The organism is Corynebacterium evansiae (assembly GCF_027570065.1).
GTDB lineage: Bacteria > Actinomycetota > Actinomycetes > Mycobacteriales > Mycobacteriaceae > Corynebacterium > Corynebacterium evansiae.
Map to the genome: position 1 here is coordinate 1 of NZ_JAKMUT010000008.1, position 82,711 is coordinate 82,711.

The 82,711-nt window shown below is 61.5% G+C and carries 67 protein-coding genes, 3 tRNA genes, 1 other RNA gene and 1 pseudogene; 45 read left to right on the plus strand and 27 right to left on the minus strand.

Annotation, left to right across the window (positions count from 1 at the left end; all coding sequences use genetic code 11):
• Positions 1-232 precede the first annotated feature (232 nt).
• From L8V00_RS08745 to L8V00_RS08755, 3 genes are all read left to right on the plus strand, one after another.
• Positions 233-1,612, plus strand: coding sequence for a glycine--tRNA ligase (locus tag L8V00_RS08745; RefSeq protein WP_034985313.1), 1,380 nt, complete (start codon positions 233-235; stop codon positions 1,610-1,612).
• A gap of 2 nt (positions 1,613-1,614) precedes the next feature.
• The gene (locus L8V00_RS08750) at positions 1,615-2,166 is read left to right on the plus strand and encodes a hypothetical protein (protein ID WP_034985311.1); all 552 of its coding nucleotides are present in this window, start codon (positions 1,615-1,617) and stop codon (positions 2,164-2,166) included.
• 189 nt (positions 2,167-2,355) lie between these two features.
• Positions 2,356-3,981, plus strand: coding sequence for an inorganic phosphate transporter (locus tag L8V00_RS08755; protein WP_034985309.1), 1,626 nt, complete (start codon positions 2,356-2,358; stop codon positions 3,979-3,981).
• Between the two features lie 546 nt (positions 3,982-4,527).
• Here the strand turns inward: L8V00_RS08755 and L8V00_RS08760 are convergent.
• Entirely contained in the window at positions 4,528-6,516 is a 1,989-nt protein-coding gene (locus L8V00_RS08760) for a TPM domain-containing protein (RefSeq protein ID WP_269944778.1), read from the minus strand.
• Positions 6,517-6,554: 38 nt separating this feature from the next.
• On the opposite strand from L8V00_RS08760, the gene L8V00_RS08765 reads away from it, so the two are divergent.
• Together L8V00_RS08765 and L8V00_RS08770 are read left to right on the plus strand one after the other, a co-directional pair.
• Positions 6,555-7,199 (plus strand): YdcF family protein, encoded by a 645-nt coding sequence (locus L8V00_RS08765; protein WP_035005267.1) that lies wholly within the window; start codon positions 6,555-6,557, stop codon positions 7,197-7,199.
• Between the two features lie 26 nt (positions 7,200-7,225).
• Complete coding sequence (locus L8V00_RS08770; RefSeq protein WP_269944779.1) at positions 7,226-8,566, plus strand: deoxyguanosinetriphosphate triphosphohydrolase; 1,341 nt, start codon at positions 7,226-7,228, stop codon at positions 8,564-8,566.
• Between the two features lie 36 nt (positions 8,567-8,602).
• Here L8V00_RS08770 and L8V00_RS08775 read toward each other — a convergent pair whose 3' ends face one another.
• Positions 8,603-9,091: a guanyl-specific ribonuclease gene (locus L8V00_RS08775; RefSeq protein WP_269944780.1), complete on the minus strand. Its 489-nt coding sequence runs from the start codon at positions 9,089-9,091 to the stop codon at positions 8,603-8,605.
• Between the two features lie 10 nt (positions 9,092-9,101).
• Complete coding sequence (locus tag L8V00_RS08780; RefSeq protein ID WP_269944781.1) at positions 9,102-10,871, minus strand: GMC oxidoreductase; 1,770 nt, start codon at positions 10,869-10,871, stop codon at positions 9,102-9,104.
• Between the two features lie 169 nt (positions 10,872-11,040).
• Between L8V00_RS08780 and dnaG the strand changes: the two genes are divergently transcribed.
• From dnaG to L8V00_RS08790, 3 genes are all read left to right on the plus strand, one after another.
• Positions 11,041-13,026, plus strand: a complete 1,986-nt coding sequence (gene dnaG / locus L8V00_RS08785) for a DNA primase (RefSeq protein ID WP_269944782.1) — start codon at positions 11,041-11,043, stop codon at positions 13,024-13,026.
• A gap of 9 nt (positions 13,027-13,035) precedes the next feature.
• Entirely contained in the window at positions 13,036-13,251 is a 216-nt protein-coding gene (locus L8V00_RS10075; protein WP_338027550.1) for a type IIL restriction-modification enzyme MmeI, read from the plus strand.
• A 437-nt stretch (positions 13,252-13,688) separates the two neighbouring features.
• Positions 13,689-14,216, plus strand: a complete 528-nt coding sequence (locus L8V00_RS08790) for a hypothetical protein (protein WP_269944783.1) — start codon at positions 13,689-13,691, stop codon at positions 14,214-14,216.
• 50 nt (positions 14,217-14,266) lie between these two features.
• On the opposite strand, the gene L8V00_RS08795 is transcribed toward L8V00_RS08790, so the two are convergent.
• Positions 14,267-14,581: a hypothetical protein gene (locus tag L8V00_RS08795; protein ID WP_034973228.1), complete on the minus strand. Its 315-nt coding sequence runs from the start codon at positions 14,579-14,581 to the stop codon at positions 14,267-14,269.
• A gap of 94 nt (positions 14,582-14,675) precedes the next feature.
• Here L8V00_RS08795 and L8V00_RS08800 point away from each other — a divergent pair, with 94 nt between their 5' ends.
• From L8V00_RS08800 to L8V00_RS08815, 4 genes are all read left to right on the plus strand, one after another.
• Positions 14,676-15,776: an S-(hydroxymethyl)mycothiol dehydrogenase gene (locus L8V00_RS08800; protein WP_269944784.1), complete on the plus strand. Its 1,101-nt coding sequence runs from the start codon at positions 14,676-14,678 to the stop codon at positions 15,774-15,776.
• An 86-nt stretch (positions 15,777-15,862) separates the two neighbouring features.
• Positions 15,863-16,504 (plus strand): MBL fold metallo-hydrolase, encoded by a 642-nt coding sequence (locus L8V00_RS08805; protein WP_269944785.1) that lies wholly within the window; start codon positions 15,863-15,865, stop codon positions 16,502-16,504.
• Between the two features lie 25 nt (positions 16,505-16,529).
• Entirely contained in the window at positions 16,530-18,650 is a 2,121-nt protein-coding gene (locus L8V00_RS08810; protein WP_269944786.1) for a heavy metal translocating P-type ATPase, read from the plus strand.
• The gene (locus tag L8V00_RS08815; protein WP_269944787.1) at positions 18,650-18,928 is read left to right on the plus strand and encodes a metal-sensitive transcriptional regulator; all 279 of its coding nucleotides are present in this window, start codon (positions 18,650-18,652) and stop codon (positions 18,926-18,928) included. Before L8V00_RS08810 ends, L8V00_RS08815 begins: the two co-directional genes overlap by 1 nt.
• A 25-nt stretch (positions 18,929-18,953) precedes the next feature.
• Here L8V00_RS08815 and L8V00_RS08820 read toward each other — a convergent pair whose 3' ends face one another.
• Positions 18,954-19,628, minus strand: a complete 675-nt coding sequence (locus L8V00_RS08820) for an Ltp family lipoprotein (protein WP_269944788.1) — start codon at positions 19,626-19,628, stop codon at positions 18,954-18,956.
• A gap of 695 nt (positions 19,629-20,323) precedes the next feature.
• Positions 20,324-20,396: transfer RNA gene (locus L8V00_RS08825), tRNA-Asn, on the minus strand.
• Between the two features lie 234 nt (positions 20,397-20,630).
• Between L8V00_RS08825 and L8V00_RS08830 the strand changes: the two genes are divergently transcribed.
• Both L8V00_RS08830 and L8V00_RS08835 read left to right on the plus strand, forming a co-directional pair.
• Positions 20,631-20,707: transfer RNA gene (locus L8V00_RS08830), tRNA-Ile, on the plus strand.
• A gap of 426 nt (positions 20,708-21,133) precedes the next feature.
• Entirely contained in the window at positions 21,134-23,131 is a 1,998-nt protein-coding gene (locus L8V00_RS08835; protein WP_269944789.1) for an HsdM family class I SAM-dependent methyltransferase, read from the plus strand.
• Positions 23,132-23,134: 3 nt separating this feature from the next.
• On the opposite strand, the gene L8V00_RS08840 is transcribed toward L8V00_RS08835, so the two are convergent.
• Positions 23,135-24,061, minus strand: a complete 927-nt coding sequence (locus tag L8V00_RS08840) for a MamI family restriction endonuclease (RefSeq protein ID WP_269944790.1) — start codon at positions 24,059-24,061, stop codon at positions 23,135-23,137.
• A gap of 77 nt (positions 24,062-24,138) precedes the next feature.
• Between L8V00_RS08840 and L8V00_RS08845 the strand changes: the two genes are divergently transcribed.
• From L8V00_RS08845 to L8V00_RS08865, 5 genes are all read left to right on the plus strand, one after another.
• Positions 24,139-25,367, plus strand: a protein-coding gene (locus L8V00_RS08845) for an IS3 family transposase (RefSeq protein WP_269944791.1) whose coding sequence is annotated in 2 segments (ribosomal slippage) — positions 24,139-24,412 and positions 24,412-25,367 — 1,230 coding nt in all. Because the reading frame shifts where the segments join, the coding sequence is not laid out codon by codon here.
• Positions 25,368-25,581: 214 nt separating this feature from the next.
• A complete protein-coding gene (locus tag L8V00_RS08850) occupies positions 25,582-26,310 on the plus strand; it encodes an amino acid ABC transporter ATP-binding protein (protein WP_269944826.1) in 729 nt (242 codons plus the stop codon).
• Between the two features lie 19 nt (positions 26,311-26,329).
• Entirely contained in the window at positions 26,330-27,226 is an 897-nt protein-coding gene (locus L8V00_RS08855; protein WP_269944792.1) for a glutamate ABC transporter substrate-binding protein, read from the plus strand.
• A 16-nt stretch (positions 27,227-27,242) separates the two neighbouring features.
• Positions 27,243-27,929 (plus strand): amino acid ABC transporter permease, encoded by a 687-nt coding sequence (locus L8V00_RS08860; protein WP_034986781.1) that lies wholly within the window; start codon positions 27,243-27,245, stop codon positions 27,927-27,929.
• Positions 27,929-28,867: an amino acid ABC transporter permease gene (locus L8V00_RS08865; protein ID WP_269944793.1), complete on the plus strand. Its 939-nt coding sequence runs from the start codon at positions 27,929-27,931 to the stop codon at positions 28,865-28,867. Before L8V00_RS08860 ends, L8V00_RS08865 begins: the two co-directional genes overlap by 1 nt.
• A 52-nt stretch (positions 28,868-28,919) precedes the next feature.
• Here the strand turns inward: L8V00_RS08865 and L8V00_RS08870 are convergent, their stop codons facing one another.
• Positions 28,920-29,789 (minus strand): serine hydrolase domain-containing protein, encoded by an 870-nt coding sequence (locus L8V00_RS08870; RefSeq protein ID WP_269944794.1) that lies wholly within the window; start codon positions 29,787-29,789, stop codon positions 28,920-28,922.
• Positions 29,786-30,148 (minus strand): acyl carrier protein, encoded by a 363-nt coding sequence (locus tag L8V00_RS08875; RefSeq protein ID WP_269944795.1) that lies wholly within the window; start codon positions 30,146-30,148, stop codon positions 29,786-29,788. Before L8V00_RS08875 ends, L8V00_RS08870 begins: the two co-directional genes overlap by 4 nt.
• 141 nt (positions 30,149-30,289) lie before the next feature.
• Here L8V00_RS08875 and L8V00_RS08880 point away from each other — a divergent pair, with 141 nt between their 5' ends.
• Positions 30,290-31,276: an alpha/beta fold hydrolase gene (locus tag L8V00_RS08880; RefSeq protein WP_269944796.1), complete on the plus strand. Its 987-nt coding sequence runs from the start codon at positions 30,290-30,292 to the stop codon at positions 31,274-31,276.
• A gap of 40 nt (positions 31,277-31,316) precedes the next feature.
• On the opposite strand, the gene aceE is transcribed toward L8V00_RS08880, so the two are convergent.
• A complete protein-coding gene (gene aceE, locus L8V00_RS08885) occupies positions 31,317-34,073 on the minus strand; it encodes a pyruvate dehydrogenase (acetyl-transferring), homodimeric type (protein WP_269944797.1) in 2,757 nt (918 codons plus the stop codon).
• Between the two features lie 247 nt (positions 34,074-34,320).
• On the opposite strand from aceE, the gene L8V00_RS08890 reads away from it, so the two are divergent.
• From L8V00_RS08890 to L8V00_RS08900, 3 genes are all read left to right on the plus strand, one after another.
• On the plus strand, positions 34,321-34,815 hold the full coding sequence (locus L8V00_RS08890; RefSeq protein ID WP_239316897.1) for a DUF3052 domain-containing protein: 495 nt from the start codon (positions 34,321-34,323) through the stop codon (positions 34,813-34,815).
• 161 nt (positions 34,816-34,976) lie between these two features.
• Positions 34,977-35,052 (plus strand) — tRNA-Val (locus L8V00_RS08895).
• A gap of 116 nt (positions 35,053-35,168) precedes the next feature.
• The gene (locus L8V00_RS08900; protein ID WP_269944798.1) at positions 35,169-36,296 is read left to right on the plus strand and encodes an SURF1 family cytochrome oxidase biogenesis protein; all 1,128 of its coding nucleotides are present in this window, start codon (positions 35,169-35,171) and stop codon (positions 36,294-36,296) included.
• 687 nt (positions 36,297-36,983) lie between these two features.
• Here the strand turns inward: L8V00_RS08900 and L8V00_RS08905 are convergent.
• Positions 36,984-37,502, minus strand: a complete 519-nt coding sequence (locus tag L8V00_RS08905) for a low molecular weight protein-tyrosine-phosphatase (RefSeq protein WP_269944799.1) — start codon at positions 37,500-37,502, stop codon at positions 36,984-36,986.
• Positions 37,503-37,579: 77 nt separating this feature from the next.
• Positions 37,580-38,296 (minus strand): HAD hydrolase-like protein, encoded by a 717-nt coding sequence (locus L8V00_RS08910; RefSeq protein ID WP_269944800.1) that lies wholly within the window; start codon positions 38,294-38,296, stop codon positions 37,580-37,582.
• Positions 38,297-38,415: 119 nt separating this feature from the next.
• Here L8V00_RS08910 and L8V00_RS08915 point away from each other — a divergent pair, with 119 nt between their 5' ends.
• The 9 genes from L8V00_RS08915 to L8V00_RS08955 all read left to right on the plus strand — a co-directional run bounded on the left by L8V00_RS08915 (position 38,416) and on the right by L8V00_RS08955 (position 45,651).
• Positions 38,416-39,558, plus strand: a complete 1,143-nt coding sequence (locus L8V00_RS08915) for a Nif3-like dinuclear metal center hexameric protein (RefSeq protein ID WP_269944801.1) — start codon at positions 38,416-38,418, stop codon at positions 39,556-39,558.
• A gap of 13 nt (positions 39,559-39,571) precedes the next feature.
• The gene (locus L8V00_RS08920) at positions 39,572-40,318 is read left to right on the plus strand and encodes a CT398-like coiled coil hairpin domain-containing protein (protein ID WP_269944802.1); all 747 of its coding nucleotides are present in this window, start codon (positions 39,572-39,574) and stop codon (positions 40,316-40,318) included.
• A gap of 36 nt (positions 40,319-40,354) precedes the next feature.
• Positions 40,355-41,725 carry a bifunctional RNase H/acid phosphatase gene (locus L8V00_RS08925; RefSeq protein ID WP_269944803.1) on the plus strand — a complete coding sequence of 457 codons (1,371 nt, stop codon included), beginning with the start codon at positions 40,355-40,357 and terminating at the stop codon, positions 41,723-41,725.
• 13 nt (positions 41,726-41,738) lie between these two features.
• Positions 41,739-42,203, plus strand: an RNA gene (rnpB, locus tag L8V00_RS08930) — RNase P RNA component class A.
• A gap of 75 nt (positions 42,204-42,278) precedes the next feature.
• Positions 42,279-43,817, plus strand: a complete 1,539-nt coding sequence (locus tag L8V00_RS08935) for an RNB domain-containing ribonuclease (RefSeq protein WP_269944804.1) — start codon at positions 42,279-42,281, stop codon at positions 43,815-43,817.
• 38 nt (positions 43,818-43,855) lie between these two features.
• Positions 43,856-44,044 (plus strand): SPOR domain-containing protein, encoded by a 189-nt coding sequence (locus L8V00_RS08940; RefSeq protein WP_035006188.1) that lies wholly within the window; start codon positions 43,856-43,858, stop codon positions 44,042-44,044.
• Positions 44,034-44,468, plus strand: a complete 435-nt coding sequence (locus L8V00_RS08945) for a YidH family protein (protein WP_269944805.1) — start codon at positions 44,034-44,036, stop codon at positions 44,466-44,468. Before L8V00_RS08940 ends, L8V00_RS08945 begins: the two co-directional genes overlap by 11 nt.
• 36 nt (positions 44,469-44,504) lie before the next feature.
• Positions 44,505-44,858 (plus strand): DUF202 domain-containing protein, encoded by a 354-nt coding sequence (locus L8V00_RS08950; RefSeq protein ID WP_239316887.1) that lies wholly within the window; start codon positions 44,505-44,507, stop codon positions 44,856-44,858.
• A 100-nt stretch (positions 44,859-44,958) separates the two neighbouring features.
• The gene (locus L8V00_RS08955; protein WP_269944806.1) at positions 44,959-45,651 is read left to right on the plus strand and encodes a hypothetical protein; all 693 of its coding nucleotides are present in this window, start codon (positions 44,959-44,961) and stop codon (positions 45,649-45,651) included.
• A 364-nt stretch (positions 45,652-46,015) separates the two neighbouring features.
• Here L8V00_RS08955 and panB read toward each other — a convergent pair whose 3' ends face one another.
• Complete coding sequence (panB, locus tag L8V00_RS08960; RefSeq protein ID WP_269944807.1) at positions 46,016-46,876, minus strand: 3-methyl-2-oxobutanoate hydroxymethyltransferase; 861 nt, start codon at positions 46,874-46,876, stop codon at positions 46,016-46,018.
• A 134-nt stretch (positions 46,877-47,010) separates the two neighbouring features.
• Here panB and L8V00_RS08965 point away from each other — a divergent pair, with 134 nt between their 5' ends.
• Positions 47,011-48,348 (plus strand): glutamine synthetase family protein, encoded by a 1,338-nt coding sequence (locus L8V00_RS08965; RefSeq protein ID WP_035010607.1) that lies wholly within the window; start codon positions 47,011-47,013, stop codon positions 48,346-48,348.
• Positions 48,349-48,432: 84 nt separating this feature from the next.
• A complete protein-coding gene (locus L8V00_RS08970) occupies positions 48,433-51,501 on the plus strand; it encodes a bifunctional [glutamine synthetase] adenylyltransferase/[glutamine synthetase]-adenylyl-L-tyrosine phosphorylase (protein ID WP_269944808.1) in 3,069 nt (1,022 codons plus the stop codon).
• A gap of 81 nt (positions 51,502-51,582) precedes the next feature.
• Here L8V00_RS08970 and L8V00_RS08975 read toward each other — a convergent pair whose 3' ends face one another.
• Complete coding sequence (locus L8V00_RS08975; protein ID WP_269944809.1) at positions 51,583-52,371, minus strand: sortase family protein; 789 nt, start codon at positions 52,369-52,371, stop codon at positions 51,583-51,585.
• Positions 52,372-52,414: 43 nt separating this feature from the next.
• On the opposite strand from L8V00_RS08975, the gene L8V00_RS08980 reads away from it, so the two are divergent.
• Positions 52,415-53,719, plus strand: a complete 1,305-nt coding sequence (locus tag L8V00_RS08980; protein ID WP_269944810.1) for an MFS transporter — start codon at positions 52,415-52,417, stop codon at positions 53,717-53,719.
• On the opposite strand, the gene L8V00_RS08985 is transcribed toward L8V00_RS08980, so the two are convergent.
• From L8V00_RS08985 to L8V00_RS09005, 5 genes are all read right to left on the minus strand, one after another.
• Positions 53,716-55,029 carry a hypothetical protein gene (locus tag L8V00_RS08985; RefSeq protein ID WP_269944811.1) on the minus strand — a complete coding sequence of 438 codons (1,314 nt, stop codon included), beginning with the start codon at positions 55,027-55,029 and terminating at the stop codon, positions 53,716-53,718. The two genes, L8V00_RS08980 and L8V00_RS08985, sit on opposite strands and share 4 nt — an antisense overlap.
• 15 nt (positions 55,030-55,044) lie before the next feature.
• Positions 55,045-55,614, minus strand: coding sequence for an SRPBCC family protein (locus L8V00_RS08990; protein WP_269944812.1), 570 nt, complete (start codon positions 55,612-55,614; stop codon positions 55,045-55,047).
• An 88-nt stretch (positions 55,615-55,702) separates the two neighbouring features.
• Positions 55,703-55,978, minus strand: coding sequence for a biotin synthase auxiliary protein BsaP (gene bsaP, locus L8V00_RS08995; RefSeq protein ID WP_269944813.1), 276 nt, complete (start codon positions 55,976-55,978; stop codon positions 55,703-55,705).
• 19 nt (positions 55,979-55,997) lie between these two features.
• Positions 55,998-57,098, minus strand: a complete 1,101-nt coding sequence (bioB, locus tag L8V00_RS09000) for a biotin synthase BioB (RefSeq protein WP_083293859.1) — start codon at positions 57,096-57,098, stop codon at positions 55,998-56,000.
• A 611-nt stretch (positions 57,099-57,709) separates the two neighbouring features.
• Positions 57,710-58,186 (minus strand): cupin domain-containing protein, encoded by a 477-nt coding sequence (locus L8V00_RS09005; RefSeq protein WP_049050394.1) that lies wholly within the window; start codon positions 58,184-58,186, stop codon positions 57,710-57,712.
• Positions 58,187-58,316: 130 nt separating this feature from the next.
• On the opposite strand from L8V00_RS09005, the gene L8V00_RS09010 reads away from it, so the two are divergent.
• The 3 genes from L8V00_RS09010 (at position 58,317) to L8V00_RS09020 (ending at position 61,214) form a co-directional block, all read left to right on the plus strand.
• Positions 58,317-59,174: a fructosamine kinase family protein gene (locus L8V00_RS09010; RefSeq protein WP_269944814.1), complete on the plus strand. Its 858-nt coding sequence runs from the start codon at positions 58,317-58,319 to the stop codon at positions 59,172-59,174.
• 150 nt (positions 59,175-59,324) lie between these two features.
• Positions 59,325-60,569: a YkvI family membrane protein gene (locus L8V00_RS09015; RefSeq protein ID WP_269944815.1), complete on the plus strand. Its 1,245-nt coding sequence runs from the start codon at positions 59,325-59,327 to the stop codon at positions 60,567-60,569.
• A 33-nt stretch (positions 60,570-60,602) separates the two neighbouring features.
• Positions 60,603-61,214, plus strand: coding sequence for a DUF421 domain-containing protein (locus L8V00_RS09020; RefSeq protein WP_049050391.1), 612 nt, complete (start codon positions 60,603-60,605; stop codon positions 61,212-61,214).
• Positions 61,215-61,236: 22 nt separating this feature from the next.
• On the opposite strand, the gene L8V00_RS09025 is transcribed toward L8V00_RS09020, so the two are convergent.
• The 7 genes from L8V00_RS09025 to L8V00_RS09055 form a co-directional block, all read right to left on the minus strand.
• The gene (locus tag L8V00_RS09025; RefSeq protein ID WP_269944816.1) at positions 61,237-63,369 is read right to left on the minus strand and encodes a YhgE/Pip domain-containing protein; all 2,133 of its coding nucleotides are present in this window, start codon (positions 63,367-63,369) and stop codon (positions 61,237-61,239) included.
• On the minus strand, positions 63,369-64,193 hold the full coding sequence (locus L8V00_RS09030; protein WP_269944817.1) for an ATP-binding cassette domain-containing protein: 825 nt from the start codon (positions 64,191-64,193) through the stop codon (positions 63,369-63,371). Before L8V00_RS09030 ends, L8V00_RS09025 begins: the two co-directional genes overlap by 1 nt.
• 194 nt (positions 64,194-64,387) lie before the next feature.
• Positions 64,388-65,035, minus strand: a complete 648-nt coding sequence (locus tag L8V00_RS09035) for a VIT1/CCC1 transporter family protein (RefSeq protein WP_269944827.1) — start codon at positions 65,033-65,035, stop codon at positions 64,388-64,390.
• Positions 65,036-65,191: 156 nt separating this feature from the next.
• Positions 65,192-65,779, minus strand: a complete 588-nt coding sequence (locus L8V00_RS09040; RefSeq protein WP_269944818.1) for a PIN domain-containing protein — start codon at positions 65,777-65,779, stop codon at positions 65,192-65,194.
• Positions 65,779-66,597 (minus strand): ImmA/IrrE family metallo-endopeptidase, encoded by an 819-nt coding sequence (locus L8V00_RS09045; RefSeq protein WP_269944819.1) that lies wholly within the window; start codon positions 66,595-66,597, stop codon positions 65,779-65,781. The genes L8V00_RS09040 and L8V00_RS09045 overlap by 1 nt, the downstream gene beginning before the upstream one ends.
• A complete protein-coding gene (locus tag L8V00_RS09050; RefSeq protein ID WP_269944828.1) occupies positions 66,590-66,925 on the minus strand; it encodes a helix-turn-helix domain-containing protein in 336 nt (111 codons plus the stop codon). The genes L8V00_RS09045 and L8V00_RS09050 overlap by 8 nt, the downstream gene beginning before the upstream one ends.
• An 81-nt stretch (positions 66,926-67,006) precedes the next feature.
• The gene (locus L8V00_RS09055) at positions 67,007-68,596 is read right to left on the minus strand and encodes an MFS transporter (protein ID WP_269944820.1); all 1,590 of its coding nucleotides are present in this window, start codon (positions 68,594-68,596) and stop codon (positions 67,007-67,009) included.
• A gap of 213 nt (positions 68,597-68,809) precedes the next feature.
• Here L8V00_RS09055 and L8V00_RS09060 point away from each other — a divergent pair, with 213 nt between their 5' ends.
• Complete coding sequence (locus L8V00_RS09060) at positions 68,810-70,723, plus strand: hypothetical protein (RefSeq protein WP_269944821.1); 1,914 nt, start codon at positions 68,810-68,812, stop codon at positions 70,721-70,723.
• A 47-nt stretch (positions 70,724-70,770) separates the two neighbouring features.
• Here the strand turns inward: L8V00_RS09060 and L8V00_RS09065 are convergent, their stop codons facing one another.
• The gene (locus L8V00_RS09065; protein WP_269944822.1) at positions 70,771-71,142 is read right to left on the minus strand and encodes a carboxymuconolactone decarboxylase family protein; all 372 of its coding nucleotides are present in this window, start codon (positions 71,140-71,142) and stop codon (positions 70,771-70,773) included.
• Between the two features lie 279 nt (positions 71,143-71,421).
• On the opposite strand from L8V00_RS09065, the gene L8V00_RS09070 reads away from it, so the two are divergent.
• The 6 genes and pseudogenes from L8V00_RS09070 to L8V00_RS09095 form a co-directional block, all read left to right on the plus strand.
• On the plus strand, positions 71,422-72,894 hold the full coding sequence (locus L8V00_RS09070) for a DUF3375 domain-containing protein (RefSeq protein WP_269944823.1): 1,473 nt from the start codon (positions 71,422-71,424) through the stop codon (positions 72,892-72,894).
• Positions 72,895-73,482, plus strand: a complete 588-nt coding sequence (locus tag L8V00_RS09075; protein WP_034986850.1) for a DUF4194 domain-containing protein — start codon at positions 72,895-72,897, stop codon at positions 73,480-73,482.
• Positions 73,479-76,829 carry an ATP-binding protein gene (locus tag L8V00_RS09080; protein WP_269944824.1) on the plus strand — a complete coding sequence of 1,117 codons (3,351 nt, stop codon included), beginning with the start codon at positions 73,479-73,481 and terminating at the stop codon, positions 76,827-76,829. The genes L8V00_RS09075 and L8V00_RS09080 overlap by 4 nt, the downstream gene beginning before the upstream one ends.
• Complete coding sequence (locus L8V00_RS09085; RefSeq protein WP_034986854.1) at positions 76,816-77,931, plus strand: DUF3322 domain-containing protein; 1,116 nt, start codon at positions 76,816-76,818, stop codon at positions 77,929-77,931. Before L8V00_RS09080 ends, L8V00_RS09085 begins: the two co-directional genes overlap by 14 nt.
• Before the next feature lie 123 nt (positions 77,932-78,054).
• Positions 78,055-78,711, plus strand: a pseudogene (locus L8V00_RS09090) (VIT1/CCC1 transporter family protein).
• A gap of 84 nt (positions 78,712-78,795) precedes the next feature.
• On the plus strand, positions 78,796-82,711 hold a 3,916-nt coding region (locus L8V00_RS09095; RefSeq protein WP_269944825.1), incomplete at its 3' end, for a restriction endonuclease.

Here is an 82,711-nt window from a genome sequence, read left to right on the forward strand (position 1 = left end):
GATTTGTGGTGTGTGGTCTGGGGTTATGGTGGCATGCGGACACACTTTTCTTTACTTAACCCCCCCTCGGCCGGCTGCAGCGGTGGTTGCGCCGAAATGCAGCGACACATTCGGCGCTCCCACCCCGACCGTTGGCTTTCGCCTTGAACGGGTTAGAATGTTGGGCACAATAGCTGGAAAGCGAAACCTGCATTTCTTGCACGAACACCTCGACCAAGGAGACACGCCAACCATGGCAAGCACCATTGATTCCGTCGTCAACCTAGCCAAGCGCAGGGGGCTGGTGTATCCCTGCGGCGAGATCTACGGTGGCACCCGCTCTGCCTGGGATTACGGTCCGCTGGGCGTCGAGCTGAAGGAGAACATCAAGCGCCAGTGGTGGCGCCACATGGTTACTTCCCGCCGCGACGTCGTCGGCCTGGATTCCTCCGTGATCCTGCCGAAGCGCGTCTGGGAGGTCTCCGGCCACGTCGAGGTATTCACCGACCCGCTGGTTGAGTCCCTGCACACCCACAAGCGCTACCGCGCGGACCACCTGCTGGAGGCTTACGAGGAGAAGCACGGCCACCCGCCGGCAAACGGCCTGGCCGACATCAACGATCCGGAGACCGGCCAGCCGGGCGCCTGGACCGAGCCGAAGGCCTTCTCTGGTCTGCTGAAGACCTTCCTGGGCCCGGTGGATGACAAGGAGGGCCTGCACTACCTACGCCCGGAGACCGCGCAGGGTATCTTCACGAACTTCAAGAACGTGATGACCACCTCCCGCCAGAAGCCGCCGTTCGGCATCGCGCAGGTCGGTAAGTCCTTCCGCAACGAGATCACCCCGGGTAACTTCATCTTCCGCACCCGCGAGTTCGAGCAGATGGAGATGGAGTTCTTCGTCAAGCCGGGCGAGGACGAAGAGTGGCACCAGTACTGGATCGATGACCGCCACCAGTGGTACATCGACCTGGGTATCAACCCCGATAACCTGCGCCTTTACGAGCACCCGCAGGAGAAGCTGTCCCACTACTCCAAGCGCACCGTGGACGTGGAGTACGCCTTCCACTTCAACGGTTCCAAGTGGGGCGAGCTCGAGGGCGTGGCCAACCGCACCGACTACGACCTGCGCGTTCACTCCGAGGGCTCGGGCGAGGATCTCAGCTACTACGACCAGGCTGCGGACGAGCGTTGGATCCCGTACACCATCGAGCCCGCCGCCGGTCTTGGCCGTGCGATGATGGCCTTCCTTGTTGACGCCTACACGGAAGAAGAAGTACCGAATGCGAAGGGTGGCACGGACACCCGCACGGTGCTGAAGCTGGACCGTCGTCTGTCTCCGGTCAAGATCGCAGTTCTGCCTCTGTCCAAGAAGGAGACGCTGACGCCGACCGCGGAGAAGATCGCCGACCAGCTGCGCGGCTTCTGGAACGTGGACTACGACACCTCCGGTGCTATCGGCCGCCGCTACCGTCGCCAGGACGAGATCGGTACGCCATTCTGCGTGACTGTTGACTTCGACACCCTCGAGGACAATGCCGTGACCGTCCGCGAGCGCGACACCATGGAGCAGGAGCGCATCAAGATCGAGGATCTGCAGAGCTACTTCGCTGAACGACTGGCGGGCTGCTAAGCATGTCGAGTGACATTCGCTGGGGCCTGCCGAGTGACGGACACACGTTCCCCATTTACGAAGGTCCCAGCAATGACCTCGTAAAGGTGGCGGAATTCGCCGACGAGCGCGGCGTCACCAACATCCGCTTCGGTGGCGACACGTGGCAGCTGCACGGCCCCGACAGTAGCGATGGCTGCACCGCATCGGCGACGACCCAGACGGGCACCTGGACAGTGACCGGCAACGGCAAGAGCTTCGGCAAGTCGGACCGTTACGAGGTGCAGGCCGACCGGCACCACGTGACGATCATTGCGGAGACGAAGAAGAACTTCGTGCTGGACATCGATGGCGAGAAGGTGGGGCAGTTCACCAGCGAGAACCGTGGCCTGCGGAACCTGCACGTGGAGTTCGAGGGTGCGGGGGAGAAGCTGCCGATCGACGTGCGCGTGTTCATTTCCTGGGCGGCGCGGCTGTGCATGGAGACGCGGATGATCAGCTCTTCGTGGGCGATCACCATCGCGCTGCTGCTGTGCATCCCGGTCGTGGTGCTCTACTGGATTGGGTTCATCTAAAACGCCGGATTGGGGTTGGCGGGGAGCTGGGTTTGGTTTGACTAAAACCGCATGTCGAGGGTTTGCCCAAACTAAATAGGTAGCAAGATTTCAACCCCCATTAACCTTCTGTTCACCATTAAATCCCGTGTTTTTTACCTCCATCGGAGAAGGTGTTTCTGTCTGACATCTTGACGTTTTGGAGGAATCTTGTCGACGACAACCGAAACGGCCGCGCCATCGTCGGCCACGGGCATCACCCCTGTGCCCGAAAACGAGAATAATACCTGGTGGCACCTATTCTTCGGTGGCCTCATGGCCATCACCCTGGTGACCTTCAGCCTGTGGGCGCACGACTACGTCGGTGACAACGCCAATGTGATCGTGCTGCTGACCACCATCATCTTCGCCGTGTTCATGGCGTTCAATATCGGTGGTAATGACGTCGCGAACTCCTTTGGTACCTCCGTGGGTGCGGGCACGCTGAGCATGAAGCAAGCCCTGGTTGTGGCCGCCATCTTCGAAGTTTCCGGAGCTGTACTGGCTGGTGGCGAGGTTACGGATACGGTCCGTTCCGGCATTGTTGACCTGGGTGCTATCGACAACCTCGAGCCGATGAACTTCGCCTACATCATGATGGCCTCGCTGCTGGGTGCGGCTGTGTGGCTGCTGGTGGCGACTCGCATGGGTTGGCCAGTGTCTACCACACACTCCATCGTGGGCGGTATCGTGGGTGCGGCTCTGACCGTCGGTTTCGTCACCGGCACTGGTGGCTGGTCCATGGTCCAGTGGGGTGCCGTTGGCAAGATTGCTATCTCTTGGGTTCTGTCTCCTGCCTTGGGCGGAATAGTTGCCTACCTTCTGTATGGCGCGATTAAGCGTGGCATCTTGGTCTACAACGAGCTGGCAGATCAGCGCCTCGAAGAGATCAAGAAGGAAAAGAAGGAGCTGAACATTCAGCACAAGATCGCCTTCGGTCAGCTCAGCGAGGAAGAGCAGCTGGCGCTGACCGATGCGATGATCCGCGACTCGACCACGATGCGCGAGCACGGCTATACCGAGGAGGACCTGGAGTCCGACTACTACAAGAAGCTGCACCGCATCAACAAGTCTGTCGACGAGGTTGAGGCGCACCACGCCCTGGATACCTGGGTGCCGCTGCTGGCCGCAGGTGGTTCCATCATCATTTCCGCGATGCTGCTGTTCAAGGGCCTGAAGAACATGAACCTGGAGCTGTCCAGCCTGGGCAACTTCCTGATCATGGGCATGGTGGCAGCTGTTGTCTGGATGGCTGTGTACATCTTCTCCCGTACCTTGAAGAAGCAGGCTCTGAACCGTTCGACCTTCCTGCTGTTCAGCTGGATGCAGGTGTTCACCGCGTCTGCTTTCGCATTCAGCCACGGCTCCAACGACATCGCTAACGCGCTTGGACCGTTCGTTGCAGTGCTGGACGTTCTGAAGACCAACACCATCTCTGAGGAATCTGGCGTGGCACTGCCCGTGATGGTTGCGATGGGTGTTGCTCTGATTGCTGGCCTGTGGTTTATTGGCCGCTTCGTTATCCGCACCGTTGGCTCCGGTCTGACCAAGATGCACCCGGCTTCTGGCTTCGCTGCAGAGCTGTCCGCAGCTGCCGTGGTTATGGGCGCATCCGTGCTGGGTCTGCCGGTTTCCTCCACTCACATTCTGATCGGTGCAGTTCTGGGCGTTGGCCTGGTTAACAAGGACGCCAACTGGGGCCTGATGAAGCCCATCGCCCTGGCTTGGGTTATCACCCTCCCGGCTGCCGCCATCATCGCAGGCGGTACGGTCTCCGTGCTGCGCGTGATCTTCTAAAGCAAACTGCTTGCCGCTGGCTTAGCCCGGCTGGCTGGCCCGGCTGAAGTTGCTGGCCCGGCTGGGTCCGGCTGGCTGGCCCGGCCCGACTGGCTGGCGCGTTACTGCAGGCCCGGATGGCTGACCCGGCATTGCTGATTCAAGGCGCTCGCCCTTCGGGGCGGGCGCTTTTTGCTGCCCGGAGAACGTGGGGCCAGAATTTTGGGGGCGCCAGAATGTGGAACGCCTAAACGTGGGGGCGCCTGCTCGAGTCGACCCGAGGTTTAGGTCTTCTGTCCTGGTGGATCTGAAGGGCCTCGCTAGGCGTAAATGTCGTTAAAGTGGGAATCTGTAAAATTGAATCCCGCTTATGATTTTTCAGCAACTCGCTGACCTGCGGTTTTACACATTTGGAAATGGGTGCCGGTAACGAATTCCCACTTTAACGACATTTAACGCAATCCGAGGGCACAAAAGCCCTGGCTGGAAGCTGGAGGAGCCCCAGCCAGCCGACCGGCCCGGCCCTGGCAGGAAGCTGGGGCTAACTAGAAGCTAGAGGAGACTCAGCTAGAAGCTGGAGGAGCCGCTGCCGCCGAAGCCCCCGCCTCCGCCGCCGAAGCCGCCACCACCGAAGCCGCCTCCAAAGCCTCCGCCGAAGCCACCGTTGCCGCTCAGCAGCGAGCCCAGCACCATGCCTGTCACAAAGTTGCCGCCGCCACTTCCGCCGAACCCGCCGTAGCCGCTGTTGCGACGGTTGAAGTCGTCGATATCCTTACGCGCCTGCGCGCTGGCCTGCTGCGCCAGCTGGCTAGCCCGCTGGGCCGCCCGCAGCGCCCGCTTCGGATCCTCCGTCCGCAGCTGCGCTGCCTCATCCAAAGCAGCCCGCGCCGCCTGCGCCGCCGTGCGCGTATCCACGCCGATGATCCGCCGGCGGTTCCTGATCAGGTCCTCCACGGCCTCCAACCGCTGGGCGGCATCCATGGCCGTCCGGTCCACCATGTCCACGGTGCGGGCAAAGTCGCTGGCCTTGCCACGGGCCTCGTCCAGCTGAATGTCCAGCACACCGTCGGCTTCTAGTAGCTGGGAGTAGCTCCCCAACGGATCCGCAGAGCCTTCTTCCCGCGCCTTCTCCAGTGCCTCGCGAGCCTGCTCCACGGCCTTGTGCAAAGCCGCACGGTCCAGGTCTGCACCGGACTTATCCAGCTCCCCGGCCTCCGCAATCTCCTCTTCCACCTCGGTGATCAGCGCGGGCAGGTTGGACTGTGCCGACCGCAGGTGCTCCTCCGCACGCTCCACGGCCAGCAGCTGCGAATCCGCCTGTTGCAGTGCCATGCGCGCGGCACCCAGCGCGTCGATCAGCCCGCCTTGCTGCCCGGCCGGCTTGTCCAGCAGTCCGCGTGCGGAGTCCAGCGCCTTCTCGGCCTCCGCCAGTTCGTCCTCGGCAACGTCCGGGTTATCGCGCACGGATTCCAGCAGCGCCGGGTCCACGCGCGTGATGGCATCGCTGAGGATCTCCCGCGCATTCGGAATGCGGTTGTGCAGGCTGATGCTGGTCTGGCGGAGCTTTTCCACCAGCTGGGGTGCGTCCATCAGCTTCTGCCGCAGCTCGGCAAAGCGCGCGGCCTGCCCGTCCAGGTTGTCGTCTGCCTGCCCACAGGTAGACACAATCTCGATCAGCAGGTCGCGCTGCTCCGGCTCGGTTGTCACCAGCCCAGAGCGCAGCCGCTCGTTCATGCTGTATGCCTTGTTCAGCGTCGAGCGGCTGTGCTGCAGCGCCTTAGCCAAGTCGCGTGTGCGCTCTTCGCCGAACTCTCCGCGCGCGACGGCCAGCTCTTCGTCGCCCTTACGGATGGATTCGTCGGTACTGTGCAGCTCCTCATCCGCCAGCTCGCGCAGCACCTCGGTGGGCTGCTTGTACAGGTCGTCGATGTTGCCCGGGTCGATCTCGCGGGCTGTCTCCAGCTGCTGCGCGTGCGTCTTCTTCCTATTGCGGCGGGACCACGCAAAGGCACCGGCACCCGCGCCGACCACTCCGACGGCTCCGGCGCCCATCCACACCTTCGACGCCGTGGAGGTCTTGCCCGCCAGCTTGTCCGCCGCGGCCTGTGCGCCCCCGGCCCAGTCGTCGTCGGCGAAGTGGTCCCGCGCCGCGTCCTGCAGTTTTTCTGCCTCGCTCGTCTTTACCTTGTCCCCGGCGGCGTAGCCAATCTGCTGCGTTTCGGTGGCCACTGCCAGCACGATCACGTTGTCGGTGCCGTCCTGTTCCCGCAGCTGCTCGGCCATTGCTTTAATGTCGCCTGGTGCGGTCGGGACGAAGACGACGTAGAGCTTCTTGCCGGATTCTTTGGTTGCTTCTTTTAATGACGCCGTAATGTCCGCTTTTTCCTGTTCAGACAACACCCCGGACTCGTCAACGAGCTGGGATGTCAGCTGCACCTCGCTGGTGGCGGTAGCGGCTGGGGCCGAGGGGGCGTCAATAAGAAAAGAGCCAAATCCGAGTACGGCGCCGGCGGCTAGGATTGCCAGGAAGCGAGTGGTGGAAAAAGTCGGTTTCATACAGCCCACCTTAACGAAAAATACAGGGGAAACCGCGTATGGTTTTGCGCATGGCTAATGCACGGCATCCGGTGAAGCGCGCGGTGAAGTATGTCTTCATCACGCTGTTAACCATCTTCTTGGTGGCGGCGGGTGTGTTCGGAGTGACGGCTTTCCAGGTGTGGCACTTCGCGCGGTCGGACGACAGGCGACCGGCGGACACGATTTTTGTGCTGGGGGCGGCGCAGTATGCGGGCAACCCGACGAACTGGTTCGCCTCACGGCTGAATCACGCCGCAGAGCTGTACAAGCAGGGCGTGGCGCCGACGATCGTCACCGTGGGTGGCAAGGCGGAGGGCGACCTGTACACCGAGGCAGCTGCAGGCAAGAACTACCTGGTGGAGAACTTCGACATTCCGGAGTCGGCGGTTGTGCCGGTGGAGGAAGGTGCGGATACGCTGAAGTCAGCCGAGGCGTTCGCGCAGGTGGCGAGCGAAAATGGTTGGCGGACTTCCGTGGTGGTGACGGATCCTGCGCACTCGCTGCGTGCTACCCGGATGGTGCGCGACCAGGGCCTTGATGCATGGGCGAGCCCCACGCGCCAGGGGCCGTCGGTGTTCACCCGAAAGTCGCAGGCCAACTCGATCCTGCACGAGACGTTGGGCATGCTGTACTACGAGGTAGTAGAGAAACGCCGGAAGTAGAGTGCCGGTAGAAGTGGAAAGAGGACATGCGTTACCCCTATAGCGATCACGACCAGCAGCGGCGGCTGCCGGATCGGCCGAAGACCCTGGGGCTGCCCGGGGCGGTGGTGGACGGGCGCGATAGTTTCGACCGCGACCGGGCGCGCGTGCTGCACTCCGCGGCGCTGCGCCGGCTGGCGGATAAGACGCAGGTCGTGGGGCCGGGGTCGGGGGATACACCGCGTACCCGCCTGACGCACTCGCTGGAGGTCGCGCAGATTGCCCGCGGGATCGGCAAGACTCTAGGCGCGGATCCGGATCTGACGGAGCTGGCGGGGCTGAGCCACGACATCGGCCACCCGCCGTATGGCCACAACGGCGAGCGGGCGTTGGATGAGGCCGCCGCCGACTGTGGGGGATTCGAGGGCAACGCGCAGACGCTGCGCATTCTCGCCCGGCTGGAGCCGAAGGTGCTGGGGGACGGCAGTGAAGGCGCATCTGGCGCTGGCGCTGGGGCTGCTAGCGCGGCAGGCATAGCAGGCGCCGCGCCCGTCTCCTACGGCCTGAACCTCACCCGCGCCAGCCTGGACGCCGCCTGCAAGTACCCGTGGGGGCCGGTCGACGAGCACGGCAACAAGCGCGCCAAGTACTCCGCCTACGCCGAGGACGTGGAGACCCTCGAGTGGATCCGCGAGGGCGCGCCGGAAGGGCGCAAGTGCCTGGAGGCGCAGATCATGGACTGGTCCGACGACGTCGCGTACTCGGTGCACGACGTGGAGGACGGCATCCTTTCCGGGCGCATCGACTTCGGCGTGCTGTGGGATCTGGTCGAGCTAGCCGCGCTGGCGGAGAAGGGCGCCCGCGTGTTCGGCGGCACCCCGGAGGAGCTGCTGGAGGCTGCCGACCGCCTGCGTGCCATGACCTTGATCTCCCGGGCGGCGGATTTCCGCGGATCGATGCAGGACCTCGCCGCGCTAAAGGCCATGACCTCGGAGCTGGTTTCCCGCTTCGTCACCGCCGCCGTCACGGGCACTCGCCAGCGGTTCGGCGAGGGGGCGCTCGGCCGCTACGCCGCCGACCTGGTGATCCCCGAGCCCGTGCAGGCGGAGGTCACCCTGCTGAAGTCCGTTGCGGTCCTGTACGTCATGGACGAGGCCCAGCATCTGGCCAACCAGCAGCGCCAGCGCGAGCGCATCTTTCGCGTCACGGACTACCTGTGGCGCGGTGGCTCGGGTGCGCTGGACCCAATGTTTTCTTCGTGGTTTGACGCCGCCGCCTCCGACCGCGAGGCACGCCGCGTAGTCATCGACCAGGTGGCTTCGCTGACGGAATCCCGGTTGGAGCGGCTGGACAAGCGCGCCAGCGGAATCAGCGCCGCCTGGGCCTAGGCGCCAGCGGGCCGGCGCGAGCTAGCGCGAGCGCCGCTAGTCCTCCGCGTCCGGGATGGAACAGAAGCTCTCGAAGTGGTCGGACGTGTAGTACCACACATCCGGGTCGGTCTCAGTGCCGCCGCCGACGACGATGCGGCGCTCACCCCGGTGGTTAAGCCCCGGGGTCTTCACGGTGTACTCGCGGTAGTAGTCGCCCTTTTCCTTCGGCAGCAGACCTTCGTAGTTGTCGAAATGCTTGCCGTCGGCCTCCCCGTCGTCCGGCGGGGCATCCTGCAAAATGTCGTCGATCTGCTTTTTGGCCTCCGGTGGGAGGGTGTCAACGGCGCAGGTGTCGGCGTCATTGCTAGAAACACCAGAAGCCGCACCGCCGTTTCCGTCGGCTCCATCGCCGCCTTGTAGCCCGAACCAACCGGCTGCGACGACTGCCGCGCCGACGATCGGCGTGGCGTATTTGGCCCACTTCTTCGGCACTAGGCCCTGCGAGGGGCTCTGCGAGCGGCCCTGTGAACTTCCCTGAGACATAGGGAAGAGTTTAGAGCACGCGCAGTGGCAGGCGGAGGGCGGCCGGGGCGTCGTCCGGCACGATCGGGTTGTTCGGCTGCACTGGGTTAATGCGGCGGTAGCCCTCGGACTGCGGCGGGCGCGGGTCGGCCTCACCCTTGTTCGGCCACATGGCGGCGGCACGCTCGGCATTCGCGGTGATGGATAGGGAGGGGTTCACACCCGGGTTCGCGGTGATGGCGGAACCGTCGGTGATGAACAAGCTCGGGTAGCCCCATGCGCGGTGGTAGGGGTCCACCACGCCGTGCTCGGGCGAGGAGCCGATCACGCAGCCGCCCAGGAAGTGCGCGGTCAGCGGGATGTTGAACACCTCCGACCACACGCCACCTGCGATGCCCTTCGGCAGAAACTTCGCCAGGATCCGGGTGGCCGTGTTGCCTTCGGGAATCCAGGACGGATTTGGCTCGCCGGTACCCTGCTCGGAGCTCAGCATGTTGAACGGGCCGATCTTGCGCAGGAAGGTGCGCAACGAGTTATCGCGGGTCTGCATCACCAGGTTGATGACGGTGCGCTGCGACCACTTGCTCAGGTTCACCAGGCGCGGGATGGCCTTGTACTGCAGGAAGACCTGCTTGATGAACTCGAGGAAGCGAGGCTGCAGCTTATCGCCGTCTGTCATGAGGGTCTGCAGCAGGCCCATCGCGTTGGAGCCCTTGCCGTAGCGCACCGGCTCGATGTGAGTATCCGGGGCGGGGAAGTAGGAGGAGGTGATGGCCACGCCCTCGGAGAAATCCATGTCGGGGGAGTAGTCCGAACGGTTCGCGCCCAGCAGTGCCTCGGAATTCGTGCGGGTGAGGTGCCCCAGCTTGTCCGACAGCTTCGGCAGGTTGCCGTTGGCCTTCTGGCGGTGCAGCAGGTTCTGGGTGCCCCAAGTGCCCGCGGCGACGACGAGGTTATCGGCGGTGAAGCTGCTGGTCTGCGGGTTGCGCTTGGTGATCGGCCCGGTCTGCTTGGCCTGCACTGTCCAGGTGGTGCCGTCGAAAGTGATGTCGGTGACGGTGGTGCGGTCGTGGACCTTCGCCCCGCCCTTTTCAGCCAGGTACAGGTAGTTCTTCAGCAGGGTGTTCTTCGCGCCGTGGCGGCAGCCAGTCATGCACTCGCCGCACTCGTGGCAGGCGGTGCGGTCGGGGCCAACACCACCGAAGTATGGATCCTTCACAGTCTCACACGGTTTACCTTCGAGCCCGACCTTTTCTCCGAAGAAGACTCCGACGGGTGCCATGCGGAACGTGTCGCCCACGCCCATCTCCTCGGCAACCTTCTTGGAGTACACGTCGGCGGGAGTCATCGTGGGGTTTTCCACCACGCCGAGCATCTTTTGGGCTTGCTGGTAGTAGGGGGTGAGCTCGTCCTCCCAGTCGGTGATGGTGTTCCACTGCTTGTCGTTGAAGTATGCCTCGCCCGGCTGGTAGAGCGTGTTCGCGTAGTTCAGCGAGCCGCCGCCCACGCCTGCGCCGGCGAGGATCATCACGTCCTTGAGCAGGTGGATGCGCTGGATGCCGTACAGGCCGATCTGCGGCATCCATAGGAAGTCCTTGAGGTGCCAGGAGTTCTTGGCGAACTCTTCGTCCTTGAAACGGCGGCCGGCTTCGAGGATGCCGACCTTGTAACCCTTCTCCACCAGGCGCAGGGCGGTGGTGGAGCCGCCGAAGCCGGAGCCGATGATCAGCACGTCGTAGTGGGTGGAGGAGTTACCGGTGGCCTGCGGGGCGGCTTGCGAGTTAGCCTGCGAGTCAGTCATGGGAGCGGTCCTTCGTGTTATTGCAGTGTGACGTAGATCCTATTTTGAACACGTTAGCGCCCGGTTCTGGCCAGATGTGTTGTTTGTAGAAAATAGGTTGTATAGGTTGTGACGGTCGGCCGATCTGGGACTAAGAAGGGGCCGTCCGGGGTTGTACTAGCATGTGGCTATGGCTAAGGGCAGGATTCCGGAGCGGGACATCGAAGCAATTCGAGAGCAGACCCCCATCGAAGAAGTAGTGGGGGAGTATGTGCAGCTCAAACCGGGTGGCGTCGATTCCATGAAGGGCCTTAGCCCCTTCAAGGACGAAAAGACTCCCTCGTTTCACGTTCGCCCGAATCACGGCTACTTCCACTGCTTTTCCACGGACCAGGGCGGTGACGTTTTCAAGTTCCTCATGCTGATGGAACACATGTCCTTCCCCGAGGCCGTGGAGGCCTGCGCCGAGCGCATCGGCTACCGCATCAACTACGAGGGCGGCCGGCCTGGCAACCGGGAGGAGCCCGGCACACGGCGCAGATTGGTCGCCGCGAATAAGGCGGCCTTTGAGTTCTACCGCAAGGAATTTCTTGGTGACGCCGAAGGCGCGGACGTTGCCCGCAACTTCCTGATCGAGCGTGGTTTCACCATGGAACACGCCGAACAATTCGGCTGCGGGTATGCACCAGCCGGATGGGATCGGCTGACTAAGCACCTGCAGCAGAAGGGCTTTACGTTCAAGGAAATCGAGGCGGCGGGTCTGGGCCGCATGGGTAAGCGCGGTCCGATCGACCGGTTCCACCGCCGCCTTTTGTGGCCGATCCGTTCCGTCAGTGGGGACGTGATCGGCTTCGGTGCCCGCAAGCTCTTCGACGACGACAAGCTGGGCAAGTATCTGAATACGCCGGAGACGATGCTGTACAAGAAGTCGAAGGTGCTGTTCGGCATTGACCAGGCGAAGCGGAACATCGTGGCCAAGCACCAGGCTGTGGTGGTGGAGGGCTACACGGACGTGATGGCCATGCACGCCGCCGGGGTGGATACCGCGGTGGCCGCGTGTGGCACGGCCTTCGGTGCGGAGCACCTGTCGGCTCTGCGCCGGTTCATGCTGGACGACCAGTTTTTCCGAGGTGAGATCATCTACACCTTCGATGGCGACGAAGCTGGGCAGAAGGCCGCGATGCGTGCCTTCGAGGGTGACCAGCAGTTCTCGGGGCGTAGTTATGTGACGGTCGCGCCGGGCGGGCAGGATCCGTGCGACGTGCGCATCAAGCGCGGCGACGCGGCCGTGCGCGAGCTGGTGGCCTCCCGCATTCCGATGTTTGAGTTCGTGATCCGCACCCTCATCGCGGACTACGACACGGCCAGCATCGACGGGCGCGTGCACGCCCTGCGGCGCATCGTGCCGGTGCTGGCGGGAATTAAGGACGACGCGTTGCGGGACGAATACGCCCGCCAGGCCGCGGGCTGGGTCGGTTGGGATAACCCGAACGACGTGTTGGATCAGGTGCGCAAGGAGGCGCGGAAGTCCGGCGGGCAGCGGCCGAAGTTGGAGTTGAAGACCGGTGCCGGCGCCGGCACGGCTGGTGGCGCAGGTGCCGCTGGTGCTGGAACGGCAGGCGCGGCTGGCGCGGGCAGCGCAGGCGGCCCGAACCTGCACGTGGTCAAGGGCATGGAGCGCCCGAACCCGAACGACGACTACTTGGAAGGCCCCCGCGAGGTCATGAAGCTGGCTTTGCAGGAACCGCAGCTGGCCTCCACCATCTTTGACCTCATGCCCCCGGAGAGCTTCGTGCATCCGACATACGTGGCGATGGCGGAGGCTGTGGCGTCACTAGGTGGGGCGGCGAACAGCGACGGCGGGGCCGGATGGATCGAGAAGATCGCGGCGCAGATGAAGGACCCGATGGGGGCGGCGGTGGTCTCCGAGCTGGCGGTGGAGGATCTGCATTGCCTGCCGGAGAGGCTGCCGTACTACGCGGATGCGATCATGGCGCGGATGCAGGAGCGTTGGGTGGGCAGCGAGATTGCGGACATGAAATCCCGGATGCAGCGCATGCGCCCCGACCTGCAGAAAGAGGAATATAACGCGCTGTTTGCGGATGTGATTGCGCTGGAGAAGTACCGCCGCTCGCTACACGAGCGAGCCTCGGACTTTGGCGACTTTACGCGCTAGGAAAACCGTTTGGAGAACTACGCGCTAACGTTTCTTCTTAATTCAAACCCTGTAGCGCCACTCGATCGCGGTTCCATCGGTCAGCATAAGTGGCCGAAGTTCGTCATCGTCCCCGACTTCGAATACCTCCGACTAACCAAGTTGGGCGAGGGCTCCTGGACACAAACGTTCACCGTTGACGAGCTACCCGACCGTATTGATCAACTGATCTTCCTCGCCGGATAAGAAACCATCACCACAGACGAAGAGTAAACCTCCCCTCCACACATCCAGGATGATTTCATCCCCCAGTCACCAATTTTCGCTTCAAAGGAAAACCTCTGGTGTTACTGTCGGATTTAACCACTCACCGCAGCGAAAGATGACTACCATGGCTCGACCATCGCGCATCATCTCAGCTCTCCTTTTTTCCGCCATCCTCAGCATCGGCTTCGCCCCGGTTGCGCAGACCCAACCTGCTCAGGCGCCAACAGTCACTAATGCTCCTAGCGATAACAACGCCGATCAAGTTGCACCCGGACACAGGCTCTCCAATGAATAAACATGGCATCGAGGCAACTATCTCACTAGCTCAGAAAATGGCCGCTACTAGGGGGTGGGATGAAAATAGTGAATACCTCCAGCCACGGGCCGTTCCAATCGCGGACGTAGTTGGAGACTTCATGAAGCCCTCAGAGGATTTCAGCGTGGAACTTAAAGGAACCATCTGGCTCGACACATACTCTGATTCGAAAGCATTTACATTACTAGCTTCGCCCTTAACCAGCCTGTTTGAATACACCATTGAGGGGCGCGATCCCCGTTCAAACCTTGATCTACTCCCGACGCCTTGGTCAAACCCTCACCACGGTTCTACGCAGGGTAACCGCACCTACGTTCCAAGAGGCGATATGCACACTCCGCCCTCGTTGGTGTTCTTCCAAAGGCTTCCAATATGGGGGCAGATCAACAACTCTTCACCAGAACGCCTAGTTCCCACCGAGGCGTGGTATCTACCAATTGGATTTACCATTGTTCGATGCACATCTCTCGATGGTTTCAGTTCAACGGACATGATTATTGACCACTGGGGCCGCTACCTCGTCTTTTATAGGCAAGTCGTCAACGAAGAAAAGGTAGTGGAAATGCGTGTCACCCAAGCGCAGCGTAAACAAGACCCGCGAAACAGTCCTTTAGTTCGCAACTATTAGTTGCTTTAAATTCTTTCACCCGCGTCGCGAGCGCGAGTGTTCCGCCATGTTCACTTAAAGGGGTTCTTTGGCGCCCTCTTGGGCGATTCAATGCGGTCATTTGGGTGCACATCATCCGCCTCGACGATGGTGTGCCCCTCGCCCAGGGAATCGCGGGTAGAGCGGTTCAGATCGCGCACCTCGTGCATGCGCGGTTCCGGATCCAGCCGGTTGGCCAGTGCCTTACGGCCGGAACGCACAACTGCCTTGGTGATATCCGAGTTCACAGCGGTCTGATAGCCACGGCGGATCTGTTCGTAGCGACGGCGACCGGCCTTCGTGCCCATCAAGTAACCCGCGGCGGCGCCGACGACGAGCTGGATCATGTTGGCTCCTTGGAGGTTTGCGTTGGTTGCGTTAGCTAATAGCTCAAGCTTACGCGAACCCACCAAAGGTACAGAAGCTCGTACAGTGGGTGGCATGACTACTACTGTGAAGGCCGTAATTTCCCGTGCAAAGAACGAGCCAGTTGAACTGACCGACATTGTGATCCCCGATCCGGGCGAAAACGATGTGATCGTCCGCATCCAAGCTTGCGGCGTATGCCACACCGACCTGGCCTACCGCGATGGCGGCATTACGGACGACTACCCGTTCCTGCTGGGCCACGAGGCCGCTGGTGTGGTCGAGCAGGTAGGCGACCGCGTGACGCACGTGGAGGTCGGCGACTATGTGGTGCTGAACTGGCGCGCCGTGTGTGGCCAGTGCCGCGCCTGCAAGAAGGGCGAGCCGAAGTACTGTTTCGATACTCACAATGCGTCGAAGAAGATGACCCTCGCCGACGGCACTGAGCTGGAGGCTGCTCTGGGCATCGGCGCCTTCGCTGAAAAGACGCTGGTCCACGAAGGACAGTGCACCAAGGTGAACTCCGAGGCCGACCCTGCGGTCGCGGGTCTGCTGGGATGTGGCGTCATGGCCGGTCTCGGCGCCGCAGTGAACACCGGTGAGGTTAAGCGCGGCGAGTCCATCGCCGTCATCGGCGTAGGCGGCGTGGGCATGGCCGCGATCGCGGGTGCGGCCGTTGCGGGTGCGACGAAGATCATTGCTATCGATATTTCTGACGCCAAGCTTGCCCGCGCAAAGGAAGAATTCGGCGCTACCCACACGATCAATAGCTCGGGGCTTTCGGATGATGAGCTGGTGGAGAAGGTCCAGGAGATCAACGGCGGATTCGGCGTGGACGTGGCGGTGGACGCCGTGGGGCTGCCGCAGACGTACAAGCAGGCCTTCTACGTGCGCGACCTGGCCGGCCGTGTGGTGCTGGTGGGCGTGCCGACCCCAGATATGACTCTGGAGCTGCCATTCCTGGATGTGTTTAGCCACGGTGGTGCGCTGAAGTCCTCTTGGTATGGCGACTGCCTGCCGGAGCGCGACTTCCCGATGTACGTGGACCTGTACCAGGAGGGCCGCTTCCCGCTGGATCGCTTCGTGGACGAGCGCATCGGAATCGATGGCGTGGAAGATGCCTTCGGGAAGATGAAGCAGGGCGAGGTTCTGCGCTCCGTGGTGGAGTTTAAGTAGGCAGGCTGGGGTGTAGGTCGAAGACATTCAGGCCCCAGAAGTATCAGGCCCGACAGTTATCAGGCCCAAGAGTTAGAAGAGGAAGCATGAGCGAGCACAAGTTGGAAAACCCGCAGATCGAGCAGTTCGAAACCTCCGGCAAGTTCCGCCTGGACGGCGGCGAGTGGGACGTGGATAACAACGTCTACCTGCTGGTCAACGATGACAAGTGCATCGTGGTGGATCCGGCGCACGACGCGCAGGCGGTAATCGACCACGTGGGGGATCGCACCGTGGAGGCGATCCTGCTGACCCACGCGCACAACGACCACTGCGAGCTGGCCCCGGAACTGGCAGAGAAGTGGGGAGTGAAGGTCTACCTGAACGAGGACGACCGGATGCTGTGGGAGGAATCCAACGGCGACGCGCCGTTTACCCCGATCGACGTGGAGGATCCGCGCTGGGCGGACTGGGGTGTGCGCCTGTACCACACGCCGGGTCACTCGCCGGGCTGCATCGTGGTGGAGGTTCCAGGGCAGCATGCGCTGCTGTCCGGCGACACGCTGTTCAACGGTGGCCCGGGTGCGACGGGGCGGAAGTATTCCAGCTTCCCGACGATTATCGAGTCCCTGCAGTCCACGGTGTTCATCCTGCCGCACGACTTGAAGGTCTACCCCGGCCACGGTGACACCACCACGGTGGGTGCCGAGGCGGCGCGTATCGAGGAGTACATCGAACGTGGATACTGATACCCCCTAAGGGTATACTGGGGGCATGGCTGTAATAGATCTTGATATCACGGGCATGACCTGCGCCTCCTGCGCTAACCGCATCGAAAAGAAGCTGAACAAGCAGGAGGGCGTGACCGCCACCGTTAACTACGCCACCGAGAAGGCACACATCGAAACGGGGGAGGGGGCGGCCGCCGACGCGGATTCTTATATCGCCATCGTGGAGAAGCTCGGCTACGGCGGTAGCGTGCCTAAGCCGGAGAGGCCCGCCGGCGACGACCCAGCCGCCAAGGAGCTGCGCGGCCTGAAGCGCCGCCTGGTGGTCGCCGTCGTGCTGGCCACTCCGGTGATCCTGCTGGCGATGATCCCGCCGCTGCAGTTCGACTATTGGCAGTGGATTAGCTTCGCACTGGCCACCCCGGTGATCCTGTGGGCGGGCTGGCCTTTCCACAAGGCCACGTGGGTGAACCTGAAGCACGGTGCGGCGACGATGGATACCCTCATCACCGTCGGCACCTCGGCGGCCTATCTGTGGTCGCTGTATGCGCTGTTCTTCGGCCACGCGGGCGATCCCGGTATGCGCCACGGCTGGTCCATCCTGAACCACGCGGGCGACCCGATGGGGGATATCTACTTTGAGGTCGCCGCGGGCGTGGTGACGTTCGTACTGGCGGGACGGTACTTTGAGAAGCGCTCCAAGCAGCGCGCCGGGGATGCCATCCGCGCGCTCACGGACATGGGCGCCAAGCAGGTCACCGTGCTGCGGGATGGCGGGGAAACGTTGCTCCCCATTGAGCAGCTGCAGATCGGCGACCGCTTCCTGGCCCGCCCTGGCGAGAAGATCGCTACGGATGGCCGCATCCTGGACGGCACGTCCGCCATTGATCAGTCCATGCTCACCGGCGAGTCCGTCCCTGTCGACGTTGGCCCCGGCGATGAGGTCACGGGTGCCACCATCAACACCTCCGGTCGCCTAGTGGTGGAGGCCACCCACGTGGGCTCGCAGACGAAACTCGCGCAGATGGCCAAGCTGATCGACGAGGCCCAGTCCGGCAAGGCCGACGTACAGCGCCTGGCCGATAAGGTCTCCGGCATTTTCGTTCCGGTCGTCATCGCGATTGCGCTGCTTACGCTGCTGTTCGCGGGCTTTAGCAATGCGGTCGCGGTGCTGATTATCGCGTGCCCCTGCGCCCTTGGTTTAGCGACGCCCACAGCCTTGCTGGTTGGCACGGGTCGCGGGGCCGAACAGGGCATTCTGATTCGTGGACCCGAGGTTTTGGAGGGCGCGCACGCCATCACCACCGTTGTGATGGATAAGACCGGCACGGTGACGACGGGCACAATGCGGGTAGTCGATGTGGAGCCGGCAGGCGGCAATCGCGAGGAGGTTCTGCGCGCCGCTGCGGCGGTGGAGGCGTACTCGGAGCACCCCATTGGCCGGGCCATTGCAGAGGCCGGCCGGGAGGAGTTCGGCGGCCTGCCGGAGGTCACCGGCTTTAAGAATCTGCCTGGACACGGCGTGGAGGGAACCGTCGAGGGCCAGATGATACGGGTTGGCCGTGGGGACGAGGGGGCGTCCACAAATAAGGCAACCACAGTCAACGTGAGCGCGGATGGGCGGGCGATCGGCACCATCAGCGTGGCCGATACGGTGCGCCCCACCAGTGCCGAAGCGGTGCGGAAGATGCATGAGATGGGCCTGAAGACCGTGCTGCTGACCGGCGATAATCAGCAGGTGGCGGACGCCGTGGCGCGTGAGGTTGGCATCGACGAGGTGATCGCCGGGGTGATGCCGGAAGACAAGGTGGCGCACATCCGCTCGTTGGAGAACGTGGCGATGGTCGGCGACGGCGTGAACGACGCGGCGGCGCTGGCGAGCGCGGATCTGGGCATCGCGATGGGTTCCGGCACGGACGCGGCGATCGAGGCGGCGGACATTACCGTGATGCGCGATGACCTGCTGGCGGTGGCGGATGCGCTGCGGCTGGCGCGCAAGACGCTGCGGACGATCAAGGTGAACCTGTTCTGGGCGTTTGCTTACAACGTGGCGGCGATCCCGCTGGCCGCATTCGGGCTGCTGAACCCGATGTTGGCCGGGGCGGCGATGGCGCTGTCCAGCGTGTTTGTGGTGAGCAACAGCCTGCGGTTGAAAGGATTCAAGTAATGCACGGGTACTTGAGTGATAAGGATCGCTACCTGGCGCGGCTGAAGCGGATCGAGGGGCAGGTGCGCGGGCTGCAGCGGATGGTGGATGAGGAGCAGTATTGCATCGACATCCTCACGCAGGTCAGCGCGCTGCAGTCTGCGCTGAAGGGCGTGGCGCTGGGGCTGTTGGAAGACCACATGAACCACTGCGTGCGGCACGCCGCGGAGGCCGGGGGAGAGGAAGCCGAAGAAAAGTTGGCGGAGGTATCCCAGGCCGTGAAGCGGTTGGTTCGTTAAGGGGTAGGGGAGGCGCAGGGCTGCGTTACAGGTGGTCGATGGCGTACTGCGCCTGCTCCTCGGTGAAGCCGGAGTTAGTCTTTAGCATCTCGAGCAGCTCTTCCTCGGGCAAGGGGGAGCCGGTTTCGTTGAGCTTGCGCGCGCAGTTGAGGGCCTGCTGGTTCCAGTCGGGAGCGAGCTTTTCGATGGCCGTGGTGATTTGATCGTCGGAGTACCCCTGGAGCTGTAGGTTCTCGCGCAGACCCTTCTCGGAGAGATTGAATTTGAGGGCGGTCATGGCGGCATCGTTGGCTTGCCGCTGGGTTTTGGGAGCGTCGGTTGGCTGCGCGATGGCCGTGTTCTCAGTGGATTCCATGGCGGTGCTGCCGGTGGCCTCGCTTTCGGACGTGGAGTATTGGTTGAGCTCGCTTTGTGGGGCGTTGGATGCCTTCGCGGGTGCGTTGGCTGGCTCCGTGGCCGGCGGCGTAGTCGAAGTGCTGGCTGGGTGCTGGTGCGCGGAGGCTGCAGCGGGCTGTGGGTTGATTCCGCGACCGTAGTCCTTGTTGTTGGCAACGTACCAAATCGCTGCGACGAGGATGCCGACCAGGACGATCGCGCCGATGAAGATCAGCGCGAGGCGGCCGTTGATGGGGTCTTGGAGGGCGTCTTTCTGAGAATCTGCGTGGGAGTCTCTCTGAGGCGTGCTGTCGGGGGAGGGCATCTAACTAAAGTCCTGGTACTCGTTGCTGGGTGCGTGTTGGGTACTTGCGGGTGACGTGCACGGCGCCTGTGTGGGAGGCGAAAGCACAAAGCCCGGTCGTAGTAGTAGATGCGGCGGGGAGGCATTTTGTTTCCGTGGGCGGGGTAGTTGAGGTTAGGAGTCTTCTATTCGACGCCCGTTGGCAAAAACGCTCGCCAATGCGACCAAATCAAATCCAGCAATAATGCTTGCGCTGATTACGTATCCCAAAAAGGCTAAGTAGCCACAAAGGACTAGGACTGCGATTACTGCGGTGAGGAGAACGGGGTCGTTTCGGAGCTGCTCAGAGCTGATGCCCGTACCAATACTGCGTTGAGGGAAGTCCTCGGCGCTGGAGGTGGCATCAGGCTTTGCATGCGGCGGTACGTCGCGGCGCCCTGTAGATCGAGGATGCTGCCCACTCCCGTCAGGAACGCCCGGCGTTTGCTGGGGTTCGTGGTCGTCATGGTTCATTACCTTACCCTTCTGAGCTCGCTTGGTGAATACTTGTGGTGGTTGAGAACAGGTGTGAGTGTAAGGAAATGACAAGACAAGTCAGCACATAATCGAGTATTAGTTCGATTATGTGGCGAAGTTTTGAAGGTTATAGCGTTTCCGCTCCAACGCGACAAACCCCGACCGTCTGCGTAGTGCAGCTGATCGGGGCTTGTAAGTTGCTCCCCCAACTGGGCTCGAACCAGTGACCTTTCGATTAACAGTCGAATGCTCTGCCAACTGAGCTATAGGGGATTAAGTTGTGTGAGCTCGGGGTTGATTCCCTTGCTCTGTGCAACGAGATCATACTCTATATGGCAATGGTGTAAACAGACAAATCGGCTGTTCAGGGGCGTATTTCTGAGGGGTGGATAGGGGTGCGGTAAGGATTCGATGCATCGAAAGCGGGGTATATGAGTGCCCGCGCCGGGCGGTGTGGTTGAATCTTCTGTGAGCAAGCTACTCAGTTGGGGTGGTTTGGCTTTGTTAGGGGCTATAGCTCAGTCGGTTAGAGCCGCGGACTCATAATCCGCTGGTCGCGGGTTCGAGCCCCGCTGGCCCCACCACTAGGACGCTCATTTTGATACAAAATGAGCGTCCTCTTGTTTCGCCCCGGATGGGTGGCGTTTTTGCTTGTCAGGGCCGGTTTTCTGGGAAGCAGCCGCCTGCTGGGTGGGCGTAGGGGACGGCAGCTCCGGGTGCTCCCGGTCGCGAATCCGGAGTGAGGAGGCGGATCGAGGTACCTCGACCCCGAGGGCGTCTAAATGTATTGGGGCTCCGTCAAAAAGTATCGGGTGTCGTCAAAAGGTTAGGCATTAGGCGTCCAAAAGTGTCAGTGCTGGGCAATGACTTGCAGAGCTAGGTTCCGCTTGACTTGCACGAGGATCTACGGGTTCATGAAGTAGTCGCATTGATATCTGCTGCAGGCAATGAGCGCAGCCGGGGCGAGTGCATCACGCCGACGTGTGATCGAGAAGGGTAAGATGAACGCGATGACTACACGACTCAAGAGCATTGATTTGACACCGCCGTTGCTTGGTGTCGGTAAAAAAGCATCGATGGACGAACTGCAGCTTGCGTCAGAAATTGATGCACTGCACCAGCTCATATATATGCGGGGCGGACTCAATTCCACGAACGCGGCAATCGAGGAAGTCGCCAAGCTGATATATATCAGATATTCGTCACTTACCGAACCCCAAATCTATATGGAGAACGGAATTGATGCCGATGCTGTCTTCACCACTCCTGCTTCGAGACAGGATCTTATCGCTGACTTGAAGAAGATGTTTGCGGTTGCGCAGTCGGGATCAGAGCTTCGCATTTATCGGCCTGACGGAACTACACAGAGCTTGTGGCCGGGCGACGAGCCGTTCCGTCTAACGAGTAGCGATGTGGCTGGCGAAGCTCTGCAACTGGTTGAGGACATCATCTCGAGCAAGTCGAGCCTGGTAGATCCCCTAGGTACCGCGTTCGATGCATTTCTGAGTGGCCGGTACGATCACTCGGGGGGATTGGGTACTTACCTGACTCCAAGCTCCGTCGCGCGCTTCATGGCTGAGACGGCCTTGGCGTTCTTGTCACCCGATGTCCTGCACGATAGCGATGAGATATTGGTAGATCCTTTCTGCGGTACCGGACGATTTTTGGTTGCTGGTTATCATGCGATTCTTGAATCCGCCGGTCTAGAATTGGATGAGAGCCGGAATTTAGTCACTCGCATCGTGGGCGCCGATCAGTCAAGTTCGGCTGTTGCTAAAAGCGCTTTGAATATGATTCTGTACGGAGCGAAGAATCCACGCGCTTTCGTCGTCTCTGACTCGATTGGTGGGGATGAACTACAGGTACTCTCTGGGAAGTTCCCTCTAGTTCTGACCAACCCTCCCTTTGGCGGCGGCAAATACGACTCTAAGGACGGTATCGCTGTCGCTCGAAAATATTTCAAGTCGCTGACATCCTCAAAAATTGACCCGGCTTTAGGCGGTGTAGCTCGGGGGCTCGAGCTGCTATCTGATGAAGGAATCATGGGGATAGTCCTGCCGGATGGAATCATCAATGGGAGGCACTTCACTGAGGCAATGAGGGGTGGAGCGTTTGAAGTGGTTGCCTCCGTGTCTTTACCGACCGCCACCTTTGCCCTTTCAGGGACAGTGGCGAAGACGAGCGCCATTTTTATGCGGAAGAAGACTGGTAGCTCATCTGCTCTACTTGCGAGAGCGGAACACGTTGGATTTATGCGCAAGGCCGGAAAAGCTGTGGTAGATCCTGACGGAAACGACCTAGAAAAGATTCTTCCTGAAGTTTTGGAGCTCGCCAGTGCTTCTTATGATGGGCTCGCAATTGAGGTTCGTTGCGCAGAGCCACTTGTCGCAGTTGTGCCACGCGATGGCCTCACCACTATTGATCCGAGCCGATTCGATGCCGCAGCAATGGATGCGAGACATGTGATTAGTTCTTCGGGCGGCGTAACTCTTGGGAATTACTGCAAAGCTGTGAAGAAGCGTTCGGCTGCCAGGAGCACTGGTGAAAATCCATTTATATCGATCCTACATGTCGATGCTTACGGTTCGATCGATTGGGTTGAAGTTAAGGAATACCGTCCCGTTACCCCGGGCCAATTGGCTCAATCTAACGATCTGCTCGTGTCGCTGCTTAATCCATCGAAACTTCGTGCGGCGGTGGTTCCGGAAAAGGTGCCTATCGTAGAGTGCTCCTCAGAATTCGGTGTGTTCCGTGGCATGGAATTTCCCTACGCGATTCTCGCTTTGCTTCATGACCAGAATGTTGCCGTACAGTTACGGCCACTCGGAAGTGGTACGTCAAGTTCTCGACGCCGGATTTCTGCGCAGGACGTGCTTGATCTGGTTGTTCCGAAGCTCTCTGATGACATCCTTGAAGAACTAAATGAAAGGGTTAAGGCGCATGTTAGCCAGCTGGAGGAGGCCCGGGTAGAGCTTGCGAGGAGTTTTGCGGTCATGTCGACTGAATGAGTTTTACTCAATTCCGAGCTGTACGCCTTCTTTCTCAGAAACCTCATCTAGCTTATCCTCAACTTCAGCGTCGAGAATGACTGGGAAATGATCCGGAAGTACTGCGATGTCTGCCACTAGATCCTCTGGGGCTGTGTGAGTTTTCTTTTGCTTCGCTCTGTTGACTGTTTCGACAATCTTGGTTCTACCTGATATTGGTATTAGCTTCTGTGGAAGTTCAACGTTCCAATAGTGATCGTCGGTACCGTCTGTCTTGAGAGCGATGCGATAGTCAAAAACAAGGACGTCGGAAAAATCCAGGTTGAATGTTGTGTTGGTCACTAAGTTGTCGTTGTAGCCCACAGGAGGGTGGAGCTGGAGATTATAAGTGCCACCGCTTTTCTCGTAATTGTAGCGTTCGACTAGGGACCGCCAGGCAATATCGGCCTGTACATCTACGCACCAGGCCCGGATGCGCGTTTCAGGTGGCGCGTCGTCTTCTGTGGAGGTAATCCTGTCTGCAAGAAGGTAAAAGAGAAGCGGAGCTTCTAAGTACTTTTCGGAGTTTGTCTTTTTGCCTTGCTGTCGGTTCTTCTCGTCTGCAGCGGCTGTACCCATGTTGTGGTTCCAGCGTGGTGTATCAACACCGGAAATATTTGCAGCAGATTTGACTTCACTCCCATCTACTAGATCATCTCCTTTGCCGCGGAAACCCTGCCCTGGGATACCAGTGATGATTGAGGCAACGAACTGTGCGATGTAACCAGTGTCAATTTGAGCAGTTTGGCCCGTCAAGGATGCCCACTTCTGTAGTAACCGGTGTTGGTCTACGAAAAAGTCTTGGAAAAGGAGCTCCAAGAGCTGTACTCGCTGATACCTAGTGAGGCCTGAGAGTACTTCGCTCCGCAGTTCTATACCTGCGTCGATTGCTTCCTTGACTTCCTTCTGCATAGATCCATGCTATCAATTTCGAGAGTCTGAAGTGTCCTGGGTTTAGTTCCGATCATTTCTAGAGAAGGATTGGAATCATGCCAAGGAAGTACAGTGACGAGTTCAAGGCCAAGGCAGTGCGTTTGCCTGAGGACCTCGTTGAGCTCGAAGGGTGCTCGAAATGGGGTGCAGCCGTTGAGATTGGTGAAAAGCTCGGCATTCCAGCGCACACGCTCAACGACTGGTTGAAGCCGAATATGGCCCCGTCCGATGTTGAGATTGACACCGGCGAGTCAACGGCTGACGAATTGAAGAGGCTCCGGAAAGAGGTTATGGAGCTACGCAGGGCTAATGAGATCTTGAAAACCGCGTTAGCTTTTTCCGCGGCGGAACTCGACCGTCCCACCAGAAGATGATCGAATACATCGATGCGTATCGCGATCGCTTCGGGGTCGAGGCTATCTGTCGCACATTGAAAGAGACAGAATGTGGGTTCATCACCTCTGGTGGCTACCGAGCGGCGAAAACACGAACGCCGTCGGCGAGGAGTCTGCTGGATGCGCTGCTCATTCCTGAATTGGTGAGGGTCTACGAGGACAACTTCAGCGTCTACGGGGTCCGCAAGATGTGGAAGGCTATGCAGCGCGCCGGCTGGAACATCAGTCGTGATCAGACCGCGCGTTTGATGAAGCACGCTGGCATTCAAGGCCGCAGGCGTGGCCACACACCGATGACAACGCTTCGGGCCAACGTGCCGGATGGCCGCCCTGACCTGGTCAACCGTGACTTCACTGCCCCCGCACCGCACCGGTTGTGGGTCGCTGACATCACCTATGTGCGCACCTTATCTGGTTTTGTCTACACCGCGTTTATCACCGATGTGTACTCCAGGAAGATCGTCGGTGTGGCGATTCGGGCGAGCATGCGTACCGATGAACTTCCGCTGGAGGCCTTTGAGCACGCCCTGTATCACGCTGGTGATCTTCGCTCAGAAGGGCTTGTCCACCACAGTGACCGCGGCTCGCAGTATGTGTCGATCCGTTACGGTGAAGCGCTCGCCTTGGCGGGTGTTGATCCATCTGTCGGCACCGTTGGCGACTCCTATGACAACGCGTTGGATGAAACGGTCAACGGGCTCTACAAAACAGAGCTGAGTTATCCCGATCGGCCGTGGACATCGGTCGGTGAAGTCGAGATCGCCACCCTTCGCTGGGTGCACTGGTGGAACAACCAGCGACTTCATCAATCCCTGGGATATTTTACTCCACAGGAGATGGAGGACGCCTACTATCAACGATCAGGTGCTCAAACGTTAGGCGTTAAGTAAGCGGAACGAAAACCAGGACGCTTCAATTCTCCGTAAACACTCAGCGCTAGCCACCGAGCCGTAGGTCTGTTGGGCCCTTCTCGAATTCGTTGTGAGTGCGTCAGGAATGGGGAGCGAAGAGTACGTAGCAGTGAGGTACTTGGCCTTGATTACTTAAAAGTGATCCCCATTACTTAAAATAAGGAACATGTCTGAACCCACTGTTTCCAAACCAATGATTGAACTCAAGGGAGTGAACAAGCACTTCGGCGAGTACCACGCTCTTCGGGACATCAACCTCGAAGTACCGGCGGGCCAAGTTGTCGTGGTCCTCGGCCCCTCCGGATCCGGCAAGTCCACACTGTGCCGCACCATCAACCGCCTCGAGACCATCGACGATGGCGAAATCCGCATCGACGGGGAACTGCTGCCGGAAGAAGGCAAAGACCTCGCCAAGCTCCGCGCAGAGGTGGGCATGGTGTTCCAGCAGTTCAACCTGTTCAGCCACATGACCATCCGCGATAACGTCACGCTGGCCCCCACCAAGGTCCGCAAGGTCAGCAAGGAAGAGGCACGCAAGACCGCCGAGAAGCTGCTGGACCGCGTAGGCATCGCCGCCCAAGCCGACAAGTACCCGGCTCAGCTATCCGGCGGCCAGCAGCAGCGCGTAGCCATCGCCCGCGCACTGGCCATGGATCCAAAGGTGATGCTCTTCGACGAGCCGACCTCCGCCCTCGACCCGGAGATGATCAACGAGGTCCTAGACGTCATGACCGACCTCGCCAAGGGCGGCATGACCATGGTGGTTGTCACCCACGAGATGAGCTTTGCTCGCCGCGTCGCGGATCGAATCCTGTTCATGGCCGATGGCGCCATTGTTGAGGACGCCGACCCGGAGACCTTCTTCACGAACCCGCAATCCGATCGCGCCAAGGACTTCCTGGCGAAGATCGTGAACCACTAGTTCGGGAAGCGAGTTACACATGTCTACTTTCAAAAGCGCACTCAAGCGCCTCACCGCTGCAGTGGTCGCCACCGCAAGCGTGGTGGCGCTGACCGCGTGCGGCTCTGGCGGTGCCCGCGACCTGCTGGCGGATATCGAATCCGGCCACGTCGTAATGGGCACCAAGTACGACCAGCCGAACCTGGGGGAGCGCACCCCAGACAAGCAGTTCGCCGGCCTGGATACCGACGTATCCCGCTACGTGGTGGAATACATCGCAAAGAAGCACGGCTGGGCCACGCCAGAAATCGAATGGCGTGAAACCCCCTCCGCGCAGCGCGAGACCCTCATCAATAACGGTGAGGTCAACATGATCACCGCCACGTACTCCATCAACAAAGGCCGCCTGAAGGCCGTGGACTTCGCAGGCCCGTACCTGGTCACCCACCAGGCACTGCTCGTCCGAGAAGATTCCGGCATCAAGGGCCTGAACGACATCGCGCCGGGCACCCGCCTGTGCTCCGTATCCGGCTCCACCCCGGCACAGAAGGTGAAGGACGCGCTGCCAGAAGTGCAGCTGCAGGAGTTCGACACCTACGCCGCGTGCGCGGAAGGCCTGAAGCAGGGCGTGGTGGACGCAACCACCACGGACGCGACGATTCTGGCTGGCTTCGCGCAGCGCTACAAGGAGCGATTCGGCGAAGAGTACAGCGTCATCCAGCTAAAGAACGATGACGGCAGCTTCTGGACTAACGAAAACTACGGCATCGGCCTGCCCAAGGGCGACGACAAAGCCAAAGCCGAGGTCAACGAAGCACTGAACGAAATGCACGATTCCGGCGAGTTCCAGAAGATTGTCGCCAAGAACCTAGGCGACAATGTGGATATCGGCGAAAAGCCAAAGATCGGCGACCTGTCGTTCGTCGACGAGAAGTAGGAAGGAGGAACGCATTATGAACCCCGAACTATGGTCCGAGATGAAGCCCGAACTGCTGCCCGCATTTTGGGTGACCATCAAGTTGACGTTCTTCTCCGCGGTCGGGTCGCTGATCTTCGGCATTATCCTGACCGCCATGCGCGTGAGCCCTGTGGGCATCCTGCGTAACCTGTCCGCGTGGTACATCAACATTGTTCGTAACACCCCGCTGACGTTGATCATTTTGCTGGCCTCCATGGGCCTGTACTACAACCTGGGCCTGCTGCTGGCGGTGGAGAACGATTCCTTCATCGAAAAGCAGAACTTCCGCCTGGCAGTCCTAGCCTTCGTGGCCTATACCTCCTGCTTCGTGGCGGAATCCCTGCGTTCAGGCATCAACACGGTGCCCTTCGGCCAGGCCGAGGCCGCCCGCTCCTTGGGGCTTAGCTTCGGCCAGAACTTCCGGCACGTGATCTTCCCGCAGGCCCTGCGCGGCGCGATCGTGCCACTGGGCAACACCCTGATCGCGCTGACCAAGAACACCACCATCGCCTCGGTGATTGGTGTCGCTGAGGCTTCCTTGCTGATGAAGACCCTGACGGAGGACTACGCCAGCGACATTCTGGTGATCTTCGGAGTTATCGCAATCGGATTTATCATTTTGACGCTGCCTACCGGATTGTTCTTCGGCTGGGCAGGTAAGCGATGGGCGGTGAAGCGCTAATGACTACACGTGCAACGGTTCTTTATGACGCCCCAGGCCCGAAGGGGCGCAGGCTCAACTCGATCCTCACGGCGATTACCGTCGTAGTGGTCGCTGTGATCCTGGTCCTGGTGGCAATGAAGCTCAACGACAAGGGGCAGTTTGAGTCCGAGAAGTGGTCCTTCTTCCTGGAGGGCACCACGTGGACGACCTACATCATCCCAGGCCTGATCTCCACGATCGGCGCGGCTGTGGTCTCCATCGTCTTGGCGATGGCCATCGGTGCGCTGCTGGGCGTGGGCCGACTGTCCACCTCCGCACCCGTGCGCTGGATCTGCGGCATCATCGTGGAGTTCTTCCGTTCCATCCCAGTGCTGGTACTGATGCTCTTCGCCTACGCGGTGTTCTCCCTGCTGCAGCTGGTGCCCTCCAGCTGGCTGGGCTTTTCCGCAGTGGTCTTCGGCCTGACGATGTACAACGGCTCCGTGATCGCAGAAACCCTGCGCTCCGGCATTCAGTCGCTGCCGCGCGGCCAGCGTGAGGCAGCGATTGCGCTGGGTCTGAGCCACCGCCAGTCCATCAACCTAATCCTGCTGCCGCAGGCAGTGGCCGCCATGCTGCCGGCGATCATCTCCCAGATGATCATTGCCCTGAAGGATTCCGCGCTGGGTTACATGATCGGCTTCGTGGAAGTCGTCCGCTCCGGCCGCCAGTTGGGCGAGTACTACGGCGCGATGATCCCGGCCCTGCTGTTGATCGCAGTGATCATGATCGTGATCAACATGATCCTGGCGAAGCTGGCCGAGCGTATCGAGGTCCAGCTGCGTTCCGGCCGTGCGCGCCGCAACATCGTGGCCAAGGTTCCGCACCAGAAGGAACAGGGTATCGAAACCAAGGACAACGCCTACGTTGACTGGCGCGCAGAGGGCCACGAGGACCTGCGCACCACCTTCGAGTAGCCGCGCCGCGCCAGGCTAGCTCAACGCTGCCAGGGCGGGGCAGGGGGGGGAGCTAGCCCAGCGCCTCCCATAGGCGCTGGTTGAAGCCATCCCAGCGCTGCTTGGCCCAGTCGCCGAAGTTCTCATCCGTAAGGACGACGGCGGCTTTTTTCTTGCTCCCACTTCGGTCGATCCACAGGAACGTCCCCGACTGGCCGAAGTGCCCCGCCACCGTGCCAGGCATGCTCTCACCCAACCAGTGCGGCGACTTCTCACCGTGCAGCTCAAAGCCCAAGCCCCACGGGCAGGGCTTCTGCATTCCATAGCCCGGTACCACCCCGGACAGCTCCGGCCACTGGGGCTCCAGCGCCTCGTTCAAGGTAGAGGGAGCCAGGAGTGAGGGCGTCAAGAATTCAGAACACAACACCGCAAGAGTATCGACCGAGGCAGAGAAACCATGCCCCGCGCTGCCCTCGACCTTCACCTCGATGCCCAGCGGCGCGCATACGCCCTCGGCGACGTAGTCCGCGAAGGGCATGTCGGCCTCCGCGGCGATGAAATCCGCCAGCACCTCGTAGCCCGCGGAGGAATAGATCCGCCGGGTGCCGCGCGGCTTCTCCGGAGTGCGGTCGCGGAAACCAATGCCACTGGTGTGGGCCAGCAGCTCGCGGACGGTCGGCAGGTCGTCGAACTCGGGCAGCAACTCGGCGGGGATCTGCTGGTCGAGCTCGAAGGCGCCCTCCTCGACGGCCAGCAGCGTGGCGTAGGCGGTGATCAGCTTGCTCACGCTGGCCAGGGGGAACTGCGCGGACGTATCGCCGTAAGTGGCGGTGCGGGCGTCCGCGCCGTCGGCGGTTTCGCCCTCCCACAGCGCCGCTGCGGCCACGTTATCGACGGGCCAGTCCTGCAGCTCGGCGAGTACGTCCTCTACAGCGCTGCTCACTTGTCCACCAGGCCAACCAGCTCGTCGATGGTCTTCACCCGGTTGATGTCCTCGTCCGGCACCTCCACGCCGAACTCTTCCTCCAGGCGCACGGCAATGTCCATTAGGGACAGTGAGTCGATGTTCAGGTCGTCGCCCAGGCGCTTGGAGCCCTCCAGCTCCTCGCGTTCGATGCCCGTCGCGTCTTCCACGACGTCCAGTACGATGCTGCGCTTGTCCTTCTCGCCGGAGCCAGCCGAGCTAGCGCCGTTCTTGTCCGCGCCCGCCGTGCCCTCGGCGCCAGCGCTGGCACCTTCCGCGCCGTCCTTCTTCAGCTTCTTCGACAGCGCCGCAGCCAGCTGGTTGTTTTGTTCAGCCATGATCGTTCCTTCTCCTGCCACTCCATATTCGCCCACGCGCCGGGCGCTAAGCTAAAAGCCTTGTGGCTAAAGCTCCAGCGCAATCCCGCATCGCGCGGCCGTTTGTACACTCATCCTAACAATCTTGCGAAGGTCATTCCTATGCGTCCCGTCACCGCCGTCCGCAACCTCGCCAGCATCGTGTTGCGCGACCCTCCCGCCGTACCGGGCTTGCCGCGCGCACGCTGGATCCATCGCTTGACCATGGACGACGGCACTAAGGTCGCGGTCCACGAGGTGCGTTCTTACTCTTTTTCTTTTGAGGACGCCCCCTCGTCCGCCCCTACAACCCTCATTCTCGTGCACGGCTTCAACCTGACGGCGGCTTCCTGGTTCTTCCAATTGGCCGCACTGCGCGAGCAGCCGAACTTACGCATCCTGCTGCCGGATCTGCGCGGTCACGGAGCCAGCGAGGATGCCCCAGGGCTGGACATTGAACGCACCGCCATCGACCTGGCCGCGACCATCCGCGAGCTCGCGCCGACGGGCAGGCTGATCCTGGCGGGTCATTCGATGGGCGCTATGACCGTACTTGGCGGCCTGCGCCACCTGGACAAGGCCGACCTGCAGCGGGTGGGTGGCATCGCGCTGATCAACGGCGCGATCGATACCTTCGCCTCTGCGGGTGTGTCCCAGATTCTGCATTCCCGTCTGGTGCGGGCGACCCGCTGGCTGGGCGCCAAGAGCCCGAGCCGCCTGGAATGGGCAAAGTCGCTGGTGGAATGGGCTATCAAGCCCGTCATCGCCGCATTCATCTACCACGGCTCGCTGGACGAAGGGGAATCCGATAACTTCGACGTCCTGACCTTCCACGCCAACGAGATCGCCGGGACGTCCATGCGCACGCTACTGGGCTACCTGGACGACCTGACCGAGCACGACGAGCTTGCCGCCGCCGAGCTACTGGCTGACATTCCCGGCGAGATCCTGGTCGGCGCTATGGATGACGTCACCCCGCCCAGCCAGAGCGAACGCATCCATGACCTTTGGCCGCGTGCCGATTTCCACGAGTACCCGGAATCCGGGCACATGCTGCCCGTCGAGCGCCCGGAGGACGTCACCCGGGCGCTGCTGAACCTGCTGAGCTAGTTCGCGGCTAGTTAGCCGCTAGTCAGCTGCTAGCTTGCCGCTAGTTCGTCGCCGTCGGGTCGTCGATCTGGAAACGCTTGGCCGCCTCCGCCGCCACGGAACGCTCGATCTTGCCCTCGCGCGCCAGTCCCAGCAGCACGCCCACCACGATGGACTCCGCATCCACGTTGAAGTACCGGCGCGCTGCCTGGCGAGTATCCGCAAAGCCGAAGCCATCGGCACCCAGCACCACGTACTCGCCCGGCACCCACTTGCGCACCTGCTCGGCCACGGTGGTGGCGTAGTCGCTCACCGCCACGAACGGGCCCTCCGCTGCCTCCAGCTGCTGAGTGATAAACGCCGTGCGGGGCTCCGCCGCTGGGTCGCGCAGCTGCTCCAGCTCCACGGCCTGACCATCGCGGGCCAGCTCGTTCCAGCTGGTCACAGAGAACACGTTCGCGTCTACGTCGAACTCCTTCAGCAGCTCCTTCGCCTTCAACGCTGCCGTCATGGCCACGCCAGAGGCCAGAATATTGGCCTGCAACTCCGCTGAGTCCGAGGCGGCGTCATAAAGGTAAATACCCTTGTGCAGCCCCTCCACATCGAGGTTCTTCGGCTCCGCCGGCTGGTGGATCGGCTCGTTGTATGCGGTGAGGTAGTAGATCACGTCCTCGCCGCGACCATCGTTGCTGTTCTCGCCGTACATGCGCTCGATGCCACGGTGCACGATGTGGGCGATCTCGTAGGCAAACGCCGGGTCGTACGTCACCACGGCAGGGTTTGTGGACGCCAACACGGGGGAGTTGCCGTCCATGTGCTGCAAGCCCTCGCCTGTCAGCGTGGTACGGCCCGCGGTGGCTCCGATCAGGAATCCGCGAGACATCTGGTCTGCGGCTGCCCAGATCTCGTCGCCCACGCGCTGGAAGCCGAACATCGAGTAGAAGATGTACAGCGGGATCATGACCTCGCCGTGGGTGGCGTAGCTGGTGCCAGCGGCGATGAAGGAAGCCATAGAGCCGGCCTCCGAGATGCCCTCGTGCAGAATGTGGCCGTCGGTGGCCTCCCGGTAGGAGAGCATCAGGTCGTGGTCTACCGGCGTGTAGTTCTGGCCGTGCGGGTTGTAGATCTTCAGCGTCGGGAACCAGGAATCCATGCCGAAAGTACGCGCCTCATCCGGGACGATCGGCACGATGCGCTTCTTCAGCTCGTCGTCGCGCATGAGGTCCTTGAAGACGCGGACCAGCGCCATCGTGGTGGCGACCTCCTGCTTGCCGGAGCCCTTGCGGGCCAGCTTCGCGATGGAAAGATCGGGCATCTTCAGCGGCGTGAACTTCTCGCGGCGCTCCGGCAGGAAGCCGCCGAGCTCCTTGCGGCGGTTCAGCATGTACTGGATTTCTTCCGCATCCTCGCCGGGGTGGAAGTATGGCGGCAGGTACGGGTCCTTCTCCAGCTCCTCGTCGGAGAATGGGATGTCCTGCTTATCGCGCAGGATCTTCAGATCCTCTAGGGCGAGCTTCTTCATCTGGTGGGTCGCGTTGCGGCCCTCGAAGTTGTGGCCCAAGCCGTAGCCCTTAATAGTGTGGGCCAGGATGACAGTCGGCTGATCCTTGGTCTCCAGGGCACGCTTGTAGGCGGCGTAGATCTTGCGGTAGTCGTGGCCGCCGCGGCGCAGGTGCCAGATCTCCTCATCCGTCATGTCTTCCACCAGCTTGGCGGTGCGCGGATCCTTGTTGAAGAAGTACTCGCGGACGTAAGCACCGTCGTTGGCCTTGAACGTCTGGAAGTCGCCGTCCGGGGTGGTGTTCATCGCGTGGACCAGGGCGCCTTCTTCGTCGCGGGCGAACAGCTCGTCCCACTCGCGACCCCAGACGACCTTGATGACGTTCCAGCCGGCGCCGCGGAAGAAGCTCTCCAGCTCCTGGATGATCTTCGTGTTACCACGCACCGGGCCGTCCAGGCGCTGCAGGTTGCAGTTGATAACGAAGGTCAGGTTATCCAGGTTGTTCAGCGCGGCGGTTTGGATCAGGCCACGAGATTCCGGCTCGTCCATCTCGCCATCGCCGAGGAACGCCCAGACGTGCTGCTGGGAAGTGTCCTTGATGCCACGGTCGTGCAGGTAGCGGTTGAAGCGCGCCTGGTAGATGGCATCCATGGGGCCCAAGCCCATGGAAACAGTCGGGAACTCCCAGAACTCCGGCATGCCGTGCGGGTGCGGGTAAGAAGGCAGACCGTGGTCCGGCTTGGAGGCCTCCTGGCGGAAGGCATCCAGGTCTTCTTCGGAAAGGCGGCCTTCCAGGAAAGCGCGGGCGTACATGCCGGGGGAGGCGTGGCCCTGGAAGAAGATCTGGTCGCCGCCGCCTGGGTGATCCTTGCCGCGGAAGAAGTGGTTCAGGCCGACCTCGTAGAGCGGGGCCGCGGAGGCGTAGGTGGAGATGTGGCCGCCCACCCCGATACCTGGGCGCTGGGCGCGGTGGACCATGATGGCCGCGTTCCAGCGGATCCAGCGGCGGTAGCGCTTCTCGATCTCCTCGTCGCCCGGGAAGTCGGGCTCCTGGGTGGTGGGGATGGTGTTGACGTAGTCGGTGGACAGCAGGGGCGGAAGGGGGACGCGCTTGGCGGTGGCGCGTTCCAGCAGGCGCAGCATCAGGTAGCGGCCGCGGTCCGGGCCGGCGGATTCCAGCAGCCCGTCGAGGGAATCCATCCACTCCTGGGTTTCCTCCGGGTCGGAATCGGCCAGGTAGGAGGCCACTCCGTCTCGGATCAAAGCAAAGTTGCTGGCATCGTATGCGCTGTTGTTCTCTTCTGCCGAAGTGGACATTGGTTCGTCCTCCTAAGATCCGCGGGTTGTGGGGCGCCTGTGGTCTAGGCCCCTTGTGGTTTCCACAGTACGTCAAAGTCGCGTTATAAAACCTCCGTTGGAAGCCTGACTATGTTAGGTTCAAAAATGAAGATTTTTAACCACACCAGCTGCGATAACCGCAGGGGCGTGTAGCGGTTGTGATACGGCCACTACGTGCTGGCGGTTAGGCGACGGGCTGGTTTTCTTAGAAAGGTACGAAATAACAGTGGCAATGGCCCCCGGTACGGCTTCGGGCTCTGCAGGCTCCGCTGGCGGTGCACAAGGCAATGGCGCGAAGGGCGCACAGCGTGCGCAGTCTCAGAATGGACACGATTGGGCGGACCTGCTCAATGTCGAATCCGACAGCCTGATCCAGGAGATCGGTTGGGACGAAGACTGCGACGACAGCATCAGCGAAGCCCTGGAAGACGCTATCGGCGATGCCCTGTTGGATATCGACACTGACGAAGTGGTTGACGTCGTACTCCTGTGGTGGCGAGACGAGGACGGCGACTTGGTCGACGGCCTCGTCGATGCGACCCGCAGCCTGGGGGAGGACGGCCGCATCTGGCTGCTGACCCCCGCGAAGCTGGACGCCGGCCGCGTGGAGCCGGGCGTGATCGCCGAGTCCGCCCAGCTGGCGGGCCTGGTGCAGACCAAGTCGGAGCGCCTGGGCGACTGGCAGGGCGCCTGCCTGGTTTCCTCCGGCACCAAGCGCTAGCGGCGCTCGCGCGGCCGGCGCGGCGCTGCTGGCGCCGCGTTGCCGCTTGCCGCACTCCTAGCACTGCTCGCGCCTGGCTGCTTGCCGCGCGCCCCGCGCCACCTGCGGTTTCGTTGTTTTGCGGGTGGGCGTGCTAGAGTCATTAACGCTTCAAACAGCACGCGCCTTTAGCTCAGCTGGAAGAGCAGCTGGTTTACACCCAGCAGGTCGGCGGTTCGAACCCGTCAGGGCGCACCAAAATTTTTCTCAGCCTCGTGGCCACTTCGGCCGCGGGGCTGATTTCGTTTCCCGCTCCGCCCGCTCCTGCTCCGCCTATTTGGCCGCCCCCGCTGGTCGTGGCAATAATGGAGCACATGGCATCCTCGAAGCGCAGCGGCTGGCGAAACTTCCTCACACCCGGATGGGTCATCACCGCCATCCTGGTCCTCGCCTTCACCTACGCCGCATTCAGCTTCCTAGCCCCCTGGCAGCTGGGGAAGAACAAGGACAAAAACGCCTTCAACCAGCGCCTCGAACAATCCCTGCAAACCGACCCCGCCCCGATCACCGATGTGATCCCAGGCGACGGGGAATCAGTGGGCGTCGAAAAAGAATGGACCAGAGTCGCACTACAGGGCCAATTCCTGCCGGACAAAGAGGTGCTGCTGCGCAACCGCCCGGTGGAATCGGCCCACTCTTATCAATCGTTGACGCCCTTTCGGCTCGACGGTGGGCAGACCGTGTTGGTGCATCGCGGGTGGGTCGCCGTGGAGGGGGACGGGGCTGCGCCTCGGCTGAAATCTGCGCCGAATGGTGAGGTGAAGGTGACCGGGTTCATCCGCATGAGCGAGGGTGTGCCGGATGCGGAGCCGACGGAATCTCAGGGATTTACGCAGGTCACGGGCATGTCGACGAAGCAGATTTCCGAGGCGACGGACGAGGATCTGGCGGCGGATTATGTGCAGCTAGATTCGGAGAGCGTCGACCGCCTGAACGGCATGGCCGGCGGCGGTGCTGGCGGTGATGCCGGCAGTGGTGAGAATGGCGATGCGCCGGACCTGCAGGCGCTGCCTTTGCCGCACTTGGATGGCGGCACGAACTTGTCCTATGGAATTCAGTGGATTGCGTTCGGCATTCTGGCGCCGGTGGGCTTGGGTTGGTTTGTGTATGCGGAGATGCGCGAGCGCCGGCGTGAGCGCGAGGAAAGCGCCGAGGTCGCTCGCCTAAACGCCCAGATCACCGACGGTGCCGGTGATGGTGCTGGCGGTGTTGGTGCTGGTGATGGTGGTGACGGTTCAGCTGCTGGCGCGCGTTCCGGTGTCGCTGAAGCTGCAGGCGACGTTGCTGCTAAACCCAAGCCGGCCGACTCCAAAAAGTCAGAGCCCAGTGGCGCCGAGAAGCCGAAGTCTCGGAAGCGTTCCGACCTCACCGACCGCTATGGAGGCACCCGCTCCCGCTTCGAGGAACGCCGCGCGGAAAAGCGCGGCAGGGAGCGCTTCTAGTCCCCTCAAACTGCCGCCCCGGCCGGAGGGATGTTGGGCCGGCTCGCGGAATGTTTGTCTCCCGGACTGAGGAATGTCGTTAGATCGGGAATGCGAGAGGGCTGCCGTCCGCGAATGTCGTTAGATCGGGAATACGTCAACGCCGACGGAGAACCAAGATTTTTCAAAACTCTCTGACCTGCGGGTTTGTGTTGATGAAAATAGTTGGCATCAACGTTTTCTCGTTCTAGCGACATTTGCCCATCTAACGTGGCTGAATATGCCCGCCCCGGCGACATTTGGCTGTTTGAAGCAGCTCTGAGGGGTCGGTCCGTTGGCATTTGACTATGTGGAGCGGTTGAGAATGCCCGACCCCGGCGGCAATCGGTGGGGCGGGAAGGGCTAAATGTCGGAAAAGTCGCAAAACGGAAAATCAGCAATCGGTCGGCGCGCAAACAAAATGCTCTGACCTGCAGGTATGCGTTAGTGAAAATTGCCTGCAATAACGTTTTGCAACTTTTCCGACATTTAGGTGCCAGCGGTGGCGTCTGGAGGCCTTGCGGGCCCGATGTTGTGCAACTTTTCCGACATTTAGGTGCCAGCGGTGGCGTTTTGAGGTCTGCGCAGACGCTGTTCTGCAACTCTGCCGAGCAGTAAGCGGCGGAAAGGCCTCCGGCCCCAGCTATCCCGGCGCCCGCGTCCGCGGGACTAACGCCCCAGCTGCTCCCGCACGTACTCCACAATGCCCGGTACGGCGGCCTCAATCTGCTGCCCGACCTCGGTAAAGTCCGAGCGGTGGCCATAGTATGGGTCGGCGACTTCGGCACCGGCGGGGGAATTGGCGTCAAAGCTACGGAACAACCGAATGCGCTCCGGGGCAACACCCGTGCTGCGCAACCCGCGCACATGCCCGTCGTCCATGGCCAGGAAGAGGTCGGCGCCCAAATGCGCAGGTCCAAGCTGTGCCGCGCGGTGCGCCGTGCCGTCGTAGCCCAATGACGCCAACTCATCCACCGCCCGACCATCAGCGCCGTCGCCGATGTGCCAGCCGCCGAGTCCGCAGGAGTTCAGGGTCACGGGTGCGTCGGCGGAAGCGGGCGCGTCGGCAGCATCGGTGGCGGGCGAGTGGCTGGTGGCGATGCCGGCTTCCTCGAGGCCGGCGCGCAGAATCACCTCGCCCATCGGGGAGCGGCAGATGTTGCCCGTGCATACGACAGTGATGTGCATTGAGTTCCTTTCAGTTATTCAAGGACTTGCGGTTCGGGACTGCATTGCGCTGGTGCAGCGCTGGCAGCGCAGCCCGGCTAGCCCTCGTTTGCCCAGCGCTGCACCAGTGCGTCCAGCTCCTCGAGCGTGTCCACGCTGTAGGCGGCCTTGGCGTGCTCTTCCTCGGAACCGTAGCCCCAGCCAACCAGCACCGTGGGGATGCCGGACTGTGCGGCGCCCTCCACGTCGTGGATGCGGTCGCCGATCAGCAACATCTTCGTCGGGTCGAGGGCCTGCAGGCCTTCCTCGGCGCTCATGTGAGCCAGGTATTCCCGCACCTCGGGAGCCTCTTTCAGCTGCTCCAGTGCATACTCAATCACGGCGGCCTTGGATCGGCGGGTGCCATCCTCCTGGGCCGCGCCGAGTACCGTGAAGTACTTCAGCATGTCGTGTTCGCGCAGGATCCGCTCCGCCGACACCTCGGACTTCGACGTCGCCGTGGAAAGAATAATGCCCTCGCTCGACCACTTCTCCAGCAGGTCGCGCATGCCAGGGAACGGGGTGGCTTCCCTCCATCGGCCGTTTTCCTGGTCCGAAAGGTACGTGTCGAAGACCTTCTGCAGCAGCTCGCCTTCCAGGCCAATGTCCCGCAGGGTCTCCACCATCGGCGGGCCGGGGATCTCGCGCACGCGCTCCTCGGGAGGCACCGGCACCCCGTGTGCCTCCAGGGCGTTTACAAAGCTGGCGCGGATGCCGGGGTAGCTATCCATCAGCGTTCCGTCTACGTCTACAAGCAGAATTGGTAAATCTCGCACTCCTCCAGTGTGTCAGATCTGGCTAGGCTGGGTGGAGCATGCAGCCAGCCGAGCGAGCAGCTGGGCTGGCAGCCGAGCCAGCCGCAAAGCAAGCAGCAAGCAGTACCCCAGGAGAATCCGTGCCCGAGCCATCTAAGAACCAAACCACCGTCGCCGACGTCGTCGCCGCCCTGGAGGCCGCCTACCCGCCCCACCTCGCGGAATCCTGGGACGCGGTCGGCCTGATCTGTGGCGACCCCGCCGAGCCCGCGGACAAGGTCGCCTTCGCCCTGGACTGCACCGACACCGTCGTGGATGCCGCCATCGCCCAGGGTGCGCAGATGCTCGTGGTCCACCACCCGCTGCTGCTCCGCGGCGTCACCGGCGTGCCCGCCAACTCCCCGAAGGGCCGCATCGTCCACAAGCTGATCCGCAATGGCATCGCCCTATTCGCCGCGCACACGAACGCGGATTCCGCCCGCCCCGGCGTGAACGATCGCCTAGCTGAACTCCTCGGCGTCACCCCGGGTGCACCTCTGCGTCCGATTCCTTCCGGCACCGACAAGTGGGGCTTCACCGTTCCTCTTAATGACGCCCCCACGGTGAAATCCGCCATCTTCTCCGCTGGCGGTGGCGCACAGGGCGACTATGAGCAGGCCTGCTTCGAGTTCTCCGTCACCGGCCAGTTCCTGCCCACGGAGGGTGCGAATCCGCACCTCGGCGCGGTCGGGGAGGTCGAGACGGTCGAGGAAGTCCGTATCGAGTTCGTAGCCCCCGCCGCGAAGCGGGAAGCCATCCGTTCAGCCCTCATCAAGGCCCATCCTTATGAGGAGCCGGCCTACGACTGCGTGGAAACCTCCCTGCCCACGCCCGCCGACCAGCAGCTGGGCATCGGGCGCGTCGGCGAGCTGGATACCCCGATGACTCTGCGGGAGTTCACCGCCCGTGTGGCCGAGCGCCTGCCCGCCACCGAATGGGGCGTGCGCGCAGCCGGGGACCCGGATGCCATGATCCGCACCGTCGCCGTCGCCAGCGGCGCCGGCGATAGCTTCCTCGGCCAGGTCGCAAAAATGGACGTGGACTGCTTCGTTACCTCAGATCTGCGCCATCACCCGGTGGATGAGCACCTGCGCATGGGCGGGTGCCCGGTGATCGATACCGCCCACTGGGCCAGTGAGTTTCCGTGGTGTTTCCAGGCGGAAGGCGTCATTAAGAAGGCAACGAAGGCACAGACCACAGTGATCGACGTGCGCACCGATCCGTGGACCGTGCACGAAAAGTAGGAGGACAACTGCGATGCGCTGGACGACCGACGACCGAAAGAACCTGGCAGACCTAGCGCGCGACCAGGAGGAGCTGGGCATCGTGCAGGCGCGGCTGGACTCGCTGCCGGAGCAGGCGAAGCTGGAGGAGCTGCAGGCTCAGAAGCGCGAGGAACGCCGCCAGCAAGTGCTGAACAACGCGCAGGTCAGAAGCGACCAGGCGACCCTGATGCGCCTGCGCCAGGACGTGGCGAAGCTCAAGGAGCGCGAGCGGGCGAACGTGGCGGGGCTGAACTCGCAGACCGACCCGGAGCGTCGGCGCGACCTGAAGCACGACCTGCGCAGCACCCGCGACCGGCTGAAGGACCTGGAGGGGCGGCTGGAACGCTCCGTGAAGGTGCAGTCGATGTTCAGCGGGGCCAACTCCGCCGCCGACGAAGCCGACGACCAGACGCATGCGCAGATCGACGAGGACATCGCCGCAGCACAGACCAACCTGGACCGCGCGACCAACGCCCTGGAGGCCGACATTTCCGCCATCAAGGCCCGGCTGACCCAGCGCCGGACGGCACTGGAAGACACGAACGCGGAGCTGCTGAACGCCTACGACCAGCAGCTCGCCGAGCACGGGGTGGGTGCCGCGCCGTTGAAGGGGCGGACGTGCCAGGCGTGCTTCATGGAGCTGGATCCACTGTCCTTGAGGGAGATCGACGAGCTGGCCGCAGACGGCAGCGGGGAAGTGCCGCGATGCCCTGAATGTAATGTCCTGCTGCTGCGATAGAGTGGCCTGAAGACGACAAGACGAGGGTGATGAGTGATGCGCTTAGACGTGGAATGCGACGGAGGATCCCGCGGTAACCCGGGCATCGCCGGCTGCGGCAGTTCGGTCCTGGAGGGTGACCAGGAAGTAGCCGCACGCTGGGAGTTCATCGCCAAGGCCACGAATAATGTGGCGGAGTACCAGGGGCTCATCAATGCTCTGGAACTGGCCATTGAGGTGGCGAAAATCCGCGGGGTTGCCGCCGCGGACCTGGAGATCCAGGTACGCATGGATTCCAAACTCGTCGTCGAGCAGATGAGCGGCCGCTGGAAGATCAAGCACCCTGACATGAAGCCCCTGGCCGCGCGGGTCAAGGAGCTCGAGGCGACCCTCGCCGCCGTCACCTACAACTGGGTGCCGCGCGCGCAGAATAAGCGCGCCGACGAGCTGGCCAATCGCGCTATGGATGATGGGATTGGGGGTCGCTGGTTTGATGACGCCCTCTCGTTCCAACCCGCCGCCAGTTCAGCCGAGGCCGGCGGGGATGCCGCGCCGGCGCCTGCAGGGGCTTCGGGTGCTGCGGGCAATGAGAGCACGGGGGCGGAGGCTGTGACCGATGCCGCGAGCGCGCCGGAATGGCACCCCGGCGGGAAGCCGACCCGACTGTGGGTGCTGCGGCACGGGCAGACGGAGATGAGCGTGCAGAAGCAGTTCTCTGGGCTCTCCGACCCGGAGCTGACCTCCCACGGGCGTGAGCAGGCTCGCCGGGCCGCCGCCTACGTGGCCGGTCAGTTGTCTGGCGGTGCTGGTGGCAACGCTAGTGCGGGAAGCAGCGCTGGCCCGGTGGCGATCTACAGCTCCCCACTGAAGCGCACCCGCCAGACCGCGGAGGCCGTGGCCGAGGCACTCGCGGAGGCCGCAGCGGTCGGCGGTTCCAGCAGCGCCGGTGGCCCTGGCGCCGCCAAGCCGCGCGTTCACGTGACCGAAGCTCTGATCGAGATGAACTTCGGAGACTGGGAAGGCCGCACCTTCGCCGAGGTCATGGACGAATTCCCCCTCGAGCATGACGCCTGCTTCTGGGACAGCGCCGCCGCCCCCAGCGGAGGCGAAAGCCCCGATGACGTGCTCGCGCGCGTGCGCCCCTTCCTCCGCGACGTGGCTCGCAACCACCCAGGCGAGGACGTCGTGCTGGTCAGCCACGTCACGCCCATCAAATCCATCCTGCGCCACGCCTTCTGCGCAAGCGGTGCACTGTACCGCACGCTGCACCTGGACCTGGCAGGCTTGAGCGTCATCGAAATCTTCCCGGATGGCTCGAATGGTTCCGGGGGAGAAGTGGGCGTCAATAATAAGGGCAGCAACAAGGACAGCGCCGTGGTGCGAAGGGTCAACGATACGCACTTCCTCGATGGAGAAACCGTGCGCTAGAGTTAAACCTTGTCGAGACGGCCGGGCGATCGCGGCGCGCGGAACCACCCTGCACACGGGGCAGGCCGGGCGCGGAGGAAAGTCCGGACTCCACAGGGCAACGGTGGTTGCTAACAGCAACCCGGGGCGACCCGCGGGAACAGTGCCACAGAAAACAAACCGCCCGCCACGCGCGGGTAAGGGTGAAAAGGTGCGGTAAGAGCGCACCAGCACCCCAGGCGACTGGGGTGGCTAGGTAAACCCCACCGGGAGCAAGGTCAAGGTGCCCGCACGCGCGCCATCCCAGATGGTGCACAAGCGTGCGGCGTAGCTCTAGGGCTGCCCGCCCAACGATGAGCAGGTAGGCCGCTTGAAGCCACCAGCAATGGTGGGCTCAGATGGATGATCGCCTCGTCCCACGCCTTCTTCGCGTGCCTTCGCGGTGCTGCGGAGTGGGCGAGGGATAGGACAGAATCCGGCTCATAGGTCGTCTCGGCGCAAAAATTTTTTCTGGGGGTTTCCGGCGTGGCTAGATACGTGGCCGGGGCGGGGCGGTTGTGCCACTCTTGAAGGCATGAAACTTTTCGCCGCCGAGCTGAACTTCCGCGCCATCGCCGAGGAGTTCCAACTGCCGGAACGCTTCCCGGAGGACGTCCACGCCGACGCTTTGCAATCCAGCGACCGACATGCCGACGAGCGCCGCGACCTGCGGGATATTCCGTTCGTGACGATCGACCCGGCGGGTTCGATGGACCTGGATCAGGCGGTGAACATCCAGGACGCGCCGGGCGGTGGTGCTGGCGCAGGTGCGGACGATGCTGGCGATGCGACTGACGGAGCTGGCGAAGGCGCCGCCCGGTGGCGCGTGCTGTACGCCATCGCGGACGTTGGCGCTTTCGTGGATCCGGCCGGGCCGCTGATGGCGGAATCCCTGCAACGCGGCCAGACGATGTACCTGCCGGACGAGCCGACCCGCCTGCACCCGGCGGAGCTCTCGGAGGGCAGTGCCTCGCTGCTGCCCGACCAGACCCGCCCCGCCGTGGTGTGGGATATTCTGCTGCGCGCCGACGGTGAGGTCGCGGATTTCACCGTGTACCGCGCGCTGATCCGCTCCGTGAAGCGCTTCGACTACACCGAGGTGGAGGCGGACATGCACGGCGGAACCCTGCACCCTGCCATCGCCCAGCTGCCGGAGGTTGGCAGGGCGCGCCAGCGCTCTGACCTGCGGCGTAAGGCTATCAACCTGCGTTTGCCTTCGATCTCTGTGGAGCGCACCCAGTCCGAGGATGGCACCGAGCGCTACCTGCTGGGCATCGACGAGCGCCAGGAGATGAACGACTTCAACTCCGAGCTGTCCCTACTGGCGGGCATGTGCGCCGGCGAGATGATGGTGCGCGCGGGCGTGGGCATCCTGCGCACCCTGCCACCCGCCGGGGACAAGGAGATCGCCGCCTTCGACCACTCCGCGCACGCCTTGGGGTTCGATCGCTCCGGCCGCCCGATCGGGGAATTGCTCGCTGATATTGACGCCTCCACGCCGCGTGGCATGGCACTCATGCGCGACGCGCAGAGTCTTCTGCGCGGGGCGGGGTATCAGCAGTTCGGCCTGGCTGGCGGGGGTGCCGAGGCTGCCGAGCCTGAACCCGCTGGCGCAGGCGGCGCGGGCGAGGTTGCTGCCGTAGAGCCCAGCATCCACGCCGGCATCGGCGGCCACTACGCGCACGTCACCGCGCCCCTGCGCCGACTGGTGGACCGCTTCGCCACGGAAATCTGCCTGGCAATCGCCAGCGCGCAACCCATACCGGAGTGGGTGACCGCCAACGTCGACCAGGTTCTCGGCACCATGAAATCCAGTAGCCAGACGGCCAGCGCCGTCGACCGCGCCTGCATGAAACTCACCGAGGCGGTCGTCCTGCAACCGTGGGTGGGCCAGAATTTCAATGCGACGGTGCTCAACAGCGACGGCGGAGACAAGGCGAAGATCCTAGTCGAGGAGCCGCCCATCTTGACGACTTGTGTGGGCGGCCCAGACGAGGCGTCAACAATTAAAGTAACCCTGATTGAAGCCGAACCCGCAGCGCGAGAGGTACGTTTCGCCTGGCCGGCCGATTAGGCAGGGGGCTGTCCGGTGCGTGTGGTACACATGAGCCTATGAGCGAAAATGATGCGCAGAAGTGGTACTACGACACGAAGACCGGCCAGGTGAGCCAGGGCAAGGACAGCGCGTGGGATAGCCGCATGGGGCCATACGACTCGCGCGAGGAGGCCGAGGCTGCCATCGAGACCGCGCAGCGTCGGGCCAAGGAGGCCGAGGAGTACGACGCGGAAGATGACGACTAAGGACTCCGCGGACGGTCGCGCGGGCAGCGCGGGCAGCGCGGCCGAGCGCTCGTGGCTGGCGCGCACCCTGCTGCCGGAGGGGAAAGAGCCGGACCCGCGCTTCACCCTTGCGAACGAGCGTACTTTCCTGGCGTGGATCCGCACTAGCCTGGCGTTTCTGGCTGGCGGGGTGGCGCTGGAGGCGTTCCGCTCGCCGAACGTGCCCGAGCATCTGTGGAGTGCCGCGGCCGTGCTGGTGCTGATCGTCGGCATGCTGATCGGCCTGGGGGCGGCGGTGCGGTGGCTGCGCGTGGAGCGTGCCATGCGGACCGGGAAGGCTCTGCCCGTGCCCGCGATCGTGCCCTTTCTGGCGGGCGTGGCCGTGGTGGCTTGCGCGGTGGTGCTGGGGTTTGTGGTCTTCGGCGACTTTGGGATGGAGCTGTAAGTGACGCGCCGGGAGGTGCGTGGGGCTGCGCGGGAGGTGCCACGCCAGAGTGCGCGTGGGGTGCCCGAGCGCCCGCACTCTGACCTGGGACTTCAACCGGAGCGCACCAGCCTGTCGTGGCAACGCACCTTGCTGGCGTTGTTGGTCGTCAGCGCGATGCTGTTCCGGTGGATCGGCCGCTACGGCGTGATCGTCCTGCCCGCCGCGGGAGTTTTAGTGCTGCTCGCGGCGCTCATTCTGCTGACCCAAAGGCGCCGCTACCTGCGCTTTAGCGCCGGTCTGCGCGCCGAACGCCTCACCGCGAACGTCGGCTCGGTCGTCGCGGTGACTGCGGCAGTCTTGATCTGCGGATTGGTCGCCGCCATCTTCGTTATTCTGGACGCCATCTAACCCCAACCGCCCAGCACTGTTGTACTGTCCTAAGTGTTGATCAAATGCGCAGTTCAAGGCAGGTCACCATGTGCAGGCGTAACAAAGGGGCAAAAAGCGTGTGGACGTAGATGTTTTCTATCGGACTTTTGACGTCTCTGATGTTGCCCCAGGGGCTAATGTTTTAGATCTCATCTTTCACGGGTTGATCCTCTTTACAGTTCTGTCCGGCATTATGGCCTGGGTGGCAATCATCATTTTGATTTCCAGATCGATTTGGAGAAAAAAGAATCCCGGCAGAAAATCCCGTATGTGGGCAGTTTTCTTTGCTCTGTCCTTTTCGATATACCTGATTTCTGTTCCGTTGTCCTTCAAATTAGTGCTGTTCCCGGGTGAAATATCCTCCAGGATCTACACCCTGGATAAATACGGTAACGGGAGGGCAGTTCCAATGGTGACGGAAGATTCCCCAATAAACACCGTGAGAGTGGATCACACCAAAAAGACTTTTTTGGAGAAGTACCATCGAGAGGTTCTGGACGCTTTGTCTAGTGACCCAGAGTTAATGCAGTATGACCTTGTGGGATGTAGGGATCAGGGGGATGACGAGTATGAGAAGTCAATCTTCTGCGGCGGCTATGTGGATTCCGGTGTTCATGCTGTCAAGGGAGGAAAAGAGTTTAGTTTAAATCCCCATTTTCATTTTGGGGAGAGGCCAGAATCTATTCGAGAAAGGAAGGGGATGGACTTGGAAAACTCGCCTGGCGGTGGCATGGCGGTTCGGCTTTCGGTCTACATTTCTGAGCAAAGCTAGTGGTGGCTGACGGTGGCTCGTGATAATTGGCGGTGGCTGACGTGGGCGTGGTGGCTGACGGTGACTGACGGTGGGCGTGGTGATTGGCGGTGGCTGGCGCGCTAAATGTCGTTAAAGTGGTAAAACGTTATTGGCAGTGATTGTATTTACTGTAAAGCCGCAGGTCACGGCAGTTTTAGTTTCTGGAAAAATTTTTTCGGGAAGACGAATTCCCACTTTAACGACATTTAGCGTTTTGGGAAGGGGTGCCAGCCCGCCCGGAAGGGGTCAGAGTGAACCGTGGGGCTAGTGTGGCGCGGTGGAAGGAGGGGCGGGCAGCAGGGAGCCAGGGCGAGCAGCAGGGAGCCAGCCCAATCCAGCAGGGCTAGAAGCAGTGCTCCTCAGCCGGGAACTCGCCCTCAGCAACCTCCCGCTTGTAGGCAGCCGCGGCGGTGGTCAGATCCGAACCCACCGAAGCCCACTGCTTCGCGAAGCGCGGACGGTGCCCACCGGCCGGGAACGCAGCCATGTCGTGCCACACCAGAACCTGCCCATCGCAGTCCGGACCTGCGCCAATGCCAATCGTCGGGATGTCCAGCTCCTTAGTCACGGAAGCAGCCACGTCCGCGGGCACCATCTCCAGAACAACCATGTCGGCACCGGCTTCTTGCACGGCGCGGGCGTCGGCCAGCAGCTGCTCTGCGCCAGCCCCGCGGCCCTGCACCTTGAAACCGCCCAGCTGGTTGACGGACTGCGGAGTAAAGCCGATGTGCGCGCACACGGAGATACCGGCGTCAGTAATAGCGCGAATGCGATCCGCAATCCGCACCCCGCCTTCGATCTTCACCGCGTGCGCGCCCGTGCGATGCAGCATCTCGGTGGCGGCCTTCACGGCCTGCTCATCCGAAGCCTCATAGGTGCCGAAGGGCAGGTCAGCGACCACGGCGGCATTACCGGCGCCGCGGACGACGGCGGCTGTCAGGTAGACCATCTCGTCCATGCTGATGCGCTGGGTGGCGTCGTAACCAAACACCACATTCGCGGCAGAATCGCCGACCAGCATGATCTCCACGCCCGCCTCGGCGAACGCGACGGCGGTGGAGTAGTCGTAGGCGGTCAGCATCGCGAACGGCTCGCCCGTGCCCTTGCGCGCCTTCAGGTCGGCGATGCGCACCTTCTTGGTGGGGACCAGGTAGCCGTTGGGGGTGGAGCCGGATGTTCCAGATGTTGCAGTCATGCTGTTCATTCTAGGTGACGCCCATAGCTCCAACCGCTCAACCTTCGACTAGTGCAAACGGGGGCGCGGGCGGGCGCGAGCGGGGGGCGCGGCCTAACGCAAACGGGGGCGCAGCCGGGCTGGGAACTTCTACAATGGGGGATATGAATCGCCAACAGGAATATGTTCTGCGCACGCTGGAAGAACGCGACATCCGCTTCGTTCGCCTTTGGTTTACGGATATCCAGGGGTACCTCAAGTCCGTGGCGGTGGTGCCAGCGGAGTTAGAGGGGGCTTTCCAGGAGGGCATCGGCTTCGACGGCTCGGCGATTGAGGGGTTTTCCCGCATCGCGGAGTCGGACACGATCGCGCAGCCGGACCCATCGACGTTCCAGATCTTCCCGTTTAAGTCAGATGATGGAGCTTTGTCGGCGCGCATGTTCTGCGACATTGCGATGCCGGATGGAACCCCTTCGTGGGCGGACCCGCGGCAGGTGCTGCGCCGCCAGATGAAGGCCGCAGCGGACCAGGGGTTCAGCTGCTATGTCCACCCGGAGATCGAGTTCTTCCTGGTCAAGGAGCTAGAGACCGAGGGGTATCCGCCGGTGCCGACGGATAACGGCGGCTACTTCGACCAGGCGGTCACCGACGACGCGCCGGCTTTCCGCGCCCACGCGATCAGCGCGCTGGAGCACATGGGCATCTCCGTGGAGTTCTCGCACCACGAGAACGCTCCGGGGCAGCAGGAGATCGACCTGCGCTACGCCGACGCCCTGACGATGGCGGATAACGTGATGACCTTCCGCTACCTGATTAAGCAGGTCGCCCGCCGCAACGGGGTGGCCGCGACGTTTATGCCTAAGCCTTTCCATGAGCACGCGGGTTCGGCGATGCACACGCACATGTCCCTGTTCGAGGGGGAGAATAACGCTTTCCACGACCCGGATGATGAGCTGCGCCTGTCGGGCACCGCGAAGTCCTTCATCGCGGGCATTCTGGAGCATGCCCCGGAGATCACGGCGGTGACGAACCAGTGGGTGAACTCCTATAAGCGCATTACCTCCGGCGATGAGGCTCCGCGTGCGGCGGCGTGGGGTGCGTCGAACCGCTCGGCGATGGTGCGTCTGCCGATGTACACGCAGAACAAGGCGGCCTCCCGCCGCGTGGAGGTCCGCTCCCCGGATAGCGCCTGCAACCCCTACCTGGCTTATTCGGTGCTACTGGCCGCAGGTTTGAAGGGCATTGAGGAGGGCTACGAGCTGCCTAATCCGGCGGAGGAGGATGTCTCCCGCATGACCCGCCGCGAGCGCATTGCCGCAGGTTACAAGGATCTGCCCTCGGACCTGAACAGCGCCCTGCGGGAGATGGAGCGTTCCGAGCTGGTTGCCGATGCCCTCGGCGAGCACGTGTTTGAGTTCTTCCTACGAAACAAGTGGCGCGAGTGGTACGAGTACCAGTCGCAGATCACGCCGTGGGAGCTGCGGAACAACCTGTCCTTCTAGTCGCCTTGTCAGCGGCTTCCCCCACATTTCCACCCCTCCCACTACTTCCAGTACTTCCTTAAGTTCCAGGAGCACCTTCACCCTATGACCCGCCCTCGCAGTTCGCGTTCCTCCGTGCCAACCGCCCGCACCCTGGGCCTGACTCACCCCAAGGCGCAGGAGGACCTTGAGCAGCTCGGCTGGGTGGATGCCGAGCACGCGGAGCAGATGTGGATACTTGCCTCGACGGGCGACCCGGACCTGGCGCTGAACAACCTCATTCGCCTGGTGGAGGCGCTCGACCGTGCGGATGCTGCGGACGCTGCAGGCACCAGCGCCGAGCTGCTGACGCGCGTCAACGAATCCCGCCAGTTCGCCGTCCGGCTGCTCAGCCTGTTCGGCGCGTCGTCCATGCTGGGCGACCACATCGTCGCCAACCCGGCGGAGTGGAAGCAGCTCGAAAACGGCATGCCCTCGGCCGAGGAAATGATGGAGCTCATGCTCGGCAGCGTCTCGGCAACCCCCGTTGAAGGCTCGGGGGAGCGGGTGTTTCGGGCGGGCGTCACAGGGCCAGAGGCCGACGACGCAATGCGCCGAACCTACCGCACCATCCTCGCGCGCATCGCCGCCGTCGACGTCGCGGGCACGTTCGTGCAGCGCGGCGAGGAATCGGCCGAGCCCGTCGAGTTCGAGCTGGTCTCCCGCCGACTCTCCGACGCGGCGGACGCCGCGCTGACCGCCGCCCTGGCCGTCGCGTGCGCGCAGGTGTACGACCCCGAAGATCAGCCCGCCCGCCTCGCAGTGCTGGCCATGGGCAAGTGCGGCGCGCAGGAGCTGAACTACATCTCCGACGTGGACGTCATCTTCGTCGCCGAACCCGCCGACCCGAAGGCTACCCGCTGGGCGGGCGAGTTCATCAACATCGGCAGCCGCGTGTTCTTCGAGGTAGACGCCGCCCTGCGCCCCGAAGGCAAAAGCGGTGCCCTGGTGCGCACCCTGGAATCGCACGTGAAGTACTACAACCGCTGGGCCGAAACGTGGGAGTTCCAAGCACAGCTGAAGGCACGCCCCATGACCGGCGACCTGGAGCTAGGCCAGGAGTACGTCGACGCGCTGGCATCGAAGGTATGGTCGGCCGCCGAACGCGAGGACTTCGTGCACGACGTGCAGGCCATGCGCCGCCGGGTGATCGAGAACATCCCGGATGACATCCGCGCCCGCGAGCTGAAACTGGGCCCTGGCGGACTGCGCGACATCGAGTTCGCCGTCCAGCTGCTGCAGATGGTGCATGGGCGCACGGACGAATCGCTGCGCACTCGCTCCACCGTCGCCTCGCTGCGCGCCCTGGCCAAGGGCGGCTACATCGGCCGCGCGGACTGCCAGAACCTGCAGGAAAACTATGCCTTCATGCGCCTTTTGGAGCACCGCCTGCAGCTGCAGCGCCTGAAGCGCACGCACACGCTGCCGCCGAAGGAAGACAAGGCCGCCCGCGTGTGGCTGGGCCGCACCTCCGGCTGCCGCCCAGAGGGCACCAAGACCATGGACGAGCAGCTGGCGGCAGACGTCAAGCGCGTGAGCCTGGAGATCAGCCAGCTGCATTCGAAGCTGTTCTACCGCCCGCTGCTGTCCTCCGTGGCAGCGATGCAAGCCGACACGATCCGCCTGTCGCCGGAGGCCGCGAAGCGCCAGCTGGCCGCCCTGGGCTACGCCTACCCGGACCGTGCCTTCGAGCACCTAAGCGCCCTGGCCGCGGGCAGCAGCCGCAAGGCCAAGCTGCAGGCCATCATCCTGCCCACGCTGCTGGAATGGCTGGGGGAGACGGTCGACCCGGACGCTGGCCTGCTGAACTACCGCAAGCTCTCGGAGGCCGCGCACGACTACAGCTGGTTCCTGCGCCTGCTGCGCGATGAGAACATTGTGGGCAAGCGCCTCATGCACATCCTGGGCACCTCGCCTTATGTCGCGGAGCTGTTCCTCAATTCCGTGGACTCGGTGAAGATCCTGTCCGACGGCGCCACCGGCCCGAAGTTCCTGGAACGCGAGCCGCAGGTTGTCACCCACTCCCTGGTCGCCGCTGCCGGCCGCCACCGCCACCCGGACAAGGCCATCGCTGTCGCCCGTTCGCTGCGCCGCGCGGAGCTGGCCCGCATCGCCGCAGCCGACCTGCTGGGCTTCATGGACGTGGAGCAGGTCTGCGTTTCCCTGTCCTGGGTGTGGGACGCGGTGCTCGAGGCCGCCCTGCGCGCCGAGATTCGTTTCTGGGAGGACGAGAATGTGGCCAACGCGCCGGCGCGCATCACCGTTATCGGCATGGGACGGTTGGGCGGTGCGGAGCTCGGGTATGGTTCTGACGCCGACGTGATGTTCGTCGCCCAGCCTGTCGAAGGTGCGGACGAATCAGAAGCGCTGAAGTGGGCCACCAGCATTTGCGACACGGTGCGAACGCGCCTGGGAAGGCCCAGCCAGGATCCGCCCCTGGACGTGGACATTGACCTGCGCCCGGAGGGGCGCAACGGCCCGGTCGTGCGCACGCTGGATTCCTACCGCCGCTACTACAAGGAATGGGGCGAGACGTGGGAGATGCAGGCGTTGCTGCGCGCCACGTGGATTGCGGGCGACAAGGACCTGGGCATCGAGTTCCTACGCATGATCGACGACTTCCGCTACCCGCCGGGAGGGGTGGATGACAAGGTCGTCCAGGAAGTTCGCCGAATGAAAGCGCGCGTGGATTCCGAGCGCCTGCCGCGCGGCGCGGACCGCAAGACCCACACCAAGCTGGGGCGTGGCGCCCTGACGGACGTGGAGTGGACCGTGCAGCTGCTCACGATGCAGCACGGGGACGATGCGGATAACCTGCGCAACACCTCCACCCTGGAAACCCTGCGCGAGCTCGCCAGCGGCGAGTACATCGCCGAATCCGATGCGGAGATTCTGCGCGATGCCTGGATCACCGCCACCATCGCCCGCAACGCGATTGTGCTGGTCAAGGGCAAGCGGAAGGATCAGCTGCCCAGCCACGGCGACCAGCTGCGCCACGTTGCGGCTGCCGCCCACTGGCCGCCGGAGCAGGCCCAGGAGTTCCTGGACGACTACCTGAAGAAGACCCGCAAGGCCCACCGAGTGGTGGACCGGGTGTTCTGGGGCGAGGACGTCGGTATCGACTACGGCGGCTAGGCCCCGCGGCCGGAGCTGCCAGCGGGCGAAGCGTCCGGAGCTGCGTGCCGCCAGCGGCCGGAGCCGCTCGCCGCTAGCGGGCTAAACCAGCTCGCCTTCGACGATGACGTTGTAGCCGAGGTCGTTGCTGCCGGAGACCGAGCAGGCGATCAGCACGATCCGCCCCGGACGCTTGTCGTCCATAATGTCCGGGTCCACGATGGCCTCGTTCTTATCCACTAGCCAGCTGCGGGTGACCTTCCAGGTCTTCTGGTGGTTCGCGCCGTCGCGCATCTTGATTCGCGCGCCGTTCAAGACGTCGGAGGTGTAGCGCTTCACCGGCTTGCCATCCGTGCCGTTTACGTTCTTTGGCGGAGCGTTCAGGTCCACATCTGCTGTCACCGCCTCGCTCAAAGGGTTAAACACCAGCGGGGCCGCACCCCACGCATGCCCCAGGACGTACATCGTGCCCTTCTCCGCATCCTTCGGCGATACACCCCAGCCATTGACCCAGCGCACCATGGTGTTCTGCGGACCCGCCGGGTTCAGCGGCAGTGCGTAGGGCATAGAGTCGAACGTTGCACCCTGCACCGGGGCGGGGCCGTCCATGTTGAAAGACCCGGTTCCCTCGACCGGCCCCGGAACCACCGAGGGATCATCCTCGTCCTCCCGCTTGCCGTCCTTCTTCGGCTTCTTCTCGCTGGGCTTCGCCGAATCCGAGGTATCGGAGCTGGACGAGCCCTCGCTGGAGTTGGTGGCGTTGGAGGCCGAGGGGGCGTCCCCACCCGAAGAGCCCACGACGACCCAAATAACCGAAGCGATTATGAGCAGCAGGACCACGACGAAGACCAAAACGCGGCGGCGATTAGAGAAGGGGCGGCGAGAGCTCATGGTGAATAAGTTTATCCATAACCCACGGAGTAGCGTGAGATGAGTGACAGCTACGGATAAAGACAAACTCAGCGCACGGGCGCTCATCGTGTGGGGAGCCGGGGTGCTGTGCTACACCCTGGCGGTAACGGGGCGCACGTCCTTTGGTGTGGCCAGCGTGGATGCGATCGACCGCTTCCACATCAACGCCGCCCAGCTGGCGGTCTTCACTGCACTCCAGCTGGCGGTGTACGCCTTCGCGCAGATCCCGGTGGGCTTGCTGGTGGACCGCTTCGGCCCGCGCAAGCTGATGGTGGCCGGCGCCTTCGTCATGGCGGTGGGGCAGGTCACGCTGGCCTTCACCACGAGCTACCCGGTGGCGATTTTCGCCCGCATGCTGATCGGTGCGGGTGATGCGACGGCCTTCCTGTCCGTGATGCGCCTGATCCCCGCGTGGATTCCGCTGCGCCACGCACCGCTGCTCGGCCAGCTGACGGGCGCGGTGGGGCAGTTTGGCCAGTTCCTTTCCGCCGTGCCTTTCTTGAGCCTGCTGCACGCGACCAGCTGGCAGACCGGCTTCGTGAGCCTCGGCGCGGTTGGCGCGCTGCTGGCGCTGGCGGCGGGTGTGCTGGTGAAGGACTCGCCGGAGCCGGAGGCAGAGGCAGAGGCGGCGCGTGGCAATGCCACCGAGTCTGAGAAGACCACCACCGCCGCCAAGCCCGCCGAGCGCCTGGGTGTCAAGAAGGTCCTGGCCAACGTGCTGACCAACCGTGTCTGCTGGCACGGCTTCTTCATCCACTGGACGGGCCTCGGTGCGCTGGTAGTGTTCACCCTGCTGTGGGGCCTGCCGATCATGACCCTTGGCCTGGGCCTGCCCGCCGACCAGGCCGGCCTGGCGCTCTCGTTGGGCACGCTGGCCTCCGTGGCGGTCGGCCCGATCGTCGGCCTGCTATCCGCCCGCTTCTACAACCGCCGCATGCAGATCGTGATGATCTTCTCCATCACCGGTTGGCTGGGCTGGCTGTGGTTCTTCACCTCCGCGCCGACGGGCGTGCTGTGGGCGGCGTGCCTGATGAACATCATCATGGGCTTCACCGGCCCGGTTGCGAACTTGGGCTTCGACTCCGTGCGCGAGAAGGTGGACCGCCGCTTCGTCGCCACCGGCACCGGCTTGGCGAACATGGGCGGCTGGGTTGCGGGCATGATCGGCGCCCAGGCCGTCGGCGTGCTGCTGAACCTGCGCGCCCCGGACGGTAACTACGGCTGGTCGGACTTCGGCGTGGCCTGGATCGCGGTGGCCACCGTGTGGGCCTGCGGTTTCTGCGGAATGTGGCTCACGCGCGATCGCAACGTGCGCCGTTACGCTTAGGCTTTTTCCTTTAAAGGTTCTTTCTTTATGACGCCCCCAGCCTCCCGCTTCTTCGCGGCCTGCGACTTTAACCCGGCGTGGATGGTGGCCTTTAGCGCCAGGTAGGTGATGTACACCATCAGGATGTTCCGGGCGGTGAGTACGAGGGCTGCGAACCAGTGGGGGCCTTCAAACAGCAGGTTGTAGGTGAAGGGGAACACTGCCGTGGTCAGGGCTGCGACAAGCACGCTGAGCCACGAGAGTTTGCGCAGCGCGTCGGCCTCGCTACTCGTTCCAGCTTGCGCGGAGGCGCCGGGGTTGTCCGGCTGCTTTGCCAACAGGACTGCCAACACCGGGCCGAACCACACGACGTACTGCGGGGAGAACACCTTGTTGGAGACGATCAGCAGCAGCACCATAGTCAGGAAGAACAGGGCGGTACTGCGGGGAGACCAGGCGTCACCAAGAAAGTGCCACAAGGCCCAGCCCAGGCCGAACAACATTGTGCACGCCATCAACACGCTGCTGGCCGTGACCAGTTGATCCACGCCCGGGCCGAAGATCTCGAAACTCTTCGACGGGGCCTTATCGATGTGCCAATGGCCGGGGAAGAACGCAGCCGCGACGATCAGGGGAGTGGCGAGGATCGACTCGATCTGCAGGCCACGGACGTCCTGGTAAGTCAGCGGGGAGACCAGGCGATCCCAGCCGGAGGTCAGCGCCGTAATCGCGCCGACGACCACGAGGGTGCCGCCGAATGTGGCCAGGCGAACCCAGGTGGCGGAGCGATTCCACTTATCCACCAGCCCGGCGGCCAGCGCGGCGGGCCACAGCTTCGACATGGCCGCGAACCCCAGCAGTGCGGAGGCGAGCTTGGGGTGGGTGAACAATGCAGCCGCGGTGGCGGCGACCAGCAGGCCGGGGATGAGATCCAGGCGAGAGTAGGCGATAGGCCCCGCGGCGGCGGTGAAGGCAGTCCAGAACAGTGCGGCGCGGTGGCTGCGGTTCAGTAGGTAGAAGAAGAATGCCGTGCTGAGGGCAATGAGGAACCCAGAGAACAGGGTGAGGAAAACATAGGCGTGGTCTCCGCTCAGCTGGATGATCGCGCGGACGGGCCACAGGCCGGCATCCGGATACTCGGATAGCGGCAGCGCGCCATGGCTGGGATGCGTGGGCTTGCCCAAGGAATTACGGAAGTAATACATCGGGTCGCCCTTGGCGAAGGGCCAGAAGATCAGGATTCCAACGATAACCGCATTCGCCGCTACCCAGGCTGCGATGATTCTAGAACGGGGCCAAGTGGCGGTAGTTACGTTGGTCTGATCACTCACGAGAGTGAACTGTACCTAAAAATTTTCAGCTTCCCTAGCAAGCGCACGGATGGTCTGCTGGATTCCTTCCTGCAGGCTAGCCTCGAACTTTTCCTCCCCGCCGAGGACGACCGCGACCAGCACACGGGAGATCAGGGAGGTCTTGCCACCGGGAGCCAGGCGCTTCTCCGTGAGGACAGTCTGGGAGCCGTCGGGGGTGGGGGTGAGCTCGAAGCGCCAGCGCGTGCCGTTCAGGGGGATCTTGAACTCGAAGACCTTCTCCGGTTCGACTTCGGTGACGACCGCCCAGGTGGGCCACCAGAGGATCCCCTGGCGGTTGAAGTTGATCGTGACGGTGCCCGGAGCCGGGGCTGCGCCCGCGGAACCGCTCGCGCCCGCGCCGGCGCTGTTGCCAGCGTTGCCTGCGCTGGCGCTGGCGCCAACGTTGCCCGTGCCAGCTGCGCTGCTCTTGCGACGTGGCAGCAGGATCATCTTCTTACACTGCGGGCTGCGCTGACCCATCGCTGAGAGGTCGGTAACCCGCTGCCAGACCTTGCTGGCGGGTGCGTTGACGGTGGTGCTGGCGGAAATCTCCGGAGCTGCCATGGTTGTGGGGCCTTTCGTCAGTGGTTCGTCTCGGTGGTGGAAGTTTTGTCGCTGCAACTAGCGGTGGTTCCACACTACGTGCTGGAAGCTACATATCCACCACAATCGAAGAATCCACATCGCCATGCCGGGAGCACTCCGCCGTCCAACCCATCGGATTCACCTGCACCTTCATGCGGCGCCCGCACAGCGGGCAGAAACGCGGCGGCTCCAAACCCGCCAGCGCCCCGCGGCTCGCCTTCGCAAGAGCCCCACGGCCGACGCGCAAGGCTTCGTCTGAGGTATCGAGTGGTTGGCCCGTATGGGCGTCATATAAAGGGGTACCGCCCAAGACAAACAGGGCGGTGAGTTCGCTTAGAGGCATCGAGGACGTCACGGTGTGCCTACAGGGTCGCGTTCAGAGCCTTGATCGGCAGCTGCAGCTTGCCGAGCATATCCACGTCGCGCTCGGCGGGGCGGCCCAGCGTGGTCAGGTAGTTGCCCACAATGACGGCATTGATGCCGCCCAACAGGCCCTTCTCCGCGCCCAGGTCGCCCAAAGTCAGCTCGCGGCCGCCTGCGAAACGCAGCAGCTGGCGGGGGAGAGCCAGGCGGAACGCGCCGATGGTGCGCAGAGCATCGTTGACCGGCATGGGCTCGAGGTCCGCGAACGGAGTGCCTGGGCGGGGGTCGAAGAAGTTCAGCGGAACCTCCGTGGGGTCGAGGTTCTGCAGGTCGATGGCGAACTCCGCGCGCTGCTCGACAGTCTCGCCCATGCCGACGATGCCGCCGCAGCAGACCTCCATGCCCGCGTCGCGGACCATCTCCAGGGTGGACGTGCGCTCCTCCCAGGTGTGGGTGGTGACGACCTCCGGGAAATAGCTCTTGCAGGTCTCCAGGTTGTGGTTGTAGCGGTGAACGCCGAGCTCCTTTAGGCGATCGACCTGCTCCTGGGTGAGGATGCCGATGGACGCGGCGATGTTGATGTCGACCTCCGCCTGGATGGCGGCGATGGCCTTGGCCATCTGGTTCATCAGGTCCTCGTCCGGGCCCTTCACGGCGGCGACGATGCAGAACTCCGTGGCGCCGGTCTTGGCGGTTTGCTTCGCGGCCTCGATCAGCTGGGCGATGTCCAGCTGGATGGAGCGGACCGGGGACTCGAAAAGGCCCGACTGGGCGCAGAAGTGGCAGTCCTCGGGGCAGCCGCCGGTCTGCAGGGAGATAATGCCCTCCATCTCCACGGCATCGCCGCACCACTTCAGGCGGACCTGGTGGGCCAGGTCCAGTAGCTCGTCCAGGTGCTCGTCGCCGAGCTGCAGGACCTGGAGGGTTTCCTCGTAGTTCAGGGGCTCGCCGTTTTCTAGGACCTTCGTGCGGGCGAGGTTTAGGATTTCTGGGGTTTCGGTGGTTCCTGGGGTGCCTGCGGTTGCTGGGGTGCTTGCGGTGTCTGCGGTGCCTGCGTTTTCGCCGGTTTCGGTGGCTGGCTTCGTTTCAGCGGTAGTCATCGTCGGTCTCCTCAAAGCTGTCGTGAAACTTCTCGTGCGAGTTCTTGTGCGAGTTCTAGGGTGATTATGTGGGCGTACCACCCTTGAACGCTGTTTAGTTTCACATGCTAACGTACCGCGATCGCGAGGTATGGCATACCGGGGGTTGGGCGTGTAGTCCGGGGGTATGGGCGCGTGGTGTCAGGGGGTGATGTCCCAAATCTTCCACTCTGTTTTTATAACTAATGTATTTGCGCAGGTCAAACGATTTTGGGAACTGGGCTGCAAATGTGCTTTTCGCCGAAAGTGGAAGATTTGGGACATTGGCGTTGTAGTCCGCTCGCAACTGTGGAGTCTGTGGGGCATAAGGGGCGCATGTAGCGTGAGTGGCGTGGGCGGTTCCGGCGCTGTGGAGGTTATGCGGTGGATGTCGCGCGGTGAATGCCGCCAATTGCAGTTCGCACGGTGCATGCCGCCAGGTGCAGGGCGCACGGCGGAAGCTACGCGGTACATGGGGCACGGTAGGCACAGGCAAAAGAAAAGTGGCACCTCATAAAGAGGTGCCACTGTCGCCAGCTAACCCAGCCGCTGTGCCAGCCAGCTCAGGCCAGCTCAAGCCAGCCAACCCAGCTCTAGGCGTGCTCGTCGGCCTGCTGCTTCGGAGGCTGAACGGTCCACTCCGGCGGAACGTCCTTGCCGGACTCCTCGTCCTGCTCCGCCTGCTCGGCGGTCTCCTGCACGATGCCCTTAGCGTGGTGGCTCGGCGCGTAGATCGCGTAAACCTGCATCGGCTCGTCACCAGTGTTGATGATGTCGTGCCACACACCAGCCGGAACCTGCACAGCCCAGCCGTCGGAAACTTCCTGCTGGATGGTCATGTTGTCCTTGTCCGGCCCCATGATGCACTTGCCAACACCCGCGTCCAGGCGCAGGAACTGGTCGGTATCGTGGTGCACCTCCAGGCCGATGGAATCGCCGGGGGCGATGGACATGAGGGTCACCTGCAGGTACTTGCCCGTCCAAGCGGTGGTGCGGTAGTTGGTGTTCTCTCGGGTGGCAGTTTCAATGTCAAAGACATTGGCCTCTGGTCCGTTGTCTACGATCTTCATGATGCTCCTTCCGGTTCGACATCCTTCACTTCCCAGTGTAGGCCGATTGTCCTGGGCTTTCAGGCGCTCGTCAGCCTGCCGCCACAGCAACCTGCCGCGCCGAAGCCGTAACGCTGTAACACTGGGAGGCATGGCTATTTCTGACATTTATTGGAAGAACAACCCTGGTCGCCCCGGCGCTTGGGAGGTCGCGGGCCTGCGCTGGCTCGCCGAGGCTCCGGGCGGCGCCCCGGTTGTTTCTGTTCACGAGCACGATGCTCGTGGGTTGGGGATCGATCGGGTAGAGCCTATGACGCCCACACGCGCCATGGCCGAGGATTTCGGCCGAAAGCTGGCGGCCACGCATGCCGCGGGGGCGCCCCACTTCGGGTTCTCGCCGACGGGAGAGTCTGGATTCCAAGGCCCCAACGACAACCTCTTGGAGCTGCCCCTGAAACCCTCCGAAAGCTGGGGAGAGTTCTACGCGGACGTATGCTTGTCTCCGCTGGTTGCGGGGGTATTCGGTGGAGCCTCGTTAGCTGGCACTTCGCAGTCTGCTCCGGGGACTGGTGCCGGGAGCGCCACCGCGGACGTTCCCGCCGAGGTTACCCGGCTGCTGGAGGCCTTGCGCGCCGGGCAGCTGGACGATGGCACACCTCCGGCTCGCATCCACGGTGATCTGTGGGCGGGGAATGTGTTGTGGGGGAAGGTGGCGTCAAGAAATAGAGCGTCAAGAAATAAAGAAGGAGGAATCCTCATCGACCCGAGCGCGCATGGCGGCCATCCGCGCGCGGACCTGGCGGCGCTGTGGCTCTTCGGCGCGCCGCACCTGAGCAGCATCGAGGGAGCGTATTTCGAGGCCAGCCCGCACGTGGATGGCTGGGGGACGGGTGCGCAGAGCGTGGATCTGCACCAGCAGCACCTGCTGTGGCTGCATGCGGCGGTGTTCGGCGGCGGTTATGTCGGGGAGGCTGTCGCGGGCGCGGGGCGTGTGGTGCGCGAGTTGTGAGGCGTTGCTAGCTGAAGTGCTGTAGGGGATCCGACGGAGTACAGTCATAGTTCGGACAAAATCGCATAATTTGCTTTTCTAATTTCTGTTTCTGCTTCCTAAGCAGATTCCGAGTTTTTAGTGACGTTTTAGTGAAGGAGTTTCTTCAGCGTGAAGAGAACATTCTCTATCGCCATGGCCTTCGTCGGGCTGACCGTCGGCGCGGGCTTTGCAACTGGCCAAGAAGTCATCCAATACTTCATTTCCTTCGGTCTCAACGGCATCTGGGGTGCGGTGCTGGCGGGTATCGTCATGACCCTCGCCGGTAGCGTGATCCTGCAGGTCGGCAGCTACTTCCTAGCCGATGAGCACCGCATGGTGTTCCGCAACGTTGCGCACCCAATCGTCTCGCGCTTCTTGGATGTCTCCGTGACGATCACCCTGTTCGCCGTCGGTTTCGTGATGCTCGCCGGCGCGGGCTCCAACCTGGAACAACAGTTCGGCCTGCCCGCCTGGGCGGGCGCGCTGCTAATGACGGGCGTGGTGCTGGCCGCCGGAATGCTGGACGTGGAGAAGGTCAGCCAGGTCATCGGCGCGCTGACCCCGCTGATCATCATCGCGGTGATTTTCGCCTTCGTGTACACGATGATCAACATGCCCTCCGACACGTCGCACCTGAACGAGATCGCGATGGCGGAGGAGTCGCCGGTTTCTCCGTGGTTCGTCTCTGCCCTGAACTACAACGGCCTGGCGCTGCTGCTGGGTGTGTCCATGTCCCTGGTGATCGGCGGTAACTACGCCTCCCCGAAGGAGGCCGGCATGGGTGGCCTGATGGGTGGCGTTCTGTACACCATCATGCTGATCATTGCCGCTATCACCCTGTACCTGAACATCGAGACCGTCCAGGGCAGCGACGTGCCGATGCTGGCGATGATGGACGACATCAGCCCGGTGCTGGGCGTGATCATGGCGATCATCATCTTCTTCATGATCTTCAACACCGCGATCGGCATGTTCTACGCGCTGGGTAAGCGCCTGACCGCCAGCACCGACAAGTCCTTCCGCCCGGTGTTTGTCGTGGTGACGCTCATTGGCTACGGCATCAGCTTCGTGGGCTTCGATACCCTCATGACCTACGTCTACCCGGTCATTGGCTACATCGGCCTGGTGATGATCGTCGTGATGATCGTCTGGTGGCTTCGCTCCCGCGCCCGCATCTTCGCGGAGTCCAAACGCCGCGACCGCATCCACGAGCTCGCCCACGCCCGCGAGCACGACGATGAGGAGTACACCGACGAGGATCGCCAGGAGCTGCGCAAGCTGGTCGGCGAGTCCAACATCGAGGACAAGGAGCTGCACGAGACCATCACCGACGAGGTGAAGAGCGAGATCCCAGACGAGGAACTCGAAAAGTAGCGTGCCCTCTACCTGGGCGTACAATGAGTATCCATGTTTGGCGGGATGCATGAATCACTCACGACGGTTGCGATAAGCGCGGCGGATTTCACCCCGCCGCAGGGGTGGGGGCCGGTGCTGAAGGAACAGCTCGGCATTGATCTGTGGCGCATCCCGGTGGTCATGGTCGCCGCCGTCGGTATCTACTTGACGTTCCTGGTGGCGGTGCGGCTGTTCGGGCAGCGCATCCTCAGCCCGCTGGGCGGCTTCGATGCCGTCGTTATTTTCATGTTCGGTGCTGTCGCGGGCCGTACTGTTCTGGGCCACCCGCCGTCATTGGCCGCGGGCGTGATCGGCCTGCTCACCCTCATGGGCATGGAGGCTCTCTTCGGCGCCGTGCAGGACGTCGTGGCCTTGCGCCGCACTATCAACCCGCCCCCGACGGTGCTGATCGCCCACGGCGAGGTGCTGGAGGAGACTCTGCAGCGCAACCACATCACCGAGACCGCTATCGCCACGGCCGCGCGCAAGGCGGGTGTGCGCGACTTTAGCGAGGTCGCGTGCATGATTCTGGAATCCAACGGGTCGATCTCTACCCTGCGCGCGGGGCAGAAGATCGACCCGGATTTGTTGCTGGGTGTCGAGGGCGCCGACAAGGTTTTGTGACGCCCCCTCGTCCCACCGAACCTTAAGCGTTCAGCACCGGGTGCAGTCGCTTCATGGTCCACGTTTGCTGGCTGCGAGCCGATAGCGTGGTGACCAGGAAGCAGCCGAGGCCGACGAGGAACAGCACTCCCACTGCGATCGGCAGGCGTTCGTCGTAGAAGCCGTAGATCAGCTGCCTGAAGCCGTTGACTGTGTACGTCATTGGGTCGAACGGATGCAGGAATTGGAAGAATTTGTTTTGTGTCTCGACGGGATAGAGGCCTCCCGAGGCGACGATCATCAACATGAGCACCGCTAGGGCTGCCACGCGGCCTGGTCCAGGCCCCATGAACGCGATGAACATTTGGTTCATCAGCATCCATACCAGTGCCACGAGGGCAGCGAAGAGGAACAGTCCCGGCAGGTTATCGACTTCCATGCCCACGCCCCAGACGGTCACGCCGACCACGACAGCTGCCTGGCCAATGGCGAGTAGGCCGGTCGGCAGGAAGCCGGAGAGCGCCGCACGCCAGGAGTGCACACCAGAGTTGACGGTTCGAGCCTGCAGCGGCTTGATCATCACGTAGACCATGATGCCGCCGATGAACAGCGCCATGCTGAAGAAGAACGGTGCCATGCCGGCGCCGAAGGTGTGGTTGCCGGAATCGTTATCGCTCTTCAGATCCACCGGTCCACCGATGGTGGAGGCGGTGGCCAGGCGCTGGCCCTCGTTCCAATTCGGAACCTGCTTGGAGCCATCGGAGAGCTTGGTGTGCAGCTCGGAGGCGCCGTCGTCCAGCTTGGCGGTGCCGTCCTTGGCCTTGCCGGTGCCTTCGACGAGCTTATCCGCACCGTCCTTGAGCTTGGTGTTGCCGTCGTCCAGCTTGATCACGCCGTCCTTCAGCTTGCCCGCGCCGTCGGAGGCTTCGCCCATCTTTTCGTTGAGCGTTTGCGCACCGTCGTTGAGCTCGTTTACGCCGTCCTGCAGTTGCTTGAACTGTCCGGGCAGGCCCTTCAGCTCGGTCACGCCGTTGCGCAGTGGCGCGTTCGGGTCGTTGAGCTGGTAGGACAGCTGTGCGCTGCCGTCGGCCAGGCGCTTCAAGTCCGATGCGTTCTGCGACTTCGGGCCGAGGCCCTGCGTTTCCAGGGCGAAGGCGACCTTGTCCAGCTCGTCGGCTGCGGTGATGGCGGCGGGCACGCCGGTGCCGCGCAGGTCGCGGGAGAGTCCACGCAGGTTAGCCGCGTGGTCGCCCTGGGCCTTGGTCACGCCACCGAGTTGGGTGTTGAGCTTCTGCACTCCGTCGTTGACCTGGCTTGCTCCGTCGCCGAGTTTATTGACGCCATCTTCCAGCTCGTTGAGCTTTCCGGCCTTGCCGTTGATCTTGTCGGCCGCAGCGTTCACCTTCGTGGCGAGCTCGTCAGTACCGTCGGCTAGTTTGCCCGAGCCGTCGTGGAGTTTGACGAGTCCGTCGTCCAGATCGGTTGCGCCCTTGCGCAGCCTGCCGGAGCCGTCCTTGGCGGTGGCCAGGCCGTCGGCGAGTTTGTTGGCACCGTCGTCCAATTGGATAGACCCGTCCTTCAGTTCAGCGGTGCCGTCTGCGAGCTTGCCGGCGCCGATGGCGGCCTTTTGCATGCCGGAGCCGGCGTCCACGATGCCGACGAGGACCTTGTCCACGGCCTCTGCACTGATCTTGTCGCCCACCACGCTGATGACCTCACGCATGACGTTCTGGCCGATCATGGTGGACAGGTAGCCGTTTGCGTCGTTGTAGGTGCTGATGAGGTTGGCCTTCTCCGGGTTATCGGAGGTGGGGGAGGCCACCGCCTCGGAGAAGTTCTCCGGCAGCTCGAGGGAGAAGTAGTATTGGCCGGATTCCACGCCCTTGCGGGCATCTTCGGCGTCCGTTTCGATCCAGCTGATCTGGTCGTTTTCCTTTAGTCCCTGAATCACCTGGTCGCCAGCGCGCAGTTCCTTGCCGTCAACGTTGGTTCCCTTGTCACTGTTAACCAGTGCGACGGGCAGGCTGTTCAGGTTCCCGAAAGGGTTCCAGAATGCCCAGAGATATAGGGCGGAGTACAGCAGCGGCATAAGCACAAGGATGACAAGTGCGGCTCGGGTGAGCTTATTGCGCTTGAAGCTGCGGATTTCGCTGTTGAGTTTGAAACCGGCAAGCATTAACGGTTCTCCTTCTGCTCTGTGGTGTTGGTGTGGTCTTCGGGGATGTCCAGGTCGTCGAGCTCTGGGTCGTCCAGTGCAGGGTCGTATTGGTCTGCTTCGGCTTCGGCCGGGTCAGGGTATTCGCGCAGTCCCGTATGAATCGGGTGCGCGTGGCCAGCGTTGGCGTCAATTTCAATAACCTTGTTCGGCTCCACAGGGCCGACAATGGGGTTCGACGAGTTAACGACCACAGGAATGTCCCGCGAAAGGCGCTCGAGCACCTGCAATAGAATCGCACGGTCGTCGTTCTCGTGCACCTGCTCGATGTCGTCCATGATCAGCAGCTCGACGGGCTTGTTGTCGGCGGGCGACAGGGCCAAGCTGATGCGCAGCATGATCTTGTCCAGGTTGTCCAGCTGGGAGATGTAGGCATCCAGCGGGGGCAGGTCGCGGTCGCCGTAGACGTAGTTGCAGAAGCGCTCCAGGTCCTCTTGGGTGGCCTTGCGCATCGGCATGAACCACGGCTTCGACCAGGACATAGACTCGGTGAGCACGTCCTGGACCGTGACGGAACGCTCCAGCAGGTCGATCTGCTCCACGCCCGCGATGGCTACGCGGGAGCGGATCGGCTTTGGCTTGGATTCGCCGAGCACGCTTAGCGAGCCGCCGGTGGGCTTCATTCGGCCAGAAAGAACCAGAGCCAGGGCCGTGCGGCCGGAGCCACCCTTGCCAAGCAGGTTGGTTAGACCCTGGTTGGGGATAGCGAAAGAAAGAGGGCCGAACACTCGGCCCTCGTCACCTTTTAGCTCGAGATCCTGGGCTTCTACTGCTAGGGAAGACATGGCTTTACCTAATTTCTGTGAGGAGGGAAGCTCGGTCTATTTCAACAGACACCCTGGACATCTTTGTAGATTTTGACGATTTCGTCAATTTCCTCCGCGGTGTGCTGCGGTGGCGTTGTGAAATAGCGCTACAGCACCCGAATCTACAAGGAATCTAGCTGGGAAGCTGCAGCGCTGTTGGGGAAAGGGGTGGGTTATATCGCCGCCCCGAATACGGAGCCGACGGCGAAGGTGACCGCCAGGGCCGCCATGCCGCCGATAACGATGCGCAGCACCGCGCGGGTCTTCGGTACATTACTGAGGTGAGCCGACAGGGCGCCAGTGAGCGCCAGGGCTACGAAGGTCACGCCGAAGATTACGGCGACGGGGGCGAACAGGGCAGCGGCAAACGGCAGTGCGGCACCCAAGATGAAGGAAATGAAGGATGCGATGCCGGCCGACCACGGGTTCACCAGTTGGCTCATGCCCATGGCGCGCTCGGAATCGCGCTGTGAGGAGACGGAAACGTACTCGCCGAGTGCCATGGATACGGCGCCGCCGATGACGGCGGCCAGGCCGGACATCGCGATGGTCTGCGGGTTGCTGGTCGCGCCGGCCACGCCGACGAGGACCGCGGCGGTGGAGACGATGCCGTCGTTCGCGCCGAGGACGGCCGCGCGGAGGCGGTTGAGGCTTTCGCCGTGGTTGTCATCGACGTCGGCGTGCTCAGCTGGGGCAGCGAGCTCGAGGTGTTCGGCTGGAACGGTCGGCGTGTGTTCGGCCTGGGTGGCTGGCGGAACCTCTGCGTGTGCGGTCACTTCAGCCGTCGGGATGGTGATAACCCCGCGTTCGCACGTAGCCACGGCAGTGCAGCTGCCGTCGTAGTAGCGATCGCAGGGGCAAGATACTGAAGTGCTCATGACTCAAGTATCGCCGGGTTTGAACTCCGCCGCAAGCATTGAAAGGCTACCTTTACGCAGGTCAGGGTGCCTTTTGTTAGGTGAGGCTGGGGTTGGGTGCTAAAGGTCGCGGTAGATTTTCGGGTTAGACAACTTTGTGTTTGAGAAGTGTACGTGGGTGTCGAACTCGGAGAGCTGCTCCCAGATCTTTTGTACTTCGGACTTTGTCCGAAGCTTCTTCATCTGAAGTGCGCGGAGCAAAACATCCTCAGAGCTGAACGAACGAACTTGGCGCTTCCGTGCCATCTCCTGCCCCTGGCCGTCGTCGACAATCATGGCTACTTTCTTGCCTTTATCTTGTTCGACTAGGCAGTGGGCAAGGCACATGAATTCGCCGAGGTCTTTAGCGAGGCCGGCTTCGGATCTAAAGCCCACACCAGCGAAGCGTCGAACAACGTGAAAAACATCGATGGTGTCTTCTAGTACTTTGATGTATTTGGATCCGATGAGGCTGAACCAGGTCGTCCGACCAGCCTCGAATCGATCTTCTGTGAGTTTTCGCCTCATCTCTGATGCCACTGCTTCAGGGACGTAAAGGGGCGCACCGTTGGTAAAGCTTATGAGTAGATCCTGGTTCTTGGAGCAGACGAACGACAGGATTACTGAAGTGTCAGAAACTACGAACAGTTGCCGGTTAGTGGAATCCATCAGCCCTCTTCGAAGAATGCATCTAGTTCTGTAAAGGGGGAGTCCGTCGGTTGTGGTTCCGCGGGTGCCACATCTAGTTCTTGTTTCACCTGTTCAGAAGAAATGCCACGGGCTAGTGCGACTGCAGTAGGAGATACGACGCCCTTGCGGTATCCCTTGGTTGCGTCGGCAACCAGGCGCGGAGATGGTCGTGGCTGGTCTGAAACTAGCGCATCCGCATTGTATTGCTCCCGCCAGCCGTAGAGGGAAGCCAATTTAGGAGCGGACCATTCTTCAGATAATTCGTTGCAGACTTCCTCGCTAATCAATCCAGCCTCTTTCAGCTGGATGGCAGCTACCGAAGGGGAGACGCGGAAGTGTTGAATGATCTTGGAGAGTGTTCCGGGGGCTGTGGGAGAGAGATTCTGAGCGATCTTCTGCACCCCATCCAAGGGGCACAGTGCGTTGCGGGCAAACGAATTGGCTCGAGTCTCCGAAGGGCTGTTTGGCTCGCATTGAGGTACCTCGGAAGATCGGTCAATATCGTCAGCCAGGATGTGTCCGACCTCGTGGGCTACAGTGAAACGTTGCCGATAAGGAGAGGTGCTTGTTCCTACGCCGATGACGATGTTGCCCGTTTGTGGATCCTTGACGGAGATTGCTTCAACGTCCGTTGGGAGAGGACGAATGAGCAGATCAGCATTTACGTGCTCGGTAAAAGATTCGATGCGATCGATGGGATCGTCTCCAAGCTCGTAAAAGCGCCGAAATTGTTCAGCGAGGCTTTTGCCTTGCCTGGTTGGGGAGGCATTTTGCTCATAGGAAAACGCACTAGGCATCTAACACCTCGTCCAGGGTGTTTCGGAGCTCGAGGTACGGCATCAGATCGCTTTTTACTTCAGAGATGTCGATCTCCTTTGAAGAACGCGCAGCCCACTGAGCGCGCTTAGAAAGTGGAATTTCGTCCGTTAGCTCATTCAGGCTGACTCCAAACACCCAGCTCAGCGCCAAGAGATCGCTCACCGTTGGTTGTTTTGCCCCATTCTCCATGCGTGAGATCCCAGATTGGGAAATCACTCCCTCAAGCTCTCGAGAGAGTTCACGGGTCGACAAACCTCGCAGCTCCCTTAGAGTCCGCAGACGTGTTCCAAAATCTTCTGGCACCATCTGAATCACTTCCCCTCTTAACTGATTCACCTAAGTTTAGGGCGGAATCCGATGGTTGTAAAGGCCTGGTGGCGTCAGTAACTAACGAGCGGCACGACGGGCGCGCAGGCGATTGTCGTAGAGCGCGATGACGAGGGCGACGGCCATGAGCGAACCGATGGTGCCGAAGCCGATGGCGGTGCCGAGAGTCCAGTTGATGGCGCGCGAGCCGGTAAAAACGATCGCGGTGATCAGCGCCAGCCCCATGGCGGTGCCGATGCGCTGGGCAGTTTGCAGAACCGCGCCGGAGCTGCCCGCGTAGTTGAGTGGGACGTCCGCGAGCGTGAGAGTTTGGTTCGGGCCGATAACCGCGCCCTGGCCGGTGCCGACGAGGAACAGGGTGAGGACCATCCACCACTCCGAAATCCCCGCGACGTGGTGCAGGACAAGGGCGAGGATGGTCAGCACGATGCCGGTCAGCGCCACGGAAATGCCGTCGATGACGACGCGACGGCCCCGGTCGGCGACCCGCTTGCCAGCCCAGTTGGCGGCGAAAGAGCTGCTGATCGCAGCAGGAATGCCAACGCTACCGGCGACGAGCGCGCTGTAACCCAGGCCGTTTTGGAAGTACAGAGCCACGAGCACCCAGATGCTGGTCATGCCCATGAAGTACACTCCCGCCAGCATGGTGCCCAGGCGGAAGCTGGGGAAGCGGAAGATCTGCATGTCCACCATGGGGTCGAAAGGCTTGTTGTTCTTCACGTGGCGCTCCCAGGCCAGCCACCCGGCCAGCAGAGCGACGGCGACGGGGAGCAGCAGAAAGGTGCGCGCGCTGCCGGAGGATTCCACGAACGGGAAGAGGAAGGCCAGGACGGCCAAGCCAAGCAGGAGGGAGCCGAAGGGGTCGAGGCTGCGCACTGCGCGGATGACGCCCACATTACGGCCGGTGACGGGATCCTTAACCCGGCCCATCAGCGGGCGCGGGAACCACAGGAGCGCGAGGACGAAGGCCAGAACACCGAAGGGAACGTTGACCAGGAACGTCCAGCGCCAGCCGTGCTCCGGGCCACCGACGCGGATGAGGAAACCTCCCAGGACGGGTCCAATGGCCACGGCCACTCCCACGACGGTGCCGAACCAGCCGAAGGCCCGGCCGCGCTCCTTGCCGCGGAAGAACTGCTGGATCATGCCCACGGCCTGCGGGTTGAGCATGCCCGCGCCCACGCCCTGGATGAAGCGGGTGACGTTCAGAGCCTCCGCGGTGGGGGCGAAACCCGCGGTGATGGCGGCCAGGGTGTAGACGCTCAGGCCGATGAGGTACATCCCGCCCCGGCCAAGCAGGTCGCCGGCACGGCCAGCGGCGACGAGAACCACGCCGAACGTCAGCGTGTAGCCGGAGAGCACCCACTGGATGTCCGATTCGGTGGCACCCAGCCCCTGCTGGATGGAGGGCAGGGCGACGTTGATGATGGACACGCTGATCAGCGACATGAAGATCGTCGTGAGGATGACGCCCAGAACTTTCCAGCGGCGCGGATCCTCACCCGGGGGATAGGTGCCGGGGGACTGGATCGTGGCCTCCGTCGCGCCGGGGCGGGGGTTGCCTGTGCCCTGACCCGGGGTGCCTGGCTGTGCTTCCCCGCGAGGGTTGTCCGGCTGTGAGTTTCCGGCGTGAGTGTCCTGGTCAGCCACGGTGGTGCGTGCCCTCCTTCGGATCGCCTGTGTGTAGGTCTGCGCGCTGGCGCGGTTTCGCGCGGTTGTGCGCGAAATTCCCTTTAGTGAAGCATAACGCTACTAAGGGTGACCTTATTTCAGGGGGTGGGATGGTTTCAAAGTGGATAGGCTTCTGAAGTGCTGTTGTAGCCTGGGGCACAGGTGGTTCGAAGATCACGGAGGCTTTGTGTTATGGGGATAAACGACGAGTTCACCGAGGCGAACAATGCTCGGAATTCCAACTGGTATCAAATCCAGGGAGCGGAGTTCCATCTTCCGGAGGGTTATGTCTGCGGCTCTCAGCCAGAGTGGCGCCTTGCGCATTTCGCGGTGGTTCTTCCAGTGCCCGAATTACCGGAGGCTTTCGATTGGCCCGAGGCTTGGGTGCCCGGTCGTTTTCGCGGGATTAAGAAGATTGAGTTCGCAGAACGGGATGAAGAAGGGGACTTCGTTCGCCAGTTCTGGGGTAATAAAGTTGATTACAAATATGTACCCCGCGTTTTCCATAAGAGTGCTGGGTCGTACTTCCGTGAGCCCCTAGCCAGCTCTATGGGGGCGAGTGCGGTTGATGCTGTACCGACGTCTGGTGGAGATCCCGCGGAGTGGATCTCGGATGCATCGACTAATCCTGCCAAGGTCGTCGCACATCGACTCGTGTTTGAGCCTGACCTTACGACGGAAGGCAAGCAGCAGGCACCAGAAATGGAGACGTATCCGCTGCGTTTCGCTTTGGACGATACCGGGCACCCCTTTGCGACCTTGAAGTTTGTGTGTGCCGAGTACCTGCAATACTCCGGGCCATGCCTTTATGACCTTGAAAGTGGCGAACCTAGTAACTTCGAACAGAATTTTCTCGTCATCCATGCCGTCGCGGAAAATTGCTCCGGAAAAGCGCTGGAGGAAGCTACTGCGTCGTTGACTAAGCCACGAGAGAAAATGACCCTGATTGCGGAGGAAGGCAACGGAGAGGCGAGACAAAGAGAGCTACTTGAAGAACTCACTGGCTCACCACTGACTAACAACAAGGCTAGTGTTTGCCTATTGGAAGCTGCCGTGAAGGTTGTGGAAGAGCAGCTATTCGTTGGCTCGGAAACTCACACTCCGTGGGATCTCACCAAGGGCGGATACTTCAAAATACCCGGTAGAGGAACAAAAGCGAACCACGGGCGCCAGTCTCCTAAACCTTATTGCGTTACGATGGCTATCCCGGGCCGTACAGACATTGCCCTACCAACTCCCATCGCGGATGCATCTGAGGAGTCGGGGGAGAATTGGATGCTCCACGACCAATGGGCATGGTACTTTGCTTCCCGTTTCGACCGGTACACAACAGACATCCCTTATTTCCGCGATGGCTCTATAAACAGAAGCCTCGTGTCCCGCTATCGTGACTGGACTATTCACTCCTGCGAGGAGGGTTTGGCAGTAGTGCGCCGGGCACCGCTGGAAAACTCACAAAATAATTTCTTTATGCTGGCTGGGACTCGCTTTGTAGACCTGGCTATTTTAGCGCTTAGAGCAGATAACTATCTGGGGTGTATTAGCGAACAACTTCGCCAATTATCTTTCGGCCCGGAAGCTCTCAATGTCTTGGAAAGCTCCGGCTCTGAGGGCAATGCTGGAACTCTCGAGAAGATAAGGGGCGCGGACCAAAAGCTGCAGGGCAGTCTCCGGAAGTTCGCAAAGATACAAGCGGAACTAGTCTATGTGCGTGACCACCTCTGGTACGAGCGAGTCCCCGGACGCGACGTAGCTACCACCATTCTGCAGCATATGTTGGAAAAGACAGGTGCGCGGGGAGACTTTGATGACATTGTCGGCGAGCTTGAGATACGTGAGAACGTCTACACAACCCAGTACAACTTCGCACGTATCAGACTTGATGGCATCGAGGCAGACGCTCATAAGCGTAAACAAGAGCGGCGCGATGAACGCAATGAATTAATCGCGTTAGCAGCCGCAGTTCTGGCAGTCCCAAGCCTTTTTGCGCTTCTGCCCGCTGTTGGGCAGTGGTGGGTTTTCATTGTTTGCCTGGTGGCCATTGTTGTTATATCCGCGTTGACGTACTTCTCGCGCCGTCAACGGAGAAAGAAGCAGTCGGGTTGATCTCGACTGCCAAGCGCTAATAAGCGGCTAGGCCTACCCCGGCAGCATTAACCCTCGAGGGCGGCCTTCATGCAGCGCATCGCGGCCAAAGTCTTCGGCACGCCGACGTAAGGCATGAGGTGTACGAAGCATTCGGCCACCTCCTCTGGGCTCATGCCTGCGACGTCCACAGCGGTCTTGATGTGGCCGGTGAGTTGCGGCTCTACGCCACCCATCGCAGCCAGGGCAGCCATGTTCAGCATCTGACGGTCGCGGAGAGTAATGCCATCGCGCTGGTAGGTTCCGCCGAAGACGGCCTCGACAACCCAGTCGGACGCGCCGGGTGCGAACTCGTCGAGCTGCTTCTTCCACGCAGCAGCGGATTCTGGGGTTTGGGTCTCGCGGACGAAGTCTTCGCCCTTGTCGCGGTTCAGTTCCATGGGGGCATGCCTTTCTCTTTGGATCCACGCTCCGGTTAGATCCGGCTGGCGATGTAGCCAGACACGTGCACCAGGAGCGGGGTGGGTTGCCCCGAGGTTAGCCCAAGTTCTCGCACCAGGACGCGGGGCAGCCGTGGGCTAACCGGTGCACTTGTCCAAAGCCTTTGCCGTACAGCAGTGCCAATCTGAGGGCGTGCGCATGAGCATCGAACCCTTAGTTGGCGCCGAGATGTTCGATATTTTTGAATCCTTGTCTTCAGCGCTTGTTAGATTGAGCACATGAATCGGACAACTGTGGTGGCAGATGCGTTGGCGATGATCCGCCTTGCGGACTCGGTACCTGCTTGGGCGATGCTTCGTGCCCATAACGCCCCAGCTGTTCTTTCTGTCTTAAGTGCTGTCTTCCAAGCAGGTAATCGCCAGATCGCCGGATCCGAGCTCACCCTAGCAGTGGAGTCCTTGCTGATCGATATTCGGGAACAGACCAATATGGAGCTGCCCAAGTCAGCCGTGGCTTATATCAATGACTGGGTGAAACTCGGATACCTTACGAGACGCAGCCCTCAGGGCTCGAGGGAAGAGTTTTACGAGCTCACCACGGACGCGCACGTTGCTATCGACTATGTCCAGCAGTTGATCAGTCCTCAGCGGGTGGTGACCAAATCCCGCCTCGGAACTCTATTCAATAATCTCCAGGATCTGGCGGCTGAAACAGATCCCGACGAAGCGAGAGCGATTAGTCGCCTGGAAGCTCAGCGAGATCAGATCCAAGACCGTATCGACAACATCCGCATGAACGGTGTCGGCGTGATTTCCGACGAAGAGGCAGTGGAGAGGGCACGGGAAATCCTGGCTCTGGCGAGGGATTTGCCCACCGACTTCTCCCGCGTTCGGGAGGAGGTTGAGAATGTCGATCACGAACTCCGAGAATCGCTCGTCGAAGGGCAGCTAAACGCTGGTGAGGTACTGGACAATGTCTTCCGTGGTGTAGATCTGATCGCAGAATCAGAAGCGGGACGGGCATTCAACTCCTTCTATGAGCTTTTCCTTGACCCGGAGCAATCAAAGCAACTCGATGCCGTGATGGATTCAGTGCAATCGCGGGACTTTATGGAGCAGCTCGGCCCGGAAGAGCGGAACGAGATCGCGCAATTGGTAGACATGCTCGATTCCTCCTCGGGACAGGTGCATACCTCGCTCACGGGCCTATCGCGGTCCCTAAGGCGCTTCGTGCAGTCCCGAGAAGCAGAATCGCAGCAGGCCCTCACACGGGCAATCAATCAGGCGCAGCAGCAAGCGCTCGAGCTCGCAAAACGAGGGATCGCGCCTTACGAGAAGATCGGCTACGAGCTCGAGCTGACGAGGCGGCAACCGACGTCGCTTTCCAGTTGGGAATTACACAACCCGAAGGAATACCGCATCGAGCGGTCAATGGAAGTCAACGAGTCAGGCGAGATCGACTTCGAACAGATGCGTCGGCGTATCCGGGAATCAGAAATTGACTGGCAGGAACTGCGCGACGCAATCAACGATGTGCTCGGCAGAAAGGGGCAAGCATCGATTCGGGAAGTCTTGGAAGAGCACCCTGCCACTCAGGGGCTAGCGAGTGTGGTGGGGCTCATCAAACTTGCGCATGATCACGGCGAAAGATCCGACGGTACAGAAGTCCTGCAGTGGGAGAGACCAAGCGGGAAAAGGTATCAAGGGCGGTATGAGCGTTTCGAATTTCGGAGGAAGGTTGGGCGCATCTAAATGGAAAACAAACTGTATGAAGGCGACACCGGAACCTTGACAGGTTTGCAGCGTCGTGCCCTGGCGGAACTCATCCGCGGCCCATACGTGTCGAGCGTGAAATCGCCAGATGTGTTTGCTGCGATATCCAACTCACGTGAGATTCTTGCCCAACAGCTGGATAATCTCTACCTCACTCTCATTCTCGACGAGCATGCAGGGGTTGCCTACACAAAGGCGTGGGAAGCGGATGTCCCTGAAAAGCGTGCGCTGCTACGCAAACAGTCGTTGACTTTTATGGACACGGTGGTGATTCTCCACCTGCGCCGTGAGCTGGTGACGACGAGCCCCAACGAGCGAACCATCGTGGATGAGGGTGAGGTTTTTGAGGCGACCCTGCCGTATCAAGGCCACGCTGGCACGGACAAGTCCACGCAGCGTAAGCGCTTTACTGCAGCGTGGAACAAGCTGAAGAGCTACTCGATTATTGCCAGCACCCCGACCGAGGGGCGTTTCGAGGTGTCCCCGGTGCTGCGCATCATCTTTTCCAGCGAAGAAATCGCCGCTGTCACCGAGTCTTTCCGAGCTCTCCTGGAGGAAGAACAATGACGACGACTCTGCCTGGCCAATTCCGACTCTCCCAAATCCAGGTTTATAACTGGGGAACATTCGACAACCTTCACTGTGTCGAGGTGCCGCGGGAGGGCTTCCTCATCACAGGCCCTTCAGGTTCCGGTAAGTCGACGCTGATTGATGCGATCTCGACGATTCTTGTTCCGCCCGGCAAGATTCGTTTCAACGCTGCGGCTGATAACCAAGCACACTCGGGCCGTAACTTGGTTACCTACTGCCGCGGTGCCTGGCGCCGCGAGCACTCGATCGAGGCGGACGAACTTACGCAGTCCTACCTTCGAACAGGTGCGACGTGGACGGGCGTCGCTCTACGCTATAGCGATGGGGCAGGGGAGACCGTAACCGCTTGCCGGTTGATGTTTTTGCCCGCTAACGCCTATTCGCGCCAGGAAATCACGGATCTTTACATTTTGCTCCCTCGGGCTGCCGATCTGACAGAGTTTGAGGATCTGGCACAGAAGAACTTGCCGGTTAGTGAGGCGAAGAAGACATACAGCGATGCCCTGCACGTCAGTCGAAATCATCCGAAGTTCAGTTTGGCGCTGCGCCGAGCGGTGGGGATCGCCGATGCCGGTGCTTTGGACCTGCTGAACCGAACGCAATCGGCTAAAACGCTCGGCGATCTTAATCACTTGATGCGTACCTTCATGCTGCCCGAACCAGAGACCTTCGAGATCGCGGAGCAAGCAGCGGAGAATTTCACAGACCTCCGAACGGCGTATGAGTCGGTGGTGAAAACTCGTGAACAGATTGAGCAACTGGCACCGGTGCGCGTGGCAGCAGAGAAGCGTGCAGGGGTCGAAAACAGGCTGACCACGGTAAAGGAGGACCGAGACGGCGTCGAAACCTTCGTCGACGAGTGGCGGCAGCGTTTCGCCGAACAGGAGCGGGATCAGTGGACTTCCGAGATTAAGACAGTCAGCGCGAAGATTGAAGAAGCCACCGGGGTTCGAGATGCACACCGGGCGCAAGCAGATCAACTGCGCACGTTGATTCATGGAGCGCAGGATTCTGCCTTGGTTTCTGCACAGGCTCGGCGTGACCGTTTGCAGGACCGGCTGGAGCGAGTGACCAAAGAGGAAGAGGCATTCAATTCCCGGCTCAAATCCATTGGGGCTGCAAAGCCCGGCAGTGTTGAGGAATTCACCAACCTTGTGCTGCAGTTGCGTGAAGAGCGGAAGCGGTTGAGTGCTGCATATGAAACAGAAGACGTAAAGCTGGGTCAGGCGCACGTGCGCGTTTACGAGCTGGGCGAGAACAAGGACAAGCTGGTCGCGGAGCTTGAGGCTTTGCGAAAATACGAATCGGCCATGGATAACCGGTTGCTCCGTGCGCGAGCCTTGATTGCAGAGAAGTCTGGAGTGCGGGAGTCTGACCTTCCATTCATTGCAGACCTCGTGAGTATGAAGCCTGGTGAAGACCATTGGCAAGGAACCGCAGAGCGAGTGATGGGCGGGTTTGCCCGGCGGATCCTTGTCCCAGACGAGCACTATGACCAGGTTTCTTCAGCTATCGATGACACCTATCTCGGTGCGAAAGTGAGCTACACCAGGTTCACTCGGGATCTGGAAGACCAGCGCCCGTCCCGTTTCGTACCGAACTCACTGGGGCTGAAAATCAACGTAAAGTCCGGGCGGTATCACGACTGGATCCAGACCCAACTTTCTACGAAGTTCGATTACTTATGCTGCGGCTCTGTGGAAGAGTTTCGTGCTGCCCGGCGGGCGGTGACTGCAAAGGGTCAGGTGAAACATAACCGCAACGATCACATTAAGGATGATCGCCGCCGAATCGATGACCGTTCGAACTGGGTGCTGTGGGGCAATCTCGCTGACAAGATCGATGCCCTTCAAACAGCGGTGCGCGACATCGTGGCGAAACTTGAAGACGCTGAACGGCGACGCAAGGCCATCGCGGCCGGCCAGGAGAAAAGGCGTGCCCAAATAGCCACGATCGAGCGGCTATTGGAGACGGAACGTTTTCAGGATATCGATGTGTCGTCGGTGACCCAGGAGCTTGCAGAAGCCCAGCGAGTCGTTGATGAACTTACTGATGGAAACGCGGAGCTGGCTGAACTGAAAGCGAAGTTGAAGGGCGTTGAAGCTACTCTCGACAAAGTCGAGGAGCAGGTCATGGCACAGCGGAACCAGCTTAGTGTCTCCAAAGTTCGCCTGGAGCAGGCAGAAGAAACGCTTGAGAAGATTCGGAATCGCCGAGGTGGGAAGACCGTCTCTGAGGACGTTGCGACCCGTCTGACAGAACGTTGCACGGCTATCGACCGCACCATTCGGCCCGATAACATCGATGCGCTCAACAATCGCCTCATTCGTGGTATCGAAGATCAGCTTGCAGACCTCAATGCGCACTTCACCAAATATTGTGGTGATCTGGTCAACGCAATGAACCTTTACTTGGTGCGCTGGCCTGATCGGGCGGGCGACCTCAAGGCGGATATGGAGTGGGAGCAGGATTTTCTTCGGGAACTGGGCAGGCTTGAAGCAGACGACTTGCCCCGTTTTGAACAGCGTTTCCGGGACATGCTGCAAGACGAAACCCACAAGCATCTGGGTCGGCTGCGCCGTTTAATCCGTGACGCGACAGCGAAGACTCGCAGCTCGATTCAGATGATTAATGATTCACTTGCGGAAGTCGAGTTCTATCCGGGTGCTTACCTGACGATCGAGGTGAGGGAGGCACAGCCCGCGATCGCCCGCAATTTCGTTGAACTTCTGGATTCCGCACTGGCAGGGATTATCAATGAAGCTGATCAGGAGGAGAGCGAGCACAGATTCCATAAGCTGCAGGCGGTGATCGACGCAGTGACGGTCTCGGACGGTACGACAACTCGTGATCGCCAGTTGCGTCTGGATACGAGGCAACACGTGAAGTTCCTGGGAGTGGAATACAGCGAGGATGGAACGCGCGGTGCGGTCTATGACTCGTCGGAAGGACTCTCGGGCGGCCAAGCCCAAAAGCTGTCCTCCTTCTGCCTGGCTGCAGCCTTGCGTTACCGGCTGACTGGGATGGGCTTGCCAGCCGCACAAGAAAAGAAATCCATTGTCCGGGTGGGGGAGGATATTTATCCGCGATTTGGCACGATCGTTCTGGATGAAGCTTTTGATCGTGCGGATACGGAGTTCACTCGGGCTGCGATGGAGGCCTTTCGCCGTTTTGGTTTCCACATGATTCTGGCCACGCCCGAGAAGCTGCTGCAGACCGTGCAGGACTACATCGGGGGTGTGCTGATGGTGGAATGCCCAGACCGGAAGCGATCGCGAACGAGTTCTCTGACGATCGAGGAGGTCCAGGATGAAGACTCCTGATCAGGTGCGCCAACGCGCTGCGGTCTTTTATTCACGTAACCACCGCAGCTGGTTGGCCGGGGAATTCAAGATGCTGACCATCAACCTGGATCCGCCGACTGGAAGGTCGGCAGAGCGTGATGACGGCGCTGCCGTGAGAGCCTGGGTGGCACAGTGGAACCGCAGTTCAATTACCGTCGAGTGGGAGGATAAAAAGCTCAGCTATTTGGGGACTTATTCGCTGCCCCGGCGAGTTGTTCTCGCGGACGCGGATACTGCGGCTCGCGTGGCCGGCAAACTCGATCATTGGCAACGCCTCCGCACGGTCTTGGACCGTTTCTGCACGGAATTGGGGGAGAGCGTTCGACCTGAGCTCATCAGGCACCTTTCTGCGTGGGACGACTGGAATGATACGACTGTGGAGCAGTTCATTGCTGTTGTCCGGTGGGTTCACGAGCACGAGGTCAGCGACTTTTATATTCGCGAATTGCCAATCTTTGGTGTCGATAGCAAATGGTTCGAGGCACACAGGGCGGTCGTTGAAGCGGTGGTCGGGCCACTGAACTTCAAGCCGAAGCCCCAGTTGGTAGAGGTCCGCAGCCTTGACCCGACACTGGGAATTGGCGGTTTTCGGCACTTGGCATGTCCGGCGGCAGAACTCCGTGAGATCCCGGGGGCGCGAGTTCTTATCGTTGAAAATCACCAGAGTTTCCTTGCCTTGCCAGACTTGCCCGCGACGGTCGCGATCTTCGGTGGTGGATTGAACGCTGCCAGGATCGTCCAGCAGATGCCATCGCTAAAGGCGAAGGAAGTTCTTTATTGGGGAGATCTAGATTCGCATGGTTTCTATATCCTGGAACTCGTCAGGCGATACGTGCCTCATGCGCGATCTGTCCTCATGGACCTGGATACGGTTCGTGACCACGTTGATCTTGCGGTGGAAGAACCGCAACCTAGCCGGTTCGAGCCTGAGCTGTTGAGCTACGGGGAGCGCTTGGCATTGGACTATCTCCGGGGGCGTTCTGCGGGCGGGTGCTTGCGCGTTGAGCAGGAAAGAATCTTGTTTGACTATGCGCAGCAGCAGCTGCGTCGGGCAGTGAGTTCCAGTGGGACTGGTGCATAGCAGCGGCAGTAGACCCGGAGCTTGTGAATCAGTCGGCTAATATTCCGCTCATGAGGAAAACCACCCTTTTCCACTGTTCCCGGCGCTCACCAGGAGCTTCACGACGCCGGTGATGCAGCGAAGATGAACTCCCTGCGCGTCGGAGTTTTGGGCGCCAACGACGGCATTGTTTCCGTTGCTGCCCTGCTTATCGGCATGATTGCCACCGGCGCGTGAGATAAGGCCATCTTGATGGCAGGCCTGGCTGCCACCATTGCAGGCGCGGTGTCCATGGCTTTGGGGGAGTTTGTGTCCGTGTCCGCTCAGCGGGACTCCGAGCAGTTCTTGGTGGCCAAGGAGAGGCAGGAGTTGCGGGAGGCTCCCGAGGAGGAGCTGGAGGAACTCGCGGGGATTCTTTCCGGCTACGGCATTAACCGGGATACAGCTCTCGAAGCTGCCCGGGAAATCCATAAGGAGGATGCCCTGCGAGCCCACTTGCAGCTGGAATTGGGCATTGACCAGAACGAGCTGACCAGTGCGTAGGCTGCAGCATTCTTCTCCGCGCTGTCCTTCCTGGCTGGTGCAGCCCTGCCGATGGTTTCGGTGTTCCTGGCACCGGCGGGCACGCAGGCATGGGTTGTCACCGCAGTGACGATTTTCTCGCTGGCGCTGACGGGTCTGATCTCGGCGAAGATCGCCGGCACGAGCGTGGCTCGCTCGATGATTCGCCTGGTCATCGGTGGCGGCCTGGGCCTGGCGCTGACGTACGGCGCGGGCGCGCTGTTTAGCGGCGTGGCTTAAGAATCGCATCTTCGACGAGGCATCGGCCCCGGTGTGGGGCGTGCCGGACACTTAGTGAGGTCAGTCACGGGGCATAATGGCTCCATGGCGAAGTTTTCCGAGGTCCTTACTCAACTGCGCGAGAATCAGCCGAAGGCGAAGTACGGCATCGCCTTCGAAAAGCTGATGGTTAATTACTTCCGCACAGACCCGACGCTGAAAGCACAGTTCGATGAGGTTTACCGTTGGGCTGATTGGCGTTACAACGGGGGCAAAGCGGATACGGGCATCGACTTGGTTGCCCGTCGTGTGGATGATGTTACGTGGACGGCTATCCAATGTAAGTTTTATAAGCCGACGACCCGCATCCAAAAGGCAAACCTGGATTCCTTCTTTGAGGCCTCGGGCCGGACTTTCGAGACTGAAGACGGAGTGCAGCACTTCGGCAGTCGCCTGATCATTTCCACAACTGATCGGTGGTCTTCCAATGCGGAAGAGATGCTGGCCAATCAGGTGATCCCCACCAGCCGAATCGGTGTGGCTGCGATCTCTGAGTCTCCAATCAACTGGGATATAGCCTTCCCGGGTGCAGCGATGGGGGATAGCGCTATCCAGATTAACCTCTCCCGCCGCGAAACTTTCGAACCTCGCCCGCACCAGCAGGAAGCTATTGATCGAGCCATTGCAGGCTTCACCACCCATGATCGTGGCAAGTTAATCATGGCTTGTGGTACGGGTAAAACTTTTACTGCGCTGCGGTTGGCCGAGAAGGTTGCGGATAATAATGGCGGTAAGGCACGGGTGCTGTTCCTGGTGCCATCGATTTCTCTGCTTTCGCAGACGCTTAAGGAATGGACCGCCCAGGCTCGGTTGGATATGCGCACTTTCGCGGTGTGTTCGGATTCCAAGGTTTCCCGCAGTGCAGAGGACATCGCTACTTATGATCTCGAGGTTCCGGTGTCCACGGACGGCGCTCAGATCGCGGAGCGTTTCGCATCCGGTAAGCGGGCAAAGGGGCTGCATGTGGTCTTTTCCACCTACCAGTCCCTACCAGCGGTGCACGATGCGCAGCAGCAGGGCTTGGACGATTTCGACCTCGTGATTTGCGACGAGGCCCACCGCACCACAGGTGTGACCTTGGCTGGGGAGGACGCTTCCAATTTCGTGCGTATCCACGATTCGGACTACATCCGTTCGGCGAAGCGGCTGTATATGACGGCGACGCCGCGTCTGTTCGATGACCAGGTCAAGGGTAAAGCCGCGGAGCACTCCGCCGAGCTCGCCTCCATGGATGATGAGGCTGTGTATGGGCCGGAGTTCTATCGCTTGGGCTTTGGCGAGGCAGTGGATAAGGGGCTGCTCACCGATTACCGCGTGCTCGTGATGACGGTGGATGAGGCTGTTGCTGCTGATGCCATGGCGCGTGGCGAGGGTGGCCAGCTGAACCTTTCTTTGGCTTCGGCGATGATCGGTGCCTGGAATGGTTTGGCAAAGCGTTCTGGTGATCTGCAAGGGCAGAAAGGCGGCTTTGATATTGATGCTGCTCCGATGCAGCGCGCGGTGGCCTTCGCCCAGGACATCAAGACCTCGAAGCAGATTGCTGAGTCCTTCCCATCCTTAATTTCTACCTACCAGCAGCAGCTCCGGGAGGCCTCGGTATTGGGGGATGTCTCCCTGCACAACGTGGATCTGCGCATCGCATCTCAGCACGTGGATGGGGCCATGAATGCGATGGAGCGCGGTTCAAAGCTCACCTGGTTGGAATCCACTCCCGACGAAGACCAGACTCGCGTGCTCACCAATGCTCGTTGTCTTTCCGAGGGAGTGGACGTCCCGGCCTTGGATTCGGTGATTTTCTTCAATCCTCGCAATTCGATGGTGGACGTGGTGCAGTCCGTAGGCCGCGTCATGCGTAAATCCGAGGGAAAAGACTATGGCTATATCATTCTGCCGGTCGCGGTGTCCCCGAATGTGCCGCCGGCACAGGCCTTGAACGATAACCAACGATTCAAGGTCGTGTGGCAGATTCTCAATGCACTGCGCGCCCATGATGACCGCTTTAATGCGAAGGTGAACTCTATCGCGTTGAACGAGGGCGCGGTGGACGAGCTTCCGCTATCTGTCGATCATGTCTCGAATGCCAAGGAGAAGCTGGATCGAGCAGAAGCCAAGTCGCAAGCGGAGCCTGCGGAATCGGATAAGGAAATCGCGCAGCAGATCGCCCTATTTTCTCTGGAGCGGTGGCAGGAGGCGATGTACACCAAACTGGTGGATAAGGTCGGCACCCGCACCTATTGGGAGGACTGGGCTGACGATGTGGCCACCATCGCTGAGAACCAGATCACCCGCATTCGAGCTCTGCTGGACGGTGCAGACGGCAAGTTGCGCAGGGAGTTCGAGAAGTTCGTCGAGGGCCTGCGCAATAACCTCAACGAGGGCATCACCGAGGATGATGCCATCTCGATGCTCTCCCAGCACCTGATCACCGCGCCGGTGTTCAACGCACTCTTCGAAAACCATGACTTCATCACCCACAACCCAGTGGCCCAGGTGATGGAGAAGATGGTTGCGGCGCTCTCCCGTGAGAATCTGGATACGGAGACGGAGTCCCTGGAGAAATTCTACGAGTCCGTGCGCGTGCGTGCCTCCGAGGTCTCCAGTGCTTCTGGAAAGCAACAGGTGATTAAGGATCTCTATGAGCGCTTTTTCCGCAAGGCTTTTAAGAAGCAGTCAGAGGCCCTCGGTATTGTCTACACCCCGGTCGAAATCGTTGATTTCATCTTGCGAGCGGCGGACGAGGTCTCCCAAAAGCACTTCGGCAAGGGACTTACCGACGAAGGCGTATGCATCCTAGACCCGTTCGCGGGAACATCCACGTTTACGGTTCGCCTCCTGCAGTCCGGCCTCATTAAGCCGGAGGATCTCGCTCGGAAATACGCCAGCGAGCTCTTCGCCACGGAAATCATGCTGCTGGCCTACTACGTCTCTGCTGTGAACATCGAGACCACCTACAACGCTCTTCGCGAGGAAGCTGCGCAACGCAACGGTGAACCAGCCCCGGAGTATATTCCGTTCAGCAATATCGCGCTGGCCGACACCTTCCAGATCCACGAGGACGGCGACATCCCGGATCTGCACATTTTCAAGGAAAACAACGCGACCATCGAGCGCCAGAAGAACGCACCCATCAACGTGGTGATTGGAAACCCGCCGTATTCGGCTGGTCAGAAGTCCGCGAATGACCTCAACGCGAACCTGAAGTACCCGAGCCTGGACAAGCGCATCGCGAAAACCTACGCGGCGAAGTCCACGGCGACGAACAAGAACTCGCTCTACGACTCCTACCTGCGGGCATTTCGCTGGGCTACTGACCGTATCGGCGACCAGGGTGTGGTCGCCTTCGTTTCCAACGGTGGCTGGATCGATGGCAATACTGGTGATGGCGTGCGTTTGTCCATGGCTGAGGACTTCACAGACCTGTATGTTTTCAATCTGCGCGGCAATATGCGCAGTGCTGACTGGCGCGCGGAAGGTGGCCAGATTTTTGGATCCGGATCGCAGACTACGATTGCAGTATTTATTGGCGTTAAGGATCCAAAAAAGGCCGACTTCACCCTACGTTATACACAGACTCCAGATGGCTCTAGCCGTGACGAAAAATTAAAGATTGTAGAGACTTCGACCGTCAATGGCGTTGATTGGCAGCCAATCATTCCGAATAAGGAAGGGGACTGGCTGAACCAGCGCAGTGACGAGTTCGCGACGTGGCCGGTCATTGGGGAGAAGAAGGGTAACTCGACCACCTTTTTCTCCGTATTCTCAGCTGGGCTTCAAACAAATCGAGATGCATGGGTTTATTCATTTAATCATGCTCAACTAGAGCGTCAGCTTGTGAAAACTGGCCAAGCATATGAGCAGACTCGCGCTGCTTTCCGGGAAGACGTGCTTCCCAGAAAAGGAAAAGGAGAGGCACTTGTCAACGATTTTTTAAAGACCAATCCGGAATTCTCTGATACTCAAC

Bases quoted from the DNA above. Each gene is read 5' to 3' on its own strand.
- L8V00_RS08745 (WP_034985313.1), top strand. From the start codon at position 233: ATGGCAAGCACCATTGATTCCGTCGTCAACCTAGCCAAGCGCAGGGGG.
- L8V00_RS08750 (WP_034985311.1), top strand. From the start codon at position 1,615: ATGTCGAGTGACATTCGCTGGGGCCTGCCGAGTGACGGACACACGTTC.
- L8V00_RS08760 (WP_269944778.1), bottom strand. From the start codon at position 6,516: ATGAAACCGACTTTTTCCACCACTCGCTTCCTGGCAATCCTAGCCGCC.
- L8V00_RS08765 (WP_035005267.1), top strand. From the start codon at position 6,555: ATGGTTTTGCGCATGGCTAATGCACGGCATCCGGTGAAGCGCGCGGTG.
- L8V00_RS08770 (WP_269944779.1), top strand. From the start codon at position 7,226: ATGCGTTACCCCTATAGCGATCACGACCAGCAGCGGCGGCTGCCGGAT.
- L8V00_RS08775 (WP_269944780.1), bottom strand. From the start codon at position 9,091: ATGTCTCAGGGAAGTTCACAGGGCCGCTCGCAGAGCCCCTCGCAGGGC.
- L8V00_RS08780 (WP_269944781.1), bottom strand. From the start codon at position 10,871: ATGACTGACTCGCAGGCTAACTCGCAAGCCGCCCCGCAGGCCACCGGT.
- dnaG (WP_269944782.1), top strand. From the start codon at position 11,041: ATGGCTAAGGGCAGGATTCCGGAGCGGGACATCGAAGCAATTCGAGAG.
- L8V00_RS08790 (WP_269944783.1), top strand. From the start codon at position 13,689: ATGAAGCCCTCAGAGGATTTCAGCGTGGAACTTAAAGGAACCATCTGG.
- L8V00_RS08795 (WP_034973228.1), bottom strand. From the start codon at position 14,581: ATGATCCAGCTCGTCGTCGGCGCCGCCGCGGGTTACTTGATGGGCACG.
- L8V00_RS08800 (WP_269944784.1), top strand. From the start codon at position 14,676: ATGACTACTACTGTGAAGGCCGTAATTTCCCGTGCAAAGAACGAGCCA.
- L8V00_RS08805 (WP_269944785.1), top strand. From the start codon at position 15,863: ATGAGCGAGCACAAGTTGGAAAACCCGCAGATCGAGCAGTTCGAAACC.
- L8V00_RS08810 (WP_269944786.1), top strand. From the start codon at position 16,530: ATGGCTGTAATAGATCTTGATATCACGGGCATGACCTGCGCCTCCTGC.
- L8V00_RS08815 (WP_269944787.1), top strand. From the start codon at position 18,650: ATGCACGGGTACTTGAGTGATAAGGATCGCTACCTGGCGCGGCTGAAG.
- L8V00_RS08820 (WP_269944788.1), bottom strand. From the start codon at position 19,628: ATGCCCTCCCCCGACAGCACGCCTCAGAGAGACTCCCACGCAGATTCT.
- L8V00_RS08835 (WP_269944789.1), top strand. From the start codon at position 21,134: ATGACTACACGACTCAAGAGCATTGATTTGACACCGCCGTTGCTTGGT.
- L8V00_RS08840 (WP_269944790.1), bottom strand. From the start codon at position 24,061: ATGCAGAAGGAAGTCAAGGAAGCAATCGACGCAGGTATAGAACTGCGG.
- L8V00_RS08850 (WP_269944826.1), top strand. From the start codon at position 25,582: ATGATTGAACTCAAGGGAGTGAACAAGCACTTCGGCGAGTACCACGCT.
- L8V00_RS08855 (WP_269944792.1), top strand. From the start codon at position 26,330: ATGTCTACTTTCAAAAGCGCACTCAAGCGCCTCACCGCTGCAGTGGTC.
- L8V00_RS08860 (WP_034986781.1), top strand. From the start codon at position 27,243: ATGAACCCCGAACTATGGTCCGAGATGAAGCCCGAACTGCTGCCCGCA.
- L8V00_RS08865 (WP_269944793.1), top strand. From the start codon at position 27,929: ATGACTACACGTGCAACGGTTCTTTATGACGCCCCAGGCCCGAAGGGG.
- L8V00_RS08875 (WP_269944795.1), bottom strand. From the start codon at position 30,148: ATGGCTGAACAAAACAACCAGCTGGCTGCGGCGCTGTCGAAGAAGCTG.
- L8V00_RS08880 (WP_269944796.1), top strand. From the start codon at position 30,290: ATGCGTCCCGTCACCGCCGTCCGCAACCTCGCCAGCATCGTGTTGCGC.
- aceE (WP_269944797.1), bottom strand. From the start codon at position 34,073: ATGTCCACTTCGGCAGAAGAGAACAACAGCGCATACGATGCCAGCAAC.
- L8V00_RS08900 (WP_269944798.1), top strand. From the start codon at position 35,169: ATGGCATCCTCGAAGCGCAGCGGCTGGCGAAACTTCCTCACACCCGGA.
- L8V00_RS08905 (WP_269944799.1), bottom strand. From the start codon at position 37,502: ATGCACATCACTGTCGTATGCACGGGCAACATCTGCCGCTCCCCGATG.
- L8V00_RS08920 (WP_269944802.1), top strand. From the start codon at position 39,572: ATGCGCTGGACGACCGACGACCGAAAGAACCTGGCAGACCTAGCGCGC.
- L8V00_RS08925 (WP_269944803.1), top strand. From the start codon at position 40,355: ATGCGCTTAGACGTGGAATGCGACGGAGGATCCCGCGGTAACCCGGGC.
- L8V00_RS08935 (WP_269944804.1), top strand. From the start codon at position 42,279: ATGAAACTTTTCGCCGCCGAGCTGAACTTCCGCGCCATCGCCGAGGAG.
- L8V00_RS08940 (WP_035006188.1), top strand. From the start codon at position 43,856: ATGAGCGAAAATGATGCGCAGAAGTGGTACTACGACACGAAGACCGGC.
- L8V00_RS08945 (WP_269944805.1), top strand. From the start codon at position 44,034: ATGACGACTAAGGACTCCGCGGACGGTCGCGCGGGCAGCGCGGGCAGC.
- panB (WP_269944807.1), bottom strand. From the start codon at position 46,876: ATGAACAGCATGACTGCAACATCTGGAACATCCGGCTCCACCCCCAAC.
- L8V00_RS08965 (WP_035010607.1), top strand. From the start codon at position 47,011: ATGAATCGCCAACAGGAATATGTTCTGCGCACGCTGGAAGAACGCGAC.
- L8V00_RS08970 (WP_269944808.1), top strand. From the start codon at position 48,433: ATGACCCGCCCTCGCAGTTCGCGTTCCTCCGTGCCAACCGCCCGCACC.
- L8V00_RS08975 (WP_269944809.1), bottom strand. From the start codon at position 52,371: ATGAGCTCTCGCCGCCCCTTCTCTAATCGCCGCCGCGTTTTGGTCTTC.
- L8V00_RS08990 (WP_269944812.1), bottom strand. From the start codon at position 55,614: ATGGCAGCTCCGGAGATTTCCGCCAGCACCACCGTCAACGCACCCGCC.
- bsaP (WP_269944813.1), bottom strand. From the start codon at position 55,978: ATGCCTCTAAGCGAACTCACCGCCCTGTTTGTCTTGGGCGGTACCCCT.
- bioB (WP_083293859.1), bottom strand. From the start codon at position 57,098: ATGACTACCGCTGAAACGAAGCCAGCCACCGAAACCGGCGAAAACGCA.
- L8V00_RS09005 (WP_049050394.1), bottom strand. From the start codon at position 58,186: ATGAAGATCGTAGACAACGGACCAGAGGCCAATGTCTTTGACATTGAA.
- L8V00_RS09010 (WP_269944814.1), top strand. From the start codon at position 58,317: ATGGCTATTTCTGACATTTATTGGAAGAACAACCCTGGTCGCCCCGGC.
- L8V00_RS09020 (WP_049050391.1), top strand. From the start codon at position 60,603: ATGTTTGGCGGGATGCATGAATCACTCACGACGGTTGCGATAAGCGCG.
- L8V00_RS09025 (WP_269944816.1), bottom strand. From the start codon at position 63,369: ATGCTTGCCGGTTTCAAACTCAACAGCGAAATCCGCAGCTTCAAGCGC.
- L8V00_RS09030 (WP_269944817.1), bottom strand. From the start codon at position 64,193: ATGTCTTCCCTAGCAGTAGAAGCCCAGGATCTCGAGCTAAAAGGTGAC.
- L8V00_RS09040 (WP_269944818.1), bottom strand. From the start codon at position 65,779: ATGGATTCCACTAACCGGCAACTGTTCGTAGTTTCTGACACTTCAGTA.
- L8V00_RS09045 (WP_269944819.1), bottom strand. From the start codon at position 66,597: ATGCCTAGTGCGTTTTCCTATGAGCAAAATGCCTCCCCAACCAGGCAA.
- L8V00_RS09050 (WP_269944828.1), bottom strand. From the start codon at position 66,925: ATGGTGCCAGAAGATTTTGGAACACGTCTGCGGACTCTAAGGGAGCTG.
- L8V00_RS09060 (WP_269944821.1), top strand. From the start codon at position 68,810: ATGGGGATAAACGACGAGTTCACCGAGGCGAACAATGCTCGGAATTCC.
- L8V00_RS09065 (WP_269944822.1), bottom strand. From the start codon at position 71,142: ATGGAACTGAACCGCGACAAGGGCGAAGACTTCGTCCGCGAGACCCAA.
- L8V00_RS09070 (WP_269944823.1), top strand. From the start codon at position 71,422: ATGAATCGGACAACTGTGGTGGCAGATGCGTTGGCGATGATCCGCCTT.
- L8V00_RS09075 (WP_034986850.1), top strand. From the start codon at position 72,895: ATGGAAAACAAACTGTATGAAGGCGACACCGGAACCTTGACAGGTTTG.
- L8V00_RS09080 (WP_269944824.1), top strand. From the start codon at position 73,479: ATGACGACGACTCTGCCTGGCCAATTCCGACTCTCCCAAATCCAGGTT.
- L8V00_RS09085 (WP_034986854.1), top strand. From the start codon at position 76,816: ATGAAGACTCCTGATCAGGTGCGCCAACGCGCTGCGGTCTTTTATTCA.